Annotated in this window: 116 protein-coding genes, 1 tRNA gene, 1 other RNA gene and 1 other annotated feature (2 of these 119 running past the window's edge); of the genes, 94 read left to right on the top strand and 24 right to left on the bottom strand. The window is 42.6% G+C overall.

Going from position 1 to position 115,343, the window contains the following annotated elements:
- From M3M37_RS02975 to M3M37_RS02890, 18 genes are all read left to right on the top strand, one after another.
- Positions 1–794: the 3' portion of a DnaD domain protein gene (locus M3M37_RS02975; RefSeq protein ID WP_252795664.1), read on the top strand. The gene continues 538 nt to the left of window position 1, outside the view; 794 of the gene's 1,332 nt are visible here — the last part of the coding sequence; its start codon lies off the left edge, out of view; its stop codon occupies positions 792–794.
- 2 nt (positions 795–796) lie between these two features.
- Positions 797–1,720, top strand: a complete 924-nt coding sequence (dnaI, locus tag M3M37_RS02970; protein ID WP_252795663.1) for a primosomal protein DnaI — start codon at positions 797–799, stop codon at positions 1,718–1,720.
- 257 nt (positions 1,721–1,977) lie between these two features.
- Positions 1,978–3,954: a threonine--tRNA ligase gene (gene thrS / locus M3M37_RS02965; RefSeq protein ID WP_252795662.1), complete on the top strand. Its 1,977-nt coding sequence runs from the start codon at positions 1,978–1,980 to the stop codon at positions 3,952–3,954.
- A gap of 197 nt (positions 3,955–4,151) precedes the next feature.
- Entirely contained in the window at positions 4,152–4,658 is a 507-nt protein-coding gene (gene infC, locus M3M37_RS02960) for a translation initiation factor IF-3 (RefSeq protein ID WP_252795661.1), read from the top strand.
- 34 nt (positions 4,659–4,692) lie between these two features.
- On the top strand, positions 4,693–4,887 hold the full coding sequence (gene rpmI / locus M3M37_RS02955; RefSeq protein WP_252795660.1) for a 50S ribosomal protein L35: 195 nt from the start codon (positions 4,693–4,695) through the stop codon (positions 4,885–4,887).
- 34 nt (positions 4,888–4,921) lie between these two features.
- Positions 4,922–5,275, top strand: coding sequence for a 50S ribosomal protein L20 (gene rplT, locus M3M37_RS02950; protein ID WP_252795659.1), 354 nt, complete (start codon positions 4,922–4,924; stop codon positions 5,273–5,275).
- A gap of 122 nt (positions 5,276–5,397) precedes the next feature.
- Entirely contained in the window at positions 5,398–5,922 is a 525-nt protein-coding gene (locus M3M37_RS02945) for a YqeG family HAD IIIA-type phosphatase (RefSeq protein WP_252795658.1), read from the top strand.
- Positions 5,922–7,055 carry a ribosome biogenesis GTPase YqeH gene (gene yqeH / locus M3M37_RS02940; RefSeq protein WP_252795657.1) on the top strand — a complete coding sequence of 378 codons (1,134 nt, stop codon included), beginning with the start codon at positions 5,922–5,924 and terminating at the stop codon, positions 7,053–7,055. Before M3M37_RS02945 ends, yqeH begins: the two co-directional genes overlap by 1 nt.
- Before the next feature lie 13 nt (positions 7,056–7,068).
- Entirely contained in the window at positions 7,069–7,380 is a 312-nt protein-coding gene (gene yhbY, locus M3M37_RS02935) for a ribosome assembly RNA-binding protein YhbY (protein WP_252795656.1), read from the top strand.
- A gap of 9 nt (positions 7,381–7,389) precedes the next feature.
- The gene (locus M3M37_RS02930) at positions 7,390–7,968 is read left to right on the top strand and encodes a nicotinate-nucleotide adenylyltransferase (protein WP_252795655.1); all 579 of its coding nucleotides are present in this window, start codon (positions 7,390–7,392) and stop codon (positions 7,966–7,968) included.
- Complete coding sequence (gene yqeK, locus M3M37_RS02925) at positions 7,955–8,557, top strand: bis(5'-nucleosyl)-tetraphosphatase (symmetrical) YqeK (protein ID WP_252795654.1); 603 nt, start codon at positions 7,955–7,957, stop codon at positions 8,555–8,557. Before M3M37_RS02930 ends, yqeK begins: the two co-directional genes overlap by 14 nt.
- A gap of 8 nt (positions 8,558–8,565) precedes the next feature.
- Positions 8,566–8,925: a ribosome silencing factor gene (rsfS, locus tag M3M37_RS02920; protein ID WP_252795653.1), complete on the top strand. Its 360-nt coding sequence runs from the start codon at positions 8,566–8,568 to the stop codon at positions 8,923–8,925.
- Positions 8,926–8,928: 3 nt separating this feature from the next.
- Complete coding sequence (locus tag M3M37_RS02915) at positions 8,929–9,663, top strand: class I SAM-dependent DNA methyltransferase (RefSeq protein ID WP_252795652.1); 735 nt, start codon at positions 8,929–8,931, stop codon at positions 9,661–9,663.
- On the top strand, positions 9,660–10,805 hold the full coding sequence (locus tag M3M37_RS02910; RefSeq protein ID WP_252795651.1) for a nucleotidyltransferase: 1,146 nt from the start codon (positions 9,660–9,662) through the stop codon (positions 10,803–10,805). The genes M3M37_RS02915 and M3M37_RS02910 overlap by 4 nt, the downstream gene beginning before the upstream one ends.
- A gap of 59 nt (positions 10,806–10,864) precedes the next feature.
- Positions 10,865–11,419 carry a YceD family protein gene (locus M3M37_RS02905; RefSeq protein WP_252795650.1) on the top strand — a complete coding sequence of 185 codons (555 nt, stop codon included), beginning with the start codon at positions 10,865–10,867 and terminating at the stop codon, positions 11,417–11,419.
- Positions 11,420–11,460: 41 nt separating this feature from the next.
- The gene (gene rpmF, locus M3M37_RS02900) at positions 11,461–11,643 is read left to right on the top strand and encodes a 50S ribosomal protein L32 (RefSeq protein ID WP_252750151.1); all 183 of its coding nucleotides are present in this window, start codon (positions 11,461–11,463) and stop codon (positions 11,641–11,643) included.
- A gap of 212 nt (positions 11,644–11,855) precedes the next feature.
- A complete protein-coding gene (locus tag M3M37_RS02895; protein ID WP_252795649.1) occupies positions 11,856–13,286 on the top strand; it encodes a glutamate--cysteine ligase in 1,431 nt (476 codons plus the stop codon).
- An 80-nt stretch (positions 13,287–13,366) separates the two neighbouring features.
- Positions 13,367–14,068, top strand: coding sequence for a Bax inhibitor-1/YccA family protein (locus tag M3M37_RS02890; protein ID WP_252795648.1), 702 nt, complete (start codon positions 13,367–13,369; stop codon positions 14,066–14,068).
- Positions 14,069–14,119: 51 nt separating this feature from the next.
- Here the strand turns inward: M3M37_RS02890 and yidC are convergent, their stop codons facing one another.
- Entirely contained in the window at positions 14,120–15,052 is a 933-nt protein-coding gene (gene yidC / locus M3M37_RS02885; RefSeq protein ID WP_252795647.1) for a membrane protein insertase YidC, read from the bottom strand.
- Positions 15,053–15,207: 155 nt separating this feature from the next.
- On the opposite strand from yidC, the gene M3M37_RS02880 reads away from it, so the two are divergent.
- From M3M37_RS02880 to M3M37_RS02815, 14 genes are all read left to right on the top strand, one after another.
- On the top strand, positions 15,208–15,975 hold the full coding sequence (locus tag M3M37_RS02880; protein ID WP_252795646.1) for a TrmH family RNA methyltransferase: 768 nt from the start codon (positions 15,208–15,210) through the stop codon (positions 15,973–15,975).
- 13 nt (positions 15,976–15,988) lie between these two features.
- On the top strand, positions 15,989–16,471 hold the full coding sequence (locus M3M37_RS02875) for an HD domain-containing protein (RefSeq protein WP_252795645.1): 483 nt from the start codon (positions 15,989–15,991) through the stop codon (positions 16,469–16,471).
- A gap of 21 nt (positions 16,472–16,492) precedes the next feature.
- The gene (locus tag M3M37_RS02870) at positions 16,493–16,837 is read left to right on the top strand and encodes a winged helix-turn-helix transcriptional regulator (RefSeq protein WP_252795644.1); all 345 of its coding nucleotides are present in this window, start codon (positions 16,493–16,495) and stop codon (positions 16,835–16,837) included.
- 273 nt (positions 16,838–17,110) lie between these two features.
- Complete coding sequence (gene pheS / locus M3M37_RS02865) at positions 17,111–18,148, top strand: phenylalanine--tRNA ligase subunit alpha (RefSeq protein ID WP_274705551.1); 1,038 nt, start codon at positions 17,111–17,113, stop codon at positions 18,146–18,148.
- Positions 18,149–18,162: 14 nt separating this feature from the next.
- A complete protein-coding gene (gene pheT, locus M3M37_RS02860) occupies positions 18,163–20,577 on the top strand; it encodes a phenylalanine--tRNA ligase subunit beta (RefSeq protein ID WP_252795643.1) in 2,415 nt (804 codons plus the stop codon).
- A 20-nt stretch (positions 20,578–20,597) separates the two neighbouring features.
- A complete protein-coding gene (udk, locus tag M3M37_RS02855) occupies positions 20,598–21,257 on the top strand; it encodes a uridine kinase (RefSeq protein ID WP_252795642.1) in 660 nt (219 codons plus the stop codon).
- 68 nt (positions 21,258–21,325) lie between these two features.
- Positions 21,326–21,802, top strand: coding sequence for a transcription elongation factor GreA (gene greA / locus M3M37_RS02850; protein WP_252767270.1), 477 nt, complete (start codon positions 21,326–21,328; stop codon positions 21,800–21,802).
- 182 nt (positions 21,803–21,984) lie between these two features.
- Positions 21,985–24,045, top strand: coding sequence for a peptidoglycan D,D-transpeptidase FtsI family protein (locus M3M37_RS02845; protein WP_252795641.1), 2,061 nt, complete (start codon positions 21,985–21,987; stop codon positions 24,043–24,045).
- A gap of 120 nt (positions 24,046–24,165) precedes the next feature.
- On the top strand, positions 24,166–24,315 hold the full coding sequence (gene rpmG, locus M3M37_RS02840) for a 50S ribosomal protein L33 (RefSeq protein ID WP_252750162.1): 150 nt from the start codon (positions 24,166–24,168) through the stop codon (positions 24,313–24,315).
- A 47-nt stretch (positions 24,316–24,362) separates the two neighbouring features.
- A complete protein-coding gene (locus M3M37_RS02835) occupies positions 24,363–24,905 on the top strand; it encodes a 5-formyltetrahydrofolate cyclo-ligase (protein ID WP_252795640.1) in 543 nt (180 codons plus the stop codon).
- Positions 24,898–25,563 (top strand): rhomboid family intramembrane serine protease, encoded by a 666-nt coding sequence (locus M3M37_RS02830; RefSeq protein ID WP_252795639.1) that lies wholly within the window; start codon positions 24,898–24,900, stop codon positions 25,561–25,563. Before M3M37_RS02835 ends, M3M37_RS02830 begins: the two co-directional genes overlap by 8 nt.
- A gap of 31 nt (positions 25,564–25,594) precedes the next feature.
- Positions 25,595–25,843 carry a YqgQ family protein gene (locus M3M37_RS02825; RefSeq protein WP_252795905.1) on the top strand — a complete coding sequence of 83 codons (249 nt, stop codon included), beginning with the start codon at positions 25,595–25,597 and terminating at the stop codon, positions 25,841–25,843.
- Complete coding sequence (locus M3M37_RS02820) at positions 25,818–26,780, top strand: ROK family glucokinase (protein WP_252795638.1); 963 nt, start codon at positions 25,818–25,820, stop codon at positions 26,778–26,780. Before M3M37_RS02825 ends, M3M37_RS02820 begins: the two co-directional genes overlap by 26 nt.
- A gap of 16 nt (positions 26,781–26,796) precedes the next feature.
- A complete protein-coding gene (locus M3M37_RS02815; protein WP_252795637.1) occupies positions 26,797–27,210 on the top strand; it encodes a rhodanese-like domain-containing protein in 414 nt (137 codons plus the stop codon).
- A gap of 102 nt (positions 27,211–27,312) precedes the next feature.
- Here M3M37_RS02815 and M3M37_RS02810 read toward each other — a convergent pair whose 3' ends face one another.
- Positions 27,313–27,489 (bottom strand): DUF3042 family protein, encoded by a 177-nt coding sequence (locus tag M3M37_RS02810; protein WP_252795636.1) that lies wholly within the window; start codon positions 27,487–27,489, stop codon positions 27,313–27,315.
- 98 nt (positions 27,490–27,587) lie between these two features.
- Here M3M37_RS02810 and miaA point away from each other — a divergent pair, with 98 nt between their 5' ends.
- The 24 genes from miaA to M3M37_RS02690 all read left to right on the top strand — a co-directional run bounded on the left by miaA (position 27,588) and on the right by M3M37_RS02690 (position 46,980).
- The gene (gene miaA, locus M3M37_RS02805) at positions 27,588–28,514 is read left to right on the top strand and encodes a tRNA (adenosine(37)-N6)-dimethylallyltransferase MiaA (protein WP_252795635.1); all 927 of its coding nucleotides are present in this window, start codon (positions 27,588–27,590) and stop codon (positions 28,512–28,514) included.
- Positions 28,504–29,028: a hypothetical protein gene (locus M3M37_RS02800; RefSeq protein WP_252795634.1), complete on the top strand. Its 525-nt coding sequence runs from the start codon at positions 28,504–28,506 to the stop codon at positions 29,026–29,028. Before miaA ends, M3M37_RS02800 begins: the two co-directional genes overlap by 11 nt.
- 53 nt (positions 29,029–29,081) lie before the next feature.
- Positions 29,082–29,155: transfer RNA gene (locus tag M3M37_RS02795), tRNA-Arg, on the top strand.
- A gap of 96 nt (positions 29,156–29,251) precedes the next feature.
- Positions 29,252–29,327: a sequence feature (ribosomal protein L21 leader region), on the top strand.
- An 18-nt stretch (positions 29,328–29,345) separates the two neighbouring features.
- Positions 29,346–29,654, top strand: coding sequence for a 50S ribosomal protein L21 (gene rplU, locus M3M37_RS02790; protein WP_252767261.1), 309 nt, complete (start codon positions 29,346–29,348; stop codon positions 29,652–29,654).
- Positions 29,655–29,656: 2 nt separating this feature from the next.
- Positions 29,657–29,977, top strand: a complete 321-nt coding sequence (locus M3M37_RS02785; protein WP_252795633.1) for a ribosomal-processing cysteine protease Prp — start codon at positions 29,657–29,659, stop codon at positions 29,975–29,977.
- A gap of 26 nt (positions 29,978–30,003) precedes the next feature.
- Positions 30,004–30,300, top strand: a complete 297-nt coding sequence (gene rpmA / locus M3M37_RS02780) for a 50S ribosomal protein L27 (RefSeq protein WP_252795632.1) — start codon at positions 30,004–30,006, stop codon at positions 30,298–30,300.
- A 114-nt stretch (positions 30,301–30,414) separates the two neighbouring features.
- The gene (gene efp / locus M3M37_RS02775; protein ID WP_252795631.1) at positions 30,415–30,978 is read left to right on the top strand and encodes an elongation factor P; all 564 of its coding nucleotides are present in this window, start codon (positions 30,415–30,417) and stop codon (positions 30,976–30,978) included.
- Positions 30,979–31,009: 31 nt separating this feature from the next.
- A complete protein-coding gene (locus tag M3M37_RS02770; RefSeq protein ID WP_252795630.1) occupies positions 31,010–31,447 on the top strand; it encodes an Asp23/Gls24 family envelope stress response protein in 438 nt (145 codons plus the stop codon).
- Complete coding sequence (nusB, locus tag M3M37_RS02765) at positions 31,437–31,835, top strand: transcription antitermination factor NusB (RefSeq protein ID WP_252795629.1); 399 nt, start codon at positions 31,437–31,439, stop codon at positions 31,833–31,835. Before M3M37_RS02770 ends, nusB begins: the two co-directional genes overlap by 11 nt.
- A gap of 91 nt (positions 31,836–31,926) precedes the next feature.
- Entirely contained in the window at positions 31,927–32,778 is an 852-nt protein-coding gene (locus M3M37_RS02760) for a bifunctional 5,10-methylenetetrahydrofolate dehydrogenase/5,10-methenyltetrahydrofolate cyclohydrolase (protein ID WP_252795628.1), read from the top strand.
- Entirely contained in the window at positions 32,779–34,140 is a 1,362-nt protein-coding gene (gene xseA / locus M3M37_RS02755; RefSeq protein WP_252795627.1) for an exodeoxyribonuclease VII large subunit, read from the top strand.
- Positions 34,127–34,405, top strand: a complete 279-nt coding sequence (locus M3M37_RS02750) for an exodeoxyribonuclease VII small subunit (RefSeq protein WP_252795626.1) — start codon at positions 34,127–34,129, stop codon at positions 34,403–34,405. Before xseA ends, M3M37_RS02750 begins: the two co-directional genes overlap by 14 nt.
- Complete coding sequence (locus M3M37_RS02745; RefSeq protein ID WP_252795625.1) at positions 34,405–35,259, top strand: polyprenyl synthetase family protein; 855 nt, start codon at positions 34,405–34,407, stop codon at positions 35,257–35,259. Before M3M37_RS02750 ends, M3M37_RS02745 begins: the two co-directional genes overlap by 1 nt.
- Positions 35,260–35,269: 10 nt before the next feature.
- Positions 35,270–36,088 carry a TlyA family RNA methyltransferase gene (locus M3M37_RS02740; RefSeq protein ID WP_252795624.1) on the top strand — a complete coding sequence of 273 codons (819 nt, stop codon included), beginning with the start codon at positions 35,270–35,272 and terminating at the stop codon, positions 36,086–36,088.
- Between the two features lie 37 nt (positions 36,089–36,125).
- Positions 36,126–37,829, top strand: coding sequence for a DNA repair protein RecN (gene recN / locus M3M37_RS02735; protein ID WP_252795623.1), 1,704 nt, complete (start codon positions 36,126–36,128; stop codon positions 37,827–37,829).
- Positions 37,830–37,899: 70 nt separating this feature from the next.
- On the top strand, positions 37,900–38,517 hold the full coding sequence (gmk, locus tag M3M37_RS02730) for a guanylate kinase (RefSeq protein WP_252795622.1): 618 nt from the start codon (positions 37,900–37,902) through the stop codon (positions 38,515–38,517).
- Complete coding sequence (gene rpoZ / locus M3M37_RS02725) at positions 38,517–38,708, top strand: DNA-directed RNA polymerase subunit omega (protein WP_252767248.1); 192 nt, start codon at positions 38,517–38,519, stop codon at positions 38,706–38,708. Before gmk ends, rpoZ begins: the two co-directional genes overlap by 1 nt.
- A 124-nt stretch (positions 38,709–38,832) precedes the next feature.
- A complete protein-coding gene (gene coaBC, locus M3M37_RS02720) occupies positions 38,833–40,026 on the top strand; it encodes a bifunctional phosphopantothenoylcysteine decarboxylase/phosphopantothenate--cysteine ligase CoaBC (protein WP_252795621.1) in 1,194 nt (397 codons plus the stop codon).
- A gap of 30 nt (positions 40,027–40,056) precedes the next feature.
- Positions 40,057–42,471 (top strand): primosomal protein N', encoded by a 2,415-nt coding sequence (gene priA / locus M3M37_RS02715; RefSeq protein ID WP_252795620.1) that lies wholly within the window; start codon positions 40,057–40,059, stop codon positions 42,469–42,471.
- A gap of 9 nt (positions 42,472–42,480) precedes the next feature.
- Entirely contained in the window at positions 42,481–43,434 is a 954-nt protein-coding gene (gene fmt, locus M3M37_RS02710; protein ID WP_252795619.1) for a methionyl-tRNA formyltransferase, read from the top strand.
- The gene (gene rsmB, locus M3M37_RS02705) at positions 43,415–44,755 is read left to right on the top strand and encodes a 16S rRNA (cytosine(967)-C(5))-methyltransferase RsmB (RefSeq protein ID WP_252795618.1); all 1,341 of its coding nucleotides are present in this window, start codon (positions 43,415–43,417) and stop codon (positions 44,753–44,755) included. Before fmt ends, rsmB begins: the two co-directional genes overlap by 20 nt.
- Positions 44,752–45,657: a ribosome small subunit-dependent GTPase A gene (gene rsgA, locus M3M37_RS02700; RefSeq protein WP_252795617.1), complete on the top strand. Its 906-nt coding sequence runs from the start codon at positions 44,752–44,754 to the stop codon at positions 45,655–45,657. Before rsmB ends, rsgA begins: the two co-directional genes overlap by 4 nt.
- A 1-nt stretch (position 45,658) precedes the next feature.
- Positions 45,659–46,318: a ribulose-phosphate 3-epimerase gene (gene rpe / locus M3M37_RS02695; RefSeq protein ID WP_252795616.1), complete on the top strand. Its 660-nt coding sequence runs from the start codon at positions 45,659–45,661 to the stop codon at positions 46,316–46,318.
- A 17-nt stretch (positions 46,319–46,335) separates the two neighbouring features.
- Positions 46,336–46,980 carry a thiamine diphosphokinase gene (locus tag M3M37_RS02690; RefSeq protein WP_252795615.1) on the top strand — a complete coding sequence of 215 codons (645 nt, stop codon included), beginning with the start codon at positions 46,336–46,338 and terminating at the stop codon, positions 46,978–46,980.
- 69 nt (positions 46,981–47,049) lie between these two features.
- On the opposite strand, the gene rpmB is transcribed toward M3M37_RS02690, so the two are convergent.
- Positions 47,050–47,235: a 50S ribosomal protein L28 gene (gene rpmB / locus M3M37_RS02685; protein WP_252767240.1), complete on the bottom strand. Its 186-nt coding sequence runs from the start codon at positions 47,233–47,235 to the stop codon at positions 47,050–47,052.
- 193 nt (positions 47,236–47,428) lie between these two features.
- Between rpmB and M3M37_RS02680 the strand changes: the two genes are divergently transcribed.
- The 16 genes from M3M37_RS02680 to M3M37_RS02605 all read left to right on the top strand — a co-directional run bounded on the left by M3M37_RS02680 (position 47,429) and on the right by M3M37_RS02605 (position 64,411).
- Positions 47,429–47,791, top strand: coding sequence for an Asp23/Gls24 family envelope stress response protein (locus M3M37_RS02680; RefSeq protein WP_252767239.1), 363 nt, complete (start codon positions 47,429–47,431; stop codon positions 47,789–47,791).
- Between the two features lie 33 nt (positions 47,792–47,824).
- Positions 47,825–49,531, top strand: coding sequence for a DAK2 domain-containing protein (locus M3M37_RS02675; RefSeq protein ID WP_252795614.1), 1,707 nt, complete (start codon positions 47,825–47,827; stop codon positions 49,529–49,531).
- A 75-nt stretch (positions 49,532–49,606) separates the two neighbouring features.
- Positions 49,607–51,637, top strand: coding sequence for an ATP-dependent DNA helicase RecG (gene recG, locus M3M37_RS02670; RefSeq protein ID WP_252795613.1), 2,031 nt, complete (start codon positions 49,607–49,609; stop codon positions 51,635–51,637).
- An 11-nt stretch (positions 51,638–51,648) separates the two neighbouring features.
- Positions 51,649–52,668, top strand: a complete 1,020-nt coding sequence (gene plsX / locus M3M37_RS02665) for a phosphate acyltransferase PlsX (RefSeq protein WP_252795612.1) — start codon at positions 51,649–51,651, stop codon at positions 52,666–52,668.
- Positions 52,669–52,686: 18 nt separating this feature from the next.
- Positions 52,687–52,938, top strand: a complete 252-nt coding sequence (locus M3M37_RS02660; RefSeq protein WP_252795611.1) for an acyl carrier protein — start codon at positions 52,687–52,689, stop codon at positions 52,936–52,938.
- A 79-nt stretch (positions 52,939–53,017) separates the two neighbouring features.
- A complete protein-coding gene (gene rnc / locus M3M37_RS02655) occupies positions 53,018–53,728 on the top strand; it encodes a ribonuclease III (RefSeq protein WP_252795610.1) in 711 nt (236 codons plus the stop codon).
- Between the two features lie 15 nt (positions 53,729–53,743).
- Positions 53,744–57,292: a chromosome segregation protein SMC gene (gene smc, locus M3M37_RS02650; protein WP_252795609.1), complete on the top strand. Its 3,549-nt coding sequence runs from the start codon at positions 53,744–53,746 to the stop codon at positions 57,290–57,292.
- On the top strand, positions 57,279–58,610 hold the full coding sequence (gene ftsY, locus M3M37_RS02645; RefSeq protein ID WP_252795608.1) for a signal recognition particle-docking protein FtsY: 1,332 nt from the start codon (positions 57,279–57,281) through the stop codon (positions 58,608–58,610). The genes smc and ftsY overlap by 14 nt, the downstream gene beginning before the upstream one ends.
- 2 nt (positions 58,611–58,612) lie before the next feature.
- A complete protein-coding gene (locus M3M37_RS02640; RefSeq protein WP_252795607.1) occupies positions 58,613–58,972 on the top strand; it encodes a putative DNA-binding protein in 360 nt (119 codons plus the stop codon).
- Between the two features lie 10 nt (positions 58,973–58,982).
- Positions 58,983–60,428, top strand: a complete 1,446-nt coding sequence (ffh, locus tag M3M37_RS02635; RefSeq protein WP_252795606.1) for a signal recognition particle protein — start codon at positions 58,983–58,985, stop codon at positions 60,426–60,428.
- An 82-nt stretch (positions 60,429–60,510) separates the two neighbouring features.
- Entirely contained in the window at positions 60,511–60,792 is a 282-nt protein-coding gene (rpsP, locus tag M3M37_RS02630; protein ID WP_252767229.1) for a 30S ribosomal protein S16, read from the top strand.
- A gap of 8 nt (positions 60,793–60,800) precedes the next feature.
- Positions 60,801–61,046, top strand: a complete 246-nt coding sequence (locus M3M37_RS02625; RefSeq protein ID WP_252767228.1) for a KH domain-containing protein — start codon at positions 60,801–60,803, stop codon at positions 61,044–61,046.
- 78 nt (positions 61,047–61,124) lie between these two features.
- Positions 61,125–61,640, top strand: coding sequence for a ribosome maturation factor RimM (rimM, locus tag M3M37_RS02620; protein WP_252795605.1), 516 nt, complete (start codon positions 61,125–61,127; stop codon positions 61,638–61,640).
- Positions 61,641–62,387, top strand: coding sequence for a tRNA (guanosine(37)-N1)-methyltransferase TrmD (gene trmD / locus M3M37_RS02615; protein WP_252795604.1), 747 nt, complete (start codon positions 61,641–61,643; stop codon positions 62,385–62,387).
- A gap of 116 nt (positions 62,388–62,503) precedes the next feature.
- Positions 62,504–62,863 carry a 50S ribosomal protein L19 gene (gene rplS / locus M3M37_RS02610; RefSeq protein WP_252767225.1) on the top strand — a complete coding sequence of 120 codons (360 nt, stop codon included), beginning with the start codon at positions 62,504–62,506 and terminating at the stop codon, positions 62,861–62,863.
- Positions 62,864–63,208: 345 nt separating this feature from the next.
- Positions 63,209–64,411, top strand: coding sequence for a hypothetical protein (locus M3M37_RS02605; RefSeq protein WP_252795603.1), 1,203 nt, complete (start codon positions 63,209–63,211; stop codon positions 64,409–64,411).
- A gap of 439 nt (positions 64,412–64,850) precedes the next feature.
- Here the strand turns inward: M3M37_RS02605 and yjeM are convergent, their stop codons facing one another.
- Positions 64,851–66,350 (bottom strand): glutamate/gamma-aminobutyrate family transporter YjeM, encoded by a 1,500-nt coding sequence (gene yjeM, locus M3M37_RS02600; protein ID WP_252795602.1) that lies wholly within the window; start codon positions 66,348–66,350, stop codon positions 64,851–64,853.
- A gap of 16 nt (positions 66,351–66,366) precedes the next feature.
- A complete protein-coding gene (locus M3M37_RS02595) occupies positions 66,367–67,788 on the bottom strand; it encodes a C69 family dipeptidase (RefSeq protein WP_252795601.1) in 1,422 nt (473 codons plus the stop codon).
- Positions 67,789–67,933: 145 nt separating this feature from the next.
- On the opposite strand from M3M37_RS02595, the gene glpK reads away from it, so the two are divergent.
- From glpK to M3M37_RS02580, 3 genes are all read left to right on the top strand, one after another.
- Positions 67,934–69,445 (top strand): glycerol kinase GlpK, encoded by a 1,512-nt coding sequence (glpK, locus tag M3M37_RS02590; protein ID WP_252795600.1) that lies wholly within the window; start codon positions 67,934–67,936, stop codon positions 69,443–69,445.
- Positions 69,441–70,781, top strand: a complete 1,341-nt coding sequence (locus M3M37_RS02585; RefSeq protein WP_252795904.1) for an RsmB/NOP family class I SAM-dependent RNA methyltransferase — start codon at positions 69,441–69,443, stop codon at positions 70,779–70,781. The genes glpK and M3M37_RS02585 overlap by 5 nt, the downstream gene beginning before the upstream one ends.
- A gap of 174 nt (positions 70,782–70,955) precedes the next feature.
- Positions 70,956–71,441, top strand: a complete 486-nt coding sequence (locus M3M37_RS02580) for a bacteriocin immunity protein (RefSeq protein ID WP_252795599.1) — start codon at positions 70,956–70,958, stop codon at positions 71,439–71,441.
- 414 nt (positions 71,442–71,855) lie between these two features.
- Here the strand turns inward: M3M37_RS02580 and fni are convergent, their stop codons facing one another.
- The 4 genes from fni to mvk are packed head-to-tail and all read right to left on the bottom strand — an operon-like array spanning position 71,856 to position 75,912.
- Positions 71,856–72,890 carry a type 2 isopentenyl-diphosphate Delta-isomerase gene (gene fni, locus M3M37_RS02575; protein ID WP_252795598.1) on the bottom strand — a complete coding sequence of 345 codons (1,035 nt, stop codon included), beginning with the start codon at positions 72,888–72,890 and terminating at the stop codon, positions 71,856–71,858.
- Positions 72,891–72,900: 10 nt separating this feature from the next.
- Positions 72,901–73,968 (bottom strand): phosphomevalonate kinase, encoded by a 1,068-nt coding sequence (locus tag M3M37_RS02570; protein WP_252795597.1) that lies wholly within the window; start codon positions 73,966–73,968, stop codon positions 72,901–72,903.
- A gap of 14 nt (positions 73,969–73,982) precedes the next feature.
- Positions 73,983–74,960 carry a diphosphomevalonate decarboxylase gene (gene mvaD, locus M3M37_RS02565; RefSeq protein ID WP_420842974.1) on the bottom strand — a complete coding sequence of 326 codons (978 nt, stop codon included), beginning with the start codon at positions 74,958–74,960 and terminating at the stop codon, positions 73,983–73,985.
- Positions 74,953–75,912 (bottom strand): mevalonate kinase, encoded by a 960-nt coding sequence (gene mvk / locus M3M37_RS02560; RefSeq protein ID WP_252795595.1) that lies wholly within the window; start codon positions 75,910–75,912, stop codon positions 74,953–74,955. The genes mvaD and mvk overlap by 8 nt, the downstream gene beginning before the upstream one ends.
- Positions 75,913–76,054: 142 nt before the next feature.
- Between mvk and M3M37_RS02555 the strand changes: the two genes are divergently transcribed.
- Genes M3M37_RS02555 through M3M37_RS02545 form a run of 3 tightly spaced genes read left to right on the top strand, consistent with a single transcriptional unit; the run spans position 76,055 to position 80,131 of the window.
- Positions 76,055–78,859, top strand: coding sequence for a helicase C-terminal domain-containing protein (locus M3M37_RS02555; RefSeq protein ID WP_252795594.1), 2,805 nt, complete (start codon positions 76,055–76,057; stop codon positions 78,857–78,859).
- 42 nt (positions 78,860–78,901) lie between these two features.
- Positions 78,902–79,399, top strand: coding sequence for a PepSY domain-containing protein (locus tag M3M37_RS02550; protein ID WP_252795593.1), 498 nt, complete (start codon positions 78,902–78,904; stop codon positions 79,397–79,399).
- A gap of 12 nt (positions 79,400–79,411) precedes the next feature.
- Positions 79,412–80,131 (top strand): DnaD domain-containing protein, encoded by a 720-nt coding sequence (locus M3M37_RS02545; RefSeq protein ID WP_252795592.1) that lies wholly within the window; start codon positions 79,412–79,414, stop codon positions 80,129–80,131.
- A 71-nt stretch (positions 80,132–80,202) separates the two neighbouring features.
- On the opposite strand, the gene M3M37_RS02540 is transcribed toward M3M37_RS02545, so the two are convergent.
- Both M3M37_RS02540 and recU read right to left on the bottom strand, forming a co-directional pair.
- Positions 80,203–82,554, bottom strand: a complete 2,352-nt coding sequence (locus tag M3M37_RS02540) for a PBP1A family penicillin-binding protein (protein ID WP_252795591.1) — start codon at positions 82,552–82,554, stop codon at positions 80,203–80,205.
- Complete coding sequence (gene recU, locus M3M37_RS02535) at positions 82,551–83,174, bottom strand: Holliday junction resolvase RecU (protein WP_252795590.1); 624 nt, start codon at positions 83,172–83,174, stop codon at positions 82,551–82,553. Before recU ends, M3M37_RS02540 begins: the two co-directional genes overlap by 4 nt.
- A 121-nt stretch (positions 83,175–83,295) precedes the next feature.
- On the opposite strand from recU, the gene M3M37_RS02530 reads away from it, so the two are divergent.
- From M3M37_RS02530 to M3M37_RS02510, 5 genes are all read left to right on the top strand, one after another.
- The gene (locus tag M3M37_RS02530) at positions 83,296–83,865 is read left to right on the top strand and encodes an SLOG family protein (RefSeq protein WP_252795589.1); all 570 of its coding nucleotides are present in this window, start codon (positions 83,296–83,298) and stop codon (positions 83,863–83,865) included.
- A 45-nt stretch (positions 83,866–83,910) separates the two neighbouring features.
- A complete protein-coding gene (gene gpsB / locus M3M37_RS02525) occupies positions 83,911–84,264 on the top strand; it encodes a cell division regulator GpsB (protein WP_252795588.1) in 354 nt (117 codons plus the stop codon).
- A gap of 14 nt (positions 84,265–84,278) precedes the next feature.
- Positions 84,279–84,656, top strand: an RNA gene (gene rnpB, locus M3M37_RS02520) — RNase P RNA component class B.
- Between the two features lie 67 nt (positions 84,657–84,723).
- The gene (locus M3M37_RS02515) at positions 84,724–85,854 is read left to right on the top strand and encodes a THUMP domain-containing class I SAM-dependent RNA methyltransferase (RefSeq protein WP_252795587.1); all 1,131 of its coding nucleotides are present in this window, start codon (positions 84,724–84,726) and stop codon (positions 85,852–85,854) included.
- 27 nt (positions 85,855–85,881) lie between these two features.
- A complete protein-coding gene (locus tag M3M37_RS02510) occupies positions 85,882–86,982 on the top strand; it encodes an NAD(P)/FAD-dependent oxidoreductase (RefSeq protein ID WP_252795903.1) in 1,101 nt (366 codons plus the stop codon).
- On the opposite strand, the gene M3M37_RS02505 is transcribed toward M3M37_RS02510, so the two are convergent.
- On the bottom strand, positions 86,961–87,371 hold the full coding sequence (locus M3M37_RS02505; protein WP_252795586.1) for a ribonuclease HI family protein: 411 nt from the start codon (positions 87,369–87,371) through the stop codon (positions 86,961–86,963). The genes M3M37_RS02510 and M3M37_RS02505 overlap by 22 nt on opposite strands.
- Before the next feature lie 31 nt (positions 87,372–87,402).
- On the opposite strand from M3M37_RS02505, the gene M3M37_RS02500 reads away from it, so the two are divergent.
- The 7 genes from M3M37_RS02500 (at position 87,403) to M3M37_RS02470 (ending at position 94,684) form a co-directional block, all read left to right on the top strand.
- Positions 87,403–87,801, top strand: a complete 399-nt coding sequence (locus tag M3M37_RS02500; RefSeq protein ID WP_252795585.1) for an EbsA family protein — start codon at positions 87,403–87,405, stop codon at positions 87,799–87,801.
- Positions 87,794–88,273, top strand: a complete 480-nt coding sequence (gene lspA / locus M3M37_RS02495; protein WP_252795584.1) for a signal peptidase II — start codon at positions 87,794–87,796, stop codon at positions 88,271–88,273. The genes M3M37_RS02500 and lspA overlap by 8 nt, the downstream gene beginning before the upstream one ends.
- Before the next feature lie 4 nt (positions 88,274–88,277).
- Positions 88,278–89,222: an RluA family pseudouridine synthase gene (locus M3M37_RS02490; protein WP_252795583.1), complete on the top strand. Its 945-nt coding sequence runs from the start codon at positions 88,278–88,280 to the stop codon at positions 89,220–89,222.
- Positions 89,212–89,742 (top strand): bifunctional pyr operon transcriptional regulator/uracil phosphoribosyltransferase PyrR, encoded by a 531-nt coding sequence (pyrR, locus tag M3M37_RS02485; RefSeq protein WP_252795582.1) that lies wholly within the window; start codon positions 89,212–89,214, stop codon positions 89,740–89,742. The genes M3M37_RS02490 and pyrR overlap by 11 nt, the downstream gene beginning before the upstream one ends.
- Before the next feature lie 28 nt (positions 89,743–89,770).
- Positions 89,771–90,862: a carbamoyl phosphate synthase small subunit gene (locus tag M3M37_RS02480; RefSeq protein ID WP_252795581.1), complete on the top strand. Its 1,092-nt coding sequence runs from the start codon at positions 89,771–89,773 to the stop codon at positions 90,860–90,862.
- Positions 90,849–93,395 (top strand): carbamoyl phosphate synthase preATP-grasp domain-containing protein, encoded by a 2,547-nt coding sequence (locus M3M37_RS02475; RefSeq protein WP_252795580.1) that lies wholly within the window; start codon positions 90,849–90,851, stop codon positions 93,393–93,395. Before M3M37_RS02480 ends, M3M37_RS02475 begins: the two co-directional genes overlap by 14 nt.
- A gap of 152 nt (positions 93,396–93,547) precedes the next feature.
- The gene (locus M3M37_RS02470) at positions 93,548–94,684 is read left to right on the top strand and encodes an MFS transporter (RefSeq protein ID WP_252795579.1); all 1,137 of its coding nucleotides are present in this window, start codon (positions 93,548–93,550) and stop codon (positions 94,682–94,684) included.
- Positions 94,685–94,722: 38 nt separating this feature from the next.
- Here M3M37_RS02470 and M3M37_RS02465 read toward each other — a convergent pair whose 3' ends face one another.
- Positions 94,723–96,435: an Rqc2 family fibronectin-binding protein gene (locus tag M3M37_RS02465; protein ID WP_252795578.1), complete on the bottom strand. Its 1,713-nt coding sequence runs from the start codon at positions 96,433–96,435 to the stop codon at positions 94,723–94,725.
- Positions 96,436–96,564: 129 nt separating this feature from the next.
- Between M3M37_RS02465 and M3M37_RS02460 the strand changes: the two genes are divergently transcribed.
- Positions 96,565–96,984, top strand: a complete 420-nt coding sequence (locus M3M37_RS02460) for a MarR family winged helix-turn-helix transcriptional regulator (RefSeq protein ID WP_252795577.1) — start codon at positions 96,565–96,567, stop codon at positions 96,982–96,984.
- Between the two features lie 10 nt (positions 96,985–96,994).
- On the top strand, positions 96,995–97,867 hold the full coding sequence (locus M3M37_RS02455; RefSeq protein WP_252795576.1) for a DegV family protein: 873 nt from the start codon (positions 96,995–96,997) through the stop codon (positions 97,865–97,867).
- Between the two features lie 231 nt (positions 97,868–98,098).
- On the opposite strand, the gene M3M37_RS02450 is transcribed toward M3M37_RS02455, so the two are convergent.
- The gene (locus M3M37_RS02450; protein ID WP_252795575.1) at positions 98,099–98,644 is read right to left on the bottom strand and encodes a TetR/AcrR family transcriptional regulator; all 546 of its coding nucleotides are present in this window, start codon (positions 98,642–98,644) and stop codon (positions 98,099–98,101) included.
- Between the two features lie 140 nt (positions 98,645–98,784).
- On the opposite strand from M3M37_RS02450, the gene M3M37_RS02445 reads away from it, so the two are divergent.
- Positions 98,785–100,518, top strand: a complete 1,734-nt coding sequence (locus tag M3M37_RS02445; protein WP_252795574.1) for an MFS transporter — start codon at positions 98,785–98,787, stop codon at positions 100,516–100,518.
- Between the two features lie 80 nt (positions 100,519–100,598).
- Here the strand turns inward: M3M37_RS02445 and M3M37_RS02440 are convergent, their stop codons facing one another.
- The 5 genes from M3M37_RS02440 to M3M37_RS02420 form a co-directional block, all read right to left on the bottom strand.
- Entirely contained in the window at positions 100,599–100,943 is a 345-nt protein-coding gene (locus tag M3M37_RS02440) for a hypothetical protein (protein ID WP_252795573.1), read from the bottom strand.
- Positions 100,944–100,969: 26 nt separating this feature from the next.
- The gene (locus M3M37_RS02435) at positions 100,970–101,695 is read right to left on the bottom strand and encodes a multidrug ABC transporter permease (protein WP_252795572.1); all 726 of its coding nucleotides are present in this window, start codon (positions 101,693–101,695) and stop codon (positions 100,970–100,972) included.
- 1 nt (position 101,696) lies between these two features.
- Positions 101,697–102,590, bottom strand: coding sequence for an XRE family transcriptional regulator (locus M3M37_RS02430; protein ID WP_252795571.1), 894 nt, complete (start codon positions 102,588–102,590; stop codon positions 101,697–101,699).
- Positions 102,591–102,786: 196 nt separating this feature from the next.
- Positions 102,787–107,646: a glycoside hydrolase family 70 protein gene (locus M3M37_RS02425; RefSeq protein ID WP_252795570.1), complete on the bottom strand. Its 4,860-nt coding sequence runs from the start codon at positions 107,644–107,646 to the stop codon at positions 102,787–102,789.
- Between the two features lie 90 nt (positions 107,647–107,736).
- A complete protein-coding gene (locus M3M37_RS02420) occupies positions 107,737–108,597 on the bottom strand; it encodes a helix-turn-helix domain-containing protein (RefSeq protein WP_252795569.1) in 861 nt (286 codons plus the stop codon).
- 361 nt (positions 108,598–108,958) lie between these two features.
- Between M3M37_RS02420 and M3M37_RS02415 the strand changes: the two genes are divergently transcribed.
- Positions 108,959–109,588: a pyridoxamine 5'-phosphate oxidase family protein gene (locus M3M37_RS02415; protein WP_252795568.1), complete on the top strand. Its 630-nt coding sequence runs from the start codon at positions 108,959–108,961 to the stop codon at positions 109,586–109,588.
- Positions 109,589–109,632: 44 nt separating this feature from the next.
- Here the strand turns inward: M3M37_RS02415 and argH are convergent, their stop codons facing one another.
- The 5 genes in view from argH to M3M37_RS02390 are tightly spaced (at most 22 nt apart) and all read right to left on the bottom strand, a layout consistent with a single transcriptional unit that may run on beyond the window.
- A complete protein-coding gene (argH, locus tag M3M37_RS02410; RefSeq protein ID WP_252795902.1) occupies positions 109,633–111,021 on the bottom strand; it encodes an argininosuccinate lyase in 1,389 nt (462 codons plus the stop codon).
- Positions 111,011–112,222 (bottom strand): argininosuccinate synthase, encoded by a 1,212-nt coding sequence (locus M3M37_RS02405; protein ID WP_252795567.1) that lies wholly within the window; start codon positions 112,220–112,222, stop codon positions 111,011–111,013. Before M3M37_RS02405 ends, argH begins: the two co-directional genes overlap by 11 nt.
- A gap of 22 nt (positions 112,223–112,244) precedes the next feature.
- Positions 112,245–112,988, bottom strand: coding sequence for an amino acid ABC transporter ATP-binding protein (locus tag M3M37_RS02400; RefSeq protein WP_274705549.1), 744 nt, complete (start codon positions 112,986–112,988; stop codon positions 112,245–112,247).
- Positions 112,981–114,435 carry an ABC transporter substrate-binding protein/permease gene (locus M3M37_RS02395; RefSeq protein ID WP_420842973.1) on the bottom strand — a complete coding sequence of 485 codons (1,455 nt, stop codon included), beginning with the start codon at positions 114,433–114,435 and terminating at the stop codon, positions 112,981–112,983. Before M3M37_RS02395 ends, M3M37_RS02400 begins: the two co-directional genes overlap by 8 nt.
- Before the next feature lie 18 nt (positions 114,436–114,453).
- Positions 114,454–115,343: the 3' portion of an ABC transporter substrate-binding protein/permease gene (locus tag M3M37_RS02390; protein WP_252795566.1), read on the bottom strand. The gene runs 565 nt beyond the window's last position; 890 of the gene's 1,455 nt are visible here — the last part of the coding sequence; its start codon lies off the right edge, out of view; it ends in the stop codon at positions 114,454–114,456.

Raw genomic sequence — 115,343 nt, 5'->3', positions numbered from 1 at the left:
CCACGGTAAAATCAGATTTGCCCACCGTTGATCTCCAGTTAATGCTTAGTATCTTACAGAGTTCGTTTGTTAATTTAGCGGATGTAAAAAAGAATCAGCCTTTGTTTGCGGTAACTAAACAGCTTTATGGAGTAGAGGAAACGGAGATGGCTCGGGTAGTTGAACAAGCTACTAATCTCACTACCAATCGCTTTGACAAGCAGAAGTTTCAGTTACTAATGGCGAGAAAATATCAGTCGACGCCAGCCACTCAGCCAGAACCGCAGACAACGACTAATCATGCTGATAACGCTAACGTTAGTTTTACTAGTCAAGAACGCGAGCTACTCCAAGTAGCTGAAACTACCGCGCCGGTTCCTTTTTTAAGTGCTATCAAACAAGAAAAAGGTGGGTATGCGACAGCTGCCGAAGAGCGATCGTTACGCCAATTGTTGGAACAAAACGTTTTACCCAGTGCGGTAGTCAACATGCTCATTTACTTATTGCTGGTCGATCGGGAAAATCCGACACTGAATAAAAATTTGTTAGATACGATTGCCAATGACTGGGCTCAGCGTCACATTCAAACCGCAGCTCAGGCGCTGACAGAAATTAAGCAACGTGAACAACGAATAACGAAGCAGCGCACCAAGCGAACGAAGCAAAAACAACAAACGGTAAAAGAAACCTTGCCAGAATGGGCTTATCAAGCTGATCATCAACGGTCGACGAAGCAGGCTTCGGCCTCTAATCGAAAATTAATTAAAGAAAAACTAGCAAAATTACGGAATAATCAATCAGAGGGGAGTGAATAGAAATGAAAAACGTGGGGAAGGGGTTGAAAACTTCCATGCAAAACCACCATTTGACCGAACAGTACCAAAAACTGTTGCAATCCGTGTATGCTGACCCGGATGTGCAGGAATTTGTCCGGGAGCACCAAGCTGAATTGGCTCCCCAAGCGGTGCAAAAATCGGCGTCGAAGCTCTATGAATTTGTGAATGAGAAAAAGAAAATGGCAGCGGGACAGACTACTTTTGCCCCCGGATATGCGCCGCAACTAGTGGTAAACGATCATTTAATCGAGGTTGCCTACCAACCGACCAAAGACTTTTTACGACGGCAACGCAACCAACGGATGAAGAATAACTTTGTAACTGTGGGAATGACCCCTGAAATCAAACGGGTTAACTTTGAAGATTATGAGCCGACTCCCGATCAAGAAGAGGTCATTATTGATTTAATTAACTTCATTGAAAATTATGAACAGGATTCGCAGAAACACCAAAAGGCGTTGTATTTATACGGACCATTTGGGGTGGGAAAAACCTTTGTGATGGCTGCGATGGCGCACCGGCTCTCTGATCATGGCGTCAAAACCATGTTGGTGCACTTCCCATCGTTTGCAGTGGAACTAAAAAACGCGATTGGTGACAATACGTTTAAATCGAAGGTTGATCAAGTTAAAAAAATGCCGGTTTTGATTATTGATGATATCGGAGCAGATTCGATGTCTGCTTGGATTCGGGATGATGTGTTGGGTGTGATCTTGGAATACCGGATGCAAAATCAACTACCCACGTTTTTCACTTCTAACTTCTCTATGGATGAGTTAGCCAAGGAACATTTGGCAGTTACCGCCCGCAATGAAGCAGAGCCACTCAAGGCGCAACGATTAATGGAACGAATTAAATTCTTAGCTCGTCCGGTTTATTTGAATGGCAATAATTTAAGAAATTAAGTTCTTGCGCTTGACACTGGTTCATTTGGTGATTAGACTACTAGATAAGGATATGGGTTAGGCCTAAATTCACAGAGAGAGTAGTTCAATTCTGGAAGCTACTTGTTGGCAGGTTTAACTTACCACCTTACTTAAAACAATGTGAATAAATGTGGTTAACAGAGATATCCGATTTTCGGATAATTTGGGTGGAACCGCGTCGAGACGACGCCCCTTGGTATTTTTACCAGGGGGCTTTTTATTTAGGAGGAATGAAAATGGCACAAATTACGTTTGAATTTCCAGACGGACGCAACCAAGCGTTTGATAGTGGAATTACGATTGCCGAGATTGCTAAATCAATCTCAGTTAGCTTAGCCAAAAAAACCATTGCCGGAAAGGTTGATGGTCAACTAGTGGACGTCCAAGCTCCGTTAACGGCTGGTGGGAAGTTAGAAATTATTACGGCTGATTCAGAAGCTGGTTTAACTGTTTTACGCCAAAGTGCAGCTGAACTACTGGCAGCAGTAGTAAAACGAGAATTTCCCGGAGTTCGACTGGGTCGCTTAGCTGCTGATGAAGACGGCTTTTACGTTGATACGGAAAAAGATGAACGTCAAATCAGTGCTGATGAACTAGATGGCTTAGCTGATAAGATGCAACGGGTCATCAAGGACAACGCTTCCGTTAAACGAGTAACCTTAAGCAAGGATGACGCTTTAAACGAAGTTAGCGGTGATCGGTACCAGACCGAATTGATTAAGGAACTTGATAGTGGCGAAGTTCCTTTCTATGAAATTGGTGGTCAATTAGTCTACGCTCAAGTTGTTGCAGCTCCTAGTCTTAAGGACTTAAAGCACTTTAAACTGTTATCCGTAGCTGGAGCTTACTGGGAAGGCAAGTCATCTAACCCCATGCTACAACGGTTATACGGAACGGCCTTTTACAAAGCTGCTGACTTAGAAGCAGACTTAAAGAAACGGCAAGAAGCACGGGAACGGGATCACCGGGTGATTGGAAATAACTTGGACTTGTTCTTCGTTGATCCAAAGGTTGGAGCGGGATTACCATATTGGATGCCAAACGGGGCTACGATTCGGCGGACGATTGAACGTTACATCGTCGACAAGGAAGTTGCTAACGGTTATCAACACGTTTACACTCCAGTCCTTGCTAACTTGGATCTGTACAAGCAGTCTGGTCACTGGGAACACTATCGTGATGACATGTTCCCACCAATGAAAATGGACGACGATGAAATGTTGGAATTACGTCCGATGAACTGTCCTTCTCACATTCAAATTTACAACCACCACATCCGTTCCTACCGGGAATTACCACTCCGGATTGCAGAACTAGGAATGATGCACCGTTACGAAAAATCGGGAGCCCTCAGTGGATTACAACGGGTTCGGGAAATGACGCTTAACGATGGTCACACGTTCGTTGCTCCGGATCAAATCCAAGATGAATTTAAGAAGATCCTGAACTTAATGATGGAAGTTTACCATGACTTTGACATCGACAACTACACGTTCCGGCTTAGTTACCGTGACCCAGAAAACACGGAAAAATACTTTGACGATGACGAAATGTGGAACAAGGCGCAAACGATGTTGAAAGGTGCCATGGATGAATTAGGGTTAGACTACGTCGAAGCCGAAGGGGAAGCAGCCTTCTACGGTCCTAAACTGGACGTACAAACGAAGACGGCCCTTGGTAATGAAGAAACGTTGTCAACGATTCAACTGGACTTCATGCTACCTGAACGGTTTGATTTACACTACGTGGGTGAAGACGGTCAAGAACACCGTCCCGTTATGATTCACCGTGGTTTAGTTTCAACGATGGAACGGTTCACAGCCTACCTAATTGAAATGTACAAAGGAGCTTTCCCAACCTGGTTAGCACCAAAACAAGTGCAGATCATTCCAGTTAGTGATGAAAAACACGGTCAATACGCGCGCCAAATCAACGAAAAACTGCAAGCCATGCACATCCGGTCGGCAGTGGACGAACGTTCTGAAAAGATGGGTTACTTAATTCGGGATGCGCAGACGCATAAAATTCCGTACACGATTGTGGTTGGTGACGATGAAGTTAACAACGACACGATCTCAGTTCGTAAGTACGGAGAAGATGACAGTCGGGAATTATCAATGGATGACTTCACGGTTGAAATCATGAAAGATATCGCTAGTTATTCACGTGATGAGACTAAAGATGATCAAGCAAAAGAAAAGGTTGACAAGTAATTATAGCCTTGATATGATTAAATGGTTAAAAGCAGAGGCTTCCCGCTTCTCGCCTTAGGGACAAATGGTCGCTGGGCTAATCGGATGCAATTCTATGGGGTTCCCCATAGAAAAAGGCGGGAGCTCAGTTGAGTTCCTGCCTTTTTTCTGCTTTGAAATTTACTTGGAGGTGAATCACCATAGCAAAAAGAGATCAAATGGTCAACGATGGAATTAAAGCTCGTGAAATGATGGTTATTGATGATCAAGGAAACAAACTTGGGTTGAAATCAAAGGCGGAAGCAATGCAAATTGCTGAAGATGCGAACTTGGACTTAGTCTTAGTCGCACCAAACGCTAAGCCAGCGGTTGCTAAAATTCTTGATTACGGGAAGTACCGGTTCAATCGACAAAAGAAAGAACGTGAAGCTCGTAAGAAGCAAAAAACGGTAAGCGTGAAGGAAATTCGGTTGAGTCCAACGATTGATACGAATGACTTCAACACGAAGTTGAAGAATGCGCAAAAGTTCTTAACGAAGGGCGAAAAGGTCCGGGTTTCAATTCGGTTTAAAGGTCGGGCCATTACGCATAAAGAAATTGGTCGAGATGTCTTAAATCGGATGGCTGACGCTTTATCTGACATTGCGACCGTTACGCAACGAGCTAAAATGGATGGCCGGAGTATGTTCTTGATGCTTGCACCAAGTAATAAAACTAAAAACTAGTTTACGTTTGTAAACCAAAGAGGAGGAAATTGTTATGCCAAAAATGAAATCAAACCGTGCAGTTGCTAAGCGGTTTAAGAAAACTGCTAAGGGTGGGTTAAAGAGTGCCCATGCTTTTACTAGTCACCGTTTCCACGGAAAGACGAAGAAACAACGTCGTCACTTACGTGGGACTCACATGTTAAACAACATTTGGGTTAAGACCTACACTGAATTATTAAAGAAATAAACTAAGTTAAATTTTAATCTAGGGGGATTTTAATATGCCACGAGTAAAAGGCGGAACTGCTACACGGAACCGGCGCAAACGCGTCCTTAAACTAGCTAAGGGATACCGCGGTGGAAAACACCGACTCTTTAAAACTGCTAAAGATCAAGTAATGAAATCACGGGAATATGCCTTTCGTGATCGTCGTAACAACAAGGGTAACTTCCGGAAACTTTGGATTACTCGAATCAACGCAGCAGCTCGGATGAACGACATTAGCTACAGCAAATTAATGCACGGTTTAAAGGCCGCTAACATTGACGTAAACCGGAAAATGTTGGCTGACTTGGCTGTGAATGATGCTGATGCTTTTGCAGCCTTAGTTGCCGAAGCAAAAAAAGCTTTATAAAATAAGCGTAAAAGACTTCTGCTAGTGATGACTGGTGGAAGTTTTTTGTTTTTTACAGGGCTACTATTTCTCCAGCAGATGCTTTAAAATAGGGGATAAACGACAAAGAAGAGAGGGTTTTTATGTTAAGAGTTTTTAAACCAACCTGGATGGTGGAAAGTGTGTTTCATATTTCCCCCCAAAAACTAAAGCGACACGGGATTACAACCGTTTTGGCTGATTTAGATAATACCCTCATTCCTTGGAACAATAAAACCAGTACAAAAAGATTAAGGCATTGGATGGAGTCTTTACATGCTGCCGGGATCAAGTTAGTGGTGGTCTCCAACAATAATCCGCGCCGAGTTAAACATGCAATTGCTGATCTGCAGTTGCCGTTCGTGGCCCATGCCCTGAAGCCACTACCGGTTGGAATTAAACGGGTGTTAAAGCAGGACCACCTTAATCGGGGTGAAGTAGTGATGGTGGGTGACCAACTATTAACCGACGTATTAGCGGCTAATAACTGTAAGATTAAGAGTATTTGGGTGAAACCCCTCGTGAAAACTGATTTATTGCCTACCAAGATTAATCGGCAGCTCGAAAAACTGGTCTACCGGCTAATTCGCAAGAAATATCACTTACAGTGGAAGGAAGATATTGATTAATGGATGAAAACCAAGGAAAAGAGACAACTGAAACAGAACCTTTGCTTTGCATCGGTTGTGGAGCTCAGATTCAAACCACGGATCCAGAAGCACCTGGCTATACCCCGAAAGGGGCCTTAGCCAAAGGGATGAAAACCGGGGAATTGTATTGCCAACGCTGTTTTCGGTTGCGTCATTACAATGAAATCCAACCAGTGAGCGTTTCTGATGATGAATTTTTAAATTTACTGAGTCAAATTGGGACGACTAATTCACTGGTAGTCTACGTGGTTGATATTTTTGACGTCAACGGAAGTTTGATTCCCGGTTTACAACGCTTTGTCGGTGATAATCCGGTGCTCGTAGTGGGCAATAAGGTCGACTTACTCCCAGCATCATTTAAACCCAAAAAGGTTAAAGATTGGCTACGGCAAATGGTCAATCGGGCCGGAATTCGTCCGGTGGGCGTGGAACTGGTTTCAGCCCGGACCAATCAATCCGTTGATGATTTATTAAAAGTCATTAATCAAAATGCCCGTAATCGAGATGTTTACGTCGTTGGAGTCACTAACGTGGGTAAATCAACGTTAATTAACCAAATCATTCGTCAAAGTTCGGGCGAGGAACAGGTTATCACCACGTCCAAGTTCCCGGGTACTACGCTTGATTTGATCAAAATTCCATTGGATAACGGTCATGATTTAATTGATACGCCCGGGATTATTCATGCCAGTCAAATGGCACATTACTTAAATAGTCATGATCTAAAGTACGTTTCACCCCAAAAACGGATTAAACCCCGTTCTTACCAGTTAAATGCGGAGCAAACCCTCTTTTTAGGGGCGTTAGGACGGTTTGACTACGTGAGCGGACCCAAAGCGGGGTTCACGGTCTACGTTGATAATAACCTCATGATTCACCGGACCAAATTGGAGAATGCTGACGCGTTTTTTGAAAAGCACGCGGGAGAATTACTAACTCCGCCTGCGGGATCAGAGAACGTGATTCCACTGCAACGCCATGAGTTTAAAGTGACCGATACTTCTGATTTAGTGATTGAAGGATTAGGTTGGATTACCGTGCCTAAGGGCAGTGTCGTATCCGGTTGGGCGCCAAAGGGTGTGGCCGTCTTAATTAGAAAATCCATGTTTTAGTAAAGGAGAAACTATGCAACTAACGGGGAAACAAAAGCGATTTTTACGGGCCAATGCAAACCAACTCCGTCCGATTTTTTCGGTGGGGAAAAACGGGCTCAATGACGTCTGGTTGAAAGAAGTCGCTCAGGCAGTTGATAAGCGAGAATTGGTAAAGGTCAGCATCCAACAAAGTGCGGACGTTGCTCCGGCAGATGTGAAAGCATTTATTGAGGCCAACAGCGACATCCAAGTGGTCCAAACGATTGGGAAAACGGTCTTACTTTTTCATGAATCTAGTCAGCCGAACCGCCGCGATATCTCCCACGGAGTTTATCAACTATAGGATTGTGCAATGCGAAAATTAAAAGTAGGATTACTCGGGGGGACCTTTAATCCGGTCCACCAGGGACATTTAATCATTGCAGAGCAGGCTTTAGCTCAACTGCAGTTAGATCGAGTGGACTTTCTTCCGGACTTTTTGCCACCGCATGTCGATCATAAGGAAGCTATTGCTGCTCATCATCGGGTGGCCATGTTACAATTAGCGATTCAGAAAAATGAACGCTTTGGCCTGGAGCTAGCAGAAATTGAACGACAGGGAAAAAGTTATAGTTACGATACGATGAAAGAGCTGCAAACCCAGCATCCCAACGTGGAATACTATTTCATCATTGGCGGCGATATGGTTGCCTACCTTGATAAATGGTATCGGATTGCTGATTTAATCCAGCTGGTCACCTTTGTGGGGGTGAACCGACCGGAAACAACGGCAGTTTCTCCCTACCCAGTCCAATGGATTAAAGTGCCGGCTTTTGCGGTGTCTTCGTCATTGATTCGTACCAATCTCAGTCAAGGAAGAGCTGTTCGTTATTTATTACCAGATTTAGTTTTAGATTACATTAAGGAGCATCAACTTTATGGCACACGTTAATTTAAATTATCAAGCTTATGCGGCTTTTGATCGGGATGAAATCATTGCTAAAATGAGCAAGCAGCTCAAACAATCCCGGCTCGAGCATTGTTTGCGCGTTGAACAGACCGCCATTGAGCTGGCCCAGGAAAATGATGCAGATGTGACGGTGGCAGGATTAGCTGGTTTGGTACATGATTATGCCAAACAGCGTGATGTAGATGAGTTTACGACCCTAATTAAGCAGGACCACCTGGATCCAGAACTCTTAAAGTATGGGCGGGCAATCTGGCACGGGTACGTGGGTTACTTAATGATCCAGCGGGAACTCGGTATTAATGATAACCGGATTCTGCGGGCCGTCAAATACCATACCATTGGGGCTCCTGTGATGGACGTGTACGCGCAAATTGTCTACATGGCAGACTACATTGAACCGGAACGTGATTTTACCGGAGTTGATGAAGCTCGAGCAATTACCCAGCATAACCTGTGGGACGGGGTCGTTTACCAAAACGCCCAAACGATGAAACGATTAGTGAACAACCAACAAGCCATTTATCCAGCTGCGATTGTTGCTTATAATGTGATTGCGGCAGGCCAAAAATAGGAGGATTAATGAATAATCAAGCCATTTTAGAAACAGTTGTGAAGGCTGCCGATGAGCGGCGGGCGCACGACATTGTCGTTTTAAACATTGAAAAATTAAGTGTAATGGGACGCTACTTTGTCATTATGGACGCCGATTCTGATCGGCAGGTCAAAGCAATTGCTAATAACATTATCGATAAGTTAGAAGAACAACAGATTTCCATTAGTCACGTGGAAGGTAAAGACCAGGCGAACTGGATTTTAATCGAAGCCGGGGAAGTCATTGTTCACGTGTTTAAAAAAGAAACCCGTGAATTTTACAACCTGGAAAAATTGTGGACGGATGCACAGGTGGAAGACATCTCTGCTTGGATTACCGAGGATTAAGCAATGATTTACAGTCAGTTTGCCACTTTTTATGATCAGTTGTTTGACAACGACCTATATCCCCAGTGGGTGAATTATCTGCAAAAATACGTGCAACCTGGTGCGAACGTTTTGGACCTTGCTTGTGGTACGGGTCGTTTACTGGTGTTGTTAGGCCAAGCTGGCTATGCGGTAGCGGGGGCCGATTTGTCGAGTGAGATGCTCACTTTGGCTAATCAACATGCTGAGGCAGCTGATTTAGAAATTCCGTTGTTTCAACTCAATATGTTAGCTTTGGATGGCTTGGGTCAATTTGATGCGGTGACCTGTTTTGATGATTCTCTGTGTTACCTAGCTGATTTAGATGAAGTTACCCAGGCTTTCCAGCAAGTTGCTCAGCATCTGGTCACCGGTGGCCAGTTTTGCTTTGATGTGATTACCCCGTACCAAACTGATGTTAAGTACCCAGGATATATGTATAACTATCAGGATGAGGAGCAATCCTTTATGTGGACCACTTACGCTGGGGAATGGCCACATTCGGTGGAGCATGATTTGACCTTTTTCTTGTATCAAGCAGATTTAGATGCCTACCAGTCTTATTCTGAAACTCATTACGAACGAACCTATGAACTAGAAGCATATCGACAAGCTTTACATTCTGCCGGGTTTACCAACGTTACGGTTAGTGCCAACTTTGGGAAACAACCGGTTACAGATCAGACCACCCGGTGGTTTTTCCATGGAGTTAAATCATGAAACCAACGGCCGTAGCAATTATTGCTGAATACGTTCCCTTTCATAACGGGCATTTGTACCAGTTACAACAAGCTCAGCAACGAACGCAGGCGGATGTCACCGTGGCGATCATGAGTGGTAATTGGACCCAACGAGGGGAGCCAGCTATTTTTGATAAGTGGACGCGGACGAAAATGGCATTGGCCGGTGGGATTGATTTAGTAGTGGAATTGCCGGCGGTAGCTGCCGTTCAACCCGCTCATTTGTTTGCTAAGAATGCAGTCGAACTGGTCCAAGCGCTGGATTGTGACTATTTGGCCTTTGGCTGTGAACATGCTGATTGGGATTTTAATCAATTTACGCAGCAGCAAGTGCAACCCAGTGGAGCGGAATTTGCAGATCATCACCGTTCCTTTCCCCAGGCGTTTCAACAAGCTCTGCAACGCGAACTGGGAATTGAACTGACGGAACCCAACGACACCCTTGGCTTTTGGTATTCGCAGGCGTTGGCGGCACACAATGCTTCGTTGCAATTAGTCCCCATCAAACGACGGGTGAGCGGGCATCAAGAACAGGATCTACATGCCACGATTTCCAGTGGAACGGCGATTCGAAAAGCCATGTTGGCAGAGAATCGGGACTATCTAACTAGTGTGCCAGCGGCCACCGTCCGGTTAATGGCCACGGCTCAACCCGTTACGTGGGAGCAATATTGGTCGTACCTGAAGTATGCCATTAATTCTCACTCGTTAACTGAATTACGGACCATTTATCAAATGACAGAAGGGCTTGAGCATCGAATCAAACGGGCAGTTGTAGCTACTCATTCCTTTGCCGAGTTTCTGGAGTTGATTAAAACCAAACGATACACTTATCCGCGGTTGCAACGCTTGTGTACGAATATCTTATTAAACTACCAAACAACCGCCGTGGCTGATTATCAACCAGTCCTGAGGATTCTAGGGATGTCTACGGCCGGGCAAGGTTATCTGCACTCACTCAAAAAACAGTTGTCCATTCCGTTGATTACCACGGCGACGAAATCATTTTTAGAAAACGAACTGCAACTGGAAAACCGAGCGGGATTAATTACGGAACTGGTTACCGGGGTGGTTCAGGATCGGCGTCGCTCTGTGATTAGAATGGAAGCTATCAAGGAGTAGACCTTGACATCGATTTTTATTATCAGTATAATTGGGATTGTTGCATTGGAGGGATTTACATGAAATGGTCCTTTGAAAAATTACAAAGCTATCAAAAGGCACCGTTTGAGGAACAGGGTGAATTGGATCTAAAGTCCGATTTAACGACCCGGTATCCGGATGAAATTTTGGATGCTACGCCGTTTACGGTGAATGTTTCTGCGGTGGCTGATCATGGTGACGTAATTGTGGATGCGGACGTGCAAGGATCGGTTACCGTTCCATCGTCACGTTCCTTAACTCCATTTAAATTGCCACTTAAATTTCACTTTACAGAAGTTTATGTTAATACAAAAGCAGCCTTAGATCGTTACGAAAACGATGTCGTCGTGATTAAAGTTGATGACGATGGCGAGGTTGATTTTAATAAGGCAGTGGCAGATAATGTAATTATTCAGATTCCGATGCAATTACTTTCCCCAGACGAACAAGCTGGGGCATCAATGCCAACCGGTGACGACTGGGAAGTAATTTCTGAAGCTGATTACAAACATCAGCATGAGGAATCTAATCAAGTTGATCCACGTCTTGCTAATCTGAAACAGTTTTATGCGGATGATGACGACAAGGCTTAAAAATTCACTAGTGGAAATTAATTAAAGGGAGGTTATTACTAATGGCTGTACCAAAGAGAAAAACTTCTAAAGCAAGAAGAGATATGCGTCGGGGACACATTAAACTGACAGTGCCAGGCATGAGTCCATGTCCTAACTGTGGTGAATTACGTAAGTCTCACTACGTTTGCCCTAGCTGTGGCTACTACAACGGCAAAGAAGTCGTTGCACAAAAGAACAACTAATTAATTGATTAGAACCAAGAAAACACCATGGGTTTTCTTGGTTCTTTTTTTATGGTGCAGCTTGACTTTCAAAGGTCCTTTGCTAGAATACGGGTAACTAAAAATAAGTGAGGTTTGTGCTTCGTTTTTAGTGCTAATTTCGTTATTCAAATTTAACCTCCTTCAAACTTTGTAAGCCGACTTACGAAATACGAAGGTGAAAGCAGGAAGTTATGACGCAAGTAAATCAAGCAAATCAGTCGTTGGTGCAGTTATTGTTTAAGGGTCAAATGGGGATTGAGATTGAAGAGCATCGCGTTGATCAAGACCGGCAAAGTCTGTCTCAGTTTGATCATCCGCAGCAACTAGGTAATCGGCGTCACCAACCTTATTTTCAAACTGATTTTTCTGAAAGTATGGAGGAACTAATTACGGCTCCGCATCACCGGCTCGTGGGGGTTACGAATCAACTTCATAATTTACAGCAACTGCTAAACGAACAGTTGCAGCCCCATGAAATTGTGTGGCCGTTATCCATGCCACCTCGGTTGCAAGCAGCTGACGTAACCTTTTTAGAACAAACCTTTAAGCGGGAATGGTATCAGGGTTATCGTGATTTATTATTGGCCAAATACGGACCGTTACGCCACATCATGTGTGGGATTCACGTTAGTTATTCGCCGGACCCAGCGATTGTGACGTGGTATCAGAAACAACAGCATTTAGATAATTTTACGACGGCGAAGAATCAATTATTGTTTCAAATTACCCAGCATTTGGTAGGGTTCCGTTGGCTGTTAACGTATTTATACGGAGCAAGTCCCTTAGATGAAAATCAAACTGGCCTCCAACCACCGGTTAGATCAATTCGAGCCAGTCAGAAGGGATTTGCTAATTTACCGGACGTTCACATTGAGTATAATACGCTGACCGGCTTCATTCAGGAACAAGCGGACGCCATTAAGACGGGACAGTTATTTGCTCCTAGTGAATTTTATGGACCGGTTCGATTAAAGGGTAGTGATGATTTAGATACGATTCTGGACACTGGGATTCAATACTTGGAATTACGCGTGCTGGATGATGATCCGTTTGCACTGGATGGGCTGCAGCTAACCACGTTACAGTTTGTCAAACTACTGATGGTAGCAGGGATTCTCTTTCCGCGTGATTGGAATGTGGAGACGTTGCAACAAGCCGCCAATGCTAATCAGCAGGTGGCCATGGCTGATCCGACGATGCCTTTGCCAGCTGAATTACACTTGCAAGCCCAACGCTTAATTGACCAATTACAATCGGTGTTGGATCGACTTCAGAATGCTTCAGAGTTACAAGTAGCATTAGATTTAGTGCAGGAACAAATTAATGATCCGTTAAGAACCACGGGAGCCAAGTTGGCAAAAGAGATTAAGGACAATTCTCTAATTGAATTTGGATTTCGACAGGGAGAACGGTTCAAGCAAATTCGGATGCAGGCACCATTGGAGCAGCAATTCTTAGAGATTGCGCCGGAGTTGATTTCTCAATATCGCTATTTATCACAGACGGGAATTCCGTTTGTGGTTGAATCACCGACTACACTTACCGTTCAGCCTAATTCAGAGCAGGAAATGACAGTTACGGATAAAACCTCACTAGCGACGCTGCAAGCCCGCTGGGGGTAGCAAGACAGGCTTTAAAAGTAACTGTTTTACCAGCAAATGTGGTACAATTTAATTATTACAACTAAAAGGGAGGTTTCACTATGAATGGTGAAATTTTGGGTAACACCCAAGATCTAGCACAACGTTTGATCGCGAAAACTTACCAAAAAGTAACGATTGGACTTATCATTACTGGATTAGTAATGGCTTTTATGGCCACGTTCATGCGTAGCTTTATTATGTCAATGGGATTAGGAACTTCTTTGATTTTCCTAGTGATCATGTTAGGACTAATGTTTATGCTATCTCGTTCAATTAGTAACGAGAAATCAAGTCCGTCTACCGCCAATGCAATTTATTACACGATGACGGTGTTGTTTGGAGTTTCGGTGAGTCCATTGTTGGTGATTTACAACATCAACACGATTGGGCTAGCCATGTTAGCAACGGCTGTTATGTTTGGAGGGTTAACGTACTACGCTAATCACACCAAAAAGGATTACATTCCGATGTCCATCTATCTGTTCTGGGGTCTGTTAGCTGCCATTATTCTTTCAGTTGTGGCGGCCTTCATTCGGGTTCCGGGATTGTACTTGTTAATCGATGTGGTCATGTTAGTCATATTTGCTTTCTACATCATTATAGATACGCAAAGTGTAAAACGGTTTGCGAACCAAGTTAGTTCAGAAGCTCAGTTAGAAAAATTTAGTACTTTAGGTGCTTTAAACATTTACCTGGATGTCTTGAACTTGTTTGAAATTCTGGTTGAATTAATCGGAATGGGTCAAAACAATAACAATTAGTTTTGGTTATAATTAAAATAAAAAAGTCGTTCCCAGTGGGAGCGACTTTTTTTATTCATCATGGTGATGACGTTGTTTATTTTGATTGCGGTGATGGTGCGGACTTGCTTGTGGTTCTCTATTTTCGGCTTTTTCTTCCGTTTCAATCTGATCTTCTTCCTTAACAATTTCATCTGGAACGACCACTTTCGGGGGATTACGCTTGGCTTCGGCATTAACCTGAGCCACGATTTTAGGTCGGTAAGCATTAACGATTAGTTGTTGTAAGATAGCGAAGAGTCCACCAATGAAGAAGTAGATTCCTAATCCGGCTGGAGAAGACATGGTTACGAAGAAAATCATAATGGGACTGATTAGCATCATGAAGCCCATTTGCTTCCGTTGATCCTTGGGCATACCGAGCATGGACAAGTAACCTTGAATTCCATAAACAACCAAGGACAAAATGGCAAGTAATAAACTCTTTTGTCCCAATTGAATCCCCATGAAAACCGTGTGGGATAACTCTGGTGAGTACCGAATGGCCGCATACAGAGCGGCAAACACTGGTAACTGAATTAAAAGGGGAAGACACCCAATGCCACCAGTCATGCTGATGTTATTGTCCTTGTATAAGCGCATCATTTGTTGGTTTAATTCCACTTGCTCTTGTTGGGTCTTGGCATTTTTCATCAGTTGTTGTAACTTGGTGAGTTGAGGCTTGACCAGCGCCATTTTTTCTTGTTGCACGGTTGACTTCTTCACCTGACTAACCATCATAGGTAATAACAAGAGTCTAACCACAACGGTAATCACAATTAAGGACCAACCGTAACCGCCCACGTACTGCGCTAGCCAATCCATGACGTGTTGCCCAGGAACAGCTAGATAGTCATAAACAAACCCGTATGGCTTTCCGTGTGCATCAGTCTGTACACACCCAGACAAAGTGAAAGCAGCGAGACCAGCTAAGCCTAGTAACGCTAGTTTTTTTCCTTTTTTCATTTAACTTACTCCTTTGGTTTCAATCATAGCTCTTATACTAACCTAAACCCCAGCGAACTTCAATCAAACTCACTAGGTGCAGCGGAAGTTAACTACAACCTTTTTTCGGGAATGTGATAAAATGACGTTAATAAGCGAGCGAGTGGTGATTAAAAATGGAACGAATTAATTCGAAACACAACCAACAAATTAAGCAACTCAAAAAATTAGCCACTCCTAAGGGGCGTAAACAGCAACAACGTTATTTACTGGAGAGTTGGCACTTGGTTCAAGAAGCACTAGCGTCCTTACCGGCAGCTGAAATTGAAATGATTTATGCGACGGACGATCAGGATTTAGAGCATGGTTCAGAGTTAACCGGTTGGCCAGTGACACTGATTTCTGATGCAGTCGCGCAAGAGTTGGGGGAAACCACAACTCCTCAAGGAATTTTTCTGGTTTGTAAACTGCAAGCGCCCGCGGTTGAACCGAATTATCACGGCGCTTGGTTATTGTTAGACCAAGTACAAGATCCAGGTAACATTGGAACCATGGTTAGGACTGCTGATGCAGCTGGTTTTGCCGGAGTAGTTTTCGGCAATGGAACGGCGAGCCCTTATAATGGAAAAGTTTTACGGGCCATGCAGGGGAGCCAGTTTCACCTTCAAGTTGTGGAAGCTGATTTAAAAGTAGTGTTAGACTGGTTTCACACTAAGCAACGACCGGTTTATGGAACCGAGCTGAATCCCGCAGCGGTTAATTATCGCGAGGTTCATCCCCAGTCGGACTTTGCGTTAATTATGGGCAATGAAGGCAATGGGATGGATTCTTCCTTATTGCAGCAAACAACTAAGAACTTGTATATCCCAATTAAGGGTCACGCGGAGTCTTTAAACGTTGCCATTGCTGCAGCTGTAATCATGTTCCGCATTAAGGCGGACTAAACGAGGTGAGAAAATGACTAAAACTGATTGGCGCAATGATCCGGAATACTTGAGTTGCGTCCAGGATTTATTGGAAGCGCCCGCGGTGCAAAAACTAGCGAACTATACCCAACATCATCATTCGACGCGCTTAAAGCATTGCTTGTATGTTTCCTATGAAAGTTATCGAATTGCCAAACGAATGAACCTGGACTACCGGGCAGCCGCTCGAGGGGGCTTGTTGCACGACTTGTTTTATTACGACTGGCGGACGACTAAGTTTGCAGTGGGAAGTCACGCCTTTATTCATCCCCGGGTGGCGCTAAGAAATGCCAAAAAAATTACCCAGTTAACTCCCAAAGAAGAAGACATTATTTTGAAACATATGTGGGGGTTAACTTTGGCTCGGCCTAAGTATAAGGAAAGTGTCATCGTATCTTTGGTAGACGATTATGCGGCGGTTAATGAATTTATGACCCCACTGGAAAGTAAAGTAAAAAAAGCTTTGAAAAAATAATTGATTAAGGAGGCCCTTTCGATGGGAAAAAGACGAATGAGGGACGAAACCTGTTTATGTGCTAGCTTTCAGGAAGCATTCCAAATTTTAGGGCGCAAGTGGAACGGAATGATCATTCAATCTTTATTGGTGAGTGGACCACTCCGGTTTGGAGAACTAGCCTTAAAGGTTCCTAATTGTAGTGATCGCGTTCTAACGGCCCGGTTAAAGGAATTGCAGGGTTATGACATTGTTACTAGAAAGACCAGTGATGATTCAGCATTGATTTTGTATGATTTAACTCCCAAAGGACAAGATTTACGTCCGGTAATGGAAGCCACTCATGATTGGGCAGATAAATGGTGTAATGGCAACGATGAAGCTTGACCCACTGTCCAGAATGATTTATATTTTTAGTAACTACGATAGTCAAAGAGGTAGTAAGTTTCTACTGTGACAGAGAGATCATGGAGGCTGAAAGTGATCAAAGAAACCGAATTCGCTTGTGGCTGTAGGCATCATGCTGAAAAATGTCCGACTGGTGATCGTTATCCATCAAATGAGTGCGTAGGGAAACCTACGAATTTGGGTGGTAACGCGAAGCTTCGTCCCGGTCTGGGGTGGAGCTTTTTTTCTGGACAAAATTAAAGGAGGATTTCCATGAGTTTGCAAACGGAGTTAGAAACGATTAAGGACAATGGTTTGCAGCAGATTGAGGCTGCGACCGATCAAAAGAAATTAAACCAAATTAAGGTGCAACTTCTGGGGAAAAAGGGTTCAATTACCCAAACACTTCGCGGAATTGCCAAGTTACCCGTCGAAGAACGTCCAACGGCAGGGAGTCTAGCTAATCAGATTCGGGATGAATTAACCACTGCGCTAGAAACGAAGCTATCGGCCTTAGAAACGGCGGCCTTGAATCAAAAATTAGCTGCAGAAAAGATTGACGTCACCTTGCCAGGAGACCAAATTCCATTTGGACACCCCCACGTGATTCAAAAGATCATTGATGAAATCGAAGATATTTTCATCGGCATGGGGTATCAGGTTTTAAGTGGTCCGGAAGTCGAAGAAGAACACTATAACTTTGAGATGATGAACTTACCAAAGGATCATCCCGCTCGTGACATGCAGGATACGTTCTACATCACTAAGGAGATTTTAATGCGGACCCACACCTCTCCAATGCAGGCGCGGGCACTAGAAACGCATGACTTTAGCCAGGGACCACTAAAGATGATTTCTCCCGGAGTCGTATTCCGGCGGGATACCGATGATCCCACTCATTCTCACCAGTTTCACCAAGTGGAAGGAATCGTGATTGATAAACACATTACGATGGCCGACTTAAAGGGAACGTTAGCTGCCATGACGCATGCGCTCTTTGGAGATAAATTTCAAGTGCGATTACGGCCCAGCTATTTCCCATTTACGGAACCATCCGTGGAAGCTGACATCACGTGCATGAATTGTGGTGGTAAGGGCTGTGCTGTTTGCAAGGGCTCTGGTTGGATTGAAGTGCTGGGAGCCGGCATGGTTCATCCGAACGTTTTAAAAATGGCTGGAGTTGATCCACACGAATACGGCGGCTTTGCCTTTGGAGTGGGTCCCGATCGGTTTGCAATGCTGAAATACGGTGTCACCGATATTCGAGATTTCTACTTGAACAACCTGAAATTCTTGACGCAATTTGACTAACAGGAGGATGAAGAATGTTACTTTCGTATGATTGGTTAAGCCAGTACCTGAAGCTCAAACTTGATCCAGAAGCATTGGGAGAAAAGATTGAACGGACTTCGGTTGAAGTAGATTCTGTTACAAAACGAAGTACCGGATTGAAAAAGTTAATCGTCGGCCAAATTTTATCCATGGAAAAACACCCAGATGCCGGTCACTTGAACATTTGTCAGGTTGATGTGGGCGCAGCCGAACCACAACAAATCGTGTGTGGAGCTCCAAACGTTGAAGTCGGTAAAAAGGTGATTGTGGCCATGCCCGGGGCTCGGGTAGCCGGCAACGTAAAGATTAAAAAGGCTAAGATGCGTGGGGTTAAGTCCGACGGTATGATTTGTGCCTTAGATGAAATTGGATTTCCCAAGGATGTCGTTCCCGATGAATGGAAGGACGGGATTTACTTCTTACCCGATGATGCTAAGTTAGGTGATGAAGTTTATGACTACCTAGGCATGAATGATCCCATGTTAGACCTAGACGTAACTCCCAATCGTGGTGACATGCTGAGCATGCGTGGAGTTGTCTATGATTTAGCCGCTGTGTTGGATCAAAAATCGGACTTTATGGTACAACCGGAAGCGGCAACGGGTCAGGAGAGCAGTGCAGCTGCAATTGCTGCAATTGCTGACGAGCAACTAGCTAGTCAGTATCACTTACAAGTGGTCAAAAACGTGCAAGTTCATCCGAGTCCCCTTTGGTTACAAATCCGGCTCTGGAACGCTGGAATTAAGCCAATTAACAACGTGGTGGACGTTACGAACTACGTGATGCTATTCCTGGGACAACCATTACACGCCTATGATTTAAGCCAATTACCTGCGGCTAATTTAGCAGTTAGACGGGCCCATCCGGGGGAAAAAATCACTACACTGGATGAAGCAGAACGTGAACTAAACGAACAAGACGTGGTAATCGCTAGCGGTGACCAACCAGTCGCACTGGCGGGTTTAATGGGAGGTGATCCGACTCGGGTTACCAAAGAGACCACCACGATTGTCTTAGAAGCCGGAGTATTTGATCCTGTATTGACTCGGAAAATGGCCCAAAATGAGAACCTCCACACTGATGCTTCCCAACGCTTTGAGCGGGGAGTTGATCACGGCGACGTCATTACGGCCCTTAATTATGCAGCGGGAATGATTCAATCTCTAGCTGACGGGCAGGCTAGCCAGGGCGTAGTTACTGGAAGTCAAGCTCCGGTGACGGAACAAGTGATTAAGATAACGGCATCCCGAATTAACCACGTGTTAGGGACCGATTTGAGTGCGGCCACGATTAACGAAATTTTTACCCGGTTGGGCTTTGGCGTAGTCGATAACCACGGTGAATTTACGGTTACCATTCCGACACGCTGCTGGGACTTACAAATTGATGCTGATTTAATTGAAGAAGTGGCCCGGATTTATGGCTATGACAGCATTCCAGCAACTTTACCAGTAACTCAAACGACCGAAGGGGGATTAACCCCGAACCAACAAGCCATGCGGAAATCACGGCAAACGTTACAGGGGATGGGACTTAATCATGCCATTTCTTACTCACTGACGACGCCCGAAAAGGCCACCATGTTCATGTTACAGCAGAGTTTTTCTACTGACTTGCAATGGCCAATGACTAAGGATCACTCGGTGCTCCGGATGAACCTGGTCAGTGGCTTACTGGACGATGTTGCTTACAACCAAGCTCGCGGAGTGGAAAACGTTCCCCTGTATGAACAAGGTCGGGTATTCTACAAAGATCAGGAAGATCAGATTCGACCGACCGAAGTGGAACACGTTGCCGGAGCAATTTCTGGTACCATGCCCACCGCTAGTTGGAACCAACAGGTTCGTCCGGTCGATTTCTTCCTATTGAAAGGAATCGTTGCCCAGTACTTGCAAACATTGTCACTCCAAGGAACAATTACGTACGAACCAACGGAACAGTTAGCGCAAATGCACCCTGGTCGGACAGCCTTGATCAAACTGGATGATGAAGTTATTGGTTTTCTCGGTCAGGTTCATCCCAGCACTGCTAAGCAGTTTAAGGTGAAACCAACTTATGTCTTTGAATTAGATTTTGATCGCTTAATGGCGGCACCTAAACACGAAGCGCAATATCAAGTAGTAAGTTCCTTGCCTGGAATCAAACGAGATATTGCCATGTTAGTTGCTGATGATGTTACAAATGAACAAATTGAAACTATCATCTGGAAACGCGGGGGCGCCTACTTGCATGACGTAAGTCTATTTGACGTTTATGTCGGTGAACACGTTCCAGCGGGGCAGAAGTCCTTGGCATATACATTAAGTTTTGAAAATCCACAGGCAACGTTGCAGGACGACGTGGTAAATCAAGCCATGACCAAAGTGGAACAACATTTACAAACAGAACTCAACGCAGAAATCAGATAAGTAGAAAGGCTGAACGACTGATGGCAACTAAGCAAAAACGGCCCGTGATTATTGGAGTTACGGGTGGTTCTAGTAGCGGGAAAACGACGGTAAGTCGGGCAATTTTACAACGTCTCCTAGGTCATTCCATTTCCATTATTCAACAAGATTCATATTACAAAGATCAAGCCGAGATGAGCATGGCTGAGCGAAAAAAGGTTAATTATGACCATCCGGATGCCTTTGATAACGATTTGCTGGTTGATCAACTCGAGCGGTTATTGAACTACGAAACAATCGAAAAGCCAGTTTATGATTATTCCCAATTTACGCGGAGCGATAAAACGGAACGACAAGAGCCCACGGACGTGATTATTCTGGAGGGAATTTTGACGCTCAATGATCCTAGATTGCGTGATCTAATGGACATTAAGGTGTTTGTGGATACGGATGACGATATTCGATTAATCAGACGAATTCAACGGGATACAGAAGAACGGGGACGGTCTTTGGATTCAATTATTCAACAATATCTAGGAACGGTTCGTCCCATGTATCAACAATTTGTGGAACCATCCAAGCGATATGCTGATATCATTATTCCCCGCGGTGGTAAAAATAACGTTGCCATTGATTTACTGGCTACTAAAATTAAAGCAATCCTAGGAACAGATGACGAAGGTCCTTTACTGGCTGAGTAACTTTTTATTTGCTAATGAACGAGGTTCGTGATAAATTCTAAGTTGACTAAAATAATTGAGGTGGAACAATGGCTGAAGATAAAGTATATCCAATGACCAAAGAGGGGAAAGTGAAACTTGAAGCTGAGTTAGAAGATTTAAAGACTAACCAGCGTCCCCACGTAATTGAACAAATTAAAATTGCGCGAAGCTACGGCGATTTGTCCGAAAATTCTGAGTACAAATCAGCTAAAAATGAACAAGCATTACTGGAAAGTCGGATTAACACGGTTGAACACATGCTCCAATTTGCAGAAGTGGTTGATGAAGAACAAACCGCTAGTGATGAAGTGAGTGTGGGAAAAACGGTTGAATTTAAGGAACTTCCAGATGAAGAACCAGAAACTTACCAAATTGTCGGGGCAGCGGAAGCAGATCCATTGTCTGGTAAAGTTTCCAACGATTCACCAATTGCCAAGGGCTTGTTAGGCCACAAGGTGGGTGAAGAGGTTGACATCGAAATTCCTGACGGAGTAATGCACGTTCAAATTATTTCCGTTCAATAATGACCAAGTAAGAAGACTCGCAAAGGTTTGCCTTTCGCGAGTTTTTTTCTTGTGGGTAAGATTTAAGTTAACTTTAAGAATAATCAGATTGCGGTTAATTCGGGATAATGTGATAATGTGAGTAGTTGTCTTCTGAGGCAATCACTGATTAATGAAAATACAAAATGAAGAGGAGCAACATCGTGGGTAATTTCTTTGGTAGATTTTTCAAGAAAAAAACACGAACGAAACGACAAGAAACTGGCAATAAGCGAATTCCCTTCCGACTTAATTTGATTTTTCTGTTGGTGGGGTCCTTGTTTGCGGTCTTAATTTGGAAATTAGCAGATTTGCAACTAATTCAAGGTAATTACTTTAGGTCAGCAGTCAATAAAAATAACAGCTCCACCGTCTATGGAAACGTTCAACGGGGGATGATTTATGATTCCACGGGTAAATTATTGGTTGGCAATAAAACGGAACGAGCCATCACTTACACTCGAGGGCCAAAAGTAACGGTTAATGATATGTACCAAGTGGCTACGAAGCTGGGCAAGATTGTTAAGGTTCCCACTAATAAATTAACAAAGAAGCAGATGGCGCAGTACTATCTAGCTAGTACTGAACATCAAACCCAGATGGCCAAGCAGGTTCCGAACTCCCAGAATCTTAATCCAGACCAAAAGGTGGAAGCGGAACTAAAAATTGCTCAAAAAAATCCACCATACCAAGAGACCGCTCAATTTAAAAATGCGGCTGCTATCTACATTTCTATGAGTGGGGCGTACCGCTTAACGACGACTTATGTGAAGTACGACCACGTTAGCAACCAAGAAATTGCCAAGGTGGGAGAACATTCAAAGGAATTGCCAGGGGTTCAAGTGGGAACGAATTGGACGCGTGAGTATCCTGACGGAAAAGAAATTCAGGCGATTACCGGGACGGTTACTTCTAATCAAGTAGGATTGCCGGATAGTCGGATGAATCAGCTGTTATCGCAAGGTTATTCTCAAAATGAAGCAGCCGGAAATAACAGTTTGGAAGAGCAATATGAACCAGCTTTACGAGGTTCTAAGTCCCAAACGGACATCAAACTTAATAGCGACAATCAAATTGTGAAAGCTGTGAAGAAGTATCCAGGCCGCCGGGGTGATAACTTGCAGCTTTCAATCAACGGTAAGTTCCAAAAAGAACTGCAAGATATGGTGAAAAAAGCCCAGCCAGGTGGGAATGCCACTGGAACGTACGCGGTGGTAATGAATCCTAACACGGGGGCCATTATTGGAATGGCTGGAGTGAACCGGGATCCGAAAACTGGAAAGGTAACCCAAAACGATCTTGGCGTTATGAACAGCTCCATTACTATGGGTTCGGTAGTGAAAGGTGCTACGATTTATGGAGCACTGAAGAGTAAAGTAATTACCCCAGAAAGTAGCACCCTGACCGATATGCCAATCAAAAACGGGGGAACTACGAAGAGTTCCTGGTTCAACAAGACGGGAGCCGCCAATGTTGCGTTAACTGCTTCGGATGCACTAGAAGTTTCTTCTAACTCGTACATGATGCAATTAGCCATGAAAGAAGGGGGTTACCACTATGTTGAAGGGGCACCGTTGAACATGAGTCCAGATATCTTTAACATTGAACGGGGATACTTTAACCAGTTCGGACTCGGGGTTAAAACTGGAGTTGACCTACCAAACGAAACGACGGGGATTAAAGGACCCGGTGGCTTTGCTAACATTGGTAAGTCACTAGATGAATCCTTTGGTAACTATGACGGTTACACGACATTACAAGTGGCCCAATACATGTCGACCATTGCAAACGGTGGATATCGGTTACGTCCGCACGTGGTTGAAAACGTACGGAGTACGAACGGCAAAACCGGGAAACTAGGTGCAGTTCGGGAAACCATTATGCCGCAGGTATTAAACACGGTCCCAATGAGCACTGATGAAAGTCGGGTCATTAAACAGGGACTCTATCAAGTGGTTCATGGTCACAATAAATACAAGACCGGAGGGGCCCTGGCAGGCATTAAGCCAGAGATTTCGGCCAAGACAGGGACGGCTCAAACCTTCTACAACGGGCAAGAAACGACGACCTTAAGTTTGGCTTCCTATGCTCCTTCAGATCACCCGCAAGTAGTCGTAGCTTTGGCAATGACGAACTTGCCGAACAATGCTGAAAATAATAATACTGATTTAGCGAAAAACATTTATCAAGCTTACTGGAAAGACGTACAACACTATGATAATTAGCGTCAAGTAGAAATACTTAACATTTCTTTGATTAATTGGTAGAAATTAATCTGAAAAGATGGTAGACTAATATTTGTTATATTTGATAAATCTAAAAAGCATTGTTTGGAGGTATTTAACATGCGTGTACACATCACTTTAGAATGTACTGAATGCCACGAACGCAATTACTTAACTTCTAAAAATCGTCGTAATAACCCCGACCGTTTAGAATTAGAAAAGTATTGCCCACGTGAAAGAAAAGTTACATTACATCGGGAAACAAAATAAGATTTTGGGCTGTGGCCCAAAATCTTTTTTATTAACTGGAACGAAAAATGAAAACAGAAATTAGAACTAAGATGCTACAAAAGCTAACGAGCCAGGTGGTTAACCCCCATCGGTTTCAAAATTTATATCAACGCTTATTTGCCACACCCCAGTGGCAGGCGGCTCAGACCGTGGCAGTTACCATGAGCATGGATCATGAAATTCCCACGCAGCCGCTTATCAATGCAGCGCAACAAGCTGGTAAAACAGTTTTAATTCCCCGGACTTTTTCCGGTCGGCGCATGCGTTTTTATCCGCTAACGAATCAGACTAAGCTGGCAAAGACCAGGTTTGGCGTGATTGAGCCAACGAATGGGAAACCAATTCCAATGAATCAAATTGATTTAGTGATTGTGCCGGGAGTTGCCTTTTGTCTTATAAACCACCAGCGGATTGGATACGGCGGTGGATTCTATGATCGTTTTCTTGCTGATTTTCCAGGGGCAACGCTTGCTTTAGTGCAAAAAGACCAGTTACTGGAGATTCCCTGGGAAACAGATTCCTTTGATGTGCCGGTGCAGCAATTACTAGTGGAGGATGTCGATGAGTAAACTACGTAATCAACCGATCGTGACGTGGACATTGATTGTGGTAATGACTTTGGTGTTTATTGCCATGACTTTTGCCGGAGGGACTACCAACCTAACCACTTTGGTTCAATTTGGTGGGGAAGTCAATCAACTAGTGAGAGCTGGAGAATGGTGGCGGTTGATAACCCCCATCTTTATTCATATTGGTTGGCAACACTTGACCCTCAATCTACTGACTCTGTACTTTTTGGGACGGATTTTGGAGGGAATCTTTGGTCACTGGCGATTTTTAGTCCTCTTTTTAGGTTCTGGAATCGTGGGAAATTTGTTTAGCTTTGCCTTTGGTAGTGATGGAAGTGTTTCGGCTGGTTGTAGTACCTCATTATTCGGTTTGTTTGGAGCTTTTTTAATGCTGGGAATTACTTTGCCTCAGAATCAGTGGTTTAAACAAACCGCCCAGTCGTTTTTATTGTTAATTATCATTAACTTGGTTTCCGATTTATTTTTACCAACCATTGATATTTGGGGCCATGTAGGTGGCCTCGTGGGTGGTTTTTGTGGGAGCTTTACAATCGGTCTGCCTCAATCAAAATTATTGACAAAAAAAGTACGATTTATTTATGCAAACGTTTTAATTATTGTTATAATAACTTTGTGGATCATTGGATTTAATCATTAAGGCGTAATTATTACCAACGAGGTGACCAATGATGAAAAATCTATATGATGTTCAACAGCTCTTAAAGCGCTTTGGAATCTACGTCTACGTGGGTAAGCGAATTTGGGATATTGAAGTAATGGCCATAGAGTTGGATCACTTATATGAAGCGCGGGTGATTTCTCGGCCAGATTTTATGGCTGCCAAGCTAGTTTTGAAACATGAGCATCAAATTGAGGCGGTCAAAGAACAACAGACAACTGGAGGATTAGAAGATGGCAAAGGACTTAATTGGAATTGACTTAGGTGGAACAACCACGAAAATGGCCTTTTTAAATCAACAAGGTGAAATTCTAGAAAAATGGCGGATTTTAACTGACATTAGTGACAACGGCAGTCACATTGTTGATAACATTATTAAATCAATTCAACAACACATCGCAGACTCAGGAAAAACTACTGCTGACTTTATTGGAATCGGAATGGGAACTCCCGGAACAGTTGATCGTGAAAACGGAACAGTTTCCGAAGCATACAACTTGAACTGGGCTAAAACCCAACCGGTGCGGCAAAAGATTCAAGATGGGTTAGGACTGCCATTTGATTTAGATAATGATGCGAACGTGGCCTCTTTAGGGGAATACTGGAAGGGTGCCGGGAGTTTGGAAGAAGACGTGGTTTTTGTGACCCTGGGAACTGGAGTTGGTGGTGGTGTCATTGCCAATGGTAAGCTTCTACATGGTGTCAATGGTGGAGCCGGTGAAATTGGACACATTGCAGTGCAGCCGAATGGTTATCAATGTACTTGTGGTAAAAAAGGTTGCCTAGAAACCTATGCCTCTGCTACTGGAATCGTTCGGGTAGCTGCTGATATGGCTAAGGAATTCCATGGGACTTCCCGGTTAGCAGAATTAGAACAAACTGATGAGAAAATTACTTCAAAGTTAATTTTCTATTTAGCTGATAACGGTGACATTTTGGCTAACCAAGTGGTTGACCGGATTTGCTTCTACCTGGGGTTGGCATTATCAGACATTGGTAATACTTTGAACCCCGCTAGCATCGTCATTGGTGGGGGAGTTTCTAATGCGGGGAACACTCTCTTACAGCCAACGACGAAGTACTTCCAAGAAAACGCCTTCCCATCCATTCGGGATTCAACCAAATTGAAGTTAGCTGAATTAGGTAACGATGCTGGGGTAATTGGAGCTGCATCCATGGCCTTACAATTTAAATAGGCTGGAGTGACGATTTATGATCGGTGCAAGTGGATTTACCTCATCTTTATTGATGATTTTAATTGCGATTTTATTGGTAATCGCGCTTATCGCGGGAGTACGTTATTGGCGGATTTTTCAGGTCAAGAAATATACAAAATTCTTGACTGAAGATCAGTTCCAAGCAGGAATTCGTCAGGCCCAAGTGATTGATCTTCGTGAAGCACAGAGCTTTGAAACTGGGCATATCTTGGGGGCACGAAACATTCCATATGCTTCTCTAAAAATTTCGTATCAACAACTTCGTCCTGATTTACCAGTTTATCTGTATGATCAAACCAAGGTTTTAAGTGTTCAAGCAGCGAAATTCCTACATAAACAGGGATTTCAAAAGTTGGCCATCTTAAATGAGGGTTATCAAAAGTGGGACGGTAAAGTCAAAAAAGGTTAATTTAAAAACACTAGGTAAGGAGTACTAAGTTTACCTAGTGTTTTTATTTGCGATAAATAAGCAGCAAAAAAGCACTCCTAAAATGAGGAGTGCTGTGGTTAATTAACCAAGGTGAGAAGATCCTGCTTTGCGCATAACCTTTTTCCGGTTTTCATCTGCTTTTTCTTCTTGTTTTTCGATTGGTTCAACAACCGTCTTTTTAAATGAGAATAAGGCTCCAGCGGCAATCCCTAACATCGCGATTACACCAGTAGCAAATCCTTTTCCAAATTTATTCATTCTTAGTGCCTCCCTCGTAATAACTGTTCTTTCCTTGTCTATTATGCTCGAATTGCGGTAAGATATCCAGTGTTAAAACCAAATAAAGTGAGAAGAAAATGAAGCCAAAAGTATTAGCGGTCGTTGGGCCCACCGCCGTGGGGAAAAGTGCTTTAGCGCTTTCCCTTGCCCAACAATTTAACGGAGAGATTATTTCGGGAGACTCCATGCAGATATATCGTCATTTAGACGTTGGTACGGCTAAGGTTTCCCCAGCAGAACAAGCTCTGATTCCCCATCACCTAATTGATATTCTAACCGTACAGGAGCAATACGGGGTCCAACAATTTGTCAAGGATTGTCAGACGTTAATTACTGAGATTCACCAGCGGGGGAAACTCCCAATTATCGCTGGCGGAACTGGCTACTACCTAAAGGCGCTCTTGCAGGGATTACAGCTCGGGGGTCATAACAGTTCTAGTGCTGCGGTTCGTTCCCAGTTAGAAGCGGAGTTAGCACAAGTCGGACCAGAGGTACTTTGGCAGCAACTACGATCTCTTGATGCTAGTGCGGCTGCCAAAATTGACGCGCATAATAGCCGGCGAGTGATGCGAGCGTTAGAGATTTATCGCGTGACGGGCAAATTGCCGAGTGACCAGCAAAACCAGCCGCATCCGTATGATGCCTATCTAATTGGTTTAAATTGCGAGCGATCACTACTTTACCAACGAATTAATCAGCGGGTGGAACTGATGATGCAAATGGGACTGTTAACGGAAAACGAATGGTTGCGGAAGCAAGGACCGAATCTACCGGCTTTAAAGGGAATCGGATACCGAGAATTTACGCCGTACTTTGCTGGAAAACAAGATTTAGCAACAACTGTGAATGAGATTAAAAAGGACTCGCGACATTACGCTAAGCGGCAGTTAACTTGGTTTCGGAATCAAATGGACGTTCATTGGTATAATTTAGTGGAACACGAAGACCAAATTACCGAAATTGAACAAGCAGTACAGAAGTGGAGGAGATCGAATGAGCTTTAAAACCATGCAAACAGAGACCCTGAGCTATTACCAACAATTAGACGTGCAAAAACAGTTAATTTGGACGCAACCACGGCACCAAACTGCTGCATTAGTTAGTCTGGATGTTCAGTTAGCTAGTCTGGCCCAGGCCACTGGATTAGAGACAGGAGTCGTAGCAAATCCAAGTTTGCAACCCAAGTCACAACAACTAAGCCAAGTAGTACGGTGCTTACGGAGTTTCTTTCTCTTTGCTAATCTAATGAACTGGAACCAAGTTTGTCAGACAGAAACAGACGAACTTGAAAAGTTGCAGCAGTTAGATATCGATGACCAGTCTAAAAAAGCAACGCTCTATTTGATGTTAAAACGGATGCTGTTAACCAGTTATTATGAAAAACAACAGGCTGCCTTTCAACACGCTTGGATGCTATTTTTGAAGTGGGCACTAGTTGATTGTGGTTTTACGTTGAACCGGCTTGAAACCGAATTTAAACAACAATTACAAGCGTTACAGGAGCAAATTCAAAGCTAAATTGGGCGTTGACTTCCTGGGTCAGAATCAATATAATTACTAATGTTGATATTGTCGCAGTAGCCCAGTTGGATAGAGCAACGGTCTTCTAAACCGTAGGTCGAGCGTTCGAGTCGCTCCTGCGACATTCTGAATCACTTCTACCGGTTTAGAAGTGATTTTTTTATTTGGTTGACAGTGAGGAGAAACTTCGCTATACTTTCATTGTTGTACTTGTGGACTTCCACAGCTACAACCGCACAGTGTAAGTAGATTAAGTTCGGAAACGACGCTTATCTCTGGCGAGTCTAAGCAATTAATAGAGGAGGTGCATTTGCATGTACGCAATTATCGTTACTGGTGGCAAACAATACAAAGTCGCTGAAGGTGAAAGTATTTTTGTTGAAAAACTAGATGCTGAAGCAGGTGACAAGGTTACGTTTGACCAAGTTATTTTCGTTGGAGGAGACAATCCTAAGGTTGGGACTCCATTAGTTGATGGTGCTTCTGTAGAAGGCTCAGTTGAAAAACAAGGCAAGAACAAGAAGATTACCATTTTCCGTTACAAGCCAAAGAAGGGGGCCCAATCTAAGAAGGGTCACCGTCAACCTTATACGAAAGTTAAGATTGAAAAAGTAAATGCTTAATCATGATTAGGGCTCATTTTGCTACTAATCACGATGTAATTACCGGATTTGAACTATCCGGACATGCCGATTCGGGAGAATACGGTCATGACATTGTTTGTGCCGCTGTTTCAGCGTTAGCAATCACGACGGTTAACGGACTAGAGCAAATTGCTGGATTACAACCAGCAATTACTCAGAACGAAACCGATGGTGGTTATCTGAGCGTTTCGTTAACGAAAACGCAACAGAATAACGCGGCTGGTCAAACGTTATTACAAAGCTTTGAAAATGGAATTAGTGCGATTACGGATCAGTATTCTGATTTCGTAACAATTGAATAATCTCTTTATTTGGAGGTGGATGACACATGCTTAAAATGGATTTGCAATTTTTCTCTCACCATAAAACCGGTGGTTCTTCATCAAACGGTCGGGACTCTGCTGGTCGTCGGTTAGGAACTAAGGCTGCTGATGGTTCATCAGTTACAACTGGATCAATCATTTACAGACAACGTGGAACTCGGATTTACCCAGGTAAGAACGTTAAACGTGGTTCAGATGATACTTTATTCGCATTAGTTGATGGAGTCGTTCGGTTTGAACGTTTAGGCAGAAATAAGCGTCAAGTTTCTGTTTACCCAGCAACTGAAACGGTTAATAAGTAAATAGAGATTCGAGGCCCGCTTACGGCGGGCCTTTTTTATTATCGACCGGCTGTTTTACTTGCGCCCCGGTCGCTAGTATTGATATGATAATGATGGATTAAACGGAGGATTCTTATGGCAATTTCAACAGCAAAATTTAAAACTGGTTTAACAATTGAAGTGGACAATGCAATCTGGAAGATTATTGACTTTCAACACGTCAAACCCGGTAAAGGGGGAGCCTTTGTCCGAACTAAGTTAAAGAACTTACGGACTGGTGCCGTTCAGGAAAAAACTTTCCGATCAGGGGCTAAGGTGGAAAAGGCTGAAATCGATACTAAAAAGATGCAATACCTGTACGATGATGGTAACGGTTTAGTGTTCATGGACGTTGATACGTATGATCAAATTACGATTCCACGGGAAGCTGCTGAATCAGCAATGCCATACTTGCAACCCAATATGGAAGTGCAAATCGTCCAATACCAAGGAGAAACGATTGGAATTGAAGTTCCTAAGACGGTTACCTTGGAAGTGGCTGAAACGGAACCAGGTATCAAGGGTGACACCGCTTCTGGTGGATCAAAGCCGGCTACGATGACTACTGGTTTGACGTTACAAGTTCCTTTTTTTGTAAACCAAGGAGACAAGTTAGTCATCAACACGACCGACGGAACTTACATTTCACGAGGCAAATAAATAATTAGAACTAATTTTGGGGGGAACAGCAATGGCAGCTGAAGAACAGTTTATTACGTTAGCAACAAAGAAGGATGATTTAGGTCAAATTAAAATTGCACCCCAAGTGATTGAAGTAATTGCTGGGATTGCAGCAATTCAAGTTGAAGGGGTTAACCGGATGCAAGGTAACCTTTCAACTAGCGTTAAGGGTTTGTTTGGTAGAAAAGAACGAACTCAAGGGGTTAAACTGGTTCTTAGTGAACAGGGTGATTTAGATATTGATGTCTATGTCTACTTTGATTACGGCGTTTCTGTTCCAAAGGTGGCCTTGCAGATTCAAGAACAAGTCCGGCAACAAATCCTGGTGATGACTGATTTACACGCTCAGTCAGTTAACGTTCACGTGGAAGGAATTGTGCCAGAACGAACTCCCAAAGTTGATACTGATAGTTTGTTCAATAGTGATGGAGAAGACCGTGAAAATTAATCGACACCAGATTCGAGTGCTGGCCTTCCAAACCTTATTCGCTAAGGAAAATAACGCTGAAACGCAACCAGAAACGTTATTTCGCGAATTAACCGCCGGTAAGGTCGAACCGATTCCAACTTATTTTTTAGAGTTGGTAAATGGGGTGCAACAGCAGCAACCGGAGATTAATGAAACGATTCAAACGCATTTAGCGACCAAGTGGAAGTTAGGGCGATTGAACAAAGCGGATTTAATTATTCTTCAAATTGCTGTGTATGAAATTAAATTCAGCACTGAAGTTCCGCGTAAAGTCGCGATTAACGAAGCGTTAGAATTAACGAAACAGTTTAGTAATCAACAGTCAACAAACTTCGTTAATGCTGTATTAGATCAAATTAAAGAGTAGGATCCTGCTAGTGGGTTCTACTTTTTTTTACCTTAATTTTAGGGTAATCTATGCTAAACTAAAACTAAGTTTGAAAGGGGAGTGGAGAAGCATGGTCCAATTAATTGATGGGCGCAAAGCTGCGCAAACGGTCAATGAAGCAACGAAACAACGAGTTAAATTGTTGAAGCAGCGGGAAATTATTCCGGGATTAGCAGTGGTATTAGTGGGACATAATCAAGCCAGTGAACGTTACGTGCGCATGAAGGAAAAGCAAGCGCAAAAATTGGGCATTTACTCCGTGTTAAAACAGCTCCCAGAAGACATCAGTGAAGCGGAATTGTTAGAAATCATTGCTACCTTAAATCATGATGAACGAATCAATGCCATTTTGGTGCAATCACCATTACCCGACCATCTGGACGAAACCAAGGTCATTGCGGCCATTGATCCGAATAAGGACGTTGATGGATTTCATCCGGTCAACGTGGGGAAACTGTACTTGGATTTACCAGGACCGTATCCCGTGGCTTGTACTCCACGAGGGGTGATGACCCTCTTAAAATTCAATCAAATCCCAGTTAAAGGGGCTAACGTAGTCATGATTGGCAAGAGTTCGATCGTGGGAAAGCCCCTTGCAGCCTTACTATTGAATGCTGGAGCTACGGTGTCAATTCTACATAGTCAAACCCGTGATCGGCAGGATTTTATCAAAACTGCAGACATTGTGATTTCAGCGGTGGGAAAAGCGCATTTGTTAAATGATGCTGATTTTCGGTCGCAAACCACGGTAATTGACGTGGGACAAAATCTAGACGAAAATGGTCAACTCGTCGGTGACGTTGATTATCCAACCAACCCCACGAACATCGGTAGCATTACGCCAGTTCCTGGCGGAGTGGGGCCGATGACGATTGCCACTTTAATGCAACAAACCGTAGAAATGAGTGAATGGGGACTTTAGATGCAACAGGAATATTTAACGGTTACGGCTCTAAATCAATACATTAAACAAAAATTTGATCGCGACCCGTACTTAAAACGAGTCTACTTGACGGGGGAAATCTCAAACTGGCGTAAGCGTCCGGGTCACCAATACTTTAGTGTGAAGGATGACCAGTCGGTGATTAGTGCCGTGATGTGGAAGGGTCAGTTTTCCAAGGTCAAGTTTGAACCGGAAGAAGGAATGAAGGTTTTAATTACCGGTCGGATTTCGACCTTTCCGCGCAGTGGACAGTACCAAATCTACGTGGAAGGCATGGAACCAGATGGGGTCGGAAATCTGTACGTAGCCTATGAACAATTAAAACAAAAGCTTTATCAAGAGGGGTTATTTGCGCCAGAACACAAACAGCCGTTACCAAAGTATCCGCGACGAATTGCGGTTGTGACTTCCCAGAGTGGAGCGGTGATTAGGGATATTATTGATGCCGTCCGGAAACGCGATCCCAAGGTCCAGGTAGTGCTGTTTCCGGCCGCTGTGCAGGGTGAAAATGCTGCAGCAGAAATTGTAGCTCAAATTGAACGAGTTAATCAATTAGGTGACTTTGATACCTTAATCATCGGCCGTGGTGGGGGTTCGATTGAAGATCTTTGGCCCTTTAACGAGGAAGCTGTGGCCCGGGCAATTTACGCGAGTCAGATTCCGATTATTTCTTCCGTGGGGCACCAAACGGACAACACGATTGCAGATTTTGTTGCAGATGTCAGAGCATCGACCCCTACTCAGGCTGGTGTCTTAGCAACTCCTGTTTTGAGCGACGTTTTATCCCAGTTACGGACCGCCCAAACCACGTTGGAAAGCAGTATGAATCACATTTTAAAGTTGCAACAACAACGTTTAGATCAACTGCGTCAAACTTACGTGTTCCAGCAGCCCCAGCGACTGTACGAAACTTACACTCAGCAACGGGACCAATTGACCGAACGCTTACAACAAGAAATGCGACGGATTTTAACGGAACGACAGAACCAACTGGCATTAGCAATTAGTAATTTGAAAGCTAATTCGCCTCAAAATCTGATTCAGCAAAATCAACGAGAACTAACTTACCAACGCGAAAATTTGCGCCAAGCCATGACGACCAATTTACAACGACAACAAGAACAACTCCGTGGCAACGTTGCTGCCTTGGACCATCTTAGTCCGCTTAAAATTATGAGTCGGGGATATAGCCTGGTTCACAATGACCAGCAGCAACTAGTGAAATCAGTCACTCAGGTGAAACCGGGCGACCAGTTGACGGTTGCTTTTAGTGATGGAACTGTCGTTACGGACGTGCAACGGGTTATGAAAGCAAAAGGAGATCATCATGCCAACCAATAAACCAACCTTTGAAGACAATATGCAACACCTCGAACAAATTGTTCAGGAACTCCAAAATGGGAACGTTCCCTTAGAAAAAGCGCTCAGTGAATTCCAAACGGGAGTCAAATTGAGCCAAGCAATGCAACAAACTTTGCAAAATGCTGAAGATACGCTCACCAAGATGATGACCTCGGACGGTGAGGAAGTTCCGTTTACCCGGGATAAGGGTTATGAAAAACAAGCTAAAACTGACAAGCAAGATGATGAGGATGTGCCATTCTAATGGACCAAAAAATAACCACGTTAGCCGCGTTGACGCAGCAGTATCGACCACAGATTGAAGCGGAATTAACTAGGATTTTAGACCACGAAAGCACTGAGCAAACATTGCAACAATCACTGAGTTATTCGTTACTGGCCGGGGGGAAACGACTTCGTCCTCTGCTAACGTTAGCGACCTTGCTTACCTTCGATGAAACCATTACGGAGGAACGGCTTCAAGCCAGTGTAGCAGTCGAAATGATTCACACTTATTCGTTGATTCATGATGACTTACCGGCGATGGATGATAGTGATTACCGGCGGGGAAAATTGGCCAGTCACAAGCAATTTGATGAAGCACAGGCCATTTTAACCGGAGACGGATTATTGACGGATGCCTTTAGCGTATTAGCCACGAGTGGGCTTCCTGCAAATCAAATTACGGAATTGGTTGACCAGTTATCACTAGCAGCAGGATCTCGCGGCATGGTTGCCGGACAAGTCATCGACATGGAAGCAACCGGCAAGCAGTTATCCCTGGCAGCACTGCAGGATTTGGATCGCAAAAAAACCGGGGCTCTATTTCATTACAGTGTGCTGGCCGGAGTCATTATGGCCAACGCCACCGAAAATCAGCGTCAACATCTAACTGACTTCGCGGGAAAGTTTGGATTGGCCTTTCAAATTTATGATGATTTAGTGGACGAGCAGGCAGGAACGGATGAGGACGAGGGTAAGAATAGTTATGCTCATCTTCTCGGACGCAAGCAGGCTCAACAAGTTTTACAAGAAACGATTGCTGCAGGAGAAGCAGCACTAGACTCAGTGCCGCATGCTAACTTACTGCAAAGCTTTTTAACGTATTTTAAAGGATAGGAACGAATGCATGACAAAGGAAAAAGAACGAATTGACGTTCTCTTAGTAAAGCAAGGATTATTTACAAGTCGGGAACAAGCCAAACGAGCCGTAATGGCGGGCGAAGTTTTAGACGAAAAGGAACAACGCTTGGATAAACCCGGGGTTAAGATCCCCAGTGAAACCCAGCTTCATTTAAAGGGGAACGTAATGCCATACGTGAGCCGTGGGGGTTTAAAGCTGGCCAAGGCCCTCGATAGTTTTGGAATCTTCGTGGAAAATCAGATTGTCCTAGACATCGGGTCTTCTACCGGGGGTTTTACGGACGTGATGTTACAAAATGGGGCGCGGTTAAGTTACGCATTAGATGTAGGGACCAATCAACTGGTATGGAAGTTACGGACGGATCCGCGGGTAATTGTGATGGAAAACACTAATTTTCGTTACAGTAAACCGGAAGATTTTACCGCGGGACAACCAGCCTTTGCATCGATTGACGTTTCGTTTATTTCGTTACGGCTTATCTTAGGACCATTGCAACCCATTTTACAGCCAGGGGGAGAAGTGGTGGCACTCATTAAACCTCAATTTGAAGCAGGGCGCGAACACGTCGGCAAGCACGGAATCGTTCGCGACCCAGCAGTGCATCACGAGGTGATTGAAAACGTCTTTGCGTATGCCGTGGCAGCCGGTTTTTCGGTGTTAAACCTCGATTTTTCTCCGATTACTGGTGGTGAAGGGAACGTAGAATTTTTAGTGCATTTAAAGGTAAGTGACACGCCTACCATCAACGAGGCAATTTCCATTCCTGCCGTTCAAGATCAGGCCTATAAAACGTTACGAAAGTAAAAATGAACTTTTAAGGGGTCTTAAAGAAGGTGATTAAGTGCTAAAGGAAATTTCAATTAAAGACTTTGCGATTATTGATCAACTGGCCGTCAACTTTGATGCCGGCATGACGGTGTTAACCGGAGAAACTGGGGCCGGAAAGTCAATTATCATTGACGCCGTTGGTTTATTAGCCGGGGGCCGTGGCTCGCAGCATTTCATTCGGACAGGGGCCAATAAGGCCGTTTTACAGGGTCTATTTTTAGTGCCCCGCGGCGGAATCGCCGAGCAAAAGTTAGATGAATTCGGAATTGATCACAGTGACGATAACATCATTTTGCAACGAGAACTGTACCGAAATGGTCGCAATATTTGCCGGGTGAACGGAATGTTGGTGAATACCACGACCTTGAAAAAAATTGGGGAAACCTTGGTGGATATTTATGGGCAAAACGAACATCAAGCATTGATGCAGGCGGACCAGCACATGGATTTACTAGATGAATTTATTGGCAATCAATTACAGCCGACTCTTTCTGAATATCAAACAGATTTTCGTAAGTACCAAAAGTTAACTAAAGAACTTCGTAATCAGAGTCAAAACGAAAAAGCCCGGGCCCAGCGTTTTGACATGCTACAGTATCAGGTTAACGAGATTGAGAAAGCAGAACTTACGGCAGGAGAAGAGGAAGAATTACTAAGGGAACGAGACCGGCTCAATAACTTTCAAACGATTAGCAATAGTTTAAATCAAATCCTAGCTGACATTGAAGGGGACGAGACAATTAGTCCGCTTGATATGATTGGGGATTCCATGAGTGCAATTGAAGCCGTGGAACGACTAGGAGACGAATTTAAACAGATTGCCGAAAACGTGAAGGGTGCCTATTACATGTTGCAGGATGCCACGGGGGAAATTGCGAACCAACTGGATTCCTTGGAATTTGATCAAGCCCGTTTGGATGAAGTGGAAGCGCGGTTAAACACCATTTTTGAATTAAAGCGGAAATACGGTGATTCCGTCGAACAAATTTTAGCTTACTATGACAAAATTTCTGCTGAGCTGGCCGACATGCAAGCTGAAAACAACAGTGGCAATGACTTAGAAACGCAGCTTAAAACCGTGGAAACCGGATTGAATCAACTGGGGGCTAAACTACTACAAATTAGACACCAAGGTGCCAAAGAACTAACCCAGGCAATTCACCAGCAACTAGCCGATCTTTACATGGGCAAAACCGAATTTGAGGTCCGGTTTAACAGCCTGCCAGCCGGACATTTTAATGCCAACGGAATTGAAACCGCTGAGTTTTACCTGCGAACTAATCCAGGCGAGGCGATGCTTCCCCTTAATAAGATTGCGTCTGGGGGAGAATTATCTCGGATTATGTTAGCGTTAAAAACCATCTTTTCCAAGGTTCAAGGAGTGACATCAATTATCTTTGACGAGGTTGATACTGGAGTATCGGGCCGAGTCGCTCAAGCAATTGCGGATAAGATTCACGGCATTAGTTTGAAATCGCAGGCATTGTGTATTACCCACCTACCGCAAGTGGCAGCGATGGCTGATCATCAAGATTACATTGAAAAACACGTGGACAAGCAGGGCCGAACGGAAACGAGTATTGAACCAATTACGGGCAAGCAGCGGGTTGATGAATTAGCGCGGATGCTAGCTGGGACAACTGTGACTAAGTTAACGTTAGAACACGCGCAGGAACTGTTGAAACTAGCTGAAAAGGCTAAGCAAGCCGGGGCATAATCCTATTGATTATTTTGAAAAAAACCGCCATAATACCAATAATAAGTATTTTGACGAAGGAGCGGTTTAATTGACAAAAAGAGGGATGTTAATTGTCCTTTCTGGTCCATCAGGGGTTGGAAAGGGAACGGTACGCAAGGCACTGTTTGAGGATTCGAGCGTGGATTTTAATTATTCGATTTCCATGACGACGAGACAACCACGGGACGGCGAACAAAACGGGGTTGACTACTACTTCGTTTCCAAAACGGAATTTGAAGATCACATTAAAAATGGTGAGATGTTAGAGTATGCCAAGTACGTTGATAACTACTATGGAACTCCTTTGAACTACGTGAACCAACAGTTAGAGACGGGTCACGATGTGTTTCTAGAAATTGAAGTTAACGGGGCCTTGCAGGTTCGAGCTAATTGTCCCGATGGCATCTTTATTTTCCTGACTCCTCCAGACATCAAAGAGTTGCGGAGTCGGTTGGTTGGTCGAGGGACCGATGCCCTAGAGGTAATTAACAAGCGGATTCAGACGGCCAGCAAGGAAATTCATATGATGCAAAACTATGATTATGCCGTGGTAAATGATAAAATTGAAAACGCTGTTAATCAGATTAAAGATATCGTTCGGAGTGAACGCTTAAAAGTTAAACGAGTAATGCCAGATTATTTGGATAGTTTAGGAGATGAAATCTAATGTTATATCCATCAATTGATGATTTGTTAAAAATCGTGGATTCCCGTTACTCACTGGTCATGTTAGCCAGTAAACGGGCAGAAGAATTGGACCAAGGAGCTGCTCCCTTACTTAGTCACTATCAAAATTCCAAGTCCGTGGGAAAAGCCTTAGAAGAAATTGCGGCTGGGGTTTTAAAGATTGAAAACTAAGCCTAATTAGAACGAAAAAGACCATACGTAGTGGGATGCCTAGGGCACCTGGCGTAGTGGTCTTTTTTATTAATGTAACAGTTAATTCGGTATAATAAGGTTAACGAATGACATGGGGTGAACTATGAACGGGAAAAAAATTACGTTATACATCACAGGAAGTATTGCGGCCTATAAAGCGGTTTATTTGTTACGACTTTTAATCAAAGCCGGAGCGGAGGTTCACGTGGTAATGACCGCGGCTGCTACCCGCTTTGTAACGCCTCTGACTTTTCAAACGCTTTCACAACATCCTGTCCTCACGGATGCAGATTGGGAGCAAACGGGAGTGGTTCACATTGAAGCAGCCCAGTGGGGGGATGTAAACGTTGTGGTACCAGCTTCTGCTGACTTCATTGCGAAGGCTGTCACTGGAATCGCTGATTCCCTGGCAACGACCACCTTCTTAGCAGCTCCGGCGCCGAAACTGGTGGTGCCGGCCATGAACGATGGGATGTGGAATAATCCCGCCACCCAAAGAAATTTGCAGCAACTTCGCCAAGATGGAATTCATACGGTAAGCCCTGATTCCGGCTTTTTAGCCGAAGGATACGCGGCTAAGGGACGAATGCCGGAACCAGAAATTATCAAGACCGAAATCGAAAAATTATTTACTAACAAGCAAGACTGGCAGGGCAAACGGGTTTTGATCACGGCCGGGGGCACCCGCGAAGATTTGGACCCCGTTCGCTATCTTTCCAACCGTTCTTCGGGAAAGATGGGCTATGCACTAGCGCGAGCTGCCCGAGCCCACGGGGCTGAAGTGACGCTAATTAGTGCGAACGTGACGCTACCAACCCCACCGGGAGTCCAACTCGTTCGGGTGCGGACGGCTCAAGATTTGGCGGCGCAACTACAAACGTTATTTCCCCAAACGGATGTCTTGCTCATGGCGGCAGCTGTGAGCGATTTTCGGCCGGCTCAGGTTGCTCCACAAAAGATCAAGAAAGCAGCAGAGGACGCCCATTTAACGTTAGAATTAGAAGCTAATCCAGATTTACTAAAGTTAGTAGCAACGCAAAAAAAGCCGGGCCAACTGGTGGTAGGTTTTGCCGCAGAAACCCAGGATTTAAAGCAAAATGCGGCTCGCAAGTTAGTTAACAAGAAGGCTGATTTTATCATTCTCAATGACGTGGGAAATCCGCAGATTGGTTTTAACGCAGATGATAATCAGGTGACGATTATTGGTGCAAATGGGTTTGAAACTCAAACTCCAGTCGAATCCAAAGCAGCAATTGCAGAGCGCATTTTAGCCGTGCTAAAGAAAACTTTTAACTAAATTAGACACTTTAAAGAAAGGGGGGTCAGTGTGACCATTGCAGAAGTAATCGTAGATGTTCCTACCCGTCAAACAAACTTTCCTTACTCCTACGTCGTTCCGGCAGCATTAACGGGTGAGATTCAACCGGGGATGCGAGTGGTTGTTCCCTTTGGTAAGGGTGATCGGAAGGTTGAGGGATTTGTAGTGGGCCTGAAAGATGCTGCGGACGTAACGGAGGCTGATTTGGCCAAACTCAAACCGATTGCCGGGTTAATGGATCTTAATCCCGTAGTGAATCCCGAGTTATTAGCGTTGTCCCAGTGGCTTTCCGAAACGACCTATTCGTTTCGGATTAGTTGTTTGCTGACGATGCTGCCCAACGTGATGAAGGCTAAGTACAAAACGTTGGTGACACCAGTTCCGCCGGTAAAAGATTCCTGGTTGCAGGAACGCTTTGCTACAGAATCTTCCCTACCATTGAATCAAGAGCACTTCACCACTGCCGAATTAGCGCGACTCACTAAGTTACGGCAGCAGGGAAAAGTGCAATTGCAGTATCAAGTACAGAATCAGGCGAAACGTAAGACCGAACTAGCGGTCGTTAATCAGATTAAAGACTTTGCGGCAGTTCGGCAGTTAATTCGGAAAAACGCCACGGGGCAACTTGCCTTACTGGATCAGTTAGAACAACAATCGCAAACGCCGTTAAAACAACGTGATTTAGTTCAAGAACCCGGGATTACCCCAGCGGTCATTAACACGTTTCAAAAACGCGGTTGGATTATGAAAACGGAAGTCGAAAAGTATCGTGATCCTAACAAGGAAGTGATTAAGCCGGATCAAGCGAAATCGCTTACTGCGGACCAGCGTCAGGCGGTCACGCAGATTAACGCCGCCGTTACGGAACACCAGGCAACTACTTTCTTATTAGAAGGAGTCACGGGCTCTGGCAAGACCGAGGTTTACTTACAGACCATTCAATGCGCTTTAAACCAAGGAGAACAGGCGTTGATGCTCGTCCCAGAAATTGCGCTGACTCCCCAGATGGTTAGTCGGGTGAAAAATCGGTTCGGCAGCCAAGTGGCTATCCTACATAGTGGTCTTTCGAACGGAGAAAAGTACGATGAATGGCGCCGTATCAACGAAGGCAAGGCTCAGGTAGTGGTCGGAGCCCGCTCCGCCATTTTTGCGCCCCTCGCCAAGTTAGGGTTAATTATTTTAGACGAGGAACATGATTCGAGCTATAAACAAAGCGATAATCCCCGTTACCATACTCGGGATGTGGCTCTGTGGCGCTCCCAGTATCACCATTGTCCGGTCGTGTTAGGAAGTGCCACTCCCTCGTTAGAATCCCGAGCGCGTGCAGAAAAGGGTGTGTATCAGTTATTACGCTTACCCCAGCGGATTAATCAGCAGCAACTGCCGGCGATTCAAATCGTGGATATGACCGATTCGGTGCAACGAACCGGGGACTTGTTTTCAAAAGAGTTGATTAGCGCCATCAAAGCAACGTTACAGCGCCACGAACAGGCCGTCTTAATGTTAAACCGGCGGGGCTTTTCTTCGTTCATGCTCTGTCGGGATTGTGGGTACGTACTAAAGTGTCCGCATTGTGATATTTCTTTGACCATGCATTTGGATACGCACACCATGAAATGTCATTACTGTGGTTATGAAACGGCGATTCCTAACGAATGTCCGCAATGTCATAGTCGTAACATTCGTTACTTTGGAACGGGGACGGAAAAAGCAACTCAGCAACTGCAACAATTAGTCCCAGAAGCGCGGATTTTGCGAATGGATGTGGATACGACTCGCAAAAAGGGCGCCCACCGCCGCATTTTGCAGCAGTTTGGGGAACAGCAGGCCGACATCTTGTTAGGAACCCAAATGATTGCGAAGGGGCTCGATTTTCCAAACGTAACGCTGGTGGGAGTTTTAAACGCCGATACCGGGCTCGACTTGCCTGATTTTCGGGCTAGTGAACGAACCTTTGATTTGTTAACCCAGGTCGCTGGTCGGGCAGGACGAGCGGAAAAACCGGGACAAGTCATCATTCAAACCTTTAATCCCGAGCACTATGCGATTCAACTCGCCCAACGTCAGGATTATGAGGCATTTTTCCAAAAGGAGATGCAACTCCGCCACCTGGCCGGTTATAGTCCTTATTTCTATACTGTTTTAGTAACGGTGAGTGCCTTACAGGAAGACGCGGCCGCCCAGGAAGCCTTGCGAGTATCGAATTTGCTACAAGCAAACGTTGCTCCCCAGACCGAGTTGTTGGGACCGACACCACGGCCCATTGCTCGGATTAAAAATCGGTACTATTATCAAATTATCATTAAGTATAAACACGATGAGCAACTTCCAGAGGTTTTGAATCGGATTCAAGCCATTTCCCAAACAGAGGTTCGCAAGGGCTTTCGGATTGCCATCGACGTGGAACCACAGAGTTTTATGTAGGAGGATCAAATGCAAAAAGTAGTTTTTATGGGGACCCCGCAGTTTAGCGTTCCCATCTTACGATCGTTAAACGAACACTATGACGTGGAAGCAGTGGTGACCCAACCGGATCGCCCGGTTGGCCGAAAACGGAAGCTGACTGCGTCACCCGTCAAGCAAACGGCGGAGGAACTCGGGGTGCCCGTTTTACAACCCGAAAAGCTAGGTGGCAGTCCTGAGTTACAACAAGTAATTGATTTAGCTCCGGATTTTATCGTTACCGCTGCTTACGGTCAGTTTTTACCAACGAAGTTACTGCAAGCTGCTCAAATCGCAGCGGTGAATGTACACGGATCATTACTCCCGAAGTATCGGGGGGGCGCTCCCGTTCAGTATGCGATTATGAATGGGGATGCCGAAACCGGTGTAACGATTATGTACATGGTCAAGGAAATGGATGCGGGAGACATCTTGGAACAAGCAGCCGTTCCCATCACCGATCATGATGATACGGAATCCATGTTTCAAAAGCTTAGCATCGTGGGGAGAGACTTGTTGTTAGACACGTTGCCCAAGTTAACTAAGCACGAAATTACGCCCAAACCCCAAGCTGAGGACCAAGTGGTATTTTCGCCCACGATTAAACGAGGGGAAGAGCAACTGGATTTCCGGAAACCCGCGCAAAATTTGGATTGGAAGGTACGCGCTTTGCGGCCTAATCCTGGGGCTTATGCGCTAGTGGACGGGAAACGGTATAAATTTTGGGACGTCCAACCAGTGGAAAAAACCACGAATTTGGCGTCTGGTCAAGTTGTCACTCGAACCAAGCACAGCTTAGAAATCGCGGCGGGAGACCAGACCGTCCTACAAATTAACGAACTGCAGCCAGCGGGAAAACCGAGAACCACGATTCAAGCCTTTTTAAACGGGAATCAGACACTACAAACAGGAGACCAATTTATTGATGAGTACGAACAAAAGTAATCCACGCGCCCTAGCGGTGGAAACGCTAGAACGCGTGCATAACGGCGCTTATTCTAATTTACAGATTAATAACGTGATTAGCGCGTCTGAGATGTCAGAAAAGGACATCCGTTTATTTACGAACATCGTTTATGGAGTGATTCAGCATCGGCTCACCCTTAATTACTACGTCCAGCAACTGGTCGGCCACGCAGATAAGTTACAACCGTGGGTCGTAGAACTCCTCGATAGTGCCATTTACCAGATGGTTTATTTGGATAAGGTTCCCAACCGAGCAATTTTTGACGAATCCATTAAAATTGCCAAGCAGCGCGGCCATGATGGAATTCGGCGGTTAGTCACGGGGGTTTTGCATACGATTGCGCGGCGGGGATTACCCGATCTGCAGCAAATTAAAGATCCGACCGAACGGCTTTCAATTTCGGTTAGTGTACCGGTTTGGTTGGTTAAAACCCTTACGAATCAACTAGGTCAAACTAAAGCAGAGCACCTACTAGCCACCATTAACCAACCTGCGAACCAATCCATTCGAGTGAACCGGATGAAAACCACGTCCGCTGAACTGCAAAAGCAGTTAGAAGCAGAAGGGTTTACGGTACGATCGAGTGTCGTTGCCGCCGATTCCCTCGTATTAAGTCATGGCGTGGCTGCCCATTTTGATCTATTTAAAGCGGGGTTGTACACGATTCAGGATGAAAGTGCGATGTTGCCGGTCCAAGCGTTACCGTTAGCTGAAAGTGATGTTGTGCTGGATGCTTGTGCGGCACCGGGTGGGAAGACTACCCAAATTGCCGAGCGGTTGACCACGGGGAAGGTCGTTGCATTAGATCTTCACGAAAAAAAGCTCAAAAAGATTCAGGAAAACGCGCAGCGTCTGGGAGTCGCTGATCGAATTACCACGCAGGCATTAGACGCCCGTCGGGTCACAACTGAATTTGCTCCCCAAACTTTCGATCACATTTTGGTGGATGCCCCGTGTTCTGGAATCGGTCTGATTCGACGCAAACCAGAAATTCGGTACGAAAAGACGTTAGCGGACGTGGAAAAATTAGCCAATATCCAGCAAGCGATTTTAGATGCAGTGGCACCAACGCTGAAAGTTGGAGGCATGTTAATCTACAGCACCTGTACTATTTTAGATCAAGAAAACATGGCGAACGTGCAGGAGTTTTTAGCAGCGCATCCTAATTTTGAAGCGGTTTACGTAACGACTAAGCAGGATTTAAAGGCCGGGCGAACGGAACCGGAGTTGAAAATTTATCCAGATGATTATGGCTCAGATGGGTTCTTCGTCGCAGGCTTGAGAAAGGTGGCAGAATGACAGACGTTCAAAAGGGGAAAATTTACCAATCACTCAGTGGTTTTTACGACATCGTTTTGAACGGAAAAACCTATCGAACCCGGGCTCGGGGTAATTTTCGTAAGCACCAGATTAAGCCCCTGGTTGGTGACTGGGTGGAGTTTACGGCTCCTAATCAACAGGAGGGATATGTGTTAAAAGTCTTACCGCGTTTTAACGAGCTGGTTCGGCCCCCAATTGCGAATACAGATCAGGCGTTAGTGGTCACATCGGCAGTCGAACCCGATTTTTCTGCTAGTTTACTAGATAAAGAACTAGTTGCTTTAGAACGAGAGAACATTCAACCAATTCTGGTGTTCACTAAGGTAGATCTACTGTCAGAAACTGCCAAACCGCACTTTTTACAAATCGTCCAAAATTACCGGCAATTAGTGGGGTATCCAACCATCATTGCGACCGAACCAACGGCAGACACCCAGCTGCTTAGTCGCCTGACGGATAAACAGACGGTTGTAATGGGGCAAACCGGAGCCGGAAAATCGACCCTTTTGAATCACTTGGATCCAGAGTTAAACCTCGCAACCGGAGAGATTTCGCAGGCATTGAGCCGGGGCAAGCACACCACTAGAAAAGTTTCGTTGGTTACCATTAATGGTGGGTTAGTTGCTGATACTCCGGGCTTTTCTTCCTTTGAAACCATGGACATTCAGCCGACCGAGTTAAAAAATTATTATCCCGACTTTGTCCGCGTTGCCATGAACTGTAAATTCCGGGAGTGCGTGCACATTAACGAACCGGATTGCGCTGTGAAGCAGGGGGTAAAAAATGGTACAATTTTAACGAGCCGATATGAAGATTATGTCGACCAGTATCAAACCATTAAGGCCCAAAAACCGGTCTACCGACGGAAAAGAGGAAATTAATATGATTAAAGTGGCCCCATCAATTTTAAGTGCAGATTACATTAACCTACAAAAGAGCATTGAAGCAGTCGATCAAGCGGGAGCAGAAGTGCTTCACATTGACGTTATGGACGGTTTGTTTGTTCCAGCCATTTCCTATGGTCCAGCTTGGGTTAAGGCAATTCGGCCGATTACCCAAATGGAATTAGATTGTCATTTGATGATTGAAAATCCAGAACGGTACGTGGATACGTTTGCTGACAACGGAGCTGATTTAATTGGGGTTCACGTGGAAGCAACTCCTCACATTCACCGGGCTTTACAGATGATTAAGAACAAGGGTGTGAAAGCTGAAGTTGTCATTAACCCGGGAACGCCAGTGAGCTTGATTAAACCCGTGTTGTATCTCGTTGATCAAGTATTAGTTATGACGGTTAACCCTGGTTTTGGGGGTCAGCAGTTTATTCCCGAAACGATTAGTAAGATTAAGCAACTAAATCGACTTCGGAATGAAAATGAAGACTACGACTTTACCATTGAAATTGACGGAGGGATTAACGACCAGACGGTGGTTAAACCATACGAAGCCGGGGCGGACGTTGCCGTAGCTGGTTCGTACGTCTTTGGCGCTGAGAATCCTGCCGAACGGGTGCAAGCAATCAAAAAGGCAACTGATTTTTAAAAGCGGAGATCAAGTTAATGGAGACAGTTAATTTGTTGGCCGGGGGACCTAAATCTGAATGGCCGGTTGATTTGAAGCACCAGTTGGAACAAAAGCCCTGTATCGGAATTGATCGGGGCACGTTGCATTTGCTGGACATGGGGATTACACCATATGCAGCCATTGGCGATTTTGATTCCGTTTCCGCGGATGAGCTTACGTTGATTAGGCAACGTGTGGAGATTGTGCACCAGTCTAATCCAATTAAGGATGAAACCGATACAGAGTTAGCGTTACAGTTTGCGGGTCAGCAATTTCCCGCGTCCCACCTAACTTTATACGGATTTTCGGGCGGTCGGTTGGATCAGCTTCTGACTAATTTGTTAATGGTTTATCGACCGTTTTTAACGGATGTGATTACGCGCTTAACACTGCAAGATCGTCACAATTGGATTCAGTTCTATCAACCGGGAACGAATTTGGTGGAGAAGCAACCGGGGATGAAATACCTGGATTTTGTGGCTCTGGAGCCGACCACGTTGACGCTTCCCAACGAAAAGTATCAACTAGATCAGTTTATGGTCAAACGACCCACCTCGTTTTCCAGTAATGAGTTTCTGGGTGAACAAGGTACATTTACGTTTGATCAGGGAATCATGATGGTGATTCAAAGTCATGATTAACGTAAAACAAAAGAGCAACCGCATTTGCGGTTGCTCTTTTGTTTTAATTAATTAAAATGTGGATAAAGCTTAAACCCGTTTGAATTTACCAGATTTTAAAGTTCTGGCACTTAACCAAACTTTCTTTGGTTTCCCATCAACTAAAATCCGTACTTTTTGCAAATTCGGCTTCCAACTACGTCTCGAAGCGTTCAATGCGTGAGAGCGACGGTTACCAAAGTGGGTTCTCTTTCCAGTTAAAGCATCCTTAGCCATGAAAATCCCTCCCTTGTTATAAAATAAAGCGTAATTAGCTATATGACTAATCTAGCACAAGTTTAGCGCAATTGCAATTTTTCTTTCAAGTAATCTTACTTGACAGTAAAGAACGGAATGTTTTGGTTTTTAAAACCAATATGTTAATATATAGTATCGTGAGAAACTCGTTAAAAATAGGGAGATGCATCCGATGGCTGTAAAAATGAACACTAAATATGGATCAATTGATATTGACAATGATGTAATTGCTACGGTAGTCGGTGGTGCCGCTACCGATAATTATGGGGTAGTCGGAATGGCTAGCCGTAATCAAATTAAGGACGGAATGAACGAAATTTTACGTCGGGATGCTTATTCCCGCGGAATTGTGGTTCGTCAGATTGATGATGAAATTCAAGTCGACGTTAATATAATCGTCAGCTATGGAACTAAGATTTCTGAGGTTTCACGGACCGTACAGGCCAAAGTTAAATACAATCTAGAAACGATGTTAGGGGTAACCGCTGACTCCGTGAATGTGTTTGTACAGGGTGTTAAGGTCATTAACGACTAAATAAGTTTGAATTAAGAGGGAGATTGGATAATTGTGTCAGTAACGAAGATTACTACTAAAGAGTTCGACCAAATGGTTCAAGCTGCAGCGGTCGTCCTCCAAAATAATGCAGAATTTATTAATTCTTTAAACGTTTTTCCGGTTCCAGATGGAGATACCGGGATGAATATGAGTTTGTCGTTTGCGAGTGGAGCAAAGTACGTCGCGAAGGAATCCCAACAAACGGTAGGAGCTAAAGCAGCTGCCCTTGCCAAGGGTTTACTGATGGGAGCTCGAGGAAATTCCGGGGTCATTTTGTCCCAAATTTTCCGAGGATTTTCTAAAAACGTAGAAGGAAAAACCGACTTAACGGCACAGGAATTTTCCGATGCCATTACAGCTGGAGCTAAAACCGCCTACAGTTCGGTGATGAAGCCAACTGAAGGAACCATTTTAACGGTCATTCGGTTTGCCGCTAATGCTGGTCGCAAAGAAGCAGCGCAAACTGATGATTTGGGAGTGGTGAGTGATGCCATTAAGCAGGGAGCCCAAACTGCTCTAAAGCAAACACCTGATTTACTTCCAGTTTTAAAACAAGTTGGAGTAGTTGACTCTGGCGGACAAGGTTTGACCTTTGTGCTGGAAGCTTTTGCTGACATTTTGAATAACCGTGAGCCTTCCGATGACGTTCATGCTAAGTTTAATGTCGAAGCCAACAAGATGGACGAGATGGTGAAAAAATCAGACCATGCTAGTGCACAGGGACAACTGAACCCTGCCGACATCGTTTACGGTTATTGTACTCAAATGACGGTACGCTTTGGGAAGGGCAAGGAGTACAAAGATAAATTTGATTATGATCATTTTTATGACCATCTTGCTCCCCTCGGTGATTCGTTGTTAGTGATCAATGATGATGAAGTTGCCAAAGTTCACATCCATACGGAACACCCTGGCAAGGTATTGGCTTGGGGTCAAAATTTTGGTGACTTGATTAACATCAAGATTGATAACATGCGGGAACAACAAGAAACCATCATGGAAAATGATGAAGAAGTTGAATCCACCACCCCGGAACCAAAAGCTACATCAGAAGAACCAGCTGCTGAAATGGCTGTAATTGCCGTTGTCGCCGGAGCTGGATTGGAAAAGCTGTTTAAGAGTTTAGGCGTTACCAAGATTATTAGCGGTGGTCAGACCATGAACCCTAGTACCGAGGATATCGTAAAGGCTGTTAATGCGACGAACGCTAAACACGTTTTGGTTTTACCTAACAATAAGAACATCTTTTTAGCCGCCGAACAAGCAGAAGATTTAACGGACGTTCCGATGAAGGTAGTCCACACGAAAACCATTCCGCAAGGATTAACAGCCATGTTTGCATACAATCCGGAGGCCAATTTGAGTGATAACCGAACGGCAATGGATGATTCGTTAGATACGGTTAAGAGTGGTCAAGTAACAATCGCGATTCGAGATACCAAGCTCGACGGGTTAGAAATTAAAAAAGGTCAATTCATGGGCATTATTGATGGTCAGATTAAGATTACGGCAGAAACGTTGGATGACGCAGCCGTGCAAATGACCAAGCAAATGTTAGATGATGACAGTGAAAACGTGACGATTATTTATGGTGAAGGGGCGACTGAAGCTGATGCGAAAAAAGTTGAAGCAGCCGCAGAAGCCGTTGATGATGAATTAGAAATCGAAATTCACGCTGGAAACCAACCAGTTTATCCGTTCATTATTTCGGTGGAATAAAACAAAGGAAATTAAGCAAGGCTGTCAATTCTACTAGAATTGACAGCCTTTTCCTACAGTTAGGTGGCGAAATTGATGCAGAATATTTTGGATCCAGTGGGAACCCTTAAGGGAGTGGGTCCCAAAAAGCAAGTTGCCCTGGCGGACCTTAACATTCGGACCGTGTTTGATCTTTTGACCTATTTTCCGTTCCGATATGAAGATTTTCGCAGCCAAGCACTTGCTGATTTGCAAGACCAACAGTTAGTGACGTTAAAGGGAACAGTGGCCACCGAACCGGTCGTTAACTACTTTGGACGGCGGAAAAACCGCCTAGTTTTACGGTTAATAGTAGACAACGATGTCGTCCCAGTAACTTTTTTTAATCAGCCCTGGCTGAAAAAGCAAATAGAAGCAGGGCAACAGTTGTTAGTTCATGGTAAATTTGATGCTGGGAAAAAGAGTTTAACCGGAATTAAACTGCTAACTAATGATCACCAACAGTTTAACTCGATTTACTCGGTTAACCATCAAATTACCCAAAAAACGCTTCAGGCGTTGATTAAACAAGCTTATTCCGAATATCAAGCGGTCATCGAAGACTTTGTTCCCAGCTGGATTCGAACTAAATTTCGCTTGGAACCACTGAAAACGGTGATTAAGGAAATGCATTTTCCGAGTGATCCTCAAGCGGTTAAATTGGCGCGTCGAACGGCAAAATTCAATGAATTCTTTTTGTTTCAGATGCGATTGCAAACCTTGAAGCAACGCCAGCAACAGCCAGAACCCAAGGCTCAGATTAAGACAGACAAGTTAACTCTTCAACCGTTTATTGAGCAATTGCCGTACCAATTAACGGACGCTCAGGATCGAGTGGTAAACGAAATTTTAATGGACTTGCAACGTCCTGTTCCGATGAACCGACTCTTACAGGGAGATGTCGGGAGTGGGAAAACCATTGTTGCTGCGTTAGCAATCCTAGCCACCATTTTGTCACACCAACAGGCCGTGTTACTGGCCCCGACCGAAATTTTAGCGGAGCAACACGCTAATAGTTTGGCGCAGTTGTTTGCGGGAACTAACGTTAATATTGCCCTGCTGACTGGGGCAACCTCTGCTAAAGCGCGGCGGACGTTATTACCACGGATTAAAGCGGGTCAAATTGACTTAGTTGTGGGAACACACGCCCTGTTTCAACCTAGTGTAAAGTATCATCATCTGGGTTTAGCAGTCATTGATGAACAACATCGTTTTGGAGTAAACCAACGCAAGCAGATGCGGGAAAAGGGGCCAGCGACAAACGTTTTGTCGATGACAGCAACTCCCATTCCGCGGACGTTGTCGATTACTGCTTATGGTGAGATGGATGTTTCTGTGATTGATGAACTTCCCGGGGGTCGGAAACCGATTAAAACGACCTGGATTAAAAGCAGTCAAGAAGAAACGATGATGCAGTTTGTCCGCAAGCACCTTCATAACGGGGAACAGGCTTATGTGGTGGTTCCTCTGATTGATGAATCAGACGCAGTCGAAATGCGGAACGTGATGATGACCTATTCTCACTTTCAGGAACAGTTGGGTCAGGACTTTCACGTGGGTCTATTGCACGGACAGATGAACGAAGCCGATAAAAACCAGGTCATGGATGATTTTAAGCAGAATCGGACTCAGGTGTTGGTTTCAACCACGGTAATTGAAGTAGGGGTGGACGTTTCTAACGCGAGTGTGATGGTCATTTATGATGCGGATCACTTTGGCTTAGCCCAGCTTCATCAGTTGCGTGGCCGGGTGGGTCGAGGGGATCAGCAGTCCTACTGTATTTTGATTGCCGATCCGAAAAACAAGGTCGGGGTACAACGGATGAACGTGATGAGTACCTCGACCGACGGTTTCTTTATTTCGCAAAAAGATTTAGAATTAAGGGGTCCGGGTGACATTTTAGGCAAGCAGCAATCGGGAATTCCAAGTTTCAATGTGGGAGATCCGATTACCGATGTGAATGTCTTGAGTGCCGCCCAAGAAGTCGCTAAAATGGTGACTGATAATCCTGAGTGGATGCAAGATCCAGAGAACCAAAACTTAGTTCGACAATTACAAACATTAAATAACAATACCTCATTTGATTAAGGAGTTACTGCATGATTAAAATTGCAATTGATGCTATGGGTGGCGATTACGCCCCTCAGGCAATTGTGGCGGGCGCAGAATTAGCCCGTGATGCTAGTCAAGACGATATAGAATACATCTTGTTTGGGGACCAGCAGCAAATTGAGCCGTTAGTAAAAAACAAGCAGCACATTCAGATTGTTCACGCCGATGAAGTAATTAAAATGGATGATGAACCCGTGCGCGCGGTCAAAAAGAAGAAACGAGCTAGTTTGGTATTAGCAGCCCAAGCGGTTCGAGCTGGGGAAGCAGACTTATTGCTTTCGGCTGGAAATACCGGAGCCTTAATGGTTGCAGGCTTGTTGATTATCGGCCGGATGCGGGGAATTAGTCGGCCTGGTTTGATTGTGACCCTCCCCGTTGTAGACAATGACCAAGGTTTTACCATGATTGATGCCGGTGCGAATGCAGATGCCAAGGTGGAAAACATATTGCAGTACGCTCAGTTAGGGAAGCTGTACAGTCAACTGGTGCGCAAGATTGATAACCCCCGAATTGGCTTGATTAATAACGGAACGGAGCCCGATAAAGGTGACGTTAATCACCGAAAAATGTATGAAGAACTCGAAAAAATGGGGCAGGTTGGTGAGTTGAATTTCATCGGAAACGTGGAAGCCCGAGATCTCTTACATAACGTAACCGACGTGGCGGTAACTGACGGTTTTACTGGGAATGCGGCGTTAAAAGGGATTGAAGGTAGTGCCTTAGCTGTGGTTAATATGATTAAAGATAGTATTAACGACGGTGGTCTTCGAGAAAAACTCGGTGGCTTATTGTTAAAGCCAGCGTTAAAACAAATTGCCAAAAAGATGGACTATACGCGGTACGGTGGCTCCGTCTTGCTGGGGTTAAAAGCGCCGGTGATTAAAACGCATGGGAACAGCAATGCCAAAACAATTTTCTACGCCTTGCAAAGCGCAGCCGAAGTGGCCAATTCAAATTTAGTGGACGGAATTGCAACGCAATTTCATGCTGATCAACAGCAAAAATAACGGTGGAGGGATTTTACCATGGACGAACAAACGGTATTTGCAACGGTAGCACAAACGCTGGAAGATCAATTTCAAGTTAAAAAGGATGAAATTAACTTGGAAACTAATTTCCAACGGGATTTAGGTGCCGATTTTGTGGACTTGGCCCATTTTATCGTTGAGCTTGAGGATGAGTTTGGGGATGTCATTCCAGACGATGCCGCGGAACAAATTGATACGGTTCAGGATTTAGTGACCGTGATCGTTAAAAACACGCCAAAGCAAAAATAAATGAAACCCCATCATGGACTGATGGGGTTTTTCGTTTAATGCTATAATGGAATCATTAAACAATCGGGAGGAACTTCACTTGCAGAAAGAATTTGATCACAAATTAGCCAGTGATTATAACATTAAATTTAACAATGAGGCATTATTAGACGAGGCTTTTACGCAGGCTTCTTACGTTAACGAGCATCCGGATGAAGACCTTAAGTTCTACGAACGGCTAGAATTTTTAGGGGATGCGGTTTATCAATTAGTGGTTTCTGATTACATTTTTAAACGTTATCCAGAAATGCCGCAAGGACGATTAACTCGGCTCCGGGCCGCGATGGTTAATCGCCATAGTTTTAGCCGCTTTGCTCGTGAATGTCACTTTGACAAATACATTCGGTTGGGAAAAGGGGAAGAAAAGGCGGGCGCCCGCAATCGCGATTCATTACTCTGTGACATCTTTGAATCGTTTATTGGGGCCGTTTACCTGGATCAAGGAATTGAAACCGTGAAAAACTTTTGTCGCTTAGTGATTTTCCCTAAGCTTGATGAAGGTTGGTTTGATGAATTTTTCGATCATAAGACCGAATTACAAGAAGCAATTCAAGTTAATGGGCCCGTCGACATTAACTACGAACTCTTAGATGAAGATGGACCCGATAACGACCGTCAGTTTAAGGTTGCCGTTTTGGTAGATAACCAAGAACTAGGCGTGGGTGAGGGACATTCGAAAAAAAGTGCTGAACAAGCAGCGGCCAAGGCTGCGTTGGACAAACTAGGGATTAAAGACCAAAAACTACAATAAAGTGGGTGAACGTTCGTGAAGTTACAGTCAATTCAAATCTCTGGATTTAAATCATTTGCCGAGCGAACGGTCATTGACTGTCAAGACGGTTTAACGGGCATCGTAGGTCCCAACGGAAGCGGAAAAAGTAACATTATTGAAGCAATTCGGTGGGCCTTAGGGGAGCAGTCGGCCAAGCAGCTACGTGGTCAGAAAATGAAAGACGTAATTTTTTCTGGTTCCAATGATCGGCGACCGTTGAATCGAGCCGAAGTAAGCTTACAATTTGAAAATCATGACCACTACTTAGACACCGATTATAGCGAGGTTAAAATCACCAGACGATACTATCGCAATGGTGAGAGTAATTATTTAATTAATGATCAAGAATGTCTCCTACGAGATATTCAGCGCCTATTTTTAGATACTGGCTTAGGTGAAGGGTCGTTGTCCATCATTTCCCAGGGAAACGTGGATGATATTTTAGCCGGAAACGGGGAACAACGACGCGCGGTAATTGAAACCGCTGCGGGAGTGTATCGGTATAAAAAACAAAAGGCTGATTCGGAAAAGAAACTAGCTGATACCCAGGCGAACGTCGAACGAGTCTCAGACATTGCCCGCGAACTAAATAAGCAGTTAGAGCCGTTAAAAGCACAATGCGCAACGGCTAAGGAATACTTAGAACACACGGCTCGTTTGGAGCAGTTACGCTATACCCAGTTGGTTACTCAACAGCAGCATTTCCGGCAGCAACAGCGACTGACTACTGCTCAACTGCAAGCACAATCGGTTGAACAACAGCGCGTAACGAAGCAATTAGAACGGTTAACAGAACGCAAACAAACGGTTCGCCAGCAGCTAACAACGGCTGAACAACGGCAAGATGAATTGCAGCAGCAATTATTAACCGCGACCAAGCAACTGGAGACTGCTACTGGAAAAGCCAAACTTCGTGAACAGCAGCTTGAATTTAAGCAAGCCCAGCTCACTGAACTCCAGCAACGGCAGCAACAGGAGCAAGATAAAATTACCCAACTCACGGAACAGCTTCAAGTAGCTCAAACGACAGAACAAGCGACCAACAAACGCTTACAAACGTTAACTAAGCAAATTGAAGCGAGCGATGCCACGAAGAAACTGAAACAGGTGGATGCAGAAGAAGCTGAATTAGAGCAAGCCCAGAGTCAATACGTTGCGTTAATGCAAAAGTTAACGAATCAAAAAAACGAGCTACGGATGGCAGACCAACTGTCGGAACGACAACAACAGGCCTATCAAGAAAAACAACGCCAACTACGTGAATTAGAAACAGAACAACTTCGTCAGGAAGCAGCATTAGCTACGGCCACGCAGGACGTGGAGAACTTGCAACAACAAGTTACGCAAGCACAAGCACAGCAACAACGGTTTCAAGCCCAAGTTGATGAGCTGGCTAATCAACAGGAACAGCAACAACAAAGTTGGTATCAACAACTTCGTGATCTGCAGACGGTTAAGACCGAATGTGATAGTTTACAAAATATGGTGACGGGGCATAATAATTTGTACCGGGGCAGTCGGAATTTACTGCAACATCGTGACGAATTAACTGGAATTTTAGGACCAGTCGGTGATTTCTTGCAGGTTGAGGAGCGCTATTTACAAGCGATTGAAACCACGCTAGGCGGTGCCATCCAGCAAATTGTAGTTGACAACGTCAAAAATGCCCGGCAGGCCATTCGCTTTTTAAGTCAACGGCAACTCGGCCGGGTAACGTTATTGCCACTAGACGCCATTAATGAACGATTTGTGAATCCCAGTTTGCTGCGGATGGCTGAACAACAACCCGGTTTTTTAGGTGTCGCTGCTGACTTAGTTACCATGCCGGCCAAAATGAAACGGGTTAAAGTTCATTTGTTGGGAAACGTGATTATTGCAGATAATTTGGAGCATGCCACGGCAATTAGTCAACTGGTTCAACGCCGGGTTAAAATTGTAACGTTAACCGGAGAGGTGGTTAATGCAGGGGGATCCATTACCGGAGGAAGAAACCAACGGGATGAAAGTGGAATCTTGCGGCAACGCCAACGATTAGACCAGCTAACGCAACGGAAAACCCAGTTACAACGACAGTTAAAACAACAGGAACAACGGCTAGCAGAAATTAAGCAAGCAGGGCAAACCGCTCAAACTAAACGGGACGAATGGTATCAACAAGAATCAACTCAGACTGCGGAGTTAAAGATGCAGCAGCAACAAGTTGCGCAATTAACGGAACAATTAGAACAACAAAAACGAGAACAGGAGGCGACTCGACTGCAGTTAAAACTGAATTTTGCAGATGATCAGCAAATGCCAGTCGATTCGCAAGCTATTGCCCAAACTCAAGCTGAGTTAGATCAGAATCAAGCAACTGTCAAGCGCTTGAAACAAGCAATCCAAACCCATAAGCAACAACAGCAACAAAGTCAGTCCGTTTTGATGAAACAGCAACAGCAGGAGAGTCAGATTCGGGAAAGACTGAAACAGGAGCGCAATCAAGTTCATCAGGTAACGGAACAGCTGCGAACCGAACAGGATGCTGAAGTACGGTTACAACAACAACTGACTCAAGTGCAACAAGAGTTAGCTGAATTACAACCAGACGTAACCATTGACCCTGCTGAACTCCAAAGTCAGATTGAGAAACAACAACAAGAGTTACAGGAAATTAAACAGCAAATCACGACGGGGAGATCCAGGGCTGAGACGTTGGAAAGTGAAATTACAGAGCAACAACAAGCTTTGACAAAGGTCCAACAACAAGCTCATGAACTTCAAGCCGACGGCAAGATTCAACAGCAACATCTAACTGATGTTCAGGTAGAATTGCAATCCTTACAGGATAGTGCGAACCAGGAATTGCAGGTTCTTGAGTTAGATGAAACCAGCCTGCAACAAGAATTGGACCAGGTTCAAACCAAAATAACGGCGCTTGGTCCCGTCAACGTGGGTGCCATTGCTGCTTATGATGAATTAAAAACGCGCTCAGACTTTGTGAACGGACAATTAGACGACCTCTTAGCTGCAAAAACCCAGTTGTTAACGATTATGAATCAGATGGATCAAACGGTGAAAGAACGGTTTCAAACGACTTTTAACGAGGTGGCTTCCGCTTTTACTGAAGTCTTTCGGCATATTTTTGGTGGTGGAGAAGCTAAGCTAAAACTAGCGGATCCCCATCACTTATTGACGACGGGAATTGACATTCTTGTGAAACCACCAGGAAAACGGTATCGGGATTTGAGTTTGTTATCTGGTGGAGAAAAGGCTTTAACGGCCTTAGCTTTATTGTTTGCGGTCTTGCAGGTGAAGCCAGTACCGTTCGTGATTTTAGATGAAGCAGAATCCGCGCTTGATCCAGCGAACGTGGACCGCTTTGCTCGTTACATGCAAAAATTGAAAAAACAAACTCAGTTTATTGTGATTACCCACCGAAAGGAAACCATGGTTTATGCAGACCAATTGGTAGGGATTACCATGCAGGATTCTGGAGTTTCAAAGTTAGTATCCGTTAACTTAGAAGATACCCAACAAAGGAGACATAACGATGGGATTATTTGACATTTTTAAACGAAAAAATCAGAACGAGCACGAACAGCCGGAGCAAGTTGATGGTTCTGAATCAATTTCCGCAGAACAATCCCAGACAGCTGAATCTGATGCCGCGCAATCAGAAACAACGGCAGCTGTTAGCACAGAGCAATCAACGGCTAGTACGGAAACTGCAATCGCTTCTGCAAGTGAAAGTGCTAGCTCGCAGGCAAACGAAGCCTCAACTGCAACGGAATCGGAATCCACTACTGCGGAAAGTACAACGGAAACTGCGTCTGAAACGGCAGCTTCCGCGGAGAAAATTGAGTCAGAATCAGCAATTGCTGCTACAGACGAAGTAGCTACATCTAAGCATTCCGAGGAACCAGAACAACTGGGGCAACAAACTCCGCAAGCAGCAGAACAAAAGTATGAACACGGGTTGTCGAAATCACGGTCTTCCTTTGGTCAAAGTTTAAACCGTCTGTTTGCCAACTTCCGGTCGGTGGATGAAGACTTTTTTGATGATTTAGAGGATACCCTAATCCAAGCTGACGTGGGAGTTAATACGGCAACCGAGATTAGTGATCAACTTCGCGATGCCGTGCGGTTAAACAACATTAAAAAGCGCAATGAAGTTCAAAACTTCATCGTCCAAAAATTAGTCGAAATTTATGATGTGCCGGACCAACAATCAATGGAACTGCAACAAAATCCGGACGGGACGACCGTAATCTTGATGATTGGGGTTAATGGGGCTGGTAAGACCACCACGATTGGAAAACTGGCGAACCAGTATCGTTCGGAAGGGGAAAAAGTGTTAGTGGCTGCGGCTGATACGTTCCGGGCGGGAGCCATTGAACAGCTAGCTGAATGGGCGCGCCGCGATCAGGTGGATATCGTGCAAAAACCGGAAGGTAGTGATCCCGCTTCGGTAGTCTTTGACGCGGTAAAACGAGCTAAAGACGAAGATTACGACATCTTGTTAGTTGATACGGCGGGACGGTTACAAAACAAGGTTAACCTGATGAAAGAGCTGGAAAAGATGAATAAAATCATCCATCGAGAGATTCCAGGGGCACCGCAAGAAGTCCTCTTGGTAATTGATGCGACGGTCGGACAAAATGCCTTAACTCAGGCAAAGCTCTTTCGGGATGTAGCAGACATTACCGGAATTGTCTTGACCAAGCTTGACGGAACGGCCAAGGGTGGAATTGTCCTAGCCATTAAGCAAGACTTGGGGATTCCCGTGAAGTACGTTGGATTAGGGGAAGGGGTTAATGACCTCCAGACCTTTAATCCGGAAGAATTTGTGTATGGGCTCTTTAAAGGCCTCATTAAGGAATAACCATGGAAACTGATTTTAATGCTAAACTAGCTAAGGATAACCGGATTAACGCGTTGTTTGATTTTTACGGCAGCTTATTGACGCCCAAACAGGCTGATTACATTCGCCAGTACTATGCTGACGACCTATCACTGGGTGAGATTTCTGAGAATTTTAACGTGAGTCGGCAAGCGGTGTATGATAATATCCGTCGAACCGAGCTGACCCTAGAGCGGTACGAAGAGCGGATGGGTTTGTATCAAAAATTTGTGGCGCGCAATCAGCTGATTGATCAATTAGCGCAGGTCGTGCACACTAAACATGCGGATGATGTGCAATTAAACGAGTTAATGAACCGGTTAGAGCAACTAGAAGAAAACTAAAGGAGTACACATGGCATTCGAAGGTTTATCAGAAAAATTACAAAATGCGTTTCGTAATTTACGGGGAAAGGGCCAGATTAGTGAAGCCGATTTACGCAGTACCATGCGCGAGATTCGGCTGGCCCTGCTAGATGCCGACGTTAATTTTACGGTGGTGCGTAATTTTGTTAAGCAAGTGCAAGAAAAAGCCAATGGGGAAAAGGTGCTCGAAGGCCTGAACCCGGGGCAACAAATCGTTAAGATTGTTGACGATGAATTAACTGAAATGATGGGTGGTTCAGCCACCGAACTGAAAAAGGCCCCTAAGATTCCCACAATCATTATGATGGTCGGACTTCAAGGGGCCGGGAAAACGACGACGGTGGGGAAACTAGCTCATCGTTTGAAAAAGGATGATAATGCACGACCGTTGCTAATTGCGGCTGACGTTTATCGTCCGGCGGCCATTGACCAGTTAGAACAAGTGGGAAAGCAAATTGACGTCCCGGTCTTTTCGGAAGGCACCGACGTTGATCCCGTTCAAATTGTTAAGGATGGACTGGATCAAGCTCGCGAAAATCATAACGATTACGTCTTTATCGATACGGCCGGACGGCTGCAAATTGACGAAAAGTTAATGCATGAGTTGGAACAAATTAAGGAAGTCGCCAAACCAACTGACATTTTGCTGGTTGTAGATGCCATGACCGGACAAAACGCGGTCGAAACGGCTGAAGGTTTTAACGATGACCTGGATATCACCGGAGTCGTCTTAACCAAGTTAGATGGGGATACCCGGGGTGGGGCGGCCCTATCCATTAAGGCTGTGACCGGGAAACCAATCCTCTTTACCGGTCAGGGTGAAAAGATGGACGATTTGGATGTCTTTCATCCCGATCGAATGGCCTCCCGAATCCTGGGAATGGGAGACGTGCTCTCCTTAGTTGAAAAGACCCAGAAAAACGTGGATGAACAAAAGGCGCAGGAACTCGCCGAAAAGATGCGCGAAAATTCCTTTAACTTTGATGATTTCCTGGATCAGTTACAACAAATTCAAAACATGGGTCCGTTAAAGGACATCATGGCGATGATTCCGGGAATGGCCAACAACCCGGCGCTTAAAAACGTTGAAATGGATCCCAAGGACTTGGAACGCATTAAGGCTATGATTTACTCCATGACGGACGAGGAACGGGAAAATCCAGAGGTTCTAAACCCATCTAGACGCCGTCGAATCGCCCGTGGTTCGGCGCAACCGATTCAAAGTGTGAACCGGATGATCAAGCAGTTTGATCAAATGAAGAAAATGATGAACCAAGTCTCAAACGGGAACATGGCTGGAATGGAAAACATGATGCAGGCTGCTGGCATGGGTGGCGGTGGCATGGGCGGTAAGCTTTCCAACCTTGCCATGAAACGGATGAGCCGTAAGATGAAAAAGAATAAGCGGAAACGTTTGAAAAAACGGAAAAAGTAAGAGTGTAAAGAAAAAACCCTTTACATTACTTTTTATTCTTGGTAAGATAGAGACCGTTAAGAAAACTTGAGGAGGTGTCATTATGTCTGTTAAAATTCGTTTGAAACGAATGGGTTCCAAGAAAAATCCATTTTATCGAATCGTAGTTGCTGATTCACGAAGCCCTCGTGATGGTCGTTACATTGAAAACGTGGGAACTTACAACCCATTAATTCAAGAAAACCAAGTAACTTTAGAAGAAGAAACAATTTTGGATTGGTTGCAAAAGGGTGCCAAGCCTTCTGATACAGTTCGCAACATTTTGTCAAGAGCCGGCATCATGAAGAAGTTGCATGAAGCTAAATTAGCTAACAAGCAAAAATAAGGCTGATCATGGTAAACTTTGACAATCTCATCACAACCATCATTAAACCGTTAGTAAAGTTTCCCGATGACATCAAAATTGATCATCGAGAAACCGCTGAATTTCATGAATATATTTTGACTCCGAATCCCCAAGATGTGGGCCGGGTGATTGGTAAACGAGGCCGCGTGGCACAAACCATTCGTGCCATTGTGTATAGCATTCACGTTCCTGATCACAAGCGAGTTAAGTTAATTATTGATGACGGTAAATAGAAAAGAACTCTTAGATAAAACCCAGTTTTATTTAGGAGTTTTTTTAGCATAAATTAGAATTAAAGGAATTACTTAAATATGGATTACTTAGAGATTGGAACGCTCGTCAATACACAAGGAGTAAAGGGTGAAGTTCGGGTTTTACCCCAAACTGATTTTCCGGAAGTGCGCTTTCAACCGGGCGAAACCGTCTACGCCTTTCCTAAAAACGGCCCGATGGTCGAACTAGAAATTGATCAGGCCCGGAAGCACAAAAATTTTATTTTGTTGCACTTTAAAGATCATCCGTCCATTAATGACGTGGAATACTTAAAGCCGTCTACGTTAAAAATTGATGCTGCTAAACAAACTGAGGCTCTTTTACAGCCTGGTGAATACTACTACAGTCAAATCCTTGGCTTACGCGTGGTTGATGAAACGGGACGCGAATTAGGCACAATTAAAGACATCATGGATTTAGGTCCAAACGACGTCTGGGTGGTCAAGCGTAACAACCAACCTGATTTATTGCTGCCTAAAATTGATGAAGTGATTAAGCAGGTTGATTTAGAGCATCAGGTCGTAACGGTGGAACTGCTGGAGGGCTTGGAATAGATGAAAATTGACGTGTTAAGTTTATTTCCTCAAACCATCAGCGGACCGCTGCACGATTCCATTTTAGGGAAAGCCTTAGAAAAGCACCTTTTAGAGGTGAGCGTCACTAATTTTCGTGATTTTTCTGAGAATAAACACCATAACGTTGATGATACTCCGTATGGAGGCGGGGCGGGAATGCTCCTGCAGGCGCAACCAATCGTTGATGCCGTCGCGTATACGCAACAACAAGCCCAAGCAGAGGGACTTTCAGCCGGACGAGTTATTTTAACTGATCCAGCTGGGAAGAGATTTGACGAGCAAGCGGCCGCCGATTTAGCGCAAGCAGATCATTTAACCTTTATTTGCGGACACTATGAGGGCTTTGACGAGCGGGTGAAGGCGGTCGTCACCGATGAGTATTCAATTGGTGATTATGTGCTGACTGGAGGCGAGTTGCCAACGCTGGTCATGATTGATGCCTTGTCACGGTTGATCCCCGGCGTCCTTGGTAACGATGAATCCGCGGTAGATGATTCCTTTTCTACAGGATTACTAGAAGCTCCTCAATACACACGTCCCGCTAATTTTCGTGGTGCAGATGTTCCCGCTGTTTTAACGAACGGAGACCACCAAAAGATTGCTGATTGGCGTTTGAAGGAGTCATTACGCAAAACCTATTTGCATCGGCCGGATTTAATTGATCATCAGCAACTTTCGCCGCGAGCGAAAGAGTTATTAGCTGAAGTAAAAATTGAAGAAGAATAAAATTAGTCTTTATTTGGTTGTGATTATGTGCTATATTATTAGTTAGTCGTGAGACTAAAAAAATACAACAGTATTCCGCTGTCGAAAAGATATGAGTGCTAGTTAGGAGAATTGACATGCGTCAAAACAAGCTGATCGAAAAGATCAATCAGGAACAATTACGTTCTGACATTCCCGACTTTCGGCCGGGTGATACTGTAACGGTATCTGTTCGAGTTGTTGAAGGTGACACGGAACGGTTACAAGATTTTACTGGTGTAGTTATCAAGCGCCGCGGTGCCGGGATTCAAGCTACCTACACTGTTCGTAAAATCAGTAACGGAATCGGTGTGGAAAGAATTTTCCCATTGAACTCACCTCGGGTTGCTAAACTGGAAGTCGTTCGTCGTGGTAAGGTTCGTCGTTCAAAACTTTACTACTTGCGCGATCGTCAAGGAAAAGCTGCTCGGATCAAGCAATCATTCAAAAAGCGCTAGAAGAAAAACGGCTGGAAATTTTTCCAGTCGTTTTTTTGTTGTTAAAAAAATATTGTTTATTATATTTTTAAATAGATTAAACAATGTATAATTATTCATGATTTTATTACTTAATTGCAATATTTTTTAAATACTTTTTGAAGTAAAAACTTTGTAATTTTACATATTCAAAATTTAATAATAATTGTGTTTATTGTTAAATACAATTATTATTAATATTATGGTAAATCATTTTTATGGCAAATATAATATTTTTTTATATGAAAGGATTAAATGTTTATTATGGTTATAAATAAATTTGTAAAATGTAATATATGCAATACAGTAATCGATTTTAGAATTCAGATGGAAGATTTAACAGTACCAATATCTATAGAATGTCCAATATGTACGAGTTCCATTGTTGGACAATTTAAATATAATCAATTAATTTTAACAAATGTTGAAAATGTAGATGATAAATTAGAGGGGTACTATTGTTTGGAAGTTTCAGCGATATTCCCGACAGCAAAAATAAAAAAGATTACAAGTAAAATAGACCCATTATATATAGCAACTCCTTTTTTAAGAAATGCTGATATTATAAGTAGTGGTTTTAATTTAAATAAAAGTATTAATTTCATGACGTTTATTAATAATAATAAATGGAGTCAATTGTTAAACTGGTTTCATATATTAAATAATAACAAACAATATTATATATATAATGAAGTATCTGATTATTTAAAAACATCTAAATCAGTAGTATCAAAAGTAACTGATAAGTTAGAATTAAATATTGCTTTACATCAAATTTTACTTACTGATACAGGAATTTCATCATTTATGGATGAAAATACTTTGAAAAATTACACTGATGTTGCAGAAAAGATGTTGAGTATAAAAGATGTTATTGTTAATTATATTGAAAATAATAAAAATGACATAAAAAATAAGTTAAGTAGATTTGATAATGAATTTTTGAATATTATTGATGAATTTTCTAAAAGATATATTCAATTTATACCACTAATTAATTTAAAAAAAGGTAATACTTTAAATAATCTAGATAAGGAAAAATATGGTATAACTACAATAAATTATAATCAGTTAAATCATCTTTATGCTCACACTTATGAATTTATAAAAGCGAATATAGAAGTAATTTTTATATTAAATAATCTTTTTTCAAGAAGTGATGCAAATAAATTCCCAGATAAAAAAAGTAAAGAATATTTTGATAAATTAATTTTTGAAAATAAACTAGATTTTTTAGTAAATACAGAGCCTTTTAGTAAACAAATAAAAAAGAGTATGCGCAATAGAATAAGAAATTCAATATCTCATTTTGATATATCAGTAAATAGCAGTGAACAATTAATAACATACACAGATAATCATGCAAAAAAAATAAAAAAAGAGATAATTTATTATATAGATTTAGCTAATTTATGTTTAGAAAATATATATTTTATCTTATATATAAATGAATTGTACTATAATTTAAAGAAGTATTTATTTTTGGTAGATGGATATGAATTAAACGAAAGTAATTATGAATCAATTTAATATTTTATAAAATTGTATTTATGCTTATTTAGCATTGATTGCTCTTTGCTTACAAAAAATTCATAGTGATTAATTATTAGCTTTAATCAAATTATTTCCTTTGATGATTGTGTTTGTAATTGGTAATATTATTTCCCAAAATTAACAAACTGTATAAAAAAACATTTTTATTCTAAAAAATAATTAAAGCGATTATTATTTTTGTTATAATCGTCTGAGTTTTCAGTTAAAGTTATGTTTCCTTAACAATTATAAAATAATTTGCTAATTTATGAATTTTAATTGAATTATTATTGGATAATTACTATTATACAAAATAGCGAACAATAATATTATAACAATTGTAGTAAAATTATGAATGTTACTAGGGAAAATAATAAGTAATTTATGTTCTTAGAATAATAAAAAGAGATTGGATAATTCCAATCTCTTTTTCTCGTTACTGCAATTGATTTCGCCGTTTTTTCCGTAATCCAACTTCATACATTAACAAGCCAATTATTCCAAAGGCAACCGGACCAAAGATGGTCCAGAATGCGGTTTGATAATTGTGTTCTAACAATGGTTCAACGGCCGTAAACCCAATTCCTAAGACTAAGATAATGAGGATGATGGTCACGACCGCGTTCGTCATGATGCGGTTTTTGTAAAAGACAAAGGGACGTTCAATGTCAGGTAAACGTTTGAAGAACGGAAAGGCTCCAACTAAGAAGAGGTATGGGAAGGTGCTCGAAATATTGGCCATATCGGTCAAAATCAGATAGAACTGTTGCGCTCCCGATCCACTAAACGAAATGGCAAAAATCACCAACGAAACAGCGGCAGCTTGTAACCACATGGCAAAGGCCGGCATTCCGTGTTGATTAAGCTTCGTAACGCGCTTGGGCCAAATTTGTGGGTCAGAGCCTTCAATAAACGACTTAATTGGAGAGTAGATCAGCACAAAGAAGGAACCCAGGTAGGCCAGAAACATACTAAGTCCCGCAAACCGCGCCAGCCAATTTCCAACCGTGATGGCCACAGAATGCGACAATCCGAGTGATTGAGCAAAGACGAACCCAAGGTTATTCAGTAAAACATAGGTAATGTTCCCAAGGTTAACCTTGTCGTTACCTAGGACTGTGTGCCAATTAGCGGTTACTCCGGCAAAGAAAATGGTTCCCGAATAGATGATAGCCATTAAGATGCCGGCAATCATAATTCCCTTGGGAAAAGTCTTTTTAGGATTATCCACTTCATCGACCACTCCACCCATTGATTCCATCCCACCATAAGCAAAGATGGCATAGACCACGAATGATAGTAGGGCAATTGGGCTGGCGAACAACGGGTTCGGAGATTTAATAAAGGAACTCATGCCGTGAATGGGTTCGGCTAATTGACCATGATGCAGAATGAGGACAATAATTGACAGAACCACAAAGACGATGGGAAGCAACAGAGTGAAGAATCCCCCTAGATTGGCAATTTTAGCAATTTGTTCAAAACCACAGGTAGCACAAAACGTAATTACTAACACCCACACGATTCCTAAAATTCCCACGGTTTGCATCGGTGTAAACAGATTAAATAAGCGCCAGGTGTTGGTTTTATCCGAACCAAAGAAGATGTTGGAAACTGGAATCCATACCTTACTAGAAACCGATATCATCCAGATAATCCAAGCTGAGAGCCAGATAAACGTCCCGATAAAAGCGAGCCGTTCGCCGATTGAATTCTTGAGCCACGAGTAGATTCCTCCTTTGGCATCACTAAAGGCAGAACCGTATTCTGCAAACATTAAACTAGTAGGCAGAAAGAAGACAAGCGCCGCAAAGGCATACCAGATGATACTGGCATAGCCCATTTGATCATAGGCTACGGTTACATTGGCAAACCCAAAGATGGCAGAGAAAATCATTAAGACCAGTGAGCCAGTCTTCATTTTTTGTTTCGACATGCAGTTATGATCCTCCCTATAAATTCAAATCCTGGTGATAGTTTAACGGTGATAGGTCAGCAGAGTCAGTGATAAGTTGGGCTGCTAATGCTTGGAATCGACTTAAGGCGAGCTTAGCTGCTTGATTGCTAGCTTGATTGGCTAATGCAACTAAATCGTTGCTAGTTGCAACTTGTGACTGAGTTTGATTAATAATTTGGCGATAACCTTGCCGTAGTTCTGCTTGGACATCGTTAACCTGTTCGATAAAACGATGGTAATGAGCATCGACTAAAATCCCGACTAGTTTAAAGTTCCAGTAGGCGGATTGAGGATCGTAATCGTGATCGACTGGATATTGATAGGCGGCAGGCGTTTCACTAATCCCAGCGAAAAAGGGAACGAAAGTACTCTCTGCTCCGACCCCCATGGAAAGCCAGTGAATACCACCGATTTCCACGGGTAAATCTGCTTGCAATTGTAAAACATGTGATTCTTGGGTTTTAGCGAAGCTAATCGGACGGAAGCGATGCTTGTCAAATTCACTACCCGTTCCGACTGGATCAAACTCGGTTCCCTGGTAGTGAGAACTTAGCAACATTTGGACGTCCGTGGCTGATAACCGACGGCTACTCTTGCGGAGAAAAGGCAAATCCTGAGAAGTTGGTTCCTGTTCAATTTCGGGATTAAACATCTTTTGTCCGTACCACACACGCGGCGTATTGTAATAAGTATCCATTTGGGTGCGAGTCCCAAAGATGTGGCGGAAGTTAAACCCGTGTCGATCTGGATTCAGATGATTGTCGGTGACAAATTGTTCTAAACCTTGCGACCATTGAAAATTAACCTGGTCATTAAAGTCAACCTTTTCAATTGCCATTTGGTTCGCAACCACCGCATAACAGTCATCGGGAATCCGTTGGGCTACCCACTGATGACCAGAGCCGATTTCAAAGTACCAGACTTCTTGTGTATCCGAAAACAGGATTCCGTTGGTTTCACTAGCACCTTTCGTACTAACAATTTCACCCAGACGTTGGACACCTTCTCGAGCGGATTTGACGTAGGGAAGCACGACGGTGACCATTGCCTCTTCTCCGATCCCATCCTTCACTAACGGATCGCAGCCTAAGACACTATCGTTAGCATAGGTACTCTCGGTGGCACTCATGGCCACGCCGTGTTCATTAATTCCTTCTTCTTCAAATAAGCCTTCACTGTCAGTCCATTCCGGGGTAGCCGTGTACTTAGCGGCCTCAGATGGCAGGTCTAACTGAAAGCCATTCGCAGTAGATTGAAAAACAACCGGCTCCGTTGCAACTTGGTGTTTGTGAACGACGAAACGCTTCGGCCAGGCGGCTTTGGCATCCTCATTGCGACCGATGAGGGTACTACCATCGACGGTCGCATTTTTACCCACTAGCATACTAGTGCAAGCGGAATAGTTTGGTTCTGTCATATTTATGATGCTCCTTCGTAAAATTAGTTCCGCATCTATTCTACACTTCTTGTGTGAAACTGAAAAAGAGAGCGCCTGCTCCGGTTAGGCAGAAGCAGGGGAAAAGGTTATAATAAGGACTGAATTTTTAATGATGAGGTACGCAATGAAAAACGAACAATACATTCTCGCAATCGACGAAGGCACGACTTCAGTCCGGGCCATTTTATTTAATCACCAGGGACAAATCGTGGGACAGGCCCAGCGCTTGATTCACCAATCTTTCCCACAGCCTGGCTGGGTAGAACAAGACCCAATTGAAATTTGGAACAATACAGAAACGGTCATCTCTGAGGTGCTGTTTCAGACAGAAACTCCACCGTATAAGGTGCGCGCCATTGGAATCAGCAACCAACGAGAAACCACCGTGGTTTGGAACCGAAAAACGGGCAAACCAATTCATAATGCCATTGTTTGGCAATCAAAACAGACAAGCGCTCTCGCGAACCAACTAAAGGAAGCGGGTTACCAGGAACTAATTCAGCAAAAAACAGGTTTACTGATTGACTCATACTTTTCGGCCACGAAGATTCAGTGGTTATTAAACCAGGTTCCTCAGGCACGAGAACAAGCCGAGGCCGGTGATTTATTGTTTGGGACCATTGATACCTGGCTGCTGTGGAAGTTAACTAACGGGCACGTGCATGCCACGGACATGACGAATGCCAGTCGGACGATGTTGTATAACATCCATACGTTGGAGTGGGATGAAGAATTGCTAAACCTGCTTCATATTCCTAAGCAAATGTTGCCAGATGTTGAAGAATCCAGCCATTTCTACGGCTACACCCAAGAATTTACCTTTATGGGAGTCCAGATTCCGATTACTGGAATTGCCGGGGACCAACAGGCCTCGTTGTTTGGGGAACTAGCCTTAGAGCCCGGCATGACCAAAAACACCTACGGGACGGGGGCTTTTATTATGATGAATTTAGGCACCCAACCCCAGACGTCTGCCCATGGTTTACTAACCACGATTGCCTATAGTGTGAACGGGGAAGTTAATTATGCGTTTGAAGGGAGTGTTTTCACCGCTGGATCAGCCGTAGACTGGCTGAAAGATCAGGTGAAGCTGGTTCAAGATATAACAGAAACTGCCCACCAAGCGCAAGCAGCGGCTTCTAACAATCAGCTCTATGTAGTGCCGGCGTTTAACGGACTAGGGGCCCCTTATTGGAATCAGGCCGCGCGGGGAGCCATCTTTGGGATTACCCAGCAGACGGATGATAAGCAATTGGTCAAAGCCACGTTAGAATCTTTGGCCTTTCAAACTCGCGATGTCTTAGAAACCATGAGTAAGGAAACCGGATTACCGGTCAAATCGTTAATGGTGGATGGTGGAGTCTCGAAGAACGAATACTTGATGCAGTTTCAGGCCGATATTTTAGATACGACCATCACACGGGCCCCGTTGACAGAAACCACGGCACTCGGAGTTGCTTACTTAGCGGGATTGCAGGTTAACTATTGGACCGATTTAGCTACCATTAAAGCCATCATCCGGTCAACTAATAGTTATCAACCGCAAATGGCTGCTTCCGAGCGGAAATCACGGTATGCTGGTTGGCAACGGGCGGTTCAAGCAACGCAGTTTTTTGCGGAGGAAAATCATGATTGAATTACCAGCAGCATTTAAAACAAAATATGAACGGTTACTAGGGTACCAATTTCCGGCCTTTTTACAGAGTTTTACCGACACTCCACAGCATGGCTTTCGAATTAATCCCTTAAAGAGTCCGGCGCAACTGGACGTCGATACCAGTCATCCCATCCCAGGGATTCAGCATGGTTATTACGGCAAGGTATCCGGCAAGTCTCCAGAACATCAAAGTGGGTATGTTTACAACCAAGAACCGTCAGCAATGTTAGTAGCAGAGGCAGTCAATCCGCAACCGGGCGAACGAGTGCTTGATTTGTGTGCCGCTCCCGGGGGGAAATCAACCCAGTTGGCGGGGATGATGCAAAATCAGGGCTTACTGGTTGCTAACGAAATTAACCGTAGCCGGGCCAAGGTGTTAGTCGAAAATCTTGAACGATTTGGCGTGTGGAACCCGTTAATTTTAAATGAGACACCGGAACATCTAAGTAAAGCTTTTCCCGCTTACTTTGATAAGATTCTGGTGGACGCACCGTGTTCTGGGGAAGGGATGTTCCGGAAGAATCCTGAGGCAATGACCTATTGGAATGAAGAATATCCAGCGGAATGTGCGCTGCGGCAGCGAGACATCTTAACCGAGGCCGTTAAAATGTTAAAACCGGGTGGGCAGCTAATTTATTCGACTTGTACGTTTGCACCGGAAGAGGACGAACAGATCATCGCCTGGTTGTTTGATAAATACCCACTAGAAATGGTTCCGCTTGAAAAACAAGCTGGCATGAGCAGTGGACAACCAGCGTGGGCGAACGGGAATCCCGATTTACAAGACGCCGTCCGACTCTTTCCACACCTGTTTGCGGGGGACGGTCATTTTATTGCCAAACTTCAAAGTACGGAAACGGCTAAGCCAACGAAGATTAGAAAACAAGAGGCCAGTGCATCGGGAGCAGAGCGAAAAGAGTGGCAACAATTTGCGGAGCAGAACCTGACCAATTTTCAGGCTGGTTCGTTGTTGCGGTTTAAAGAACAACTTTATTCGTTTAATCCAGAAATCCCGGCTTTAAACGGATTGAAAGTGATGCGCCCTGGAACGCCCCTCGGAACGTTGAAAAAGAATCGAATTGAACCGAGTTACGGGTTAGCAATGGTCCTTAACCCGGAACAAGTTCAACGTACGATTGCGATTAACGCTGCGCAGTGGCAAAAATATGTTCACGGAGATACTTTTGCCACCGATCAAATTCAAGCGAAAGGCTGGGCTCTTTTGGTATATCACCAAATGCCAGTCGGATTTGGGAAAGTGGTAAACGGCACCGTGAAGAATTTCTTCCCGAAGGGACTACGATTTCAAGCTTAATTTTCATTGATTCTTAAAAGCAAATAAGAATTTCATCTAATTAGTAAACATGTTATGCTTAATTAATATGTTATGAAAGGTGGAATTCATTATTAATAATAAAAGAGACGTTCTCAGTAATTTTGAAGGTTTCAATGGTAAAAATGACGGAAATAGTAAATTTGGAGCACATAGATGGTAAAGCTAAGCTTTGAACCCAAAAGATACTTTATTGTATTTTTGCTTTTCTTACTCGGCTTTGCTGGGGAAATTTTACTCGATTCTCGCTTTAATTGGTTATCAATGATAGTAACTGGACTACTTAGTTTAGTAATCCTATACGGTTTTTCTAATTTACATCTTTTTTTCCAGCCATTTCCTTGGTCTAAATGGCGTCGGTTGGTATGGTATGTATTTTTATTGTTTTTTTTGGAACTAATCCCGATTTTAATCGTCGTTTTATTTTTTCCCAATGGCTTTAAATCATTTCATAATACAACAATGTTTAATGAATCGTATCACTTACATGCCCCTTTAATTCTTAAAATCTGGGTCACATTTAAACTTTTAGTATCTTTAGTGGGTGAAGAGGTCGGAATGGCTTCAATTTCGCTTCCATTAATTCATTTACTATTAAGAACAAAACTAAAAAGATTCGCTTGGCCCATTGTAAATATATAAGGTTGCATCTTATTTGCGCTTTTACATTTACCTCACTATCACTTTGAGTTATTGATGCCTTTGATCGTAGGAATCACTCGCTATCCAATCACTGCTTCCTGGAGGGACTCTAATACGCTGTGGAGTGGAATTTATATCCATTGGATTTCAGATTTTGCGGTAATTATGAGCGCTTTGTTTTAAATGCAAAAATAAGGAAGGAATTTATGCTAAAAAAACTTACAAGTATAATTAAACGTAACCCGATTAAAACCATTATTGTTATTCTTATTGTATTATCTTTAATTTATTTACTTATTAACCTTTCATTCATTAGTTCTTTTGTTTCAGGATTGAAAGATGGATCTTCTGGTAAATAAATGATGAATCATTTGAAGCCTAACTAAAAAAGGATGAGCATTTGCTCATCCTTTTTTAATTGGTATGAATGTCACGCTGCCGTAAATAACTCTCTAGCGTGGGATTTAGAACCACCGGACGGTTCCGAAGTTCAGCAATGTTTCGTACTCCCAGCGCCGTCATGATGCTCTTTAACCCATAAATCCAATCCTGAATCATTTGGATGGTATCGGCGACGCCATTGTCAATTAGGTTGGTTAAAATTTCACTGGCAATTCCCACGGCATCCGCACCGAGGTAAAGGGCTTTAGCAATCTCTAGCGGATTGGTAATTCCACCCGCTGCTACCACTTGGATATTAGGAACTTGTTGGGCTTCGTACAGAGATTGTACCGTGGTTAAACCCCAGTCCTCCAGATAGGCCATTTCTTTCCGCTTTCTGCGAAAGTTTTCGATTTGAGCAAAGTTAGTTCCGCCCAAGCCACCTACGTTTACAGTGGTGGCACCGAGTTGGTGCAACTTTCGGATGGTATCTTGATCAAGCCCAAAACCAACTTCCTTGACGATGACAGGTACGGAAACGTGGTTGATGATGTTTTGCAGGTTAGTTGCCCAATGAAAATCGCGGTCGCCCTCAGGCATTACCAACTCTTGGACGACGTTTAGATGAACTTCTAAGGCATCAGCTTGAACGAGATCCACGACCGCCTGTGCTGCTGCGGGAGTGACCCCGGCACCGACGTTTCCCATAATCATTCCGGTGGGGTTAGTTTCGCGTGCCACCGTAAAGCTGGCGGCACTATCTGGATCCTTTAAGGCCACGCTGGCGCTTCCCAACGCTAGTGCCAGTCCAGTTTCTTTGGCGATCTGACCTAGTTGCTGGTTTAACTTTTGCGTGTAAGGGCTGCCGCCGGTCATTGCCTCGATGTAAAAGGGGACTGAGAGGGAATGTCCCGCTAATGACGTCTTCAGATCGATATTAGCAACTGCTTGTTCAGGTAAACCGTTGGGAATGAATTTCAAATCAGCAAAACCGGCTTGAGAGGGTTGATGAAACTTTTTAGCTAGAGAAACGTGTTCATCCTTGCGATGAGATTGACGATTAATCACGGACTCCTCCTTAGTAGTTATAAATGGCAAGGTCGAGTGGATCAATGCCAGCTTCCTGCCAAGCAGTCTTTAATCCGGCAATGTCACAATCAGATTTGATTAGAACAATTCCACAGTCGCCACCACCAGCACCAGAGGTTTTCGCCACGCCTCCATATTGTTCTGCGATTTCAATCAAACGAGCTAATTTCGGAGTTTCGATGGAAACGCCGGCCATTTGACTCAAAGATTGGAGCAGTTCCCGATTTTTCTTGATGTTTTGCATAATCAAACGGATATTATTTTGACGAAAGCCGTTGGTAATTTCGCGAACACACTTATTACTGTCATGTAAGAAGCGTTCGTAGTGAATTCCATGTTTTCCTTTTTTTAGTTCGACCTTATCGATTAACTGGGACGTAGAAGCGGGGGAACCGGTCCAGCCCACTAAAAAGCGTAAGACTGGTGGAATTTGCAGGGGCGTGATTTCTAAGCGGGGCCATTCAAGTTTTAAGAGTTCAGGCAGGGTAATTTTATGTAGAAACTCAGAAAGCCATTGCCGGTCAAAGGAACTATAAGTGATTAAGCCGCCAAACACGCTAGAGGCCACGTCACCTAACGAACCATTGCCTTGCACACTAAAGTGCGCAATTGCTGCAAGTTTAAATAATTGCACTTTACTAACGTTTAACTGGTACAACTGACAGAGCGCTTTAATCGTGGCCACCGTTACGGCTGCTGAAGATCCCAGACCGTACTTTTTCCCCGTACCGCTGTCAAGCTCACTATTTACACTGAGGTGATATTTCTGGGTCGGTTTCCCAAGTGCTTGCACATAGTCTTCAGTGACCTGAATGGCCGCAATGATGTATTGAAAGGGGTTATCCCGATCATCAACCACCATCCGTGAGTTAATCCGTTCCCAATGGACGAGATGATTTTCATACTGTTTTGAAGTGATGGAACAGCGCTCTGTGTTTTCATCAATGGTGACGGTGACGAAGCGATTAACCGCAGCAATAATTGCAGGATTACCGTTTTCCACGACGGCATACTCACCGGCAAGATATAATTTTCCTGGGGTGCTTGTTTTAATCAATGTTAGTCTTCTTTCTACCTGAAATATTGAACACCGGGACCGGGAGCAGCCACGACAATGTGATCTGGTCCAAACGCAGCTTGTAAGGTTGAAACAACTGACTCTCGATGTTCTGGTTCTACTAAAACTTTAACGTTAGGACCGGCATCCATGGTAAAGTAACACGGAATTCCGGATTCGCGGAGCTGATGAACGAGGCGCATCGCCTTTAGAGAATCTGCGTCGAAGTAGCAAAAATCCGGGGCAGCACTTAGGGTCAGGGCGTGCATCCGCATCGCATTTTCTTCAGCAATGGTTCCTAAATCATTAAAGTTACGGTTTTTAATTGCTATTTTAAGCTTTTTTAAGTCACGTTGGCAAAGTTTTTCCCATTCGTGGTAGTAAGGGGAGGTCGTTTGCGATAGCTGCATGCCTTCAGAACTACTCATTTTTTTGGGTTGTTGGTTCACTAAAATGGCAATGACGTTTAAATCCCAGTAATCGGCTGGGGCAACCTGGGTCGCAAAGGAAGTTCGATCTCCAATTCCTTTGTGCCACTCGACAAAGCCGCCGTCAATTGATCGGGTAGCGGATCCAGATCCGCGCCGGGCCAACCGGGAAAGTTCTCGCTGATTTAGAGTTAAACCACTAGCTTTACTAGCAGCAGCGGCCAAGGCGGCAAATCCGGAAGCAGAGGAAGCTAAACCAGCAGCAGTGGGAACGTTATTAGTGGTTTTAACGATCGCCTTAGTGGTAATCCCGGCTTGATTGCGAACTATGTTCAAGAAATCAGTAACGCGGCGAGCGGCTGGTTCATCTAAGCGGTGGTTGTTCAAGGTTACCTGATCGCTAGTTAAGTGGTCGTCAAACTGCACGCTCGTATCAGTATAAAACTGGTCAAGTGTTAGTGAAAGACTGTTAGTGGTCGGTAACTTTAGCGCTGCATTTCGTTTGCCCCAGTACTTTACTAGGGCAATATTGGTATGCGCCCGGGCTTTGGCATAGTTATTCATCGTCATTATTCTCCTCTGGGTTTAATTCAGTTAATGATTGAATCCACGTTTGGGCGGCTCCATGGTCTGTCAAGGCTGCTGCAACCCGCTTTGCACTATGGTAATCGGCTGCTAAGGCGATGATACAACCACCTAATCCGCTGCCAGTTAATTTGGCCCCTAAGGCGCCTGCCTGGTTTGCCACCACGACTAGTTGTTCAATTTTGGGGGTGCTAACGCCGAGCGCGGTTAAAATTGCTTGCGCTTCGGTCAACGACTGACCCGTTTTGATTAAATCCTGATTCGTTAGGGAGGTTTTAACCATTTCGGTTAGGTGGCCTAAGCGGGTAATGAGTCCTTGGCGAACTGGGTCGGCCTCGAGGAATTCCCGAACCTGAGTAACTGCCGTCTTAGTATTACCCGCTACGCCGGTGTCCGCAATCACTAAAAAGCCAGAAAGCAGCGGGGTAAAATCAAAAAATTGTTGTTGTTCATACAAAATCGGGTGACTGACATTCACCGTTTGGGCGTCAATCCCACTCGGATTTCCATGGGTGATTTTTTCTTCAATATCGGTATACTCGGTCAGGGTTGCTCGAGACAGGGGAACCTCGAAAAAAGAAAAATACCCCCGAATGATGGCACTCGCAATGGCAGCCGAAGACCCCATTCCACGTCCTAGGGGAATCGTGCTGTTAATTTCCAGAGCTACTGGTTGATGCTGGGGATTTAATTCTTGGTGTAGCTTTTTAATTAACGCGGTAATTCCAGCCATTGATGCGGGTAAGTCTGTAATGGGACCGGAGTAGTACTGACTGTGAATAGTAGTTACACCTTGAGGCGACGCTTGTAACGTTGCGGTAACGTTTGCCTGGGGAATGGGAAAAACAATGGCAGGCTGATGATAAACGGCACTATGTTCGCCTAAAAAAATGACCTTGGCGTGACTGTGCCCCGTTGCTTTCTTTTTCATTTCAATCGCTCACTTTCTTATCAGTCTTATTCTACCATAGTCAGAAATAAACTTTGATTTTGAACTTGAAGCCAAGGAACCCGTTTCCGTAGGATTTGTAGTAAAATGGGCGTAGTTAGAAACGAAAGTAGGCAGATACGTGATGGACTCAAACTCAAAATACGCTGTGGTGGATATGGAAACCACGGGAACTGATTTACGGCGTGACGACCGCATTATTCAATTTAGTGTGAGTTTCGTGCAGAACGGCAAGATTAGTTCTACTTTTTCAACGTACGTAAATGATGGGGTGACAATTCCTCGAGAAATTACCGAATTAACCGGGATTGATCAAACCACAATTAAGACGGCGCCCAGCTTTGACCAATTGGCGCCCCAAATTTATCAAATGTTGCGAGGAACGGTCTTTGTGGCGCATAACGTTAACTTTGACTTTCCCTTTTTGAATCACCATTTAGAACGAGTGGGCTTTCCTGCCCTAGAGATTGAAGCAATTGATACGGTGACCCTCAGTCAAATCTTTTTTCCGACGTTAACTAGTTATCGGTTAAGCGATTTAAGTGCTCATTTTCAGATTCAACATCAACATCCGCATTCTTCTGCTAGCGATGCGGATGCCACTGCGCAGTTATTGCTACTAATTGCTAAACGAATGCAGGACTTACCAAATGTGACTTTGCAATCGCTGTTAGCGTTAGATTTAAAACTACCCCAACAAACCCATGAATTCATTAAAATGGGGGCAAAGGTACATCCCAAACACGATCACCTACCCGCTGATTTAATCGAACTAGAAGGATTAGTGCTAAAAAAGCATCAGCTTCCGACCACAGCCCAACATAACCGGTTGACCAAATTTCCGTTATCCAAAAAGCAAAAGGAACGAGATTTTGCAGGCCACTTGGAGTGGCGGGTATCGCAAAGTAAAATGATGAATTTAATTTATCGAAACTTTACAGATAATAAACAACCGGCCCGAAACCTATTAATTGAAGCACCCACTGGAAGTGGAAAAACGTTAGGTTATTTGGTGCCACTAGCGTTTTTAAGTCAAAGCGGCACTCCCGTGGTAATCAGTACGGCGACGATTAGCTTGCAAGAACAGCTCCAGACGGTCGTGCGCGAACAACTAAACCAGAACTTGGGCTTTCATTTGCAGTCGCTGGTCTTAAAAAGTAAACGACACTACCTGGATCTTTCCCGTTTTGCGACAGTAGTTGTGGCGGATGACAGTAATCATTTGTCACAATTCAGCAAGGCCCAGATTTTGGTCTGGCTAACAGAGACGGAAACGGGTGACCTAGATGAATTGCACATCCCCCAAAATGCGGCTATTTTACAACAGGTTAATTACCAGTCAGAACCCCAATTTACTGATAGTGAGTTCGGGGATTATGATTTTTGGCACTGGCAAATGCAACGCTTGCAAACGACAGATATAATCATTGTTAATCACCACTATTTATATCAAAATGCCACACGGTTAACCCGTCAACTGACTGGGACCCCGTATCTAGTGGTGGACGAAGCCCATCATTTACCAGAAGTAGCTTTTGCCGCTCAACGCCAAGAATGGTGGTTAGGCGCCGTCAAAGCAAACGTAGGGCGAGTGCGGAACGATATCTTTCAAACTCATGAGCAGAATCTAATGGAGATTGTGCACCACAATCGGAATTTAAGCTCTAATTTACAAAGATTGGTGGATTCTTTAACGGAAATCGAAGAACGACAGCAGCAATTGTTACAAAATTTGATACAGTCGCTGCAAGTTCGGTTTACCCAGCAAGCGAATGTAATTGGAATTTCAGCAGCAAAACTACACCAGTTTATGCAACAACAGCAGGTAGAATTAAAGCATCAAGAACAACAAGCCCGGCGGTTAGAGCAACTTTTAACCACGATTAATCAAAGTCTCGGGCAGACGGATGGTCAGTGGTTGGCTTCTGAATACGAAACTTTTTTACGCTTTAACGAACACGTGCATCAAGTGCTACAAGGTTTAGAACAGATGCAAACATTTTTACAGTCTGTAACTGAGCAGCAAAGTGTTGACGGATTTTGGTTACGGTACGGGGCCGACCATGACCCTAACAACATGCGCCTAGAGTTAGCGCGGTTTGACACCAGTACGCGCTTGCATAAACAAATTTATCAATCATTTAAACCAATTATTTTTACGGGAGCCGTGCTCTTTACCTCGAAAAAATCACAGTATATCTATGATCAGTTAGACTTACGCCGGAATAACACCCGGATGAAACGGCTGGCAGCTGACTTTGACTATCAAAATCAGGTCCAGTTAATGATTACGGAAAATACACCGATGCCGGCTGGGGTTGAAAATGAGGAATACGTTGCCTTCGTCGCCAATTCCATCCAAAAAATTTATCATGCGCAACCAGTTCCGACATTGGTCCTCTTTAATTCCTTAGAGTTAATTCAAGCAGTTTATGATAAACTGCATGATCAAGCGGGAATCGGCACAGTTTTAGCAGCCGGAATTTCTGGGAGCCAAAGTAAGATTATACGGCGTTCGGAAGGAAAAACAGCGCCCATTATTTTAGGTGCCAATGGTTTTTGGGAGGGGGTTGATTTTCCCCCTAACTATTTAAAATCCATCATTATTCCCCGAATTCCGTTTGCCGCCCCGGATAGTCCATTGATGCAGGCTCGCGCCCACTATTTAAAACAACAAAACAAAAATCCATTTACCAGCTATTCCTTGCCTCATGCCATTATTGAAATGAAGCAAGGAATTGGACGGTTGCTACGCCGTAGTGATGACTATGGCATCATTACCATCCTCGATAATCGAATTTTAACCAAGCGGTATGGCAATCAAATTTTAACGGCTTTGGAAGAAAATCTAACCGCTAAAACGGGGTCCATTGCAGAGATTCAGCAACAGCAAAAAGAGTTTTTGCTAAAGCACAATCAACGAAAATGATTTGCTATAATGAAGCTAGTACGCTTACGGAAGGAATCTAAAATGCGAGAAGAAAGAAAACGAAGAATCCTGATTCGACGCTGGTTAAGCTGGATTGCAGGGATATTATTGGTCTTGTTTATCGCCCTCATGGTGATTGTCTTCATTTCCAAGTTACCGCAAAAACATACCTTAAAGACAGCTACGCAGTTAGTAGAACAGCATGCCCAAATTCATAACGTGCAACGGACGTATAAAGCAAATGTTGGAAAACAACCATATTACACCGTGGTTGGGAAAAACAGTTCTAATCAACCCGTTTATGCCGTGGTTAGTGGCGATTGGAAACACATTCAAGTGATGAAGCAAAATGATGGAATTACCGCAGAAAAAGCGAGTGCCATTGCCCAACAACACGTCAAGGGGAAGGTAACCAACGCCGGATTATTAATCAATAAAAAGAAGCCAACGTGGGCGGTTACCATTCAAAATGGTGATCAACTGCACTACGTATTGATTAACTTCAAATCGGGAAAACTCATTAAGAAAATTGATTTGTAAAAGGAGCTTAGGATGAGTAATCCATTAGCAGAATATTTAAATTCCGGATCAATTAATGTATCCGGTTTTTTATTAACTAATTTAGCAACATTGAAAATTAATGCTGCTGAATTAACCATCTTATTGGAACTCCAGTATTTTCGCAGTCAGGGAGAACGTTTTCCAGCGGCACCCAAGCTTGCTAAAGTCACTGGTTTTTCAGAAGATAACGTTTATGAAATATTACATCAATTAGTTAGTAAAAAGCTGATCGTAATTACGACCAGTACGGATGGCAAAGATGAATACAGCTTTGCGCCGTTAGTAGCCAAGTTAAACGAATTGTTAGGACAAGAAAAAACGCAATCAGCGAATATGACCGACAAAACCTCAATATCGAATCAGAAAACCGAGAGCATTAGCGACCGGGAACAAACATTTAAGATGATTAATCACGAGTTTGGACGGATGCTGTCTCCAATTGAATTAGAGATGATTAAAGATTGGTTTGAAAAGGATCATTATTCAGCCGAATTAGTGCAGTTAGCGTTACGAGAAGCCGTCTTAAATCAAGTTTATAACTTAAAGTACATGGATCGAATTCTCTTAAATTGGAAAAAGCACAACGTCCAGTCAGCCGCTCAAGTTGAAGTTCAGCGGGAGCAACGACAACAACAAACTAGTAAGGGATCCCGACAGCCGTTACCAAAAGTACCGCTTTTCAAGATTAAAAAAGATCAAGGTCAGGCATAATCAGGGAAGTAAAAAGGAGGCTCACATTTTCATGTGAGCCTCTTTTTTAAGTTGTAAATAAATCTGCCGTTCTAGTTATTGTTAGTTGGCTGGTTATTATTAGTAGCGGGATTAGTAGTCGTTTGATTAGTTTGTCCCGTGGTTGTTTGAGAATTAGTGGTTGGCTTCTGCTCGTTAGTAGTTGCCGTGGTGTTAGCTTGCTTATTATCAGTATTTCCAGTCTGGGTGGAAGTAGTAGCCTGCGTGCCGTTGGTTTTAGTATCAGCCGTTGGCTTTTGCTCGTTGTTAGCAGTCGTTCCATTATTCGTGTTTTTATCGGTTGTTTGCTCATCCTGCTTGTTTGTTTGGCTGTTATTCAAATTTGCAACCGCCTTATTATCAGCAGTTTGACCAGACTGGGTACTGTTTTTAATCACGTTTTCCTTGGCTTCTCCACCGTGACCAGCGATGTAGTATTGCGTCTGGTTATCCATTCTCGTTTTAATTACATCAGCTGGCTTGGTCCAGTTGTCGTTTGGAAGATCTTGCGAAGCATCTTCCATTACTTCTTTATAGAAAAGTTGGGAAATTTTTGCTTGTGATTGAGAAATATAGTGTCCTGGTTCTAGTGGGTGATCATACCCAGTCCAAACGGAGAGGGAGAGATTCTTGGTATAACCAGTAAACCAAGAATCCATGCTGGAACCATCGGGAACTGAACTAAGCCAGTCATCTGGGAATTGCGTTGTTCCTGTTTTTCCGGCTTGGTTTAAACCTGGAATGTTAGCCGCGGTTCCCGAACCGTTCGGATCAGTCATAACGCCTTTGAGCATTTCTGTCATCATGAAGGCCGTGGAATCAGACATTGCTTCTTTTCCTTTGGACTCGTAATGATTAGTTTCACCCGTTGGGGTTTCTACTTTAGAAATGGTATAGGGTTTGTAGTAAGTTCCACCGTTAGCAAAGGCTCCGTATGCAGCTGCTTCTTGTTCAGTTGAAATGTAAGCCCCAATCCCGTTTTGGAGGTTAAGTGGGTCTTTAAAGGTCATTCCCAAGCCCTTTAGGAACTCAGTCGCTCGGGGAACTCCAACGGCCTCTAACGTTCGAATGGCGGGAATGTTTCGTGATTCCACGAGCGCCTTTTGCATGGTAATCGTTCCTTCGTACCGATTATCGAAATCATGTAATTTGCGGTCGGTGCCTGGGTAGGTATATGGCGTATCTTTTAATGGTTGGTAAGTAGGGTAGTTGAGATATTCAATGGCGGGTCCGTAATCCATGAGGGGTTTCATTGTGGAACCGCTGGAATGATCAGTTTGCACGGCCCGGTTTAAACCGAATTGGACGTTTTGCTTCCGACTCCCGAGCATGGCCACTACTTTTCCGTTGTTAGGGTTAGTCATGGTTGCTCCAATTTGGAAATCATTATTCGGGAAGTTCAAATCAGAATTTTCGTCGTTAGCCAGGTTGTACATTTTCTTTTGCACGTCCATATCAATGTTCGTGTAGACTTTGTTACCGGCGTTTAATTTATAACCCTTTTGGTTCATTTCTTGCAGTACCTGACCGATGTAAGCGTCAGCATATTTTTCGTCCTTTTGGGTTGGCGTTTTATCTACGTTTTTCTTGTCGATTCCCGTTTGAACGTCTTCTTTTTCAGCTTGATCGGCTTGAGCGCGGGAAATTGATTTATTTTTCACCATGGCCTCTAACACTTGGTTTCTTCTGGCCGTAGCGTATTTCGGGTTGTGAACGGGGTTATATGCAACCGGAGCCTGAGGAAGTCCAGCTAATAAAGCGATTTGGGACAAATCAAGCTTACTAAGTGGTTTGTGGTACATAACTTCTGAAGCGGTTTGCATCCCGTATGCGTTATTACCCATATAAACCTTATTAATGTAAAACTCTAAAATCTGTTGCTTACTGTATTCGCGATTAACCTTAGTGGCGAGCCAAGCTTCTTGTGCTTTTCGTTTCAAGGTTTGGTCCGAAGCTTTGGTAGAGAAAACCGAAAGCTTTACTAGTTGTTGAGTCAAGGTACTTCCACCTTGAAGCCCTCCGCCACCAAAAACGTTATTAACAGCAGCTCCAGCGATTCGAACTGGATCCACTCCTTTGTCGGTGTAGAAATGCCGGTCTTCAACTGAGATAATGGCATTTTTTAGATTATCGGGGATATCCTCTTGTTTTACGTAATCCCGATTTTGCATCCCTAACCTCGAAATGACTTTTCCATTACGATCATAGATGGTAGTGGAATTATCACTGGAAAGGGTTTTGTAGGATATGTTTGGGGCCGTGGAAGCGTAGTAGGCAAATACTCCACATCCAATGAAAAAAAGCACAACTAGGAAAAAAAGCACCCACATCGTAATTTGAAAAATGGGGCCGTGCTTCTTTTTGCGACTTTTCTTTAAACGGCTATAAACTTCATCGGAACTCATTCTAGGTCTCCTTTACTTTTATCAATAATGATTTGGACGGCATCCAGATAGGGAATCAAAGGATTAAGCTGTGGTTGAATTAGATAACCATGGTTGGCTATCTCAACTTGGGTAATTGACTTGCGACCCCCATGAAATTGACGTTCCCAGAAATGAAACAAATCCGGTCCGTTTAGCAAGTATATTTCATTTCGCTTTACAAAGCGAATTAAAGCGAAACAAATCCCCCCCATTTGGTAACAACTTTGCATATGTTCGATTTGGTGTTCATGAAAGTTAGCTAGGGGAAAAGAATGAAGATTGGTGGTTTCTTTTGCATCAAAGTCTAAATAATAACCGGCAAAAATACCATTGTAATCAGTTGTCGAAGCTTGTTTAAAGTAGGCTTCCTTAATCACAGCTGCACTTCGCTTCGGATAGTCAACGTTTACAATTTGGATGGGGGTGGGCTTTTTGTGGACGACCGCAATTTGATGTTCGCGGTAAAATTGATTACTTTGATTAATTTCTGCTTCTAAAGACATCCCCCGATCGGCATAGTTGGTGGTAGGCAATGAAGACGGCTTCTTACCATTATGAGCAGTACGAAATGGTTGACCGTTAGGATAGTTGATTGTCAAATTAACCTCCTTACTAATTGAGTAATTAATTTGAAGCGTGGTATATTACAACAAATGATATTTCTATTATAGCAATTCCACCCGGGGAATAAAATTATACTAATTCAAGTCAGGTGACTTTATGAGTAGACAATGGATAACTGGATATCGGAGCTATGAATTGGGGGCGTTCGATGAAAAAAGCCCGAAAATTCAAATCATCAAACGTTCTTTGCGCAATCAGCTTATTGGGTTAATTGATAATGGTTGTGATTGGATTATTACCGGCGCACAACTAGGAACGGAACAGTGGACCGTAGAACTGGCGGCTGATTTAAAGAAACAGTTTCCAAATCATTTTCAAATCGCGGTGATGTTACCCTTTGCAGAATTTGGTAAGCAATGGAATGAAACGAATCAATTGCGATTACAGCAAACGCTTGCACTAGCTGATTTTTCTGCCACTGTTAGTCAAGTTCCTTACCATTCACCACAACAGCTAAAAAATTATCAGCAGTTTATGCTAACGCATACTGATGGGGCTCTGTTATTATATGATTCAGAAAATGAAGGAAAGGCACAGTATGATGTGCATGCGATTGAAGCATTTCAACAACAGCATCCGTATACCTGCCAATTTATCGATTTTGATGATTTACAGGAGGAAGCTGATCAATATGAGACAGAAATTAATTCTGAATTTTTCGAGTGACTATGTTATACTTTGATAGTTACCAAACGATAAGAGGTGCAGATTATGGATAACGTTAACTTTACGCCGAAAGATATTCTCCAAAAAGAATTCCGTCAAAAGATGCGCGGTTATGATCAAACTGATGTTGATTCTTTTCTGGATGAAATTATTAAGGATTATGAAACCTTCCAAACGGAACTCAACGATAAGGATCAGCAAATTGCTCAATTAGTGGCTGAAAATAACCAATTGAAAACTAAGCTGAATGCGACAGTGCAACAACCACAGCCGGAACCAGTTGTGCAACCGCAACAACCTGTTAATGAGTCTAAACCTTCTGATGCCACCACGATGGATATTTTGAAACGATTATCCAATCTGGAGCAACGTGTTTTTGGTGATGGACCACAAAATTAGTTATTATTGGTGCAGGTTCTGAGTAATCGCGGTCAGCAATTGCTGGCTGAGGAAAGTCCACTCTCGCACAAGCTGAGATGCTTGTAGTGTTCGTGCCCGGTGAAAAAATAAGCCGAGGGATTGTGTTACACAATTACGGCGAAGGAAATGGCTACGGATTTTCTAGGCCTCAGTACTTCCTAAGGTGCTATAGAGACGATTAATTCAAGAAATTGAATTACTGGAACGCAGTAAACCCCGCGAGCGGGAAACCCAAACTTTGGTAGGGGAGCTTTACACACGGAAATTGAACCAAGTGTAGGGCAAGAATCATTATGATTCTTGAGATAGATGATTACTACTTGATTGTTAGTCCTGATCTTTCAATTAAGCACAAAACATGGCTTACAGGAGCCTGCACCAATCAGGAAGAGTGGGTTTTTTCCCACTCTTTTTTTATATCGTGAGAAAGGGCATAACATGCAAAAATTTAACTTAATGGCTACTTGTGCTGCGGGAATTGAAGCAGTGACCGCCAATGAATTAAAACAAATGGGATACCAGGTCAACGTTTTGAATGGAATGGTTTTGTTTTCTGGAACGGTGACTGATATTATCAAAACCAATTTGTGGTTGCGAACGGCCGATCGGATCAAAATAATTGTCGGGGAATTTGAAGCTCAGACCTTTGATGAATTGTTTGAAGGCACCAAGGCTCTACCATGGGAAAGCCTAATTCCGATGGACGGAGAATTTCCGGTTGCTGGTCGCTCGAAAAAGTCGTTATTACATAGTGTCCCTGACGTACAAGCGATTACCAAAAAGGCGATTGCCACTAAACTAGCTAGTTTTTACCACCGGAGAACCCGGTTACCAGAAACCGGGGGATTATATCCCCTAGAAGTTCGCATTAATAAGAACCACGTGCTGGAGCTGTTAGATACGACCGGTCCTAGTTTGTTTAAGCGAGGTTATCGAATTGCCAAAGGAGAAGCTCCTTTAAAAGAAAATATGGCCGCAGCCTTGATCCTATTAACCAATTGGCATCCAGAAACGATGCCATTCTTAGATCCAATGTGCGGATCTGGAACCATTCCGATTGAAGCGGCGATGATTGCTAGAAACGTTGCTCCGGGAATTAAACGGTCCTTTGCGTTTGAAGAATGGGATTGGATTAGTTCCGACCTAGTTCAAAATATTCGGGATGAGGCCGTGAGCGTTATTAAAGATGAAGGAGAACTGCACATTCAGGCTTCTGATGTGAACGGAGAAATGATTAATCATGCTAAAGTCAATGCACAAGCGATGGGACTTTTGCATGATATTCAATTCAAACAATTAGCCGTTCAAGATTTTAAGACAACTTCTACCGATGGGGTAGTAGTCACTAACCCGCCTTATGGACAACGATTGGGCGATCAGGAAGCCGCTACGAATTTGTATCGTGATTTAGGACAAGTTTTTCGGCCGTTAACAACGTGGTCGAAATACTATTTAACCAGTGATTTAAATTTTGAAAAAGCATATGGACAAAAGGCAACGAAGCGCCGGAAGCTTTATAACGGTCAGATTCGAACTGATTATTTCCAGTATTGGGGAACCAAAGCCTAGGAGGAATGACTTACGAAACGAGTAGCAATTATTGGTGGTGGAATCGTAGGGACTAGTGCTGCTTACTTTTTAAACCAGCTGGCACCCGCTGATCAGGTGCAAGTGACACTGTTTGACAATGGAACCGGACAAGCAACGAAAGCAGCTGCGGGAATTATTTCTCCTTGGTTATCAAAGCGTCGCAATCAGCATTGGTATCATTTAGCTAGAGACGGAGCAGTCGTAGTGAAGCAATTGGCAACGGCGACTAAGATGGATACGCAGACCTATGCTAATAACGGAACTATCATTACGCGCAAAGATGCCGCACAAGTTTTTGACTTAGAACAATTGGCGCGGGAACGAAAACAATTAGCCCCCTTGATGGGGGAGATTCGGTCCTTAAATCCTAGTGAAATTAAGCAACTGTTACCCATGTTAACTAACATGCAACAACCGGGCTTATTCATAAGCGGGGGGAGTTGGATTGATGGGAATCGTTTCTGTCAACATCTGTTAGCCCAATGTGCACAAGCAATGGTTCACGTTGTCTCAGAACAAGTAACGTTGGCTGATGAGCATCAATTAATCACTACCGGAGGAGTTCAACGGTTTGATAAGATTATTGTGGCTACGGGAGCATGGACGAAGCAGTTGTTGCAATCAATCAACGTTAAAGCTGATATTCGTCCGCAAAAGGGCCAGTTAATTGAGCTCCAATTACCCCATGCTACCTTACCGAATCGACCGGTACTGATGCCGGAGTCAGAGTACGATTTTATTCCGGTTGCTTCAGATCGATTGATTATCGGAGCAACTCATGAAGATGATCAGGGTTTTGATCTTACTGAAACTCCAGCAGCAACGACAGACCTGTTACAAACCGCTAAACACTTAATTGCAGGAATTAGCTCAGAAAATGTTATTCTAAAGAGGGTTGGAACCAGGGCCTATACCTCTGATTACGGCCCATTTATCGGATCAGTGCCAGAACATGCTGATCTTTTAGTGGGAACCGGGCTAGGATCATCTGGATTAACCACCGGACCATTAGTCGGGAAGCTCTTAGCGCAATTAGCATTAGATCAAACAGTAGATTTAACCACTTACTCTAAACCAGTTACGAACTATTTACGCTCGGAGCGATGAAGGGCTTGTAGTGCTAATTGATGGGCTCCTTGGTTATCTCGATCTGGAATCCAATTCACAAAGAAAATAGAAAATGATTGTTGCAATTGCTGAATGCAATCAACGTATTCTTGGTAGTGCTTGGCATAGTTTTTTTGAATACTATCAGCAACGATTTTACTATCAGTATAATAGTTAACGATGGCAGTGTGTTGCTCTGCCTTCGTTAACTGTTGTTGTAAGGTTTTCAATGCCAATTCACAGGCTTGAAACTCAGCTTCATGGTTATTGGTTGCATTGAGCAACCGTTTTACTGGATACTGTTTGTGATTAACAATAATTAAAACCCCAGCGCTACATTGCTGGGTCTGCGGCTGCTCCGCCGCATCAGAATAAACTTTAATGTACATGGTAATCTCCATCTTGTAAGGGGTATTTTTTATGATAACGCAGAAAAGAAAATTTTTATATCAACCGCAACCCACCACTAGCATTATTTGTTGGAGTTGGACGCTTATTGTTTTATTGGTCGGAGTCATTATTTGGCTTGAAATCACCCAATTTCAAAATATCACTTTTATGTTTTTTCTAGCGTTTGTGGCTTTGACCTGGATCCAGATTTATTTCCGCAAGATGTTAGTCTGGTCTGATACGATTGAGATTAGACAGGTCTTAAATCCATTTGGGAAAAAGATTAGTCTGCAGTCCATTTCACGAGTGCAAGCTCAGCGAAATAGCATTGCATTTAACGCCGGGGGCCGTCGGTATAAGTTTTTATTACCAGCGAACTCTGTAATTGAACTAGAAGAACTATTAACCAAGGATCGCCAGCATGAGTAAGACAAGTAAGTCACGGTTCCCTCAGTTATTCCTCATTCTTACGTTTACGGGAACATTACTTTTAATTATTATTGATCAATGGGTTAAACAAATAGTGCGAACCCAAGTTAAACCAGGTGAGAGCATCAATTTGATTCCCCACGTATTATCAATTACAAACATTACCAACTCAGGTGCTGCTTGGAGTTTTTTAGCGGGTAATTCGTGGATTTTTATCGTAATTGCAGGAATCGCTAGCCTCCTTTTTATCTGGTTAATGGCTAAAAACCAACGACAGCACTGGATTGTAATTGCTTTAGGATTAATGTTAGCGGGAACCATTGGTAATTTATTGGATCGAATTTTCTTTGGTGCGGTTACTGATATGATTCAGTTCGATTTTATCCAATTTCCGATTTTTAACCTAGCAGATTGTTACCTTACGCTCGGCGTGGGATTAATCCTAATTCGACTCGTTTTACAGGAGGACTAGACTAATGGAAGAACGCCAATTTACGGTTGACCAACCAGATACGCGGTTAGATAAATTAATTGCTAATCAATTTCCGGATTTAACTCGTTCGCGAGTTAGTAAACTAATCAAAGATGGAGCCGTTTTAGTTAATCAGCGGGTCCAAAAACCCAAGTATCAAGCTCAATTGCATGATCAGATTACGATTAAGATTCCAACTCCCGAGCAATTAGATGTCACTCCCGAAGCAATTCCGTTGGACGTGGTTTATGAAGATGATCAGGTGATTGTCGTTAACAAACCGCAAGGCATGGTAGTTCATCCCGCTCCGGGACACCCCAATCATACGTTGGTTAACGCTTTACTTGCACATACCAAGTTATCTAGCATTAACGGGACGGTTCGTCCGGGAATTGTGCATCGGATTGATAAGGACACCTCAGGCTTACTAATGGTGGCTAAGACCGACGTGGCCCACCAATCGTTAACGAAGCAACTCCAAGAAAAGACTAGTCGGCGCAAATATTTGGCACTTGTTCATGGCAACATTCGTGAAGACCAGGGAACTATCGATGCCTCGTTAGGTCGTTCGTCTAAGGATCGTAAGAAACAAGCGGTGGTTCCAGATGGGCGCCATGCGGTTACTCATTTTCGGGTACTACAACGGTTTGGTTCAGATTATACGTTAGTGGAATGCCAGTTAGAAACCGGCCGGACGCATCAGATTCGGGTGCACATGCAATACATTAATCATCCGCTAGTCGGAGATCCTCTCTATGGACCCCGGAAAACGATTAAGGGGAATGGTCAATTTTTGCATGCTTCCGAATTAGGGTTTACGCATCCTACGACGGGGAAAGCGTTAGATTTTCACAGTCCCTTGCCACCCATTTTTCAGCAAACATTAGCTAAGTTAGCCAAACAATACGGTGTTACAAATTTAGAGGAGGAAGCCAAGCATGAATGGTGAAAAAGTTGTTTTAGATAGCATGTCAATGCAACGGGCATTGACTCGCATTACCTATGAAATCATCGAAAAGAATAAAGGGGTCCAAAACCTCGTTTTAATTGGAATTAAGACGCGCGGAGTTTACCTTGCAGAACGGATTTCCAATCGTCTGAAAAAGTTGGAAGACACTGATGTACCGGTAATTTCACTGGATATCACCAAGTATCGAGATGACCAAGCAGCTGCTGCCAGTAATCAATCGGTAGCAGAAAACGTAGTTCCCATTGATGATAAAAACGTGGTTCTCGTCGATGATGTATTATTTACAGGGCGAACGGTTCGGGCAGCCTTAGGAGCCATCAATGAAATTGGTCGACCTAAACGGATTAATTTGGCTGTTTTGGTAGATCGCGGTCATCGGGAATTACCGATTAGAGCAGATTTTGTGGGTAAAAACATTCCGAGTTCAAAAGATGAAACGATCAAAGTACTAGTATCTGAAATTGATGATCGAGATGGGGTCGAAATTAAGCAAAAATAGCAATGACCTTAGGTAGGAAGGAGTTTATGTGGTTAAACGATATTTAGTTCTAGATGACGGAACCTCATTTGCAGGAGAAGCATTTGGTGATTTAACCAGTACCACTGGAGAACTAGCAATTAATACTAATTTAAATTATTATCAAGAGGCTTTAACTGATCCAACTTACCATAATCAAATTGTTACTTTTTTGCAGCCCTCCATTGGAAACGTTGGAATTAACCCCAAAAATTATGAATCCATTTTGACGTCCGCAAAGGGGATTGTCGTGCATCAAAGCGAAAATATTTCTTTTTCGCAATTAAAGGATCTGTCATTGGATTCCTTTTTAAAGGAACGACATATTCCAGGGATTAGTCAAATTGATACCCGTCAATTGCAGAAACATGTGCGACAACACAACGTAAAAAAGGCCAGCATTGTCAGTACTAATGATGACCACGCTTTTGATCAATTACAGGCAGCGGTGTTAAGTAATCAACAAATTCAAGCCGTTGCCACGCCGAAACCATATTTGGTACCGGGGACTGGAGTTACGATTGTGGTAATCGATTTTGGATTACGGGAATCCATCATTCGGCAGTTAGCGAAGTTAAATTGCAACATGATTGTCGTGCCTTGGAATACCACGTTTGCTGAAATTAAGAACTTGGATCCTGAAGGAGTAGTGCTCTCATCAGGACCAGGTTCTCCAGATGAAATTGATGCAAGCGTCATTGAAACCATTCAAATAATTCAGGAGCACTTACCGTTATTTGGAATTGGGTTAGGTCATGAATTAATTGCAATTGCGAATGGGGCCCGAGTAGCCAGAATGCCAATTGGTAACTATGGCAGTAATCATCCGGTACGGAAAATTATTACCAACGAGTTGATTTATCCTAATCAGGCGCAGGCTTATGCGATTGTAAACGATTCTGTAGACCACAATCGTTTAATTGTAACTTACAAAGATATTATTAATGGAACTATCCAGGGAATTCGGAGTCGAGATTTTCCGACTTTCTCCGTTCAATTCTCTCCCGATGGCTCTGGGGGAATGGTTGACGGCTTCGATTTATTTGAAGAATTTGTTGAGAGCATTATTGCACACAGGAGATCAACTCATGAAGCAAATTAAAAAAATTCTGATTCTGGGTGGAGGAGCTTCTAACATTGATCATGAAAGTGAACAAGATGCGGCTGCTTTTCAAGCAATTTCAGTTTGGCGTCGGTTAGGGATTGAACCTTATGTAATTGACAATAATCCATATTCACTGTTATTACAGGAAATTGATCCCCAGCATACCTTTGTAAGGAGTATTACAACCCAAACCGTAGCTGATTTATTACGGGAACACCATATTGACGGGATTACCCCCATTTTTGGGACTAAAGCTGCGCTAACGGTTGTGCAAAGGTTAGAAAAAAACCAGGTGTTACAAGAATTACAAGTCCAGTTAATTGGATTGAACACCAATAATTTATACTTATTTGGAACGGAAACCGAAGCTGCTGAACAAAATACCGCGTTAGCTAATCGATTAGCTGATAATCACATTCCCATTGTGGCGTCGCAAATCATTAGTAATTTTACTGATTTACGGAATAACATCGAACGGATTCAATTTCCCGTTTCCATTAAACCGTTAAGTACCAACAAAAAGCGGCAACGACGGATTTTTCAAAACATGGAAAGCCTCAATAACGAAATTGATGATTTATTTCAGGAGTCGCCGGAACAAAAGCTCTCGTTAGAACGAGAAGTTGGTAATTACCAAGAAATTGGAATGGTGGCTATCAGAGACGTTGAAGGCAATAAAATGCTGATTTCTTCGCTGGAAGATATGAATCCGGTGAAGATTAATGCGACTGATTCGGTTATTTTTGCCCCGGCTCAGACCTTGAACGATTATCAATTGAAACGATTACGTTCAATTACGTTTGACGTTTTAGACTGTTTAGGAATTAAGGGAATTTGTCATCTGCAATTTGCCGTAAATGGTGCGACTGATGAGGTTTATGTAATTAAAGTAAATCCGGTTTTTAATTCAGAAACGTCATTAGCGGCCAAATCCACTGGTTATCCGCTGGCCAAGGTGGCAGCTTCATTATTATTAGATATTCCGCTAACCAAAGTAAAATTACCACCGCGGTTTAATCCGTTGACGACCATCTTACAGCCTTTAAGTGATCATGTTACGGTTAAGATGCCAATTTGGTCATTTGATTATTTAGATATGGCGGATAATCATTTGGGTACGCATGCGAAAGCCACCGGAGCTGCAATCGGAGTAGGACGTAGTGCTGAAGCAGCATTAATGATTGGACTACGTAGTCCGCAAGATGTTCTCCCTGAATATGCTGATTTGAGCGAAGATGATTTAATTAATCAATTGATTCATCCGACCGACCAGCAAATTCTAATTTTGTTTGAAGCCGTGCGGCGGGGGTATTCCGCCAGTGACTTAAGTGAGTTAACTAAAATTGACGAATTTTACTTTGTCATTATGAAGAATTTGCTGACAGTGATTGAACAAGTGCAACAACATCCTCTACAAGCAGAAGCACTTTTAGCTGGTAATCGGTATGGGTTTGGAAATGGAATGTTTTGCCATTTTTGGAAGACTGATAACGCAACCATCGTGGCCATGCAAAAAAAACTAAAGCATGCTAAGACTTATAAGATGATAGATCCCACGGCGGGGGAATTTCCAGAAAAAATTAATTCCTTCTATGGTAGTTATGAATTTGAAAACGATACCCAAAAGTTGAGTGATCATAGTGCCTTAGTCATCGGAAAAGGGCGGAATCACTTAGGTCCGAATACCGCTGCTGATACTTATACGGCGGAAATGTTAATTCAACTGCATAAATTAGGTTATAAAACCATTATTTTAAATAATAACCCCAATTCGGTTTCTTTAATTCCGGCCATTAGTGATAAACAATACATTGAACCAGTTCAGCTGGGCGAAATTTTAAATGTAATTGAATTAGAACAACCCCAGTACGTGTTTTTACCAGGTAATCGTCATTTCTTGATTCGGGAACTGCAAAAGATTGCTGGAAGCTTTAAATTAGTAATTCTTCCTCCAGATCAAGAAACCGGAACTGTCTATCAAGATCACGCTGATTTTGCGTTAAACGTGTTGGTGAGTCCTCAGGGAATAATCCCCATTGCAACGGTAGGCTTTCGTTCGCAAATGGAAAATGACGATAATCAGTTAGAAAATCAAACCAGTTATTACATTCCTTATGCTAACCAGCAGTTGGATTCGGAACGAGTGGAAGAGTTGGCTCGGGCTGAGATTAAGCAACATCCGTTAACTGGTTTAATTCAGATCTTATTCACCATTGATGAAAAGGGGAATTACGTGACAACCGGGATTACCCCGCTTCGAATCACAGAAACCATCTTTTTAAACCAGGTAACTGGGATTAACTGGATTCGGATTTTAATGCAAATGTATACAGGTCATTTTGATCCAATGTTTATTCGGAAGTTAATTCCTCAAATTGATTCAGCGAGTCGATTTGCGATTATGCAAATTACATTTCCGTTTAAACACCTGGGAATTAGCAATGTTCCCAAACGCCGACGGTATGAAATTGGGGCAAAACTTTCTTTTGGTCCCACGTTAGATGACTCTACCACTAATTTACTAAAATAAGAGAAACTTGCGAAATGCAAGTTTCTCTTATTTTTTATTGCAATTGACAATAGTTGTCATTATCCATATACTAAGAGCAATTTTCGTTAAGAAGCGGAGGGGGTCCAATTAATTTATCAGCGCGGTTTAATTATTATCTTTATACAGTGGGAGTGAAAGCTCGCTTCACTCGCATCATTAATATTTTGTTTTGTCTGCAAATTCTCCACTTAACCTTGCTTCAGTTTGCGTTGTTTCAATCGACTTTCTTGGTTGCTCAACTAATCATGGAATTACCAGCTGGGATTATCAGTGATTTAGTCGCTCGTCGTAAAATTATTGTAAGCGGGCTGATGATTCTGAGTATTTCTCCCTTAATCATGGTTAGTGCGGTCATTTTGGCTCATCCGCTGTTAATTATTTTATTGGCAGCCATTCTTGAGGGAGTAGGTAATGCACTTCTGAGTGGCTCTGACACTGCTTACTTTTTTGAAGCGTTACGGACAGATCATGATTTAGAATTTTATGATCGCATTCGGGGGCAAGTACAGTTAGTAACGGCACTCGTCACGGGAATAGCAACGTTTGTGGGTGGATTTTTGTTTACTGTGAATTTTATCTTGCCTTACATAGCTCAGATTGGATGTTTGTTATTGACTATCTTATTAATCAGTAGTCTGCCCGTTGAACCAAAAGCAATAGGGAAGCAGAATAAAACTGATTTTTGGCAACCGTTACTTGTTTTTCGTTCAATGTTTACTAATAAAACCATTCTGGCTACCTTTTTATTGACCGGAATGATTACAGCGGTCGTGAATACTATTTTTAGTTTTATGCCGCAAACGGTTGCTAAAATTGGCTATTCGGCAACGGCAAATGGACTGATTTTTATGTTGTTTAGTTTTGTAGGTGGGTTAGTTGCGACGCAATCTTATCGGTTATTGAACTGGAAAATTACTCGGATTATGGAATTAATTATTGTGATGATTGGCGTTGGCTTCTTATTACAATTACAATCGCTACCGTGCTTGTTTTTTGGTGGTTTAGGAATCTTGTATATTACAGTTGATTTTCTAGATCCCCTTGTAATGACCATTTTGAATAATTGGGTTAGGGATCGTGAACGAGCCACCTTTCTTTCAGGTTTGGCGTTTTTAACGACGATTTTAACCATTTTAGTAAACCCTTTAATTAGTGTCCTAATGACTAAATTAGGAGTAATTGCAATGCTAGGGATTGTGGCTGGATTCACCATTCTGGCGATTATAACGATGATTATCATCTTTAATTTAGCGCAACCTAGAAAATAATCCCATGACTAACAAGGAGCCATAGGATTATTTTAGTTTTATTTTTTCGCATTAAGCCGAAGTTGTTCAACTAGTTCTTGTTTAGGAGTAACATAGACGGTTTTTTGACCGGTATAATGAACCAATCCGGGTTTGGCACCATTGGGCTTTTTAACTCGTTTGACTAAGTCGTAGTCAACGGGGACATTCGCTGAATCGCGGGCCTTAGAAAAGTAAGCGGCTAAATTAGCAGCTTCTAGAATGGTCTGTTCACTTGGATTGAATGAACGAATAATTACGTGCGAGCCATGAATTTTCTGAGTGTGTAGCCAGGTTTCCCGTTTGTCAGCGGTCTTGAGGGTTAACTTGTCATTTTGCAAGTTATTTTTCCCGACTAAAATGACCGTCCCATCGGTTGCCACAAATTTTTCTGGTTGACTAACTTGAACTTTTTTCTTTTGGCGTCCCGTCTGGCGTTTTAGATAGCCAGCTTGTTGGAGCTCGGTTTTAATGTCAGCCAAATTTTCGGGATTAGCCAGTTCAATTTGACTCTCAATGTTTTCAAAGTAGTCAATCTCAGCTTGGGCGTTTTTAATTTGCTGTTGAATGTATTGACCAGCATTCTTTTTCTTTTGGAACTGTTTGAAGTACCACTGGGCATTTGCAGATGGGGATAGTTCAACCTTTAAGTTAATCTCAATCGTTTGATTATTGTCATAAAAGTTAGGTAACGAAATCTTTTTCATTCCGGGCTTTACTTGATGAAGATAAGTCATTAAAACTTCACCTTTAATCCGATATTGATTAGCATTAGCAGCGTCCGTTTCATCTTTTTCTAATCGTTTAATTTTCTTACGATTTTTCTTTAATTCATTTCTAGTGATTTGAATTAATTGGGCGCCTTGTTCTCGAACTCGTTCTCTTTGAACCTTAGTTTGGTAGAATTGATCTAACATTGTGCTCAATGAGGTGAAATGTTGATCAACTTGCAAGGGAGGGAAGGGAAAAGGGGCAAACCCTAGTTTCCCCTCCTTAGTGAGGGTAGTTACGGGTGCAGGATGATCAAACTTTTGCCAAAAATCAGCATACTTGGTTTGCAGACTTCCTCCAGATTGATGCAGGGCCTCTGCAAGAGCAAGTGAGGTATCAGTTCCTAATCCCTGTAAATGCTTTCGTAATTCACCGGCTAGGACTTCTAGGTTGGGAAAATCATGATCCAAACGTTCAATTACACTAAAGTCAGATAACTGAAACGGATTTAATAAATCTTGTTGAGGTGGATTTACGTATTTTGAACCAGGTAAAATAGTGCGGAATCGATTTTTGTCAGGGCCAATCCGTTTGATGGCGTCAATAATGTTTCGATTTTGGGCTTCGACCAGCATAATGTTACTATGCCGAGCCATGATTTCAATGACCAGAACTAGTTCCTCCAAGTCTCCAATTTCATTGCGGGTATTAATGTGGAGATGAACAATCCGATCGTTATCAACCTGATGAATTTGGTTGATAAAACTACCTTGAAGGTGCTTGCGTAACGTCATCGTAAAGTTATTGGGAATTGGGGGATTTTGAAAGGGAATTTCCGTAGTTTGAATGCGTGCATAGGTAGGATTAGCAGACAACAATACCTGGTAATTTTGCTGCTGAGCTCTAACCGTCATGATGATTTCATTGGAATAGGGTTCACTAATTTTAGTGATCCGTCCTCCAATTAATTCTGCTTGTAATTCGTTGACCATTGCATGGGTAAAGGAACCATCAATTGACATAATTCGTCTCCTTTTAAATTTAGCGTTATTTTTAGTATAGCTTATAAATCCTATAACTAACAGCGATAAGAAAAAGCGTAAACTTGTAACAGGCAATTAATGCTATAATGATTAGCGGAGGATTTAACGATGAAAAATAGTTTAGAGGCATTGCGTGACGTTAGTAAAATTCATCAACACCAATTGCAAGTAATTACGAAGGAACAAAATTTAACTATTTCAGAGTGGCAATTGTTAATTGCAATTGACGATGGAAGCGATACTCAAGAAAAGTTGGCACATACAATGAATTTAGATACGTCAACGCTTTCACGGCAATTAAAACGCTTGCTAGTCAAAGAGATGATAATTAAACATGCCGTTGGTCAAGATCGACGTCAGTTAATTTACCAATTAACGCACGTGGGTATTAATGCACTAAAGCAGATTAATGCTGCTTATGATCAACTCCAACAACAAATTTTTGCTCAATGGACAGAAGATGAATCGAACCTGTTAAAAATCCTATTAAATCGATTAGCAACTAGTATGAAAAGATTGAATAAATGAGGTGCATAGATTGAAAACAGCCATTGTAACTGATAGTACCTGCTATCTTTCTAAAAAGGAAATTAAGAAGTATCACATCCATATTATTCCACTTGAGATTTTGTTTGGAGCAACTGAATACTTAGAAAATGTTGATATTACTAGCAAGGATTTTTATCCTAAGTTAGCGGAAGCATCAGAATTACCGACGACCTCCCAACCAGCTACTGGAAAACTAATTGAACTATACAATCAATTAGCAGATGAAGGATATGAGAACGTTATCACAATTACGCTGGCTGGAACCATTTCGGGTTTTTATAATCAAATTGGGAACATTGCAAGTATGGTCTCCAATCTACGTGTAATTCCATTTGATTCAGAAATTACTCTAGGATTAATGGGAGATTTAGCAATTTATGCAGCTCAGTTGGCAGCTGCTAATACTGATCCGGATACAATTATTGCCAAATTAAAGGAACAACGTGCTACGATTGATGAACTTTTTGTGGTAGATGATCTAAAGAACTTAGTTAAAGGCGGTCGGTTATCAAACGCATCTTCATTTATTGGTGGATTATTGAACATCAAGCCAATTTTAACCTTTGATAAGCAAACTGATGAAATTATAGCTTTTGATAAGGTGCGCACGATGAAACGAGCTTTAAAACGAGTTGAGCAGCTATTTAACGAAAAAACAGCGCAATTAGATTATCCAATTAAAGCATTCGTGTTGGATGCTAACGCTAGCCAAACTGGAAAACAATGGATGAAGCACCTTAAGCATGAATTTCCAGAAGTAGAGTTTACGCAAGCAGAGATTGGTTCAGTCATCGGAACGCATTTGGGTTCAGGAGCTTTAGCGTTAGGCTGGGAACGAAATATTCATAAATTAAAAGATTAGGAACGAATTTAAGATTCGTTCTTTTTATTTTGCGTACATATAAGTGGGGCGTAATCCATGAAGTTAGTTTCCCTTAATTACATGTTTTAGTTTACATAATATATATTATACGAAGTAATTATTAAATCTAATAAAACCAGCATCTTAAGCAAATTTCCTCATTTATTCTTCTAGCTCCATGGATTCATGGCAAATTAATGAACCATTAGTTCATTTAGTCAATTTGAATCATTATTGCGCTAATCTTTCCAGTGCTTTAGCTAACATTTTAGCAACTACGGCTGGCTCTTCTGGTTCTTTCTTATTAATCCAATTAGAAATTAAGTTCCAATAGCCACCCACAAAGAAATCCATGATATATCGTGCTTCTTGCTCACTGACTTCACCGTGCCAAGTAACATCAAATGACTGATATACCTTGACGGTCATTGCTGTCCTTTTTAACATTAACGGCACAAATAAATCATTTTGAATTAAAATTCTAGTTTTATCTCTTTTTTCGTACCAGAAAGTAAAAAAATTAACTAACATCTGTCGAAATGTCAATTGATCTTTTGCTTTCTCGTGTAAAAAGGCAAAATACTCAGTAAAAAGCTCGTCACAATAGTAATCCAATACCTCATCTTTGTTATTAAATAACCGGTAAAATGTTCTTCTGGCTACATTTGCTTGCTCTGTGATGTCTTTAATCGTGATTTTAGCGTATGGTTTCGTTTTTAACTTTATAAATAGTGCGTTAATTAACCATTGTTTTGTTCGATCTGTCGTTTTACTCATTTTTAGCTCCTTTTTAGTCACAAATTAACGATTTTCGTTTCATTTTTAGAATTATTATAGACTGCTCAACTAGTTTGCACTATGCTTTTATTAAAAATAATGTCACACATGTGCCAAAAATAAAAGGAGTAATAGAAGCTATGAAAAAAGTGAAAGCAGTTTTACCTATTTTAATCATTGTTAATCTCTTGTGTATGATGGACGTTTCGATTATGACCATTGTGTTACCAGAGATCCAAACCGCCTTTAAAACCAACCTAAATAATTTATCGTGGGCTCTCAATGTCTATACCATTATTTTTGCAAGTATGATCATTCCGTTTGGACGACTTTCAGATAAGCTAGGAAAAAATAAATTTATTTTCACCGGTTTAATTATTTTTGGAATAGGCTCACTATTAACGGGGCTTTCCCCCAATTTATCGTTCATGCTAGTTGCTAGAGCAATTCAGAGTCTTGGTGCAGCAATGATTATTCCGACCAGCATGGTCACTGCGATGGAACTAACTGATGATCAAAACCGCAATAAAACGATTGGGATTCTGGCTGGTTCACAAGGATTAGCAGTGGCATTAGGACCTGCAATTGGGGGTTTTGTTTCTCAATTTTTCGGGTGGCGTTGGGTGTTCTTCATCAACGTTCCCGTTATTATCATTGTTTTAATAATTTTTAATTTAGTCTTGCCCGTTAAAAATGAAAAAATCCAAAAATCTGTTAACATTGATTGGTTAGGAACCATTCTGAGCATTATTCTCCTTGCTTCCTTTTCATTAGCACTGATCGAAGGAAAAGATTGGGGCTGGCTTTCTGCAAAGATTATCAGCTTATTAATCATTGCGTTGGTAGCTTTAATTACATTTGTTGTAGTCGAAAGTAAAGTAACGAATCCAATGATTAATTTAAACCTCTTTCGTGATCGAAATTTTACCGGTTCCGCTATTTCTCTGGTCCTGTGTAATTATTTACTAGGTGGGTTCGCAGTTATAATTCCCACCTTTTTAACCAAAATATATAATCATAGTGAGCTTTCAGCCGCTTTGCTGATTACGCCCTATTCGATTGCCGTAATGTTTTCGGTGATTTTCTCATCATTAGCAATCAAAAAACTAAATCAAAAATTAATGCTTGCGATTGGCTTTATTTTGATGGGATTTGCTTATTATCAATTATCTAATTTAAATCTAGATCACAGTTCGCTTCCACTGGTTTATGCCGGGATCACGCTCGGAATCGGCTACGGAATCGTAGCTTCAACCGCCAATATTTTGGCTGCGTCTAATTTTCACGGCCAACTACTAACCGATTCTAATAGTGTTGCTAATGTGTTAAGACAAGTTGGAATGGTGCTTGCAATTGCCATTTTTGCTTCGTTACTGACCAACAATATCAAAACGGCTAAGACCAATTTAATTAATGATGGCCAACAACAAATTACCAACCTAAAAGTACCAGGAACAGTAAAACAAAAGCTTAATCATACAATTAAGCAAAAATTAGATCCTAACAGTAATCAAGTTTCGCAAAATAAAGCTTCCTCAAATAAAACAGCGGATACGATTCCGGTAACTAAAATTCAAATGATCGAAGAGCGAAACTATCAAATTGCGGTTAAACAGATTGCAGCCACAAAAGGAGTTAGTCCTAACAGTCTCCCTGAACCAGTTAAAAATCAGATTAAAGCGCAGGTGAACCAAACCGTCGAAAGTAAAATTAACGCTGAAAGTGAGGAAATTAAAAACTTCATAAACCATTTCCAAAAAACAATTAAAAGACAACTTAAAGTGGCATTCCTCAAGGTTTATCGCTCAATGATCTGGATGCCCTTCCTATCACTATTAGTTATTCCCGTTTTTACATTTAAAAAGAGAAAATAAATTAACCTTATACCCCCAAAAATCCAACTATCTATTTAATAATAGTTGGATTTTTGCTTTTTATTTAATAACTAATAATCTTAAAGCCAATTGTGTTGCTTTAATCGCTTCCAAGTTTCTTTATATCCAGTTATATAATCAATAATTTCTTGAAATCGGCCCCGAAATAAGGGATTAATCCAGCGGAAAACGGCTCCCAAAACAATCCAGTGCCACTGATAATGTTGGTTCGTCTGCCACTCTTGCTGAGCTTGTTTACTTCCTAACTCCCAATCACTTTTTCGTTTAGAAGTTGTTGACTCATTATAATTTGCATTTGTAAACTTTGCTTGCTGTTTCCAATCATAAGGTTGCTGGAAATGTCCTGCTTCGTACTTGTGTTTCAGCCAATCATGAATCTCATTCCAATTATGTTTATCTGCCATTATAAAACCTTCCTATCGTTGAACTGCTATACGGTTTGTTTTTTTAGTAAGTAATAAATGCCAATGATTACTGGAATCCCCGTCAATAAGCTAATCCCAATGAACCAGCCCACGTTAATCATCCAGGTTTGACCGAGAAATTTAGCCGTAATCACTTGATATAGGTAATAAGGTGGAAATAATTGCTGAATTTTCGTAATAATTTGTTCAAATTTTCCGTTTGCAAATTCATGAAATGGGATCAATAAAAACATCACTGCAAACATTAAAAAGAAACTAGTGGCATCAAGAGTTTGGGCATCTAGCCATTGCCCAATTAAAAAACCAAATAAACTGAGGTAAATTCCAAGATACAGCAGTAGCAAAAACAAAATTAATAACTTCCCAGACAATCCGTAGTCACCCAGTAACATTCCAAAAATTATTACTACAATTGCAATTACAGCGTTAAGAATGGTTTGGCACAAAAGATCATCAAAAATCCATTGTTTAATGGTGTATGGTGACGTCTCCATCTGGAGTAAATAAAAGTTTTTCGTGTAATTAAATGATTTGGCGAATGTCACTAAGGAATTACCAGCAATTCCCATTACAACAGAACAAGTAACCATTAATAACGAATTAGAACCAGCAGACGCATCATTACGATTAATTAAGTGCATCAATAAATAGAATAAAAGCGGAGTTATCATCGTGAAAAAAAGAAAACGCCGATTTCGAAAGGTCATTTTGAGCGTTAAGTAATTGTTCATGTTAGTCCTCCTGCACTTGATTATGACCACGATACCAGGCATCTAAATCTTGATTATGCGCGTGAATCATAGCGACCTGTTCATCAGCAGCGATAACTCCGTTTTTTAATAGCAACACCCGGTCAAAATAATGATCAATCTGATTAAAATCATGGGTGATCACCAATGTGGTCCCAGAAATTTGGTCCAAGCGCTGCCAAAAGCGGTCAATGGTCTCTAAATCCATCCCCACGGTAGGTTCATCGAAAATAAATAATTGAGCGGATTTCATCATCGTCAACAAAAACATCAGTTTTCGTTGTTGCCCACCGGATAATGAATCGACTACTTGTTGTCGTTGTTCCCATAAGTTGGCACTTTTTAGTAACCCGTCAATATCGATCATTTTTAAGTTGGCAATGCTAACTTCTAGCTCAATCATTTCTTGCACGCGCATTGGCCCAATTAATACGTTTTTTTGTGGCATTAAACTAAACTCTAATTTAGGTTGATAATGTCTTTCAATGTTTCCCGCATCTGGTTTAATTCGGCCGGCAATTAAGTTAACGAGCGTGGTTTTCCCTGCTCCATTACTTCCTAATAAAGCGACTCGCTCATGGTTATGTAAACTAAAGCTTACATTTTTTAAAATCGGTTGATTGTAGCTTTTACTAATCTTTGTTAATGCCAAAATTGACGTTTGTCGCATCGGTTGATTTAAAACTAAATAGTCTAAATCGACATTAAAAATTTGACTTAGTTGCACTAATTTATCTAAATCCGGTTCCGCGTCCCCATTTTCCCATTTCGAGATTGCTTGTCTAGACACAAATAAGCGTTCCGCTAATTGAGCTTGAGATAATTGTTGTCGTTGTCGCAATCGAATAATTTGCTTCCCTAATGAATTATTTTGCATTTGCGCTGTCCTCTCTAAGTTGATTAACTTTACTGTCCTCAATATAGCAAATCAAATGATTAATATACTAGGGAATCTCTAGCTCTGTTTCGCTGACAAGCTCGCAACGATGGGTTGCAATCGCTTTATATCAACGTTTTCAACCAATAAAAAAGGAAGTAGCTTTTAAACTACTTCCTTAAATACGTGTTAATTATTAATTAGTAACTGCTGTTTTGGCTTCATCGTTATTAGTAACCGTAGTAGCTTCAGGTTTGTCATCTACAGTTTCTTGTAACAATGCTCCCGTTTGTGGATCAAAGTTAACGGTTTTTCCCCCAATCACTTGGGTTCCGTATACCTTTTCACCAGCAGCATTAAGATAATAAGTTTTACCATCTTTGGTAATATATTGATTTTCTACCGGAGTACCATTATTTACATCAAAGTAATAAGTTTTACCGGTTTCCGGATTAGTAGCAAAATCACCTTTAACTTGAATTGAAGTCTTAGGATCGAAATAATGTGGATGTCCATTAATTACTTGATATCCAGAAACAATGTGTCCGTCTCTTGCATCGGTATAGAAAAATTGATTATTTCCAAGGTCAATAAATTCACCCTTACTTTGAATTCCATTGTCGTGGAAATATTTTTTCACTCCATCTAGCTCAATCAGTCCAGTCGCAGCATTTCCGTTCCTATCAATGTAATACCAGTTACCATCATGATCACCAGCATAACGATTAGCAACTAAGTTTCCGCTTCCATCATCAAAGTAATGAACGTGACCATCGGGAGTTTTAACAAAGCGGTCTTTAGCTTCCACCCCATTCTGGTCAAAATATTGGGTATACCGTCCTTCAACGGAATATAGTTGATTAGTCAACATCTTCCCATCATCACCAAAGTAGTAGGCATTACCACCCTTATCTAGAACGTATTGGTTACGCGCTTGTTTTCCTGAACCGGTGTAATAATACGTATTGCCATCTTGCCCCTGGAAGAATGAACTTCTTAGTTCAGTTCCATTTGGTAAAAAGTAATACTTGGAACCATTAATCGTTTGTTCTCCCGTTGCTAAATGACCACTGTCATCAAAGTAGTAGTAATTATCTAAGTCATCTTTAATGATAGAATGCTTAGCTTGATAACCGCTCGTATCAAAGTAAATAATTCCTTGTTGATCACGAGTAAATCCGGCGGAAGAAGGTAGGTTAACCAATTGTTTTGGCAGATAGCCATTACCGTTCCCATTATCAACCACCTTGAAGTAATGACCAGTAGAAGGATCCTTTAAGACGAAATCTTTACCCTTACCTTCAATGTTACTTCCATTGAAGTATTTAGCAGACCATTCCTTAATTTTAGTGCTTGGATCAATTGGTTGACCAGTTGAAATCTGTTTATCCTTAAATAATTCTGGATAATCTTTTTGCAATTGATCTAAGAATTCTCCACCAAATTTTTCTTGGTAAGCTCCACCACCACGGGTATTAGAAACATATAGGTCTCCCTGCATATCAGAATCAGTATTCTGCTTTCCTAGGGAGTCCGTCCGATTGACCGTCGTTAGTTCCTGCTTTTTCATGTTGTAAAGTTGGTCAGGAACAAAGTCAGCCATAACTTGAATTCCTTGGGCATGAAGCGCCTTAATTGCATCACGCAACTGTCCATCAGTTCCATATTTAGTTGGCGTATTGAATCCAAGATCGTATCGGTCTGAAAATGCGTATCCATTTTTAACGATTGAGTCTAGGAAAGTGTCGTCTTCACTAGACCGATACTGTGGTGCAAGCTGCATACTAGTAATTCCCCAATCACGGAACATTTGAGCATTTTTAGCAATCCGAACGTTAGCAAATTCATCAATCGTTTTCGGCATTGCTTGAAAATTTGAAAATCCTTCAAAAATAACTTGTGAATCTAAAGCCGAATTAGACCGGAAAGTATTCCCATCGTTATTCTGTTGGTCACTGGCGTTAGTTCTTGCATCTTGATTTGCGGCTGCCCCAACCGGAACCCATGCAGAAAGATATCCAGAAACTTGCGGATTGAGATAACCCTTAATTTCATTACCAGTGAAAATTAAATCTCCATTTTCATTTGTCCAACGAACGGGAGCCTGTTCATCAGTAGCATAATTTTGTAAGCCATCGGTCGTCGTTAAAATTACTGCTCTAAAGGCTTGGTTTCGATGGGCAGCTCCCATGTGCAATACAACTTGATCAGATTCATTTAACTTCAAATCGTGATTATTGCTGACAATTACTCCAATTCCTTCGGTTCTAGTTTCATCAGTCCCTTGGTCATCGACATTCATAGCCCCTTTTCCAAAGCGAACGCTGGTTAAGACATCATTTTTATCGACATCCATCGTTTGCCCACCAGCTACATATTTCATTCTGGTCTTAAGGAAATTATCGATTGCTTCAAAGTACGGTGATTTGGTTTCCATGAATGCCCCATCATCAGTATACAAATCTCCATAGTAAATCCGAGGAATCGTGTCTTTGTTGGTAAGCATCATTGCATATGCACTCGGCATATTGTAATGAGTATACTTTTTCTTAGCCTGCTTCATATCCTCATTGTAAACTTTGAAAGCAGCATCAAGCTGAGCTTGGGTTGGTGCCAAACTATTTTTCACCCCAGGATATAAATCCTCGATAATTTGCGCAATGACCGTTTGCACCTCACTATCGTGTGCTCTTACGAAAGAGTAATTAGGTAGAGCTTGATTATCTTGATTATCTCGGCTTCGATCTACCATTTTATATTCTAAGAATCGTTTCATCGCACCCCGCAGTTTATCTGGTTTAGTTAGTGACCAGATTAACTGCGTATGGCTATAATCATCCATACTAAGCTGACCTTGACCATGATCACGCATGTAAAGCGGATCATTATGACTCCAATCCTCTAAAATGGACAAATGACTCATCGCATTTTTATCAGATTTTTTTACCCCATATAAGGAATCAAAGTACTTGGCAGAAATATTGAGTAAATCAGCATCAACGTTATCAACGGCATCAATTCTAATTCCATCAAAATTAGCATCTGGATCATTATTAGTAATGGAACCAAAGTGCATTAAGAAATGTAACCAGTTTAATTGTTCCGCTTGAACCACAGGATTGGAATTATCAACATCATCAGCTAATAGTAACTCAAATCCACCCTTACTTTTATCAACGTCATACTTTTCTTTTCCAGTTTGGTTCGTTGGCGTCCGATTCATCAAACGGAAGTTTGAATTAGAGTCAGGCGTCAATTTACTGTTAACGAAACTTAACGCTCCTCGTTGCAAGTGATCATGATTAGGAGTTTCACTAATAATATTCCACTGTGGTTGTTCTTTGATGAAATCTTTCATCAATTCACGTAACCATTCTGTATCATTCCGTTGACTAATTTTAGTTTCAATCGCTTTTTGCACAGCGGTAACTGATTCATTTAATAAATGTTGATCATCATCAAGTTTAAACCCTTGCTGGTTATCAATTAAGCCGGCTTTAACCATATAATTTAAATAGTTAACTTCCGTCTTTTTGTCTGGCCACCAAGTCATTAGAATCGGACGATAGTCATTAGCTGTCGATGCCCGCCAGTCTTTCCCCTCAGCCAAAATTTCTTTTGGTCGATACCATGACTCAGCAGTTAAATATCCATCAATGTTTTTAAAATTATCCTTTGAGGTTCCATTGACAGCATTATGAGGTGTGTATGCAGTGGTCTGATCATTAATTCCTTCTTTGATTTTGGAATTTTTAGTTTCCGTTGCAATTCCAGTCTTAGCATCAAAATAAAGTAATTCTCCATTAAAGACTCCTGAGAATCCCCGCCGCATAATTCCGCTACCGTCAAAATAGTAAGTTTTTTTATCAACCGTTTGTAATCCTGTTACAATTTCACCGTTTTGATCGACATAATAAATATTTCCGGATACTTTATTTTTGTCATTTTCTTTTTTCCGTTGGTGATAATAAGGGTTACTATTTGAACTAGCGCTATTCCCAGTTTCGTCATCATCGTCTGGTTGCAATTTTAAAGCATCTAAATTATTCAATGCTTTTTGCTTATCAGATTCATAAAATGAGTTTTGCACTCGACTACCATCTTTATTAAATGCAATTTTTTGGGAATTAATCGTTTGAATTCCAGTGGCAAGATTACCACTCCCGGGCTTAAAGTAATAATTTTTACCATCAATCGTAGCGTAGTTACCTTTTACTTGTTTTCCGTCAGAATCAAAGTATTGAGTGAATCCACTAATCGTGGTTAAACCTTTAGCATAGCTACCATCATCATATTGATAGTAAAAATCACCATTTTTATCAAGATACTGTCCTGGTTTTTCCGGTAATTTATTTTGTTTGTTAGAATCAGTCTCTTCTTCATCTTGTTCTTCATCATCAGTTTTTGCTGATTCGGGTTGCTGGTTAGAATCTGTATTTTTTGTTTCTTTGGAGTCATGACGAAGTTCATTCTTTGAATCTGGTTGTTCGCCACTTTCCGAGTTTTGTTTTTCGGAATCTGCTTGATCAGAACTAGCCTTTGAATCTAATTGATTAGTTTGTGACTCGACGTTCGTCTCTTTAGCATTAGCATCAGTTTGTGTTTGTTCTGATGTTGATTGAACCGCCTTTTGTTGATCTGAAGCATTATTAGCAGCATCTTGTTCTAAATTAGCTGCTTGCTGCGGAGCTTCTGCAGCAACGCTACTTTTTTCTGACTGACTTTCCTGCTTTTCCGTTTGAGCTGCTTCCGTTTGCGTATTTCCAGTGGCAGCATCAGTTTTGGTTGCTAGTTGCGTAACTGTTGGATTTTCCTCAGCAGCTTTTACATCAGGTTGCTTTTGATCTGGCGTCTGTTGACTATCATCAGCTTTATTCGCTTCATTAGAATCAACCTGTTTAGTTATACTAGTAGCTGGTTCATTCTGATTATCAGCAGCAGAGACCTGGTTCCCACCAACTACGGTAACTCCAGCTAACGTAATGGTGAAAATTGCCCCAATTACCCAGGACTTCCCCGCTTTGTACATCTTTTTTCGACAAGTTTTATTAAACATCTATAATCCCCTTCCGGTTTGTTTGAGTTGATTAAAGTTATTCTAAAACTTTATCGAAAATATTTTAAGATTGTAGCAAAATTATTACAATTACCTAGCTAAAATAGTATTAATTTCCTTTCGTAACGATATAACTAACTTTTGGGCACCCAAATCATTTAAAATGGCTAACTTATGATTTACCTTAATTTCATAATCAGGTAAATGTTCTAAGACAATCCGGCGAATATCAGCCACTAAAACTAAATCATATCTACCAGTCTGTGAAGCAATTTTCCGTGATTCTGCTAATTCTAAAAATGGTGCTTTAATTTTTTGGTTTAAAATTAATAAGTAACAGTAATTAGCACTAAATGCTGCTTTTAATCCTGCTAATGTCGGATATTTTTTATCAATAATTCGAAAAGCGTGGTACATAATCTCGCGGGCCGTTTCTAATTCAAAGAAAAACAGGCTCGCATCTAAAATTCGTAAGTCCAACATGCACCACTCATCAATTTTCGATAAATCATTCCAGACTGGTTTTAGTAAACGCCGTAATGATTTTAGTTTTTGCACGTCAAAATTCTCATCATCAATTTTCATCATTGCTTCTACAGCTAACATGATATTTCTCGCAGTGTTGTTCTCATCTTTTTGATAAATTTTCCGTGCTAATCCTTTGATTCTTTCTAGGGTTTGATGATCACCAGAACTACTTAGTTGATATAAAAACAACTGACTTAACTCAGAAAAACTATTAGGATTATAGGCAGCTCGCTGCTTATCAAAATCACTTAGAGAAATACCTAATTTTTCCAGTATTTCAGTTCCTGTTTCAAAAGAAGGACTTTGATGTTTATTTTCAATTCGTACTACCGTATCACGTGAAATTAGGTTATGCGCCAACTGGCTTTGGGTAACCTGACGGCTTGTACGTAAGTATTTCAATAATTTTCCAAACTCTGTCAAAATAGCTCCTCCTTAATATTAAAATCATCCTAATTGCATGACAACAATTTGGTGAGTATTGTAACACACTGGCTAACTAGTTAATCTGAAAAATGAAGTAGATTTACTACATTTGGTTAAAGATTCCTAAATCTAAGTTATAGTGTATTTAGATAACTAAGGAGGTGTTAACTATGCCATCAATCTTTAACATTTTTACGTGGTTCTTTAAATTCTAATTTAATCAATTAATAAGTAACAATAAGGTAGATGCGATTAATTTAATGCATCTACCTTTTTTGTATTAATTCATTAATCAGAGTATCAAAATTCATTTAAAGGACTTACAATATATAGTAGTAAATTTAAATGAGGTGCGCTGATGTATTTAAAAAGATTCGTCGAACTATTTATTGTCTATGTAATTTCCTTTATCCTGGGAAGTTTAATTTACGGTTGGAACTTCTTTACTAGTTATTGGTTCTTAATTTTGCTTGGTGGAATCATTGGCTACATCGTCTTGGTCATTCCACTAACCATTATGACCATTCGCAAAATGACCAAGCGGGAAACCGCCAGCGGGGAAAACCAACCAGCCCAATCCAAATTCAGCCAGGTGCTAGCGAAACTACCTGGAAACTTCTATCTTGCTACCAGTGATTCTGCTGGTAATATCAGTAATTCAATTGTTACTTATACTCAATCTGAAAAACAAGAAAATGTGTTATACGTCGTCACTGATCCCAAAACAAAACGAGCTCAAAATGCTGTTAATCATCCCCAAGTCGCCATCGCCAGCTTATATGATCCCAAACTGGGGACGCGCTTCTCTTCTAATCAAGCAACGGCCCGAGTAATCCAAGGCAAACCAGCCATTACGGAATTAGTAAATTCCACTACTGCTTTACAAGGTTTTAACGATAACATTACCAACCAAGCAGTCCTAGAAATCACCATCACTTCCGCTGTGATTGAATCCTTCCGTGATGCTCCCGAAGTCGTTAACTTTTAGATCAAACAAAAACTGCTAACTCAATTGAGTTAGCAGTTTTTTAATTATGCTTCATTATTAAGAAGTTGTTGTGCCTGTTCAATTTGCTGTTTAATTGATCTAAATCCGGTCCCACCTAATGAATTACGTCGTTCTACGGCTACCTCTGGCTGTAACTCATGATAAACATCAGCTTCAATTAACGGTGAAGCAGCTTGTAATTCGTCTAATGCCATATCCTGCAGATTACGATGCTCTTGGATGCCTTTAAACACCAGCTGGCCGACAATCCCGTGGGCCTCTCGAAACGGCATACCCTTGTTAGCCAGGTAGTCAGCTAATTCGGTGGCGTTGGAATAATCATTTTCCGTACTAGCATACATTTGTTTCCGATTAATTTTCATCGTTTTTAGCATTCCGGTAAAAATCTTCAGAGTTGGTAAAATTGTATGAGCGGTATCAAAAACGCCTTCTTTATCTTCCTGTAAGTCCTTATTGTAGGCTAACGGAAGTCCCTTCATTGTCGTTAACAATCCCATTAGATGACCGTAAACCCGACCAATTTTCCCTCGAATTAGTTCAACCATATCTGGATTTTTCTTTTGTGGCATGATTGAACTACCGGTGGTGTAAGCATCGCTTAACTCTACAAAGTTAAATTCCTGACTGACCCACAGACTAAGTTCCTCACAGAACCGGGAGAGATGCATCATGAGCATCGAAGCATTACTTAAAAATTCGAGCGCAAAGTCCCGATCAGAAACGGCATCCAACGAGTTAGAGTAAACGGCCTGAAAACCTAATTCGTGAGCCGTAAATTCGCGGTCAATCGGAAACGTGGTTCCAGCCAAAGCTGCTGAACCAAGCGGTAATAAATCCGTATGTTTTTGGTTAAATTCAAAGCGTTCGTAATCTCGTTGCAACATGTTTAAATAGGCTAAAAATGATTGAGCTAATGAAATGGGTTGCGCATGTTGCAGGTGAGTATACCCCGGCATTACGGTTTCGACGTTTTCACTTGCTAATTGCAATAAAACCGTTTGTAGCTGTTTGATTGCAGTCAGAACCTGCGGTAACCGCCGCTTAACGTAAAGATGAAAATCGGTGGCCACCTGATCATTCCGCGATCTTGCTGTATGAAGTTTCCCGGCTACTGATCCAATTCGTTCCGTCAGCAATGCTTCCAGATTCATGTGAATGTCTTCGTTAGCCGTAGAAAATTGAAGCTTTCCGGCGGCTAAATCATTTTGTAAATCATGTAACCCTGCCGTAATTTGTTCTACTTCAGTTGCAGTGAGAATTCCAGTCTTGCCTAACATTTTGACGTGCGCTAACGACCCTAACAAATCTTCTTCGGCCATTAATTGATCAAAACCGATTGAAGCGCCAAACTCATCCACCAGTTGATCAGTTTCTGCTTGGAACCGACCGCCCCATAACTTTTTACTCATGATGATCTGCCTCTTTTTGTGCTACCTGAGCCGCTACTTGGGTTGGTAAGCCCCACAACTTGATGAATCCTTTGGCTGCTTCTTGATCAAACGAATCAGCAGCGGTGTAAGTAGCCAAATCTTTGTCATACAAGCTCCAGTTAGATTGCCGCCCTAGGATGGTAATATTGCCTTTGTATAGACTAAGCCGAACATCTCCATTTACTACTTGTTGGCTCTTTGTAATAAAGGCCTGCAAAGCTTGCATTAACGGAGAGAACCAGAGCCCGTTGTAAATTAATTCGGCCAATTCTTTTTCGATGTTTAACTTGGAGTGCGCCAAATCCCGTTCCAAGGTGAGGTTTTCTAATGCTTGATGCGCTTTAATCAAAACCATCGCTGCCGGTGCTTCATAAATTTCTCTCGATTTGATTCCCACTAATCGGTTTTCAATGTGGTCGATCCGACCCACTCCATTTTCTCCCGCAATTTGGTTGAGCGTTTCAATTAATGGAGCAAAAGCCATTTTCTGACCATCTAGAGCAACTGGCTTTCCATGTTCAAAGCTAATAACTAACTCTGTGGGTTGATCGGGTGCATCCGCAATCGAATTGGTCAGCGCAAAGGCATCCGCCGGGGCGCTGACCCACGGGTCTTCTAACACACCTGCTTCGTTAGCCCGACCCCAGATGTTGGCATCAATGGAGTATGGCGAATCCAAGTTAATTGGGATTTCAATGTCATGCTCTTTGGCGTAGTCAATTTCTTCTTCCCGCGACCAATGCCAATCCCGAACGGGACTAAGGACTTCAACGTCGGGAGCAAGCGCGTGAATGGCAACTTCAAACCGCACCTGATCATTTCCTTTCCCGGTACAACCATGAGCAATCGCCGTCGCCCCTTCTTGCTGAGCAACTTCCACTAACTTCTGCACGATTAACGGCCGTGATAATGCGGAAACCAGTGGGTAAACTCCTTCATACAAAACGTTTCCCTGTAGTGCTAACGTTAAATAGTTATCGGCAAATTCATCCTTAGCATCAATTACGTACGCAGCTACCGCTCCGGTTTTGAGCGCCTTGGCTTCTAACATTGCCGCGTCTTTTTCTTCACCAACGTTTACACAACAAGCCACCACGTCGTAACCTTGGTCAGTTAACCAAGCGATGGCTACCGACGTATCTAATCCACCTGAATATGCTAATACTACTTTTGGTTGAGCCATTGTAATTTCCTCCTTCTGCTTTTTAATCGACAATAATTTTATTAATGAAGTCTTTCGTCCGTTCCTCTTTCGGATGGTCAAAGATTTCCTCGGGCGTATCCTTTTCTAATAAGTACCCCCCGTCCATAAACCAGACTTGATCAGCTACCTTTTTGGCAAAGCCCATTTCATGAGTCACCACAATCATGGTCATCTTTTCATCCGCCAGTTCTTGCATTACCTGGAGCACTTCTCCGACCATTTCTGGATCTAGAGCACTCGTTGGTTCGTCAAATAGCATCACTTCCGGATTCATTGAAAGGGCCCGCGCAATGGCCACCCGTTGTTGTTGTCCCCCGGACAGACTAGCTGGATAGGCATCCGCCTTTTCTGCCAAACCAACTCTAGTTAAATACTTCATTCCAATTTTTTTGGCCTCAGCTTGACTCATCTTTTTTACCCGAATTGGTGCTAACGTGAGGTTTTCAATCACCGTTAGATTGGGGAACAGGTTAAAGTTCTGAAATACCATCCCAATTGATTCACCTAGCGTTGAAAGCTGTTGGGCCGTTTCCTTAGTTAAATCTTTGCCGTTGAACCAAACCGCTCCGCTAGTTGGCGTTTCTAACTGGTTAATGCACCGTAATAAGGTACTTTTACCAGAACCAGATGGTCCAATGATGCACACTACCTCACCTTTATTTACTTCTCCGTTAATGTCCTTTAGTACTTCGTTTTTTTCAAATTGTTTTTGAATGTGGTCAATTTTAATCAATGGATTAGTCATGTTTCATCTTTCCTTCCCAGTAATTTAATAGTCTTGTGAGCGTAAACGTGATGATAAAGTAGATGGCCATTACCACGACAATGGGAGCAACTCCCCGATAGGTATCAGCTCTCACGACGTTTAGTTCGTAAACCAAGTCCGTTACTCCGATAATCGAAACAATTGAGCTTTCCTTAATAACTGAGATAAACTCATTTCCTAGCGCAGGCCAAATGTTCTTAAAGGCTTGCGGTAGGATAATGAACCGGAGAGCATCATGCTTTGATAAACCGAGGCTCTTAGCAGCTTCCTTTTGCCCCTTCGCCACGGAGTTGATTCCTCCTCTGATAATTTCACTAACATAAGCGGCACTATTGAGGGTCACCGCGATAATCCCGGCAGGTAATGCAGGAATGTTAATCAAAATTCCGAGACCAAAGTAGACTAATAGTACCTGCACCATCATCGGAGTGCCCCGGACTACTTCGACGTAGCTAATGGCGGGCCAACTTAACCATTTCACGTTGCTTAACCGCATCAGGGCTAGCAATACTCCCAGGATAATTCCGCCAGCAACCGCACAAACAGAAATTAAAAACGTGTATTTTAAGCCATCAAAGAAGTACTTCCAGTAGTGCCACATCGAAGTGTTGGCGGTGTTAACCTTCATGTACTTAGCGGCCGTTTTTAGATACTGTGGAATTAAGTGTTGTTGGGCAATCTTGTCCATCGATTGGTTCACAGCCGTTTGGAGGGTCGTAGCTCCCTTCGGCATAGCAATCGCAAAGCCGGTTTCTTTCTTGTCTAACTTATAGTCAGCGGGAATCATCTTTAAATCCGGATCATTTTCCACGTAGGCCTGCGCCACTGGCTTTTCCACTCCCACAGCGTTAACCTTGTGAGTCTTGATTGCTAAGACTAAGTCCGTGGTCTTATCCATGCTAACTAACTTACTATCGGTTAAATGCTTTTTGGCTAAGGTTTGTTGCATCGAACCAGTTTGGGTTCCGACTTTTTCACCCTTCAAACTCTTTTGGTTCTTTAACTTGTTAGCATCAGTTTTGTTAATCAGGAAGCTTTGGCCTCCGTAGTAATAGATTTTAGAAAAATCGGCATTTTGTTCCCGGGCGGGAGTCGGATTAATTCCTCCTAATGCTAAATCAACTTTTCCAGTTTGAACGGCTACTAAGACGGAGTTAAAATCCATGTTCTTTAGTTGGAGCTTCACGTGGAGGTCTTTGGCAATTTGTTTCGCCACTTCAATATCCATTCCCACGTCTTTAGACTTGCCGTGTTCGTTAACCTGAAAGGCAAACGGCGGATAATCGGGAGCAACCGCTACTTTTAATACGCCTTGTTCTTTCACTTTTTGCAGTGAGTCATCAGCATGGACGGTTGCTTTAGCCAGGGTGCTCCCTAACACAACCGTTACCATGACCAAGAACCACTTGAGCCATTTTTTCTGCATCGCTAGTTCCTCCTCCGTTTAATCGTGTTTCATTCTTCTTTCCATGTAATTTAATAGTCTGGTTAGCGTAAAGGTAATGATGAAGTAGATGGCCATTACCACGACAATGGGCGCCACTCCTCGGTAGGTATCAGCCCTTACGACGTTTAGTTCGTAAACTAAATCCGTAACTCCGATAATCGAGACAATCGAACTTTCCTTGATGACCGAAATAAATTCATTTCCAAGGGCTGGCCAGATGTTCTTAAAGGCTTGGGGTAAAACAATGAAACGTAATGCATCAGTTTTGGATAAGCCGAGACTCTTGGCCGCTTCCTTTTGCCCCTTGGCAACGGAGTTGATTCCACCCCGGATGATTTCACTGACATAGGCAGCACTGTTTAAAGTCACCGCAATCATCCCAGCCGGAAGGGCCGGAATATTAACTAACACTCCCAGACCAAAGTATACTAGGAGCACTTGCACCATCATCGGAGTGCCACGGACCACTTCGACGTAACTAACGGCGGGCCAACTCAGCCACTTAAAATTACTCAACCGCATCAGGGCTAATATGATTCCCAGGATAATTCCACCCGCAACGGCACAGACAGAAATTAACAGCGTGTACTTTAACCCGTTAAAGAAGTACTTCCAGTAATGCATCATCGATGTATCAGCGGTGTTAACCTTCATATACTTACCGGCTTTTTTTAGATACTGAGGCATCAAGTGCTGGGCTTTGGCTTTGTCAATTGACTGATTCACAGCCGTTTGTAAAGTCGTGGCGCCCTTCGGTAAGGCCACCGCAGAACCAGTATCCTGTTTGTTTAAGTGATAGTTAGCTTTAACCATTTTGAGGTCCGGATCATTTTGCACGTAAGCTTGCGCTACGGGGGTTTCTACTCCCACGGCATCAACTTTGTGAG

Source organism: Fructilactobacillus carniphilus (assembly GCF_024029675.1).
Lineage (GTDB): Bacteria > Bacillota > Bacilli > Lactobacillales > Lactobacillaceae > Fructilactobacillus > Fructilactobacillus carniphilus.
Note: the sequence above shows the minus strand (reverse complement) of the source record. Positions and strands in the feature narration are given on the sequence as shown.

Bases quoted from the DNA above. Each gene is read 5' to 3' on its own strand.
- dnaI (WP_252795663.1), top strand. From the start codon at position 797: ATGAAAAACGTGGGGAAGGGGTTGAAAACTTCCATGCAAAACCACCAT.
- thrS (WP_252795662.1), top strand. From the start codon at position 1,978: ATGGCACAAATTACGTTTGAATTTCCAGACGGACGCAACCAAGCGTTT.
- infC (WP_252795661.1), top strand. From the start codon at position 4,152: ATGGTCAACGATGGAATTAAAGCTCGTGAAATGATGGTTATTGATGAT.
- rpmI (WP_252795660.1), top strand. From the start codon at position 4,693: ATGCCAAAAATGAAATCAAACCGTGCAGTTGCTAAGCGGTTTAAGAAA.
- rplT (WP_252795659.1), top strand. From the start codon at position 4,922: ATGCCACGAGTAAAAGGCGGAACTGCTACACGGAACCGGCGCAAACGC.
- M3M37_RS02945 (WP_252795658.1), top strand. From the start codon at position 5,398: ATGTTAAGAGTTTTTAAACCAACCTGGATGGTGGAAAGTGTGTTTCAT.
- yqeH (WP_252795657.1), top strand. From the start codon at position 5,922: ATGGATGAAAACCAAGGAAAAGAGACAACTGAAACAGAACCTTTGCTT.
- yhbY (WP_252795656.1), top strand. From the start codon at position 7,069: ATGCAACTAACGGGGAAACAAAAGCGATTTTTACGGGCCAATGCAAAC.
- M3M37_RS02930 (WP_252795655.1), top strand. From the start codon at position 7,390: ATGCGAAAATTAAAAGTAGGATTACTCGGGGGGACCTTTAATCCGGTC.
- yqeK (WP_252795654.1), top strand. From the start codon at position 7,955: ATGGCACACGTTAATTTAAATTATCAAGCTTATGCGGCTTTTGATCGG.
- rsfS (WP_252795653.1), top strand. From the start codon at position 8,566: ATGAATAATCAAGCCATTTTAGAAACAGTTGTGAAGGCTGCCGATGAG.
- M3M37_RS02915 (WP_252795652.1), top strand. From the start codon at position 8,929: ATGATTTACAGTCAGTTTGCCACTTTTTATGATCAGTTGTTTGACAAC.
- M3M37_RS02910 (WP_252795651.1), top strand. From the start codon at position 9,660: ATGAAACCAACGGCCGTAGCAATTATTGCTGAATACGTTCCCTTTCAT.
- M3M37_RS02905 (WP_252795650.1), top strand. From the start codon at position 10,865: ATGAAATGGTCCTTTGAAAAATTACAAAGCTATCAAAAGGCACCGTTT.
- rpmF (WP_252750151.1), top strand. From the start codon at position 11,461: ATGGCTGTACCAAAGAGAAAAACTTCTAAAGCAAGAAGAGATATGCGT.
- M3M37_RS02895 (WP_252795649.1), top strand. From the start codon at position 11,856: ATGACGCAAGTAAATCAAGCAAATCAGTCGTTGGTGCAGTTATTGTTT.
- M3M37_RS02890 (WP_252795648.1), top strand. From the start codon at position 13,367: ATGAATGGTGAAATTTTGGGTAACACCCAAGATCTAGCACAACGTTTG.
- yidC (WP_252795647.1), bottom strand. From the start codon at position 15,052: ATGAAAAAAGGAAAAAAACTAGCGTTACTAGGCTTAGCTGGTCTCGCT.
- M3M37_RS02880 (WP_252795646.1), top strand. From the start codon at position 15,208: ATGGAACGAATTAATTCGAAACACAACCAACAAATTAAGCAACTCAAA.
- M3M37_RS02875 (WP_252795645.1), top strand. From the start codon at position 15,989: ATGACTAAAACTGATTGGCGCAATGATCCGGAATACTTGAGTTGCGTC.
- M3M37_RS02870 (WP_252795644.1), top strand. From the start codon at position 16,493: ATGGGAAAAAGACGAATGAGGGACGAAACCTGTTTATGTGCTAGCTTT.
- pheS (WP_274705551.1), top strand. From the start codon at position 17,111: ATGAGTTTGCAAACGGAGTTAGAAACGATTAAGGACAATGGTTTGCAG.
- pheT (WP_252795643.1), top strand. From the start codon at position 18,163: ATGTTACTTTCGTATGATTGGTTAAGCCAGTACCTGAAGCTCAAACTT.
- udk (WP_252795642.1), top strand. From the start codon at position 20,598: ATGGCAACTAAGCAAAAACGGCCCGTGATTATTGGAGTTACGGGTGGT.
- greA (WP_252767270.1), top strand. From the start codon at position 21,326: ATGGCTGAAGATAAAGTATATCCAATGACCAAAGAGGGGAAAGTGAAA.
- rpmG (WP_252750162.1), top strand. From the start codon at position 24,166: ATGCGTGTACACATCACTTTAGAATGTACTGAATGCCACGAACGCAAT.
- M3M37_RS02835 (WP_252795640.1), top strand. From the start codon at position 24,363: ATGAAAACAGAAATTAGAACTAAGATGCTACAAAAGCTAACGAGCCAG.
- M3M37_RS02830 (WP_252795639.1), top strand. From the start codon at position 24,898: ATGAGTAAACTACGTAATCAACCGATCGTGACGTGGACATTGATTGTG.
- M3M37_RS02825 (WP_252795905.1), top strand. From the start codon at position 25,595: ATGAAAAATCTATATGATGTTCAACAGCTCTTAAAGCGCTTTGGAATC.
- M3M37_RS02820 (WP_252795638.1), top strand. From the start codon at position 25,818: ATGGCAAAGGACTTAATTGGAATTGACTTAGGTGGAACAACCACGAAA.
- M3M37_RS02815 (WP_252795637.1), top strand. From the start codon at position 26,797: ATGATCGGTGCAAGTGGATTTACCTCATCTTTATTGATGATTTTAATT.
- M3M37_RS02810 (WP_252795636.1), bottom strand. From the start codon at position 27,489: ATGAATAAATTTGGAAAAGGATTTGCTACTGGTGTAATCGCGATGTTA.
- miaA (WP_252795635.1), top strand. From the start codon at position 27,588: ATGAAGCCAAAAGTATTAGCGGTCGTTGGGCCCACCGCCGTGGGGAAA.
- M3M37_RS02800 (WP_252795634.1), top strand. From the start codon at position 28,504: ATGAGCTTTAAAACCATGCAAACAGAGACCCTGAGCTATTACCAACAA.
- rplU (WP_252767261.1), top strand. From the start codon at position 29,346: ATGTACGCAATTATCGTTACTGGTGGCAAACAATACAAAGTCGCTGAA.
- M3M37_RS02785 (WP_252795633.1), top strand. From the start codon at position 29,657: ATGATTAGGGCTCATTTTGCTACTAATCACGATGTAATTACCGGATTT.
- rpmA (WP_252795632.1), top strand. From the start codon at position 30,004: ATGCTTAAAATGGATTTGCAATTTTTCTCTCACCATAAAACCGGTGGT.
- efp (WP_252795631.1), top strand. From the start codon at position 30,415: ATGGCAATTTCAACAGCAAAATTTAAAACTGGTTTAACAATTGAAGTG.
- M3M37_RS02770 (WP_252795630.1), top strand. From the start codon at position 31,010: ATGGCAGCTGAAGAACAGTTTATTACGTTAGCAACAAAGAAGGATGAT.
- M3M37_RS02760 (WP_252795628.1), top strand. From the start codon at position 31,927: ATGGTCCAATTAATTGATGGGCGCAAAGCTGCGCAAACGGTCAATGAA.
- xseA (WP_252795627.1), top strand. From the start codon at position 32,779: ATGCAACAGGAATATTTAACGGTTACGGCTCTAAATCAATACATTAAA.
- M3M37_RS02750 (WP_252795626.1), top strand. From the start codon at position 34,127: ATGCCAACCAATAAACCAACCTTTGAAGACAATATGCAACACCTCGAA.
- M3M37_RS02745 (WP_252795625.1), top strand. From the start codon at position 34,405: ATGGACCAAAAAATAACCACGTTAGCCGCGTTGACGCAGCAGTATCGA.
- M3M37_RS02740 (WP_252795624.1), top strand. From the start codon at position 35,270: ATGACAAAGGAAAAAGAACGAATTGACGTTCTCTTAGTAAAGCAAGGA.
- rpoZ (WP_252767248.1), top strand. From the start codon at position 38,517: ATGTTATATCCATCAATTGATGATTTGTTAAAAATCGTGGATTCCCGT.
- coaBC (WP_252795621.1), top strand. From the start codon at position 38,833: ATGAACGGGAAAAAAATTACGTTATACATCACAGGAAGTATTGCGGCC.
- fmt (WP_252795619.1), top strand. From the start codon at position 42,481: ATGCAAAAAGTAGTTTTTATGGGGACCCCGCAGTTTAGCGTTCCCATC.
- rsmB (WP_252795618.1), top strand. From the start codon at position 43,415: ATGAGTACGAACAAAAGTAATCCACGCGCCCTAGCGGTGGAAACGCTA.
- rsgA (WP_252795617.1), top strand. From the start codon at position 44,752: ATGACAGACGTTCAAAAGGGGAAAATTTACCAATCACTCAGTGGTTTT.
- rpe (WP_252795616.1), top strand. From the start codon at position 45,659: ATGATTAAAGTGGCCCCATCAATTTTAAGTGCAGATTACATTAACCTA.
- M3M37_RS02690 (WP_252795615.1), top strand. From the start codon at position 46,336: ATGGAGACAGTTAATTTGTTGGCCGGGGGACCTAAATCTGAATGGCCG.
- rpmB (WP_252767240.1), bottom strand. From the start codon at position 47,235: ATGGCTAAGGATGCTTTAACTGGAAAGAGAACCCACTTTGGTAACCGT.
- M3M37_RS02680 (WP_252767239.1), top strand. From the start codon at position 47,429: ATGGCTGTAAAAATGAACACTAAATATGGATCAATTGATATTGACAAT.
- recG (WP_252795613.1), top strand. From the start codon at position 49,607: ATGCAGAATATTTTGGATCCAGTGGGAACCCTTAAGGGAGTGGGTCCC.
- plsX (WP_252795612.1), top strand. From the start codon at position 51,649: ATGATTAAAATTGCAATTGATGCTATGGGTGGCGATTACGCCCCTCAG.
- M3M37_RS02660 (WP_252795611.1), top strand. From the start codon at position 52,687: ATGGACGAACAAACGGTATTTGCAACGGTAGCACAAACGCTGGAAGAT.
- ftsY (WP_252795608.1), top strand. From the start codon at position 57,279: ATGGGATTATTTGACATTTTTAAACGAAAAAATCAGAACGAGCACGAA.
- M3M37_RS02640 (WP_252795607.1), top strand. From the start codon at position 58,613: ATGGAAACTGATTTTAATGCTAAACTAGCTAAGGATAACCGGATTAAC.
- ffh (WP_252795606.1), top strand. From the start codon at position 58,983: ATGGCATTCGAAGGTTTATCAGAAAAATTACAAAATGCGTTTCGTAAT.
- rpsP (WP_252767229.1), top strand. From the start codon at position 60,511: ATGTCTGTTAAAATTCGTTTGAAACGAATGGGTTCCAAGAAAAATCCA.
- M3M37_RS02625 (WP_252767228.1), top strand. From the start codon at position 60,801: ATGGTAAACTTTGACAATCTCATCACAACCATCATTAAACCGTTAGTA.
- rimM (WP_252795605.1), top strand. From the start codon at position 61,125: ATGGATTACTTAGAGATTGGAACGCTCGTCAATACACAAGGAGTAAAG.
- trmD (WP_252795604.1), top strand. From the start codon at position 61,641: ATGAAAATTGACGTGTTAAGTTTATTTCCTCAAACCATCAGCGGACCG.
- rplS (WP_252767225.1), top strand. From the start codon at position 62,504: ATGCGTCAAAACAAGCTGATCGAAAAGATCAATCAGGAACAATTACGT.
- M3M37_RS02605 (WP_252795603.1), top strand. From the start codon at position 63,209: ATGGAAGATTTAACAGTACCAATATCTATAGAATGTCCAATATGTACG.
- yjeM (WP_252795602.1), bottom strand. From the start codon at position 66,350: ATGTCGAAACAAAAAATGAAGACTGGCTCACTGGTCTTAATGATTTTC.
- M3M37_RS02595 (WP_252795601.1), bottom strand. From the start codon at position 67,788: ATGACAGAACCAAACTATTCCGCTTGCACTAGTATGCTAGTGGGTAAA.
- glpK (WP_252795600.1), top strand. From the start codon at position 67,934: ATGAAAAACGAACAATACATTCTCGCAATCGACGAAGGCACGACTTCA.
- M3M37_RS02580 (WP_252795599.1), top strand. From the start codon at position 70,956: ATGGTAAAGCTAAGCTTTGAACCCAAAAGATACTTTATTGTATTTTTG.
- mvaD (WP_420842974.1), bottom strand. From the start codon at position 74,960: ATGAATAACTATGCCAAAGCCCGGGCGCATACCAATATTGCCCTAGTA.
- mvk (WP_252795595.1), bottom strand. From the start codon at position 75,912: ATGAAAAAGAAAGCAACGGGGCACAGTCACGCCAAGGTCATTTTTTTA.
- M3M37_RS02555 (WP_252795594.1), top strand. From the start codon at position 76,055: ATGGACTCAAACTCAAAATACGCTGTGGTGGATATGGAAACCACGGGA.
- M3M37_RS02550 (WP_252795593.1), top strand. From the start codon at position 78,902: ATGCGAGAAGAAAGAAAACGAAGAATCCTGATTCGACGCTGGTTAAGC.
- M3M37_RS02545 (WP_252795592.1), top strand. From the start codon at position 79,412: ATGAGTAATCCATTAGCAGAATATTTAAATTCCGGATCAATTAATGTA.
- M3M37_RS02540 (WP_252795591.1), bottom strand. From the start codon at position 82,554: ATGAGTTCCGATGAAGTTTATAGCCGTTTAAAGAAAAGTCGCAAAAAG.
- M3M37_RS02530 (WP_252795589.1), top strand. From the start codon at position 83,296: ATGAGTAGACAATGGATAACTGGATATCGGAGCTATGAATTGGGGGCG.
- gpsB (WP_252795588.1), top strand. From the start codon at position 83,911: ATGGATAACGTTAACTTTACGCCGAAAGATATTCTCCAAAAAGAATTC.
- M3M37_RS02515 (WP_252795587.1), top strand. From the start codon at position 84,724: ATGCAAAAATTTAACTTAATGGCTACTTGTGCTGCGGGAATTGAAGCA.
- M3M37_RS02505 (WP_252795586.1), bottom strand. From the start codon at position 87,371: ATGTACATTAAAGTTTATTCTGATGCGGCGGAGCAGCCGCAGACCCAG.
- M3M37_RS02500 (WP_252795585.1), top strand. From the start codon at position 87,403: ATGATAACGCAGAAAAGAAAATTTTTATATCAACCGCAACCCACCACT.
- lspA (WP_252795584.1), top strand. From the start codon at position 87,794: ATGAGTAAGACAAGTAAGTCACGGTTCCCTCAGTTATTCCTCATTCTT.
- M3M37_RS02490 (WP_252795583.1), top strand. From the start codon at position 88,278: ATGGAAGAACGCCAATTTACGGTTGACCAACCAGATACGCGGTTAGAT.
- pyrR (WP_252795582.1), top strand. From the start codon at position 89,212: ATGAATGGTGAAAAAGTTGTTTTAGATAGCATGTCAATGCAACGGGCA.
- M3M37_RS02475 (WP_252795580.1), top strand. From the start codon at position 90,849: ATGAAGCAAATTAAAAAAATTCTGATTCTGGGTGGAGGAGCTTCTAAC.
- M3M37_RS02465 (WP_252795578.1), bottom strand. From the start codon at position 96,435: ATGTCAATTGATGGTTCCTTTACCCATGCAATGGTCAACGAATTACAA.
- M3M37_RS02460 (WP_252795577.1), top strand. From the start codon at position 96,565: ATGAAAAATAGTTTAGAGGCATTGCGTGACGTTAGTAAAATTCATCAA.
- M3M37_RS02450 (WP_252795575.1), bottom strand. From the start codon at position 98,644: ATGAGTAAAACGACAGATCGAACAAAACAATGGTTAATTAACGCACTA.
- M3M37_RS02445 (WP_252795574.1), top strand. From the start codon at position 98,785: ATGAAAAAAGTGAAAGCAGTTTTACCTATTTTAATCATTGTTAATCTC.
- M3M37_RS02440 (WP_252795573.1), bottom strand. From the start codon at position 100,943: ATGGCAGATAAACATAATTGGAATGAGATTCATGATTGGCTGAAACAC.
- M3M37_RS02435 (WP_252795572.1), bottom strand. From the start codon at position 101,695: ATGAACAATTACTTAACGCTCAAAATGACCTTTCGAAATCGGCGTTTT.
- M3M37_RS02430 (WP_252795571.1), bottom strand. From the start codon at position 102,590: ATGCAAAATAATTCATTAGGGAAGCAAATTATTCGATTGCGACAACGA.
- M3M37_RS02425 (WP_252795570.1), bottom strand. From the start codon at position 107,646: ATGTTTAATAAAACTTGTCGAAAAAAGATGTACAAAGCGGGGAAGTCC.
- M3M37_RS02415 (WP_252795568.1), top strand. From the start codon at position 108,959: ATGTATTTAAAAAGATTCGTCGAACTATTTATTGTCTATGTAATTTCC.
- M3M37_RS02405 (WP_252795567.1), bottom strand. From the start codon at position 112,222: ATGGCTCAACCAAAAGTAGTATTAGCATATTCAGGTGGATTAGATACG.
- M3M37_RS02400 (WP_274705549.1), bottom strand. From the start codon at position 112,988: ATGACTAATCCATTGATTAAAATTGACCACATTCAAAAACAATTTGAA.
- M3M37_RS02395 (WP_420842973.1), bottom strand. From the start codon at position 114,435: ATGCAGAAAAAATGGCTCAAGTGGTTCTTGGTCATGGTAACGGTTGTG.